The following is a 115,343-nucleotide window of genomic DNA, read 5'->3' as shown; positions in this document are numbered from 1 at the left end:
ACACTCATTCCTGCGGATGTTGAAGCCTTTGTCACTGATTTCAACGGAAATGTGCTGTCAGGGACATTGTCTGTGAGTGGTACAACCGGAATGGCGAGCAGTAACACATTGACTGAAGCCGTACCAGCAAACTTGTCGAAATACACAGCGGTCACTTCGTCCAGCATCAAGGACCTGTGGAAGGGAACGGATGGGCGCTATGTGATGGACGTCAGCCCCATCCCCCAAGGAACTCTGACTCTGCTGACTCCCATGAGCAAGATCAAAGCAATCGAACAGGCGCTTCTGGGTCGTCTCATCCTGGTGATCTGTATCGTTGGGGCCATGATGTTCCTGCTTAGTCTGTTTATTACGAAAAGGCTAATTCAGCCCTTGATGAATCTGAAGCAGGAACTTAAGAAGGTCAAACAACGTCATTTCACGGATGTACAGCGGGTCAAGGCCGGCGGTGAGATTGGAGCTGTCGCACAGGCGGTATATGAGATGGCGGGTGAACTGAACAGGTTCAATGAGGTGCAGAAGCAGTTTTTCCAGAATGCATCCCATGAGCTGAAGACGCCTCTGATGTCCATTGCAGGTTATGCGGAGGGCATTCGGGATGGAATCTTTGAAGGTGAGAACGTTCGTAAAGGGCTGGACGTGATTCTTGGAGAGAGCGGCAGATTAGGAAAGATTGTTACCGAAATGACGCTGCTTGCGAAGCTGGATAGTGAAGAGGATATCTTCAAACCTTCTAAGGTCAGTCTGAACGAATTGTTGACGGAAACGTCTGAACGTGTCAATCCGCTGCTTGTAAAGAAAGGACTTACACTCCATATCGCCTGCCCGGAGAATAAGGAGCTGTTCATCATGGCTGATCAGGATAAACTGCTGCAGGCACTGCTCAACGTCGTGACGAATGCTGCAAGGTACGCCAAAGAAGAAATTCACATCACTGCGAACTTGGAAAAAGGGAAGATCACGCTATCCGTCACGGATGACGGTCCCGGCTTTCCGCAGGAGCTGCTGCCCACCTTATTCCACCGTTTTGTCAAAGGAAAAGACGGTGAGTCCGGACTGGGCCTGGCGATTGCCCGGGCCATTGTGGAACGCTGCGGCGGGCTGATTCAGGCCACCAACCGTAAGGAAGGCGGAGCTGTAATCTCGTTCGGCTTCCCTGCGGCACAACGTGTCTGAAGGAAAAGACGGCAACTATATCCTCCTAAGTTGCACCAAACCTCGAAGTAAGAGAAATAGAGGAAATGCACAAAGGGGTTCGTGTCGCCAATCGCCAATATAAATACTCCGCTTAAGTTGCTTTGTGTGTACCCTGCTCTCCCTGCATATAGGGGGAGCTTTTTTGAGTTTTGGGTACGGATCAGATGGCACGCTTGTATATCATCACATGAATGCTATGCTTTGAATTCCCTACGGCAGCAGCGATTCCTTATTCATTGTCGCGTTTTTACGGAAATCTAGCGGAGCTTGATTATAGTATTTTTTGAACTGATGGTAGAAGTGGCTGACGTTCTCAAATCCCGCTTCCAATGCAATCTCAAGCACGCGCAGCTCAGTCGTGAGCAGCAAGTTTTTGGCTACATTCAGCCGAAGCTGATTAATATACTCTGTTGGTGTCTGATTCAGATATTGACGAAAGGCTCGGTTCACATGACCAACGCTTCGACCTGACAATTCATAGAGGGCATGAAGACCTCGAATCATGTTTTCTTTTAGCTGCATTTTGGAGATCGCATGCTCAAGCCACAGCGGGAGAATGGGTTGTTCAATGGTTTCCAACTCAAAGAAATGCTGCGTAAAAATCTGAATAATCAGCCCTTTTGCGTATACGCGAGCCTTCTTCTTATCCACTGTGGAGAGCATCATAATCCGTTCAAAGCTTCGAACCATCTCTGTCATTTCTAACTGAGATAACATGGCAATCTGGGGAACGGGAGCCTGCAAGAGTCCTTGCGCATACTTCTGTTCATTCAAGTAGGCCAAAGCTTCTTCTATTACTGCGGATCGACACGGGCTATTCAGAAAACGGCAGTCCTGAGTGCCTTCCGGTTCATAACGGTGAATATCATGCGGTCGAATAAAGACAAGGCAGCCCGGCCTTAAATGCTGGGTTGTTCCATTGACGATATGTTGGCACTGCCCTTCACTTAGAATGAAGAACTCGTAAAAGTCATGGGTATGCTCGGGTGATACTTTCGATAAGGAATCGACCCAGAACGGATCTACGAGCAGGTCGGGATGGATGTGAGTAGACGCTGTGTATTTGATCATGGCTCGAACCTCTCCAATTATTGTTAATGTCAAAATAGCACACGAATTCCGTGAACACAACATAAGAAAGTATGGAGACCTCTTGATAGAATGAAATAGATTACAAAGACATCAGGAGGTATCACAAATGTTGCTTATCGATCTCAATGGCAGGTGGCAAATGAAGAGAGTGGATCATGCCGAATGGCTTCCGGCGACGGTTCCAGGTTCGGTCTTTAATGATTTGCTTCAAGCTGGACAAATGGAAGACCCTTACTACCGCGAGCAAGAGCAGGCGGCACTTGAACTGTGCAATTATGATTATGAATACAAACACTCTTTTGAAGTGAGCGCAGCGGATCTTAAGCATGACCGGATCATCCTGTTATGTGAAGGGTTGGATACGATTGGCGAATTGTTTCTGAATGAAATGAATATCGCGAATGTAAGTAACATGCACAGTACTTATGAAATCGATATTACCTCCTTTATCAAACAAGGTGAAAATACCATACACATTATTCTTCGTTCCCCTGTGGAGTATGTACTGCGTAAACAAGCCGAGCGCCCGTTGATTAACTGCAGTGATGCAGTGGAAGGAATCTCCCATTTGCGTAAAGCACACTCCATGTTCGGTTGGGATTGGGGTCCACAATTACCTGATTTGGGAATCTGGCGAAATATCTCCATTCAAGGCTATGATCATGCCCGTTTGGAAGATGTCTACATTACACAGATGCATAGCGAAGGAAAGGTAACCTTAGATGTTCGCGTAAGGGCATCTGGTTGGGTCCAAGAAGAGCGGGAGATCACGGTCACATTAGATACTCCTTCCGGGGAGACATTGAAAGGATGCACGTCTGTCGTGAATGATGCGAATCATCATATCTGGATTGAAGTGGACCATCCCGAGTTATGGTGGCCGAATGGTCTGGGCAAACAGCCATTGTATCAGCTGAGCATTGCGCTTATGGAACAAGGCGTGGAGTTGGATCGTGATGTTAAGCGCATTGGACTGAGAACATTAACTGTGAAGCAAGAGCAGGATCAGTGGGGGGAGTCCTTCGAATTCGAAGTGAACGGTGTATCTTTTTTCTCGATGGGTGCTGACTATATTCCGGAAGATAACATCTTGCCGCGCTGTAGCCCAGATCGGACAGAACGATTGATCAAGAGCTGTGCGCAAGCCCATTTCAATACAATTCGTGTCTGGGGTGGGGGACATTATCCGGAGAATTACTTCTATGATTTGTGCGACGAATACGGCTTGATTGTATGGCAGGACTTGATGTATGCCTGCGGTGTATATGAACTCACTGAGGAATTCAAGCAATTGATTACAAAAGAGACCATCGATAACATGAAACGCTTGCGTCATCATGCCTCATTGGGAATCTGGTGTGGAAACAATGAGCAGGAGATGGCTTGGGTTGAATGGGACTGGGCGAAGAAAACATCCTTACAGTTACAAGCAGACTATATTAAGCAATATGAAGTATTACTTCCGGCTATTGCGAAGGAATATGATCCGAACACGTTCTACTGGTTAGCTTCACCTTCATCCAAAGGCAGCTTTGACAATCCAAACGATGAAAATTACGGAGACATGCATTACTGGGATGTGTGGCATGGCAAGAAACCTTTTACCGAATTCCGCACATTGTTCCCGCGCTACATGTCCGAATTCGGATTGCAATCCTTTCCGAATCACAAGACCATAGAGACGTTTACGTTGCCGGAAGATCGCAATATCTTCTCACCGGTCATGGAATCTCATCAGAAGAATGGTACGGGCAATGAGAAAATTCTGTATTACATCGGGGAGACGTATCGCTTGCCAAAAGATTTCAATTCCCTGTTATACGCTTCACAGCTCATTCAGGCTGAAGGTATCTCATGTGGGGTAGAGCACTGGCGCAGACATCGTGGACGCTGTATGGGAGCACTGTACTGGCAGTTGAATGATTGCTGGCCTGTTGCTTCCTGGTCCAGTATCGATTACTTTGGTCGCTGGAAAGCACTGCATTATGCAGCCAAACGCTTTTTCGCGCCTGTTCTTGTATCGGCTCGGGAAGATGGTTCAAAGGTAGAACTTCACGTATCGAATGAGAGTAGGAGTGCTGTAAAAGGAGAATTGAAATGGAGGCTCATGGATTCGCAATCCAATGAAATCGTAGCTTCTTCAAAAGTGATTGATTTGAAAGCGTTATCAACCTCATTATTCGAACAGCTTGATTTCACTGAGATGCTCAATACAACTGCCAAAAAACGGAATACGTATTTACAGTTTTCCTTTGAGGTGGGTGGTGAAGTTGTCAGCGAAGGTACAGTGTTATTTGTGAAGCCAAAGCATTTTGATTTTATTGATCCCGCAATTGAGACCACGATGACGGAAGAAAAGGATCGTTTTGTTATTACGGTTGATTCTAAAGCCTTTGCACGGTTTGTGGAGCTGGATTTAGGTGTATTAGACGTTATTTTCAGTAACAATTATTTTGACTTGTCAGCAGGTGAAAGAAAGACCATTTCTCTGAGGAAAGATGATCTCAACAAACCGGCATCCCTTGAAGAACTGCAATCACAGTTAATCGTACGCAGCGTATTTGATTTGTAAGTTGTTCCTTCGCTTTTTCTGATATTGCCAATCCAATCGCTAGAAATCCGATCGTTGTTGTATGTTACCGCTTTTAATTGATCTCTATACTGATGGCAGAGGTGGTTAAATGATTGAACGACTGGCAAAATACCGTTGGCAATATGTAATGATCCTCCCTGGTGCGATCCTGCTGCTTCTCTTCAGCTACATTCCGATGGTGGGCATCCAGGTGGCATTCAAGGATTTTCACATCGGCAGCACGATGTGGAGTAGTGAATGGGTTGGTATGGAAAACTTCTCATTCTTGCAAGATGAACAGTTCTGGATTGTGGTGAAGAATACAATTTACATCGCGATTCTCAAGTTTGTGTTTGGATTTCCAGCTCCTATTATTTTGGCATTGCTCATCAATGAGGTGAAAAACAACAAATACAAGCGGTTTGTCCAATCCGTTAGTTATCTTCCGCATTTCTTTTCGTGGATCGTGGTGGCTTACATTCTGCAATCCCTGCTGACGTTGGACGGCGGATTGGTCAATCAGTTGATAGAGAAGCTCGGGGGAGATTCAATCTTTTTCTTGGGATCCACGGAGTGGTTCCGGCCCATGATCGTAGTGAGCGGTTTATGGAAGGAGATTGGCTGGAATACGATCTTGTATCTGGCGGCAATTACAACGATTGACCCGCAGCTCTATGAAGCCGCTAGGGTGGAAGGAGCAGGACGGCTCGCACAAATTCGCAACATAACCCTGCCGGGTATCATGCCGACCATCTCCATCGTGTTGATTCTCAGTATGCCTGGACTGATTGCAGTAGGCATGGATCAAATCTATCCTCTGATGAATCCGGCCAATCAGCCAGTCGCGGATGTGCTAGACACATATATTTTACGCAACGGCTTGCAGCAAGGTTATTTTGGAATGGCCACTGCAGTGGGTCTCCTTTCTTCGGTCATCAGTCTGGTGTTGGTACTGTGCACCAATCAGATGGCGCGAAAGTTCAACGGAGAGGGGCTTTGGTAATATGAGAACTTCTATGAGGGAACGGGTGGGCCAGACAATTATTGTGTTTCTATTGGCCCTTCTCTGTATCTCGGTAATCTATCCATTCACGTATATGCTCGCCGTTTCCTTGAACGTTGGCAGCGATGCGGCAAAGGGTGGTGTCTATCTGTGGCCTAGAGAGTTTACTTTGTACAATTACGAGGTTGTGCTTGGGAATTCGGTTATTCAACATGCCTACTTAATTACGATATCCCGTACAATCGTAGGCACTTTTGTCGGCTTACTCATCACACTTCTTGCGGCTTATGGCTTGTCCTACCGGCAGCTTCCTTTCAGGAAATCCCTCCTGGGATACGTGCTGATTACGATGCTGTTTAGTGGGGGATTAATCCCTTTGTATATCCAGCTTAATCACTTGTCATTATTAAACTCATTCTGGGTGTATATCATTCCGTCCGCGTTCTCGGCGTGGAATATGTTTGTGATGATGAAATTCATCCAGGGGATTCCGGAAGCACTGATCGAATCGGCTGAGATGGATGGTGCCAATCCTGTCCGCATTCTCTTCGTTATTATTATGCCGCTTTCGAAACCCATGCTTGCAGCCATTGGCCTTTTTACTGCAGTGGCGCACTGGAATGACTGGTTTTCTGGCGCATTTTATGTTTCAGATCAGAATCTGATTCCGGTTCAAACGTTTTTGCAACAATTGCTGTCTGCCCAGGATATCTCGACTGTCCTCGGGTCCAACAATAATCAGGAAGCGCTTGCCCGGGGCACCATGCTCTCTAACGTTACACTGATGTCCATCAAAATGGCGACAGTTATGGTAAGCGCGCTTCCGATCCTGTGTGTGTACCCATTCCTGCAAAAGTATTTTGTAAAAGGTGTGCTTATCGGCTCAGTAAAAGGATAACCCAATGAAAAATGAAAAATGAAGCAACAGAATGGGTTTTCTAATCCTATACAATTTCAAAATAACCGAGGGGGACGTATGTGATGAGTTTACGTCAACAAAAGGGAAGAAAACTGGCGCTATTATCCTTGGCTCTACTGATGTTTGGGATAACGGCATGCTCAAGCAGCAGCACAGAGAGTGGCAGCAGTTATGCAAATTCATTTAAGCTATGGCTGGGCTGGAATGCAACAATTAATAACCAAAGTATGGTCCAAATGTATTGGAAAGAAAAGGAGCCGGGCATAGACGTTCGGCTGGAGGCTACGCAGGGCGATGTAATGACAGAGCTGAACCTGAAATTGAATACCGGTGGCTTTGATGATGCAGCTCTGTTCTCACGTAGTGATGTCGTGACCACTGCGATGACGCGTTCGGGCAGCGTTCTTCCGCTGGAACAATACTTCGATATGCCGGATAAATATCCCGGGTTGGCTTCCATTCCGAAAATCTATCTCGATCAAATGAAAGCTTCGGACGGACATATCTATTCCATTCCGACATGGTTTGATCAAAATCCCGATGATCCTTGGCCCGGTTGGGCTTCCTACGGCTGGTTTGTCCGTACAGATGTACTGGAGAAAACCGGCATGACGATGGATGATTTGAAATCGTTGGAAGGTATAGAGAAATATTTGAGATTGTCTGCTGAGCAGAAGGATGAAAACGGGAAACCATTGATTCCTCTTAGTTTTCTGTCTGACGCAAGCGATGAAAATGTCATCCTGAGTACATTTGGCGTTACGGTCAGCACAGCGGGCGGCGTCATTCCAGTAGAGAAGCAAGGCAATGATTATCAGTTTATCTATGACAATCCACAATATAAAGCGGCTTACCAATGGATGAACCACATGTTCCGGGAAGGGCTTCTGGATCACGAAGCGATTACAGACAAGAAGGAGCGTTACAAAGAGAAAAACAAATCTGGACGTGTAGCCATGAATGCAGGTGGGTTCTTTAATATGGACGCCCAGTTATGGGAGGTTCTCGATGGGCCAACCGATCCGGCATGGTACTATGATGTCATTCCCTATCCGAAAGTGGATGGCGTGAGTGAGATTGGCGCTAATCAGATTATCAATCCTTATCCTGCCAATGACGTTTTTATCAATAAAAATACTAAAAATCTCGATTCCATTCTTGCTTTCTTCGATTACACACTACAGCCAAAGCCCGAACAGCAGCAGGTCGTGAATGAAGGTCCGCCAGGAGTGTTCTGGGATTGGGTGGATAAACCGTTAGGAAAATGGGTGTACACGGACGAGAAATATAAAGCTTTGCATGACTCTGGAGATCAAGCGAAGAAGGCAAGCACGACGCCAGAGCTTTACGCGGCTTCTTCCTATAGTAACGACTGGTATCCATGGTGGAATTATGGGGTTACTGAACCGAAAGGAAGATTCAAAACGATCGAATTCACCGAAAAGATTGGCAAAATGGGTGGGACCCGGGTTGCTGAAAACTACGATATGGTGAAAGCCAAACCGGGTGGCTTATGGGAGAAGTATTTGCCTGAACTCGATAATGTGCGAAAAGAGTACAAAGCCAAGCTGATTATGGCTAAGGATGACTCACAATTTGAACAGGCTTGGAATGATTTCCAGGCTGCACTGGAAAAACGAGCACATTGGAGTGAGCTCAAACAGGAATGGCATGAGGAGCTTTAAGGCAAGCAGTAATTAGGAGACGGGGACTGTCGAACGTGGCAGTTCCCTTTTCGTATAAAAAAGTATACAATATCACAAATGCTATCCTACAGAACAAAAGTGTCTGAAGTGGCTCCATATTTCCAGGCGTTATCTAATAAATAGGTGCAATGTATGCATTTCGGTGCTAGACTACCAGTAAGAATCATTGTAAAGAAGGAGAGGAAAAGGATGATTAAACATTTAGGTCGCATTAATGAATTGGCGAAAAAAGAGCGTGAAGAAGGCTTAACCAATGCGGAACGAGTTGAACAACAAGTATTACGAGAAGATTATTTACGGGAAATTCGTGGGCAAGTTCTAAACACTTTTTCAGTGCTTACCATACTTGATCCAGATGGAAATGATGTAACACCGGACAAAGTACGAAACGAAAAGGGAATCAGTTTGTAAGGAAAATAAAGGTTGTTGGAAGAACGAAAAGCCTCCGAGTATTCATTGACAGAAATGGTGTGGATAAATACACTTGCTTTGTAGTTGATTTCGTAGGATGCTTTTTATACACTTTATAAATATTCATTATAAAGGTATTGTATAAAGTGTGTTTTATTATTAATCTTAGCAGTTTGATTGATTTCATGTATCGAAGTATCTATAACAGGAGTTGATAACATGACTGAAAAAGAACGAATTTTTGATGGGATCTTATTTAGCCCCGGCCATCCTGACCTTAAGGCGATTAAGCTGCGCTCTCACAATCTTAGCAGTCAATACAGTCGTACTTTTGAGGATCAGACGGAGGAGCGCGAAGCATTACTCATGCAGATTCTGGGTCGAAAAGGAGAGCGTTGTTTTATACAAGGTCCCATTTTCTTTCATTATGGCGTTCACACAGAAATCGGCAACCATTTTTTTGCGAACTACAATTTGACCGTTCAGGATGATGCTAAGGTTACTATTGGTGATCATGTCAGCTTTGGACCTAATGTGACCATTGTTACACCGGTTCACCCTTTCATAGCTTCAGAACGTCGACAAATGCTCGACCAAAACGGGGAACCCAAGTCGCTCTGTTATGCTAAACCTGTCACCATCGGAAATGATGTTTGGATTTCGGCTAACGTCACCGTATGCGGCGGTGTTACCATCGGTGACGGATGTGTCATTGGTGCAGGAAGCGTAGTGACCCAAGATATCCCTGAGGGTTCTTTTGCAGCGGGTGTACCCTGCAGAGTCATTCGTCCCATCACAGAATCGGACAGCATGCGTTATAAACCGGAAGTCCTGGCTGATTGCAGCGTAATTGAATAAAAAGTGCTTAATGGTTTGTTTTTAGTTGGAAAAAGCAGTTCGTATGATGTGTCACACTATCTTGGATATAAAATTTTCCCATTAAAAGTCGCTAATATAGCGGCTTTTTTGTTTTAACATTGTAAGTTCTTGTTTCATTCCAGGATAAGTCCTTGTAACGATTAACGATTCGGAGTATTCACTCAGTGACAGGGTATAGAAATATGTGGTAAAATGTGACTATGGAGAATTGATTTGAGTAACCTAATTCAATGGAGTTGATATAAGATGGAGGACAAACAATTTAAGATTGGTCTATCTAAGAAAGACGGTCAGCTCGGCTTCGTTTTTACCCGTGGAGGGCCGCGTGAGGGTGCAGGAAGAAAGGGTATCGGCGTGACAAAGAAGGTTTCCTTAACTCTAACTGAAGAGATTTGGGAAGAAGTTGATCGTGAGTGTCAAGATCTAGAGATCTCTCGGTCTTCCTTTTTAAGGAATTTGATTGAGGCCTATTATGACGCTAATAAAAAAGGCAGGTGAATAAGTTGTTAGTACACTTATCAAGAGATTTATTAGCTAAGTCTATTCAGCATGTCTTTAAGGCTTTATCGAATAATAATCAGGGAGTCTTGTCCGGGTTGTACATATATGCAGGAAGCAAAGAGGTCGTTTTTAGCGGTAGTAATGCCAGTCTAACGGTTCAGCATAGGGCTTGTATTACTGATAATAACAAGATTCATATTGTTAAGGAGGGGAGCATTGTCTGCCCAGCCAAGTATCTATATGAAATCATTCGTAAATTGAATGATGGAAATGTGGTCTTGGAGGTGAACGAGCAACTTTTACTAAGTATTACTTCTGGGAACACACGTGTTTGCCTGAGCGGAATGTCGCCTATTGACTCCCCATTTATTCCTACAACATATCATCAATACACAGGTAAAAGCATAGATGTATCGTCCAGCTTATTAAAGTCTTTGATCAAACAGGTAGTCGTGGCAGTTTCAACATCTGAGGCGAAACCGATTTTGACGGGAGTATCGCTGGAGGTTCAAGGAAATCAGCTTACTATGGTCGCTACAGACGGGGTTATTAGAATGGCCTCACGGTCAATCTGTATTGAGAACAGAAGAGAATTTTTCGGAAGTGCTGTAATTCCTGGTGTTAACTTAATGGAGATCGTCAAACTGTTGGACGATGAAGGCGACGGAATGGTAACCATACAACTAAGCCATCATGAGATCAGGTTTATAGCGCAAAATCAGATTATTGAATCGGTGTTAATCGAAGGTTTATACCCATCAACCAGAAATCTTGTTCCAACTACTTATGTCTCCGAGATTATCTTGAATGTCAAATCATTTAGGCAAGTAATTGACCGCGTATTTGTGTTGGCTGATCATCATTTAATTACAATACATGTTTCAGAGAAGAGGATGGAGCTTATATCAAGTACGTCTGAGATTGGTGATGTAAGAGATGAGCTTCTTTTGGAAGATAAGAACGGAGAAAATTTTATTATTACGATTAATGCGAAGTATCTTCTAAGTACGTTACGGTGTATTGAATCAGATAGCATACGAATACGGTATGCTGGTAAAAAAAGTCCCCTTGTTTTGCTTCCAGCTTTGGACAATAGCACATGGCTGTTCTTGTTGAACCCTGTTATGACAAGGATAAACGATAGATTTTAAAATGTTATTTAAGTGATCACGCAAAGACCGTGATTCCTAGGGAATTACACTAGATTGGAACGTATTAGAAGAAGATGAATTGAAGTATGCAGAAGAAGGGGAAAATAATCAATGCAGCTGGGGTCTTGGGACCGCTATTCATAATCTAGAAAACGCCCAATTTTTTGAAAAAGATTGGGCGTTCTTATTTGAATTTATAAGTAACTAATATCGGAAGATTAAGCCTGTTCATAGTGCTCTATAGTACACTCTGTCACCGTGCATGTTGTTTTCTAATGCACTAGATTCTCTAAATCTGGCTGCAATTTGTTACGAAGAATATACAGCATGATAGCTCCAACAAGAAACGCGACGACATCCGCAATGACAAGTGACCATACAACCCCGTGGAAGCCGTTAAGCCGGTTGGCGATATAGAGTACAGGAATCAGCGTAATTCCTTGAATGACTGACATAACAAACGCGGCGGTTCCTTGCGCTGTTGCTTGGAAGATCCCCACAAATAACGAAGTCATTCCTGTAATGAACAAGGATAGGAACGTCACATGCAGAATGTAGCTACCCATTTCAATTAATTGAGGGTCATTCGTAAATAAACCAATTAAGTGGTCGGAAATCAAATAGACGACAACGCCGAACACAACAGCTAACGCCAAAATCGCTTTGATCGTAAATCCAATGGTATGTTTCATACGTAATTTATTCGCTGTAAAAGAGAAGGCAATCAACGGCACAACCCCCTCGCATAAGCCCATCAGTATAAACTCAGGAAATTGCAACAAACGTGATGAAATTCCGTACCCCGCTACGGCCTGATCTCCATACTCGACAAGAAAATGGTTCAAAATGAGCGACATTGCACCCAAGAAGATACTCATGATAAAGACGGGAACACCGATTTTGAACACATTACTCATAATTTCCTTGGAAGCCTTGAACCATTTTACGGAGACAGTCAAGAATTGGCTTTTATATCCCATATGGAATGCGTAAAAAACACTGGCAACCAAGTTGGAAATGACTGTTGCAGAAGCAACGCCGATTACACCCCAATGGAAGATAAAGATGACGATCGCATCAATAATAATATTTACAACCACACTGAGAATCATACCGATCATGGATGTGATTGCTGCACCCTCCGAGCGCACGATATTCTCCAGCGTGAAGAATAATATGACGAATGGTGAACCGATAAGCATAATCGTGACATAGTCTTTTGTAAATCCAAAGGATTCAGGCGTTGCACCCAGACTATGAACAATGGGGTTGATCAGCGGGAGGCCGACGGCCATTACAATAAGACCAAGAACTAAACTGCTATAAAAGGCGAATGAAGAAACATGTTTTAGATCCTCATATCTTTTTTCTCCTAACAAACGGGAGATGAATGTACCGCTGCCCATACCAATCAAGTTGCCGAGCGCCATAATCACGGCGAATAACGGCAAGGTTAGCGCGAGTGCGGTTAACATGGCAGTATTGCCTAATGTACCAAGGAAATAGGCGTTCAGGATAGAATAAATGACACTCATCGACGTACCTAACATCATCGGTACAGCGAAGTGAGCTACGGCTTTTGCAATCGGTGCTTTTTCAAAATAATGGAGGTTTTCTGCATCCATGTGGAGTCACTACTTTCTTTGTTTATTTTTTGAAATGATTTGGAATGCGAATGATATTCCAATTTCCAATCTAACAGTGTTAGTTTGTGCCTTACAGTGTTAGATGGTATCATGAACTTATGAACCTGTAAAGCATAATCTTACACTGTTAGATAAAAGGGCGGATACGGATGAAAAAACAACAGCCTCAGATTTCGGAGGATAAGATTTTGGAAGCCTCTTGGGAGCTTCTTGGAGATGAAGGTATTGAGAAATTCAGTATGAGGCGATTGGCTGATCGGCTGGGTATTCAGGCTCCTTCTCTGTACTGGTACTTTAAGAGCAAGCAGCATCTCTACCAGCATCTGGCCAACCAGATATCGAAAATGATCCTGAACGAATTCCAATCCGATGGGGACTGGAAGGTGCAAATGGAGGGACTTGCGATATCGATACGGAGTGTACTCCGCCGTTATCCCTGCTCCACGCAGCTTATGATGCAGACGCTGCCCCATGAGCCGGACATGATTCGCTTCACCAACCGTATGCTGCTCTGCATGGAATCGACGCCACTTGAGCAAGAGCAGAAATTGCAAGCCGTTCTTACGCTTGTGAACTATGTTTTCTTCTTCGTTCTGGATAATTATGAGCATCAGCGCACGGTCTCCGTCATGATTAAGAATCAGGGAGAGCTTCCGGGCGTGGAGATGATCCAGCTACTCGACTCCATGAGCGAGACGGAAGCAGGACTGTTCCGGAGAATGCACAAGGGCGGGTTGTTTGAGATGATGGGGAGCGATGGAGCGTTTGAGTTCGGCTTGAAGCTGATTTTGTCGGGAATTGAACAGGTGATTAAGGAACAAGGGAATTAGAATGTAAACAAAACCGTACATCCGGAAATCGGATGTGCGGTTTTTGATACGGCATATTGTTAATGTTATCTTGCACCGTTGCTGTCAAAATCGACTTGATGATGCGGGACTGCTCAGCAACAATCCTTTTGAGGAAAATCGTTTATAAACATATTCTTTTGAATTATTATTAATTAGGATCTATAGAGAAAGAACAGAAGGAATTTTTACATGAATTTGGCTGAAATCGGTTACAGAAATATATTGAATGCAACACATATAAGGAGGACAGCTAGCGTACATGAGTTTATATCTGGAAATCCCTGAACTTGACAAACGGCTCCCATTTCGAAGCTTTATTCATACAGGGGATGTGCTCTGTTATCCTCACTGGCATAAGGAAATTGAAATTATTTATGTTACCCAGGGAAGCCTGGATTTGGGATTGAATGACAAGGTAATCCGTCTGAAGCAGGGGGAAGTCCAATTCATTAATGGCGGTGACGTCCACTTTTTTTTGTCATCCCCTGATAGTGAGCGAATTGTTATTCAATTTGACTTGAGTCTGTTCCAAGACGTATCCACACTAATTTACGATGATCGGTCGCTTCGTGACATTTTTACTCAAATAGAGCAATCCAGCAGGAACTGGCCTCGTGAAACGGCAACCAAGCTTCTTCCTCTTCTGCAAGACATAAGCACAGAAGATTACGAGCGCAAAGAAGGTTATGCATATATGATCAAGGCCAAACTTTATGAAATGTTGACTTTTATTCTAAGAGAAGTACCAAGGGGGAGTGAGAAACATCGACCCCAAATCTCGGAAAATATCCTGATTCCGACCAAAGAAATGCTATTTAAGCTGGAACGAATTTTTGAATATGTAGAAAGCCATTACCAAGAATCAATTATACTAAAAGACGTAGCCGACTATATAGGGTTCAGTCCTTATTATTTCACTAAGTTTTTCAAGAAAAATACAGGTATGACCTTTGTAACATTTCTAAATGAATATCGACTTAATAAAGCGAAATGGATTTTGCTCAATGAAAATTATTCGATTACCGAAATAGCAGAGCAAGCCGGATTCAATAGCGTTAAGACGTTTCATCACTTCTTCAAGGAAGCGACGGGCACATCGCCTTTAAAGTATCGCATGACAATATCCGGGAATAAAACAGCAAGAAAATAGGAAGATAGTCTTTTATGAGACTTGTATGATAAGGGTATTAAATTAAGTTGAGGTGCTATACATCTTGCATACATCAAGGTCGCAGCCACTCATCTTTTTTACATAAAGTTTGCTGTGAGAGTTCTATCATATTGGCATATTCCAAAAAGGAAGGACGATGAAGATGAATAACCGAATTTATAATATAGCAATTGTTGGCTTTGGGGGGATGGGCAGTTATCATTGCCAGTTAATTGAGCCTGTATCACAGATTTCCGTCATCGGGGTATACGATACGGTTGAATATCGGATGGAATTGGGAAAGGAAGCCGGCTATAAAACATACGCAAGTCTGGATGCTGTTCTGACAGATGAGCTGGTGGATATCGTTTTAATTGCTACACCTAATGATGTTCACAAAGAAATAGCCATTCAAGCTCTGCAGGCGGGTAAACATGTCATTTGCGAAAAACCGGTTACAATAACCAGCAAGGATTTTAATGATATCGTCAAGGTAGCGAACGAGGAGAGCCGTGTATTTACAGTCCATCAAAATCGCCGCTGGGATGAAGATTTCCTGACGGCCAAGGACATCATCGATAAAAAGACTTTGGGCGAGCTCTTCCATTTGGAATCCCGAGTTCAAGGAGCCAACGGCATTCCTGGCGACTGGCGCCAGCTGAAAGATTACGGTGGAGGTATGCTGCTGGATTGGGGCGTGCATTTGCTGGACCAATTGCTGCAGATTACAGATAGCCAAATTGAAAGTGTGACCGCTAATTTAAGTTATATTTTGGGAACCGAAGTGGATGATGGTTTTACGAGTTATATAACGTTTAAAGATGGCCTTACGGCACTTATTGAAGTGGGAACAACCAATTACGTGAAGTTACCGAGATGGTATCTCAAAGGAACGGAAGGTACAGCAGTGATTAGGGACTGGGATTTAAGTGGAGAGATTATCACTCGGAATCCGGATGTTGCTCATATAGAGCCGAAACCGATCCAAGCGGGGCAGGGATTGACCAAAACGATGGCACCGCCGTCCGAACTGTCTACACTAAAGTTTGCGATTGAAAAGCCGGAATTGAAGGAGCAAAGCTTCTATGAAAATTTCGTCTCTGTACTCGAAGGGAAATCTGAGATTGCAATTAAGAATGATGAAGTTCACAGAGTGCTTGTACTGATTGAGACTATTTTTGAGGCAGCCGAGACCAAAAGTGTGATCCATAGAAGTATTTAACATACTTTCAGTTGCTGTATATATTATTGATGCTTTAAAACGTGTAAGCCGTCATCATGACGGCCTTTTGTCTGTCTACATTTTCCGGTAAGTTTAATTGTTGTCAAAAGAAGCTCCGCTCTATGATGAATCCCAATCGCATTTTAATTGTCAAAGTCGCTATTTTAGCGGCTTTTTATTATTTTATCGTACAAATCCATATCCGTCCTTGAGAGCAAGAGGTTGGTCGGTCATCCGTTAGAAAATTATCTAAATTTAAAATTTACAACAAAATGTGACCAAATGCCGTCCTTGAGAGTGTTAGAGATATAAAGGAGGGCAGAACAACCATGCAGCGATCAATGCCCCAACGGGGAGATCATATGATGAAAGTCTATGAAACTTACGCGGATACGCTGTTCCGGATCGCGATGGTGCATCTTGGCAGGCGAGAGGACGCGGAGGAAGCCACTCAGGATACCTTCATCAAGTTAATGGAAAAAGCCCCTACGTTCAACGATGCAGAACATCAGAAAGCATGGTTGATCCGGGTCATCACCAATCATTGTAAATCCTTATTAGGCAAAGGCTGGCGCAAACGGGAGGTCAAGCTGGAGGGAGCAGATTCCCTTACGACAGACAACCCCGAAGATCAGGCACTGATTGAACTCGTGCTGTCACTGCCCGTCAAGTATAGATCGGTGGTTCATTTGTACTATTACGAAGATTATCCGATCCGGGAAATCGGCGAGATCCTGCAGATCAGCGAGTCTGCGGTGAAGATGCGATTGAAGCGGGGAAGACAGCTGTTAAAACTGGAGCTGGAAGGAGCAGAACCCCAATGAACGAGGAACAATTTAAACGTAACTATAAGAAAGCGGTGGACCATATGAGAACAAACGACCAAATGAAAAAACGGATAGAAGAAACATTGAACACACAACGCCATGAACAAAAGCACCAGCGAAAAACGCTATATATTGCAGCAAGCGTCGTCATCGCTGCCAGTGTTGGACTTGCGGCGCCAAGCATATGGCAGCAAGTGAATGGACCGACTGCGCCAGCGACGCAGGTGGCACAGGTCACTCCGGGCGCGTCATTCGACCCGGTGGTGATTCCGAAGACAGAGCTGCCGGATTCCAAGGATGGCGTGAAGGCCGATATGCTTCAACTGGTGGTTTATCAGGGCAACGTCTATACACAGTCTGCTACATCGCTTGACGGTACGGATGCTCTTGCTCTGCGAGGCGAGAAGCTGGGTACTACGACTGGCGGCATTCATGAGCTGAGTGGAAAGGATGAGTACAGAGAACTTGCCTCCAACATAGGAGAAGCGGACATCTATGCGGTCAATGGCTACGACACGAATTTCCGCATCATGTCTTACACCGAGATCGATGGTCAGGGGCATGCCCAACTGTTTGACCAGAGCAACGGCATCACTATCGGCAGCGGCGAAGACCTGATCGGCAAGCTTCACCTCGAGGGCAACGTCGCTTCGGCGCAGTGGGAGACCTTCGCCAGCTGGAACAATGGCTTGCAGCAGCTGCAGCCGCTCGCAGCAGACAAAGCGCTGAACAGCTTTATCTCAGCGCTATACGCTGCCAAACCGGTAGCAACAAGCCCTGAACTGGAAGAGCGTCTTTACGGGCAGGAAGATCGCAAGATCATCTACCTGACGCTCGAAGATAAGACGCAGGTCCAATTAGTCCTATTTGGGGAAGGTCTGGTGCGTTATGGCAATGTACCGGTATTCTTCGAAATCAAGAAAGCTGCCTTCCAAGCGTTCTGGAACAACTTGGGTGAGTAATAATCATGGGGTTTGACTCAACAAATCCAATAAAGCAACTCCACCAATCGGATTTTTTTGACTGATGAAATTTCTAATGATAATTGAAATATTTAAATTCCGATTTCGATTAATATTACTTTCTATCATGAAACACCTCACCTTGAATATTCAAGGTGAGGTGTTTTGGTAGTATAGGCGTCCATTGTCATTCCAATTGCCATACATTTTATTTTGTTTGGTGTTTGTTATAAATTTATCTAATCTTTTGTTAAATAACTCAGGTTGAGTTTTATAGCTTTGGATGGTGTCGATTCGAATTCTTTTATAAATATCTGGAAATGCAGAGAAATTCTGATACACTTTCGTGTCCTCTTTCAACCTCTGCAAAATTATAGGGTCGATTTTAAATGATTCGTAACTGAGAGCAGGGAGAGCCTTTCGACCTTCATCTGTCATTAATCCCAGCGTTTCAAGGCGACGTGCCCGTTCTTTATTCAATTCAGTCCACGAACTTTTTTTGCTTCGAGGAGATAACCTTTGAGCTAATTGAGTCTCGGAAATTTTCTTTTTTTGCCCATCAATCCATCCAAAACACAAGGCTTCTTCAACAGCATCCAGATACAGCAACGTACCTGGTGTTGATTTCATACTCACCACGACCCAGCAAGAATTTTCAGTCAGGCAATGTTCTTGAAACCAAGATCTCAATTCGCTTTTTGACTTTGCTGGCAGCAGTTCATTAAGTAGCATTAGCAATTACGCTATCCAGGAATGTGTTAGCGTCGCTATTAAACTTCCAAACGATACCAAATTTATCCACCAACATTCCGAAGCAGGATGACCAAGGCATCTCTGATAATGGCATGATCACATAGCCGCCTTCAGACAAATTAGTAAAGTAGTTTTTCATTGCCTGTTTATCATCAATAATGATACTAATGATTACATTGTTGCCTTTAACCAGCTCACCCGTTACATTCTTCATCGAAGGAAGAAGATCCGACATCATTATTTTTCCACCAGCGAATTCTAACGATGACTCCATAATCATGTTCAACTCATTTTCTGGCAAAGGGTAGTTTGGATCTTGTGAAAAATCCTTGAATTTCACTTTTTTTACCTCACTTGCGTTTAAAGCTTCCGAATAAAACGCGATGACCTGCTCGGTGTTCCCATCAAAATTTAAATATGCAATAACGGACATGATAAAACCTCCTTCTTGTAATACATGAAGTGTAAGCTATAATAGGTGACAGCTAGGTTGTCACCTATTAGCTTTGTTCAAAAATTATATTTTAAAGAGGACTATCGTGAACAAAATTGAAAGATTAATATCCATCATAATGATCTTGCTGCAAAAGAATATAGTATCAGCCACCGAATTTGCAAAATTATTCAATGTGTCCAAAAGAACGATTCTACGTGATATGGAAACACTTGGATTATCTAACATTCCCATTTATTCTATAAATGGAGTGAACGGCGGATACGGGATTATGGATGAATACAAAATAGACAAACGACTTTTAAGCAGCAAAGATTTAGAAAATATACTAACTGCACTGGGCGGATTGGGAAAAATTCTATTTAGTGACGAAGTAGAATCAACGCTTAAAAAGATTGAATCAATGATAGGTTCAACGACTTTGGGAGGTACCATTCAACTGTCTTTTTATAATTGGGATGGTCGTCCTGAAATTGTGCAAATCTTAAAGACTTGTCAGGAAGCAATAGAGCAAGAAAGGTTACTTACATTCGATTATATAGATCAAAGTGGGGCCAAGTCGCAGAGACGGGTCGAGCCATACCAGCTTCATTTTAGTGAAATGAGTTGGTATTTGAAGGGGTTTTGTTTAGATCGAATGGAGTATCGAACGTTTAAATTGTCCAGAACGGATAATCTGAATATCGATATTAATACATTTGTTGCTAGGGATTTTATGACTGAACAGAAAACAGAGCAATATTATCAACCGAATCTAATTACAATTAAAGTATTGATCTCGCATCGAATAAAAGATCAATTTATTGAAAGATACGGTCAAAAAAGGATTGAAGCTTACAATTCTGAACTCCTTATAGCCGAAATAGATTTGCCGCAAAACCACTTTGGATTTCGGTTTTTAGCTAGTTTCGGGACGGATTTGCAAATCATAGAACCTAAAGCATATGTTGAAGAGTTCCGAGAGTTCCTAAATGCCATGATAAATAAATATGTCTAAGAATCCATATCTTGATTCTGGTGAATATTTCTACTTTGTACAGGGTTGTTTCTTTTTATGATAAGAAGGAGGTACTTCGTTATGGAAAAAACGATCTACTTAATTACAGGCGTAATGGCTTCTGGTAAGTCAACAGTGTCGGAGCTGCTGGCTTCCAAGCTGGGAAAAGCCGTGCATCTGCGTGGTGATATATTCCGTCGGATGATTGTATCCGGCCGCGAAGACATGGCCGCTGAACCGTCGGAAGAAGCAGTCCGTCAATTATATTTGCGTTATCGGTTAGCTGCAAATGCCGCAAAAACCTATTATGAGAATGATTTTTCTGTAGTTTTGCAGGATAATTACTATGGTGCGGAATTAGTCTATATGATGGAGCAGTTAAAGGATCACCCGGTTCGGTTAGTTGTGCTGTGTCCGAAGGTAGAGGTAGTAAAAGAACGTGAAAAATCAAGAGGAAAGGTCGGGTACACTGCCTTTACGGTAGAGAATTTGTATTCAGACTTTTTGAAGGAAACGCCTCAAATCGGATTTTGGCTGGACAGTTCGGAGCAGTCCCCTGAGCAAACAGTAAATGAAATTTTACAGCACTATAGATGAGAACCAATGATGAATTTGAAGGCGCAAAAAGTCACAGAATGCTCCGTATATGTAATTTTTCAAACTTTGTACAATGCAGAATAATCATTAAAATAGGCAATAATAAAGTCCCGGAAATTTCTGGCCGAAGAAGATAAATATCTATCCTTCACCCAAGATAGTCCTACTGGATAGGTAGGATTAATATCCGCGATTCTGACGTAATTCAAATCCAACGTTCTACAGACTGAAATAGGGAGTAGCGCGATACCCTGGTTGACCTTAATAATTTCCGCCAGTAAATGAGAATCCACCTCGAAAATAATTTTGGGAGTGAATCCTGCTTTTTTGCAAAGCTCGGTTGTAAAAAAGCTATATTCCTCATTATTAGCAAGGGCAATAAAAGATTCATCGGCCACTTTACTTAACGAAATTTCAGATTTTGTCGCAAACTTGTGAGTGAATGGTAAAACCAGCACGATATCTTCATTAATAAGGACACAACTTTCAATCTCATCGTCCGCCATAGGTGGACCTGCGATCCCCAAATCAATATCCCCTTTTTTTAAGCTTGCAAGGATGTCATTTCTAGCTCCGAGTCCCTGTTGAATATTGGTATCCGGCCACTGGGTAATGTACCTGCTGATCAATCCGGATAGGAATCTGGGATTTGAAATCGATATTTTGATGGTATGGTCAATTGCCATATCCTTCGTCTGTATTTCCATTCTTGCATTTTCAATTTCGGTGAAAATCCTGTTGACATGGTTCAAGAGGATTTTTCCGGATGCATTCAATTGTATATTTCTCCCTTTCCGATCAAATAGGGTTGTACCCAACTCATCCTCAAGTCTCTTTATCGTCAGGCTTAAAGAAGGCTGAGCAATATTTAATTGTTCGGCAGCCTTAGAAATATGCTCTGTATAAGCGACGGTCTGAAAGTATTTCAATTGAAGCAGCTCCACTATAGTGCACCCCATATATTTATTATAATAAATAAGTTTATATATTATCATGTATTAGATTAAATGTAAATTGAGATGTAAAATGGATTTTGTAATCATCATTTCGATATAAATCAGACAACAAAATGAAGAAATTAGAGATCGGAAGGTGTGGTTCAGATGAGAAAGGAAGAAGTGGTTAAGCAATTTACAACTCCGCTGGATGCAGGGGCATATCCTTTGGGGCCTTATCGTTTTTATAATCGCGAATACCTGAACATTTTATATAGAACTGATCTGGAACGCTTAAGAAAAATCGTTCCGGAGCCATTGGAGGTTACCTCTCCGCTTGTAAGGTTTGAGATTATGAAAATGCCGGATGTAACAGGCCTTGGTTCCTATACAGAATGTGGTCAAGTGATACCTGTGAGCTATGATGGGGAGGAAGGGGATTATCTCCACGCAATGTACGTTGACAGTTTTCCTGCAATCGCATCAGGCAGGGAAATAGGTGCCTATCCTAAAAAAATGGGCAAACCCAGTTTGTATGTAGATTCCGACACATTGGTTGGACTTATGGATTATGGCTCTTTGAGAGTGGCTACCGCGACTATGGGATATAAGCATTTTCCGCTTGATCATTCGGAGGCGATGCAAGAGATTGTTAAACCAAATTATATGCTGAAAAAGATGCCTGGTTATGACGGATATCCAAGAATCTGTGAATTGGTACGGAGCCAAATTACGGATATTAAAATACAGGGTGCCTGGTCAGGCCCTGCAAGACTGGAGCTATTCGCTCATGCTCTTGCGCCGATGGCAGATTTGCCAGTACTTGAGGTTGTTTCGGCTTCCCATATCATCACAGAGCTTTCGCTGCCTTCTCCAACAGTTATATATGATTATTTAGCTGATGAAAAATAAACGTCATTAAAAGCATTCAAAAAAAGCATTCAAACAGAAAAGGTAGGGGAATTCCATATGAGAATTGCAATTTTAGGAGCAGGTTCCTTAGGAACCATTGCTGGTGCATATATTGCTGCCGGCGGACAAGATGTAGAGTTGATCGATGTCTATCAAGCACATGTGGACGCATTAAACCAGACAGGGGCCCAAATTACTGGCACTACGGATTTTCAGGCAAAGGTGAAGGCCATTACTCCCGACGAGATGTCAGGAACTTATGATTTAGTCTTGCTTCTAACTAAACAGCTATATAACGAGTCCGTTCTAAAAGACCTGTTGCCGTACTTAGATGACCAAAGTGTTGTACTTTCCTTGCAAAACGGTATCCCTGAAGAAAAGGTGGCTTCCATTGTTGGCCGAGAACGGATCATTGCCGGATCTGTTGAATTTGGTGCTACGTTTATTGAACCGGGAGTATCAAAACTTACAACAGAGTTCAATCGCTTTAAGCAGTACGCTTTTCAAATTGGCGAATTAAATGGGGAAACAACCGAAAGAATTCAACAGATCCAATCTATACTAGACCTTGTGGGTGGAACACATATTTCCGATAACCTGGTGGGCACGAAGTGGTCTAAATTGCTTATTAACAATGCATTTAGCGGCCTATCTGCAGCACTAAACGTGGAGAATGGCGTCGTGCTTGATCATGATATTAGTATTGTAAGTGCCGTTCATATTGCCGATGAAACGATCAAAGTTGGACACGCAAATGGTGTGAAATTTGCCACGATGGGTGGCTTTGATATTGAATCTTTGGAAATACAAAGTGATAAGGATATCCCGGAACGAATTAAAACTCTTCGGGTTCTCATGGCGTCCTCCAGACTGTTAAAAGCAAGCATGCTGCAGGATCTCGAAAAGCAGCGGAAGACCGAAATTGATTATATCAATGGAGTAGTTCCACGGTCAGCTTTAGGCAAACAAATCTCAACACCTTATAATGATATGGTTGTAAGATTAGTTAAACAAGCTGAAGAATCTCAAACTGTGCCCGATTTCGAGACTAATATTAAGTTCTTTGAAGAGCTTAACAATAACAGATGATGTGAGTGAGTTGTAGATCGCCAGAAAACGTATTGAGGAGATCATTCCTCAATGCGTTTTTTTATCGTTAAACGATACCTTATAGTTCAGGAGAATTGGGATAATGTTCCATAGTAGATCTCAGTAGAAACAGCAGATAATAAAAGCATGATCTAAGTTCAAAGTTATTTGGTTTTAACTATCCAATACTTAAGGGCAAAATAAGCTTAATCTCTCTTGTACACCTGCTGCAATTTCTTCTGGCATCTCCTTAACCTGGATATCTCCACCCAAGAAAAGCAACCAATTGGTTATTTCGGTTAATTCTTCTGCATGATGAACGTTAATAAACGTCTTTATAACGGCTGTAGTTTGGTAAGGGTTCGTATAAGAAAGTGAAAGCTTTAAAGGATGATACTTCTTGAACTGTGCAATCGCCTTTGGACCAAGTTCGAGGACAAGGTTGATCACTTCTTCCTGCTTACTTAATTTTTCTAAAATCTTTTTCTTGCTTACCTTTTTCTTCGTAGGAAAGGGTTCAATATGGGTGACATTGTCGACAGATAGAATCCGTCTCTTTTCTTCCTCTAAGTCGAAGCCTTCAATGATCCATAGGCTTTTCTCACGATATAGGTGTAGAAGATAAATGGGATACGAATTTATTTCCCTTTCTTCCTGAACGGTAACCAACAAATGGCTCTCTATAAGAAGAAGCTGGATGAGTTTTTCCAACATAGGGTGGGGCAGGTCTGACAGATCAAGCAAGTCGGGATTATGGGGGTTGGTCCCTTCAAAAAGCAATATTTGATTCAAAAGAACAAGGTCATCTTGCTGATTTTCGGAGATAAGGCCCAGTAACTTTTCGGTTAAAGACTGACGGCTCTTTAGATAAGGGAGTTGTTGATTTCTAGTTGCCATAAAGGCGAGAAAAAGAGCTTTGATCTCATTATCGGTAAAGCGGACCGTGGGCAGGACAGAGTTGTTCATGACAAAATAACCCCCATCCCTCCCAACTTCAGCGACAAGTGGCATGCCCATAGCTTCAATTTCTCGGATATCTCGAATAGCGGTCGAACGAGAGATGTTAAATTCCCGCATGAGTTCAGAAATGGTAAAGTGTGCGCGGTTGTTGATATACCTCATAATGATATTAATTCGTTCAACTTTTTTCATCGGGTCCCCCTAAACAGTATCATAATTTGACATGATTCAAGGTTATTATAAACCCATCAAGTGAAAAGACAAATGCATTGATAAATTTAAAGAGGATGGTGTTACGAATGAGTAATTATAATTTTGAGGAAAAAGACAGTTTTATCGTTTTGGGTATTGGAACGGAGCTTAAGAGCAATTACTCAGACTTTGCTGGGATTAACAAAGAAAAGGCGGATTTTTGGTCGGCTGTGAAAGAAGATGGAAGCCTGGATGCTTTAAAAGCTATAGCGACCAATGACTATATTTTTGCCGTGAACGAAGCGGTGAATAACAAGATGATGCATTATGCTGGTGTCATGACAGAAGAAACACTGCCAGAAGCAACCAGAGTGATCCAATTCCCTAAAGGTGAGTACCTGGTCGTTAAGGGGGAAGGAGCAACATCTGATGAGTTAAATAATAACCTTACTGGCGTTGCTTTTGGTCAAGTTCTACCAGCGGAAACGAATTATGCTTATGTTGGTGGACCAAATACTACGGTTGAGATGGGGCAACGAAACGGCTTGGTATTTGGTGAAATATGGATTCCTGTTGTTAAGAAATAAGGTGAAGGAGAGATCGGCATGTCGTATATCGTTGATTTTAAAAATGTGTCTACGGTCGGATTAGAGTCCTCACCAGTAGCAGCAGCGCTTGCAGGTTTGCGTGCGAATGAAGCCCGTTATTTTATGAACAAATACAAGCATGAATTTACGGTTGTTCCTGCTAGCGAAAGTCAGGACACCCTTGATTATGTAACACGAATTTTGAAGGAAGAACGTGATATTGAATTTGCGGCCAAGCCTTTGGAGACGTCGGCTTTTCAAGTGGAAAACATTCGAATTTCCTACGTCTTTTATGAAGATGGTCTTGGACTCAATGTCATGTATACGGTGGATGACCCTAAGAAGCGGGCCGTGGGTTTTAAGCTTTCCGAGGGGATGGAAGTTCCAGCGGAGTTGGAAGGCAAGTTTAAGTTTGCCAGACAGAAATCCAAGTTAGCTGGAACCATTCGGGGATCATTTTTTGTAATTAAGAAAGAGTATTGATATTGAAGTGGGCAAAAGCGCATGTGAAAGAAGCAGAGCATAGCCCCATTGAAAGTCGCTGATTAGCGGCTTTTTTTGTTTTATTTTATCGGTGCAGCTAGCTTTGGAGAATTTCTTTCTTAGTTTCATCTAAAAAAGCAGATAGTGCCGGTGTTATGAGGGTGTTTGAATGAAAATCTCCAGCAAGTGAATATCCAAGTTGACCCTCCTTTAGAACACAATCTATCTGAAATCATGATATGTAACATCTGATTTACGGATTATACAAGATGGATAAACTCGATGTAAACTATAAAGAATGGAATCCGAATTTGATGGGGAGGGAACCTTAGATGCCTATTCAATTAAACAATAAGCTCTGTGAAAGCTTAAATATTCGTTACCCAATCGTTCTGGCGGGGATGGCCGGTATTGCAAACATGGCACCCCTAGTGGCTGCGGTTTCTAATGCAGGTGGGTTAGGGACGTTAGGCGCTGCGTATATGAGTCCTGAGGAACTAAGAGGCGCTATACACGAGATCAAAAAACGGACGCAAGCACCGTTTGCCGTGAATATTTTTGCTCATGTTGGACCGGATCACTATACGAATTTTGATGCGGTAAACGAAGAGTTGAACCCAATTCGGGAGTCTTTAGGTATGAAGCAGCGTGCTCAAGATGAGCTACGTACACCCAATCATTTTGAAGAGCAGTTTGACATCCTGCTGGACGAAAAAGTTCCGATGATTAGTACAACGTTTGGACTACTTTCTGAGCACCATATGCAGAAGGCAATATCGTTAGGCATCAAAATCATGAGTATGGTCACAACGGTAGAGGAAGCTATTGAAGCGGAGAAGCGTGGATGTCATGTCATTGTTGCACAAGGTAGTGAAGCAGGAGGGCATCGAGGAACTTTTAATGTATCATCTCAGCCTACTGGAGCAAACATCGGAACCATGGCACTTGTCCCACAAATTGTAGATCACGTCCATATTCCAGTCATTGCTGCCGGCGGTATTATGGATGGCAGAGGACTGGTGGCTTCACTCGCTTTGGGAGCGCAAGGGGTGCAAATGGGGACGCGTTTCTTGACATCGGTAGAGTCTGGCGCACATGAGGTATATAAACGTGCATTACTTGATAGCACAGAGGAAAGTACTGTAATTACAAATGCCTTTTCTGGACGGCCAGCGCGTGGCATCAAGAATGACTTCATACAGCATTGGGAAGCATCCAGCATTAAGCCGCTAACCTTTCCTACCCAAAATACATTAACTCGCGAGATTAGAAATGCTTCTGCTAAGCAAAATAATCCGGAATATATGGCCCTTTGGGCAGGTCAGGGAACGAGAATGTTAACAGATAACCAATCTGCAGGCGATATCATTATTCAAATTGTAGAAGAAGCCAGAAATATAATTTAGTTGTGTTTATAATTTCACATCCAGTGAATATCGATCACGAAGTACCGACAAATGGTGAAGTTCATGTCCAACCAAAATATAGGCGATTGATCGAGCCGAAGCAGGGTTATCACTGACGATCCCTCTGCAGAGCCAAGCTTCCGGCGTGAGATGACGGAGCATAAGAATGGTTGAGCGGCGTGTGACGGCATATTCTTCGTTCAAATCGGCTACCGTATACGTATTGAAGGGTTGGCTCTTCATAAGCACGTCCTGATCGTAGCCAGGATGATTCGCTTTGTCGCCTCTGGCGATGCGGAGCAATCGGCCGCTCATGATACGTTCGTTATCCAGTAGGTGACCGATGACTTCCTTCACGCTCCATTTGCCTTCGGAGTAGCGATAATTTGCTTGCTCCTCTGTTAATGAAGAAAGCAAAGTTTGTACGATGTGGGCCTTCTGCTCTAACTGTTCAATGATATTCCCTTCAGGAACAAGCCGGATGTACCCTTCATAAAAAGCTGCATATTCCTCTGTAGTTGGTCTTTCAACCATATAAATACCTCCTTTGAGATTCATATTTCTGGATTATATTCTAGCATATATCTTACTTCAAGCATTGAAATTGATCCTTCCGCTATATGGGCCGAAGGGCCTTTTGATGTGATTGGAGCAGTTATATGATTTGGTTGTTCCACTTTCAATCCGTACGTCGTATCCCTTTTTGTTGAACAAATTTCTCCAAAATCGAAAAATCCTCTGTCACTTCTTTGAATGGCAGCGTGTCCAGCACCTGTTGCCGGTAACTCTTTTTTGCCGCTGCGCTGAGACGGGAGTCTAGTATGCTGAGTATGCCTAGATCCGTTTCACTACGAATCAAGCGTCCCGTTCCTTGCCGTAACCGGAGAAGCATATCCGGGACAAACACCTCCATGAACGGATTTTCCGATACAGATGCCTTATATTCATAAATTGGATCGGAAGGGACAGGGAAGGGCAGACGGAAAATAATGACCTGCGAAAGATCGGGCCCCTCGATATTCACACCTTCCCAGAATACACCGGTACCCAGGAGCACACCTTTGCTTTTCCTGAATTCGGTGATGACACTGTCCTGGGAAGATCCTTCTTTCTGAACATGAACTGCCCATGTGTATTCATCAGGACTTGAAATCAGCTTCTTATGAATGTACTTCATGTCTTCCTTTGCGGAAAAAAGGACAATGGTTCTGCCTTGTGTTAAATTACAGAGCTGAACCAATTCGTTGTAGGCTGCTTCAAGATAGTTTTCGCGCTGTTCATGCTGGTAATAGGGAACGTTGTTCGAGATGTACATCATGGCATGATTGGTGTAGTCAAAAGGGGAGGATTTGCGATCCATAAAATCACCCTTATAACCGAGGGACTGCGTCAAATAAGAGTATTGTTCCTCCAGTGTCTCCCCGCCTTGGCACAGCGTTGCCGACGTTAAGATAACAGGCGCCTTGCCGTTAAATAAAGCGTACTTCAGAAATTGGCTTATATCTTTGGGACAGATGCTGATCGTGGCTACTCCCAAGAGACTGCTTGCCCATATGAGATAGTTATCCTCTAATTCAGCCAAGACACGGATGAGAGTTATAAGCGCGTTTATAGCTTCAAAAGCGTCATCAATCTCCCGCTCGTGACGAGAGGTCAAAATGGAAAGGCGAAGACTGAGATCTTTCAAATCGTTCGAGATTTGGTTTAACGGTATTCCTTTGATCTCCGACACTTTTATACGGTCGCTATCCTGCTTGGCATGGTGGAGCAGATCTGCATTTACCTGTTTGAAGATGCGTTCAATACATTTTTTTATAAACTTGGTTTGTGAGAAGATACTTTTATCCCCGGACTGCTTCGTGAGAAGCTGCACAGTATTATCCAGAGTGCGGCAAACTCCCCGATAAGTAAACTCAAGCGTTCTGGCATCTCGAACTTTCGCTTCCAGATTATGCGCTTCATCAATGACGATCAGAGCCGGCTGTTCCGAGATGATGCTTTTGGTTCCTTCTTTTTTCTTCATCAAATCCCGTATGAGCAGGTCCTGGTTCACAATAATAAAATCAATCTCATGAGCCTTTGCATTTAATTTAGCTCTCATATCGTAAAACAAGCACGCATTTTTATGATGGCAACGTTCAAATTTGCAATCATTTACGGAAAAGTTGGACCAATCCGCATCACTAATTCCAGCTTTAATATCCGCTCTTTCATCAATTTCATAATCTAATATGCGCTGGGCAAGGGTAGACAGTGAGGTGTTCGGATCATCAGGCCTGATCCATTCCGCGGCCCTGCTTCGGCAGGCATACTGGCCCATTCCTTTCCCAACGACAGAGCGAACCGTTGTGAAGCCCAGCCGACTACCAATGACTCTTAAATCTTTATGTATCTGTTCCGAAAGCTGAATGGAGGATGTAGCTATAATGACCGGTTTCTGGGACATTTGATTCATGAGCAGGCTTGGGATCAGGTAGCCAAAAGACTTGCCAATTCCGACACCAGCTTCAATCATGGCGTTATGCCCATGGATATAAGCATCGGCTATATCAAGAGACATCTCTTGCTGCCCGATTCGCTCTCTAAGGCCAATTCGAGGAAACCGATCATAGATTCGGAAGATGGCGTTAACCAAAGATCGTTCGATTTCCTTTTCCGATTCCCGTTTATTGATCTTATAGAGATCATTTAACCAGTTAATAACGAGCGCCCCCTTCCAAATGAAAGATCCTGTTGTAGGAATTTTTTAGTCAAACTGTAATTATCTTAGATGGTGAGATAACAGTCAAGTCTTCATCGGGGTTAATTATGTACCCAAGCGATAATAACAGCGACTCAACGCAACAAAACGTATATCCATAGCGTCTATTCATCTTACAAAGAACATCAACAGGAGTGGAATAGATGCAACTAAAAATGATGGCGATATTCGGTGCTGTTCTCGGCTCTATGCTCATATGGGCAGGAAGTGTAGATGCGGAAGAACGTTTTACCGATCTGCAGCATTCGAAGTGGGCAGAAGACGGTATCGAGTATATGGCTGAACGAGGAACAGTCGCAGGATATGGAAATGGAATATTTAAGCCCCAAGGGCTGGTAACAAGGGCGCAAGCCGTCACGTTTATGGTGCGGGAGCTGTATCCTCAACAGCTGGAGAAACCGGTGGAAGGTAAAACGACTTATTCGGATGTTCCGGCAACTCACCCCTTTTATCAGGAAATCGCGTTAGCATCAAAAAATGGACTTGCCAGCGGATTTCCTGGTGGCTCCTTCCGTCCGGATGCACCGCTTAGCCGCGCCGAAACTGCAGCATTCCTTACGCGTGCGTATTCACTCTTGGAAGGCAAGCAACCTGCCAATTGGTCAGATACGAAACAACATTGGGCTGAGGCACCCATTCAGATCTTGAGCTCCAACGGCTTGGTCGGCGGATATTCGGATGGTACTTATCGTCCGAATCAAACGGTCACGCGAGCGGAATATGCTGTATTTATGTCACGTGTGATTCGATTCGAACGGGAAGCAGCCATTCGTACACAAGATTGGGACAAGCTGATATCCTATATGACCGTAAGCGAGCAAGTCGGCCAGATGCTTATGCCTGACATTAGGCAATGGAACGGTAAAGTGACCACGATCGTTCATGAGGGATTGAAAAGCACCATTCATGATCAAGATTTGGGCGGGCTTATTCTTTTTGACAAAAATATTGTGGATATCAGGCAGCTTACAACGTTCACACATGACATGCAAAGAGAAGCCGGCGACATTCCTTTATTTCTTAGCATCGACCAAGAAGGGGGCGTCGTTAAGCGGATACCGGGCGGGACGAATCTGCCGGGACAGATGGCGCTTGGCGCAACGGGAGATACAGCACTGGCCGAAGCGGCTGGACAGCTGACAGGGGAGGAGCTGAAGGCACTGGGGATACAGATCAACTTTGCGCCAGTGCTCGACATTAACAGCAATCCAGACAATCCAATCATTGGCATACGATCGTTTGGCTCAGACGCGGATTTGGTGACGCGGCTTGGTCTCGCAACGATAAAGGGTCTACAGCAATCCGGGGTGATCGCGGCAGTCAAACATTTCCCAGGGCATGGGGATACAACCGTAGACTCCCATCTCGGTATGCCTGTGCTAACACATAACCGCGCACGACTTGATGCGGTAGAATTAAAACCATTTCGGGATGCGATTGAGAACGGGGTCGAGATGATCATGACTGCACACATTGCTTTCCCGGCCATTGATAACGAGCATGTTACTTCACTCAAAGACGGAAAGAGTGTGCCCATACCTGCCACCTTATCCAAAAAGGTGCTGACCGGACTGCTTCGGGGGGAGCTGGGATACGAAGGTCTGATCATTTCTGACGCCTTTACCATGAATGCGATTGCGGAGCATTTTGGGGAGAATAAAGCCGTGGAACGTGCTGTTTCCGCAGGTGTTGATATCATCCTTATGCCAAAAGATTCGGCCGCTGCCCATCAAACGCTGGTGAACGCAGTGAAGAGCGGGAAGATCCCGGACGAAACCATTCATGCCTCAGTGAAGCGAATTCTGGAGCTGAAAGCGAAATATGGTTTGTTTGAACGCAGCCAGACTCTAGCGCAAAAGCTAAATGCGCTTAACGGTGTCATTGGATCGAAGCAGCATCGTGCGGTGGAGCAGGAAATTGCCGAGCGAGCAGTTACCGTATTGGCCGGCCGTGAGGGTGGACTTCCGGATCAAATTCAACAAGGCGACCGGGTCGTTATTCTCGCAGCCGAACAGGAACAGGCAAAGCAGCTTGAGAAGCAACTGATACAAGCTGCAAGTAACCTATCCCTGAAGACAGAAATTTCTCTTATTGGACAAGGGAAGATGAATGAAGCCCTCCAGGCGATTGGACAGGCGGACTACGTCATTCTTGCTTCTTACCAGTTCCGCAACGTGGCCAGTGAGTTCGGATGGTCTGATTATCAAACCTTGATTGATACGATGAACAGGCGTAATCAGCGTTACTCCCTATTGTCGCTTGGCAACCCGTACGAGATGATTTATTTGCAGAATGTGCGATCAGGGCTTGCTGTGTATGGAAAGCAGGAGCCCAATACGTTAGCAGGGATCAAAGTGCTGGTTGGTCAACGGAAAGCTGAGGGCAAGTTACCTGTGAGAACGGAGTAAAGCACGATTAATGCTTTTGAAAAATACTGATTCCAAATACGGAATCAGTATTTTTTGTATTTTGATCTTTGATCCCGCCGGTCACGTTATGCCTCATGTAATTCCTTGCTACCTACAAAATAAGGAGTAGAGTTATAATTAACTTAATATGGAGGTGGTAACACGTGAGATTAGATGAATTGTTTACGGTACATGTGAACATTGGGAAATCAATTGAATTACATAACAGCGTGGATGAATCGGTTGTCATGATTACATTTACAGGGAACGTGACCGGAAAGTATTTTGATGGATTGGTGCTTGATGGAGGAGTGGATACTCAGATTATCAGGGAACAGGGGAATTACCACACGCTATCAGCAAGGTACATGCTCCAAGGAACGGACTACACAGGACATACCTGCCAAATTTATATCGAAAACAACGGAAACATGGATAACACGCTGAAAACTGCATTATTTCGTACTGCTCCCAAAATGGTTACAAACAGTAAGGCATTATCTTTTCTCAACAGTGATACGCTCGTTAGTGAAGGCTATCCAACGGCGACAGGTGTGGATATAAAAATATACAGGAAACTGTTATAACTCCGATCATATGAAATCCAAATGGATAGCAACCAGACCAGAATCGGAAGAAGGACGCTATGGTAAGGAAGGACGCAAGATTATTTGAAATTCTTGTAATAAACCAAATGGTCTGTCCACTCATCGTTTTCGTAAATAAATCCTTTGCGAACACATTCAAATTCCATGCCTACACGTTCTGCAAGTTTTATAGAAGGGGTATTATCCAAATTAATATGGGCTTCTATACGATGGAATTTCAAATGTTCAAATGCAATATGAAGAGCTTCATTCACGGCTTCTTTGCCGTAGCCTGTTCTCCAATACTGATTATGGATGGTATATCCGAAGCTTGCCCATTGAAAATCCGCTCTTGCTAAAGTCGCAATATCAATCATACCCAGATGTGTACCATCTTCCTTTCTAAATACACCAAATACATAAACGGCATCTGTACACGCTAACTTTTGGTGTCGATCTACGAGTTGATGAAACCAATCCGGTGTACATTCGCTCATATCCATTTTCCCTTGATCGTGGCGGTGTTGGGAAGGGAGACGGTTTTCAAATGCATTTAACCAATTTTCATAATCGTCTTTCTTTAAAGGTCTTATTATTAATCGTTCTGTCTCTGAAATATAATCAAATTGTTCTGCATTCAATACCAAGTGACATCTCCTCTGAATTATCTTTTTTCATTAACATAATTAAGCAATCCAAGTTTATCATAGGATGCATCTGTTGAGAACAGGAACGAAAGGGACATCCATCTGATTAGAAATCATAATTCAAAGGGCGGCTAGACATCTTTGCAATAATTGGATTAATGGTAAAATAGTGAAAATGCTTCATGTTGGAGGAAGGATGCTCATGTATAAACTGATGATCGTAGAGGATGAACTGCTCATGCGGGTTGGAATTCGTTCCATGCTGAATTGGGAAGAGTATAATTTCTATGTTGCTGGTGAAGCGGGGAACGGGAAGGAAGCGTTGGAACTTGCGCTAGAAGTGACCCCTGATCTAATTATTACCGATATCAAGATGCCGATTATGGATGGGTTAGAGCTCATACAAGAGGCATCTTGTTTACTGAAAAGCTGCAAATATGTCATCCTGAGTAATTTTGATGAATTTCATTATGCAAAAGAGGCATTGAAGCTTGGAGCTGTAGACTACTTGATTAAAAGTGAGATTACAGAAACCTCTTTAGTTGATTTGCTTTCCACCATTGAAGAAAAACTAAAAAGTGAACGTGGCACGCAGACCAACATACCATTTATGACACATGACCATTCCAAGAGCCTGAGACATCTCAAAGATAGCTTCTTTCAAGATGTTGTAAGCGGATTCATAGATGAAAAAGATATGGTTGCCAAAGCTGAAGAAATGCATTTACGTATACGATCAGACAAGTTGGTGGTCATTCAGTTTATTGTGAATTATTACGAGGAGGCGAAGAGGAAATATGTCGAGAAGGGGGAAAAGCTACTTCGATTCTCTATTCTGAATATTATGGAAGAGATCATTCCATCCAAATGGGAGAAAGAGATTTTTGTGGAAAGCTCATCTGAATATTGGGTTATTGTCAATGTTCTTCCTGGGAGTGAGTCTGTACAAGCCGATCTAAACAAACTATGTAATAAGCTTCTGTCTTCAATCAAGGATTTTATGAATCTGTCGCTCTCAGCGGGTGTAAGTACAATCGTTTCCGGTTTCCATGGCATAAGAAAGGCGTGTCGAGAAGCGGAATTCGCTCTAAGGCAAAGTTTCTTTAAAGGCAGTAACCAGATACTGTATTACGCGGACGTGATTCAAGCTCCAGTTCGGAAAGAAGTGAATGGAATGCTCAGTCCGGAGCAAGAACGAAATTTCCTCAAATTATGGGTGAGTAAAGATAACCAAAAGGCGGAGGAATTCCTTGAAGAAATTCGCTCTAACCTGGAGGTGCAAGAAGCAGATGAGAGCAGTATTCGCAAGCAATATATCAGGGTGATGGAGACCATACACTCCCATCTCTCACGAGCTATTGAACGAGGCAGGCCTTCCTTTACCGAGAGATCGCCTTACGAAATCGTTTTAAAGGGAGAGTATTGGGAGGATATTCACCAGGATATGCTGGCTCATATTGCGTATTACTTTAAAACCGATTCCCTGATTATGCAGGAGCGTTCTTACACAGACCTCGCCATTGAGTTAATGGACAAGTATTATGCCGAGGATATTTCGTTGCAAAGTATCGCTAGCCAGATCCGTGTCAATCCTTCGTATCTCAGCCGATTGTTTAAGCAGGAAAAAGGAGAGAATTTTATCACGTACCTGACACGAGTTCGGATTGAACATGCCAAGGCTTATCTATTGAGCAGGGAAATGAGAGTATATGAAATTGCCCACAAGGTGGGCTACCATAATTACACGTACTTCAGTAAGATTTTCAAAAAATCGGTAGGATTCACTCCTGAGGAATATCGAGAACGACAGCAGGAATTCATGTAATCCGTGAATAGAGGTGCAGCATATGAGGCATTCCGGGCTCTTCCCAATCAAGTACAAAATCATGGTGATATGCATTACAGTCATCATTCTTCCCGTACTTGTGATGACGATCAATTCGTATTATTCCTCTGAGCGATTATTGGCACAGAATTATACCAATCTGCTCACCGATCTGGCCAAGCAGACGAATATTCGCATTGATGAGTTCCTAAAGGAGATTGAGAAAATCACACTGCTTGCCAGCAATGGACTGAGCGACAATTTATCTGCAACCCATGAAGGAAGCTTTCCGATCCAGGATTTCCTGCGAGAGGGTGATGAACAAAATGAGATTGCCGCATACAATATTTTGATGAATTATATCATGATGAAGGATCGCGTATTTTCCATTTACCTCTATAATTTGAATGGGGGACAAGATCTGTTCGTCAGTCCTAACCAGCCTATTGACCCGGACTTCAAAGTGGCGAACGAATTGTGGTTTAAAAAATTCATGCATGATAATGATCGAACCATCACATTGACAACCCGAATCGATGAGCAATTGGAGAATAAAATTCTGGCAGTGTCACACGCTCGTAAAATTCATGATGTGGCTAGCGGGGAACTGCTCGGCGTCATTGTCGTCAGCATTGATATAAAGTTCATCGAAATCGTTAATCGTAACTTGCAGGAAGGGCTGCGTTCCAGATTCATGATCGTTGATGAGAATGATAAAATCGTATATAACGTAAATGAACGATTAATCGGTACATTGTTCCGGGACAACGTTCGTCCTCCCGAATCATTAAATGTTGTGGTGACCAGTCCACTTAGTCAGCAGAAATGGACTACTTATTTATACATGCCTTTGGATGAGCTTACTGCCGACGGCAAAATATTAGGGCATAATCTGGTGACACTGTCCATTGTCCTGGTTCTTTTTGCTGCCATTATTTCGATTTTTCTATCTCATGTCATCACCACCCCTATCAAGAAGCTGCTCAGCAATATCTCTTTGGTCGAGAAGGGGCAGTTTGAACAAGTTGAACATATTCGTTCTCGCGATGAGATTGGGCATTTATCGGTTCGATTTAACAAGATGTCACATGAATTGAAGCGTATGGTTGAGCGGATGCAGCAGGAAGAGATAGAGAAAGCAAAGGCCGAGATGCGTGCGCTTCATGACCAGATCAAGCCTCATTTTCTGTATAATACTTTGGGTTCAGTGAAATGGATCGCCTCCATGCAGCAGGCTGACAAAATCGTGGAAATGACTGATGCATTAATCTCGATGCTTCGTTATGCCACAAGATCCGATGGAACACTTGTGACGATTCGTGAGGAAATCGATAATATTGCGAATTACGTGACGATTCAGAATGTCAGGTACTACGACTGTATTCAGATGAAATATGAGATTGAGGATAGACTGCTCGATTATCATATGCCCAAAATGATTCTGCAGCCCATTGTGGAGAATGCGATCTTTCACGGTCTGGCCGAGCTTGAAGAAGACGGAGTCATTACCATTCGGATTCAACCACGGGGCAGTGATATTGTGATCGAAGTCTGCGATAATGGCATTGGTATGGATCAACATACGATCCAGAACTTTATGGAAGATAAGCTCGAAGCAGATAAAGGAACAGGAATCGGCCTGCATAATGTGCAGCGGCGTATTCAACTTCATTTTGGCAAGCCTTATGGAATGCAGGTGGCAAGTCAGATTGGAGAAGGTACGACTTTTACCATTCTGCTACCTGCCATCATCGAAACAATGTAGTCTTAAAAGTAATCGTGCATATGTTTACATTCCTAGAACGATCTTAAGTATGTATCAGAGGGTAAACACACCGAAAGGGGATGTCCCATAAGTCATGAATATGACAGGAACATCCCTTGTTCGTGTTATTTTGTGTTAATAAACCTGAGACACGCTATTCGCTTACATTTGCCCAGATCTGAGATCTTAGGAATCACAGAGACGTTATTTCGTCGATGCGGTCGATTTTTCAGGTTTTGAAAACGTGTTATGACGAAATAGCAATACTGAGTTTCGTTAAATCTTGAAAACGCTGATGATCCGCCTTTTAAGGTGCGGTAGGTTCGTTAGCGCTTAGAGCAAGGCAGAATTCCTTTTGAGACAGCCCCTTTCTATTATCCTTTGACGCTACCGAGTACCAAACCCTTGGTAAAGTATTTTTGCAAGAACGGATAAACGAGCAAAATCGGAATGGCACCTAAGAACATTTGAGCGGCGCGCCCAGTTCTGGCGTTCATCATCGATAACAATTGAGTATAGTCTGATCCAGATTTCAGCATGATTTGCTCAAAGCTCTGCAGCAGGGTCTGCAGGTAGCTTTGTAGTGGATAATTGGCTGGATTGTTCATATAGATAATGCCATCGAACCATGAATTCCAATGGCCGACGATACTGAACAAACCGACCGTTGCGAGAGCGGGCTTGAGGAGCGGCAATAGAATACGAAGCAATACCTGCACAGGCCCGGCACCGTCGATGATCGCTGATTCTTCAATCTCCTCTGGCAAACCTCTAATGAAATTCATAAGAATAATCATACTAAACACGGGCAGAGCTCCGGGCAGAATCAGAGACCAAATCGAATCAATCAATCCCATTTTGACGACCACCAGATAGGTAGGAATCAATCCTCCGCTAAATAACATGGTCACAATGAAAAATCCCATATAGATATTACGGCCCATCAATTTTTGTTTGGATTTGGATAATGGATAGGCGGTGAGCACGATCAGCACCAGATTTACCAACGTTCCGAGAACGGTTCGTTGGATCGCCACCCAGAGAGAGGAGAAAAATGACCCTCCAGTTAATGCAAATTCATAAGCCTTAGTCGTGAATTCGACGGGCCAGAACGTAACACTTCCCGCGGATACAGCGGAACTGCTGCTGAATGAAACAGCCAACAGGTTGATAAATGGGAGGATACAGAGTAGGGAAATTAGAAGCAATATCGTGTAGTTTAGGATATGGAACACACGCCTGCTTATACTTTTATCATAGATCATAATGAACGTTCCTCCTTAGAAGATGCGATAGCCGGCTACCCTGTAGGCCAGGAAGTACGATACGGCAACGAGCACACTGGAAATGATGGATTTAAATAATCCGACAGCGGTACCAATCGAGTACTGTGCCTGCTGAATTCCCAGACGGTATACATAGGTATCAATAATATCTCCCGTCTGATACACGACAGGGGAATACAGGTTATAGATTTGATCAAATCCGGCATTGAGGACGTTACCCAGTGACAACACAGTCATTAAAACAATCGTTGGCATGAGAAGGGGTAATGTGATGTAGATGGTCTGTTTCCATCGTTTGGCTCCATCAATTACCGCGGCCTCATATAGACCAGGGTCAATACTGGTTAGGGCTGCTAGATATACAACCGTGCCGAATCCAAAGCCTTTCCAGATATCACTCACGATCATGGTCCAAGGGAATATGGACGGTGTGCCCAGAAAAGAGATCGGTGCAATCCCGAATACGCCTAGAAATGTATTGATGATGCCATCGGAGCTAAGTATATCCAGCATGATGCCAGCCATAATGACCCAAGAGAGGAAGTTCGGAATGTATACGAGTGTTTGAAATGTACGTTTGATTCCACTGTGCAGTACCTCGTTAAGCAGTAATGCAAAAATAACAGGCACGATAATGCCGCCGATAATCTTGAAGACGGACATATACAGCGTATTCCAGATGGTTCTTACGAAGTTCGGCTGACTAAATACGTGCGAAAAATTGTCCCATCCAACCCATGGAGAGTTAAAGCCGAGACCCGGATTGTATTTTTGAAATGCAATAATAAGCCCATAAAAAGGGATATAGCTAAAGATGAAGACCAAGACCAGGCTCGGGATCAACATAAGATGGTAGGGACTCTGCTGCTTCCATTTTCTCAGCATTCATATTCCTCCGTTCTTGGTGTACCACATTTGTAACCGTTATCAAGAAAGGACGAGAACACTCCCGTCCATTCTTGGACACGGCACTTTTATTTGCCGTAGGCATCATTAACTGCCTGAGTTGCTTCATCGCCTCCGGCCGCTCGCCAATTCTGGACGACAACATCGAAATAATCGATACGTTCACTCCCCATGATAATCTTGGTGAAACCTTCTGTCAGGATATCATCCAGCGTAGTACCATAACTTGACAGCACCTCCGGTGAAACACCCCATAGTGCCGTCTTAATGTAGTTCTCGCTATCGAGTACTTTCTTAGCCAGACCATACGCATTCTTTGGAGCACCTTGTTGCAAATAATCACCGACTGCTCCCGGTGTTGCATTCTTCATAAACTCAACACTGTTGTTATATTTCTGCCACATTCCCGAAGTAGTGAGTCCACTGGTATCCTCGGATTGAAGGGCTGCTGATACAGCCTCGAACTGCTCGTAATCTGAATTCGGATTAAGCACACGGAACGCCCCGACCACATGGGCAATATCATTGTCTAGCAAAGCAGAGAGTGTTTCTTTGGACTCCTTGCCATTTCCTTCATCAACGATATAAGCATAGTCATTCAAAATCTTGATCACTTCTTGAGGGCTCTTGAATCCTTTTTTCATGACAATATAATTGTTGTTGGCGAAGAAGATGGATTGTTTCGCTTCCTTTCCATCAATGGTAGGGATGATATACGGATAAAAGATCGCGTCCTTACCCAGATTGGCTACTGTATCAACACCAGGATTATAACCCCACCACTGGTAATAAGGCTGTACGCCCACTTTGCCGGCTACGATATCCGCGTTCATCGCATTAAAGTCTTTGATTGCAAATTCCGGATCAATAATGCCTTGCTTGTACCATTCCGACCACTCAGCCAGTGCATTCTTCATCTCAGGCTGGACTGAGCCATATACTAATTTTCCGCTGGCATCTTCCATCCACATATCTGGATGTGCATTCCAAGCAATGGCGAGCAGGTTGAGGTAATCGAGCGATTGATCTACTGCTATGCCATATCCGCCGTGCTTTTCCATAAATTTCAGTGCAATGTTCTTGATGTCTTCCACCGATTTCGGATCTTGGAGACCCAGTTCTTCTTTCCAATCGTTCCGAATCCAGATGAAATCTGGTTGATCAATTAATCCCCAGTGCATCTGCGGTATCCCGTACAGCTTGCCGTCCTTCTTACCAGACTCATAGCTGTCCGCGTCCGTTTCCATGTAGCCTTTGAGACGTTCTGAAGCGTGTTGTTCAAAGACATCGGTAAGGTCCATTACCATGTCTGCTTCGACTAACTGTCTTAATTGTGATGGATTAACCCTAAACACGTCGGGGAGATCATTCGATGCTATAGCCAAATTCAATTTGGTATCATACTCATCGCTGACCCAGTCTGTTTTGACATCGATATTAAACTGCTCTTTGTATCGCTTGATCCACACATTGTTTGTAATATCATCGCCCTTTGGATATTTGGCAGAAGAATATTCTGACGTCACGGTGTGAATGGTTGTTATTCCGCCCTCGTTGGCATCCGAATCGGTATTGGATGTACTTTTCTCGGTGCTGCTTCCATTCGTACAGGCGGCGACCAATAGGGTCGACAGGCATAAAGACAACAGTAAAGTCTTGGTTTTCTTGTTCATTTCCTTTCCCCCTTAAGCGTCATATGTGAATACGTTTTCTTGAAAATAGTCTAAACGAGAAAGGGAGAACAGGATATAAAGGTTATTGACGAGAATTCGCATGTTTTTTTACTTTTGGGTTAAAGCGGAGAAATGATCAAAGTGGTTTGTGCACTTTTTTTACTTTTCACCCAATCATTTTTTACTCATGGCCCAAAGACGACGACCCAGATATTTTGATTCGGTATTATTGCGTGGCAGCGGTATTAACAAAAACAATAGAATAATCTGGAATTTTAGGATAAGATATATACATCTGAACAAAAAGGAGCGAATTTCAATGACTAACAAGGTGATTGTGCTTTAGGTTCACAGAAGGATATTTGCGGCATGGGAATTCCTTTTGTGGACATTGCAATGCGGGAGATCGTCCCGACAATGTTTACTGGAGGAGATCATTATTAACTTTAACGAAGCTGTTAACATCAGCAATACGCACGTACTGGAATGGGTATCCGAGCTGTTTCATCTGGAGGGTTACAACATCCAGCTTATTCCACCTCATGAGGGTGGGCGGAATGTCGTTTACACCTGTGAGCAAGAGGGGTGTGAATCGCTAATTCTCCGAGTGTCTTTTTTGCCTGACAGAAACCGCGAAGATTATATTGCTGAACTGGAATATGTCCAGTATCTGTTTGATCATGGAGCCAGCGTTTCGAATGTGGTGAGTTCCAAGAAGGGCAATCTGTTGGAAGAGATCACTTATGATCATCATACGTTTTTTGTCAGCCTGTTTCACAAGGCCAAGGGAAAGTTGCTGGTAGAAAATAATTATCTGTACCGGGAAGGTGTTCCACTTACCGAATACTATTATAATAGCGGCAAAGTTCTGGGCAAAATGCATCAGCTATCCAAAAGCTATGTTCCCGTTCATCGCAGGCATCATTTTTTTGACAATTACAAAGTTGAATATATCGAGAGGTTGGTCCCTGAATCTTTCTCTCTGCTTAAGGAGAAGATGGTCGAGCTCCTGAATACCTTAAAAGGTTTGAATACAAATCAGGAAACATTCGGGATGATCCATTTCGATTATAACGATGGGAATTACTCAATCGATTTTGATACCGGCCACATCACGGTGTATGATTTCGATAATTCATGCTTTGGCTGGTATATGTATGACCTGGCAGATCTATGGACACACGGTGTGGGCTGGATACAATTCGAACCTGACGCCGGGAAACGTAATGCGTTCATGCATGATTATTTTGAAACCGCCCTCGCTGGTTATACTTCCGAAACCAAGATCGAAGATTCGATGTTGGAGAAGCTGCCTTTATTTATTCAAGTTACCCTCTTGGAGAATATTCTAGGTCAATTGGAGGAAATGCAGCATACTGGCGAAGAATTGGAAGATAACGAAGAAGTGCTGTATCTCATTAAATGTCTGGAAGAGGATATACCGTACAGGGGATTTTTCCATGACATGTATTCGAGTGAAGCACCCTTTACGTTATGAGGAACGCTGAAGTGACATACAACTGAAGCATGAATAACCAGTGTTTCAAAGAGGCAGTCGGCATAGACCGGTTGCCTCTTTGTTTAGCTACGACACTCTATTCGAATTTGGAAGGAGGCACGTTGTAAAATTTTTTAAATGCCTTGGAGAAGGTGAAGGGATCGGGATAGCCCAGAAATCCGGCAATTTGCTGGATCGTATATTTTTTCTCATACAGATAGTCACGTGCCCGGTTCATCTTGATTTGATTGATGTACTGTCCCGGCGTAATACCCAAAATTTTCTTGAACAATGAAATAAAATATTTCTCAGAGACACCTGCAATGGCCGCAAGCTCGTTAACTCGGATGACACGATGCAGATTCGCATCCACGTATGGGAATACGTTCTGCAGAACCTCCAGACTTCCTTCCGTTTTCCTCGGTTTTCGGTCTTTTAGAAATTCACCGTTATATAGACCATGCCCGTGAAGCTCCAGAATTTTGGCAATCACCAGTAGTAGAGAAGCCTTCAAGTAGAGTGGACTTCCGGCAGCGCCGCTGTTCTGCTTGAACCTTCGATAGGACGAGGTGAACAGCGTTGATTCCTCCCGAATAAGGTTGCCTGGTACGATGCCCGGCAGTTGAAACTCGCCCAGAATTCGCTTTTGCTCAGCAATGCTGAAATCAAAGTGCATGTATATGAATCGGCACTCTTCAGTCGTGGAAGCAAGATAGGGCATATCTGGATAAAAAAATACAACGTCACCCGGGTCAGCTATATGTTCGATCCCGTCAATGATAATCTTGATGGAGCCTGCTGTAATGAACCACAGATCATAATCGGAATGTGACTTGTGCTCAACCCAATGGCTGTCATGAGTTTGTTCCAAATAAGAGCTCATGCGAAGTGTGATATATTCCGAAAGTTCATCGATTATACTCATATTTACAGTCCCTGTATGCATTGGATTCAATTCAATCCTCTCCACTTTATGACATACTTCGATTTATAACTAATATAAACAAGGCTTTATCTCTTGTTATTCATCGTACCATATGACATGTATTGAAAACTATCACACATTCCGATTTCAGGCCACTCCCCTATAATGAACTTATATCGTGAAGAGGAGGGGTTCGTAATGAATGGTACAAACATACAGCACCCAAAGGTCGTCGTAATTGGAGCAGGCAGCCTGTTTTTCGGTCGTCAATCCATCTGGCAGATGGTTCACTCAACATACTTGAACCAGGGAACTTTGGCCTTAGTGGATACGGACGAGGAACGGCTCTCGAAAATGGTAACACTGGCAGAGATGGTCGCCCGGGAGAACAACGTATCCTTAAAGATTGAGGGCTCGGTGGACCGAAGACAAGTGCTGCCGGGAGCTGACTTCGTTGTGCTTAGCTTTGCAGAGCAATCGGTCAAATACCGGGGAATTGACTGCCAAGTCTCTCTAAAGTACGGCATTCGCATGTGTTCCGGCGATACCATTGGACCGGGTGGAATCTTTCGCGCGATGAGGGAACTGCCAGTTATTATGGAATGCGCCAAAGATATTGAGGAGCTGTGTCCTGATGCCTGGGTGATTAATTATATTAACCCGTCTACCGTTCATGGCATCGCGTTACATCGCTATGCGCCGAAGCTCAAATCGTTTGCGCTGTGCGATAGTCATCATATGCCGCATAAGAAAGCCTATTATGCTGTAAGAGCCGGAATCATCGAAAAGACAGATGAGTTCACCCGTGAGATTGACCGGAAATTCGATTTCCGCATCGCTGGTGTCAATCATTTTACTTGGCTGCTTAAAGCGGAATTCGAAGGAAAAAATGTGATGCCCCTAATCGCGGAAGCTATGCGCAAAATGGCAGGTGATGAGAACAACGGCGGTGATCGCGGCGCAAAAGCTATTTTTAACGATGCGATTACCTATGAACTGTATGATATTTTTGGAATTATCCCCACGTGCACGGCGCATACGAAGGAATACGTTCGGTATTGGCAAGGTCTCGGCAAGTCTACAGACACGATTCCGCCATTATCCATCTGGGAGACAGAGGACAGGTATCAGCGTCACGACGAAATGTGGAGTCAGGTCGATGACTTTCTTACGGGAACTATCCCGATTGCCGATTATATGAGCACTTTTGGCCCGGATCATGCGACGGATATCATTGAGAACATGGTAGGAAATTTGGGGAAGAAATTTTTTATCAATACGCTTAATCAAGGCGCGGTAACCAATATGAATGCCGATTCATTCCTGGAAGTGCTGTGCGACGTGGGCATGGATGGGGTAAAGCCAGTTCATGTAGGCGAGATGCCGCGCGGTGTAAGAGGTATGCAAGAACTTGTACTGGATACACATGAGCTGACGGTTGAAGCAGTTCTGGAACAGAGCTACGAGAAGCTGAGAAGGGCGATGCTCACCGATCCACTCGTGAATTCCATCAGTGACGCGGACAAAATCATTCATGAATTGCTGGAACTGGAGCGTGATATGATTCCTGACGTGTGGTACAAGGACAGACTGCAGTATAGCTAATAGATAGATAACGATATAAGACCACGTAGTTTCCTTCAGAAGGATTAACGTGGTCTTTGGTTTTATTATGAAATCCTATTTCATTTAAAAGATAAAGAAGAATAAAAAAAGCATATTGTATCAGCGATTTATAACCATTGGATAATAATTACATTGACATGTGCGGCTTTTTCTAAAATAATAAACGTAATTGAATACTGGTACCTTTAATTCAGTCCAGAGAGGCTGGCAAGGGCAGCGGATTTTATAATCACGCGGGAATCAGGGCATATCCCCTCAGGGATGCTCTGCGTCTTCGCGCGGATTATGATGCAAAAAGAGGCTACTTGTCAGTACGTAACTTGACGAGTAGCCTCTTTTTTCTGCTTTTTTTGGTATCAGATACACTTTAAGCTGGAGGTATTCTGATGAGTAAACAAGATCAAGAGTTTTCATGGCAAGAGGTGCCAAAATCGCAGAGAAACCAATTTTGGAAGACGTTGTCCGTCATGCTGGGTTTCACCTTCTTCTCGGCAAGCATGCTGGCAGGGGGGACGCTTGGAGTCAGCTTGACGTTCATCGAGTTCATTGGCATCGTGCTGGCCGGCAATCTGGTGCTCGGCATCTATACAGGAGCACTGGCGCATATCGCTGCCAAGACGGGCCTTTCCACACATTTACTTGCTAAATATGCGTTTGGTGCGAAAGGATCGTACCTGCCATCGTTCCTGCTGGGCTTTACACAGGTCGGATGGTTCGGGGTAGGCGTGGCCATGTTCGCAATTCCGGTTGCCAAAGCGATGGATTGGAACGTGTATCTGCTGATCTTTCTGTTTGGTCTTGCTATGACGGCATCAGCCATCTTCGGTATGAAGTCGCTTGTTATCTTGGGTTATATTGCGGTTCCGGCAATTGCTATTCTCGGCGGTTACTCCATGTTCGAAGGGGCAGGATCGCTGGGAGGTTTGCAAGGGTTGCTTGATTACACGCCGACAGAGACACTCACCGCGGCAGCAGCATTAACCATTTGTATCGGATCATTCATTAGTGGCGGAACGCTGACGCCCGATTTTGCCCGGTTTTCCCAGACGTCCAAGCAGGCGGTTACCGCAACGGTGATTGCCTTCTTCCTGGGTAACTCGCTAATGTTCCTGTTCGGGGCAGTTGGTGCAATGGCTTATAACCTGGCTGATATCTCGGAGGTTATGTTCCTGCAAGGCTTGCTCATTCCCGCAATCATCGTTCTTGGACTCAATATCTGGACAACCAACGATAATGCCTTGTACGCCTCCGGATTAGGTTTTGCCAACATCACTAAAATTTCGAAAAAGTTCTTCGTCATCGTAAACGGTATTGTGGGTACTGTATTTGCCATGTGGATGTACAACAATTTCGTCAGCTTCCTGAATGTGCTGGGTGCAGCGGTACCATCCATTGGGGCGATCATCATCGCGGACTACTTCTTCGTGAAGCGCAGAAACTATAAACCGTTTGCCGAGATGAGTTTCAAAACGGTAAACTGGGTAGCGATGGTGGCTTGGGCCATCGGCGTTGCGTTTGCCCAGCTGGCTCCAGGAGTAACACCACTGAATGCACTGCTCGGTACGGCGGTGGCCTACATCGTGTTGATGCTGATCGTTCCTAACAAAGAATCCAACCTAGAAAAGGGGAAAATAAATGATTATAACGAACGCAAAATTGCGGGGTAAAGAAGGTCTATGGAATATCGTCGTGAAGGACGGGAAGTTCGAACAAATTACGCGTGAGCAGCAGGCTACTGCAAATGAGGAAGTACTTGACGTCAACGGTTCACTTGTACTGCCGCCGTTCATTGAGCCTCACATCCATCTGGATACAACGTTAACGGCTGGCGAGCCGGAGTGGAATTTGAGCGGAACGCTGTTTGAAGGCATTCAGCGCTGGTCGGAACGCAAAGCATTCTTGACGCATGAAGATGTTAAAACCCGCTCCAAAACAGCACTGAAATGGCAGTTGGCGCAAGGAATCCAACATGTGCGGACACATGTGGACGTTACAGATCCAAGCTTGACGGCAGTCAAAGCGATGCTTGAGGTAAAAGAAGAGATGGCACCCTACATCGACATCCAGCTTGTGGCTTTCCCGCAGGAAGGTATTCATTCCTACCCGAACGGTGCAGAACTGCTGGAAGAGTCACTGAAAATGGGCGTTGACGTGGTCGGCGGCATTCCGCACTTCGAATTCACAAGAGAATACGGCGTGGATTCGATGAAGGTTGCCTTTGACCTTGCTGAAAAATACGACCGTCTAATCGACATCCATTGCGACGAGATCGATGACGAGCAATCCCGCTTTGTGGAAGTCGTCGCGAAGGAAGCCTACGAACGAGGACTGGGCTCTCGCACAACGGCAAGTCACACGACGGCGATGGGGTCTTATAATGACGCATATACGTACAAATTGTTCAGATTGCTGAAGATGGCTGACCTCAATTTCGTTTCCAATCCGTTGGTCAACATTCACCTGCAAGGACGCTTCGACACGTATCCAAAAAGAAGAGGTCTGACTCGCGTCAAAGAGCTGCAGGAAGCTGGTCTTAACGTGTGTTTTGGTCATGATGACATTTTTGATCCATGGTATCCGCTAGGAACGGGCAACATGCTCCAAGTACTGCACATGGGTATTCATGCTTCGCAGTTGCTGGGCTATGATCAAATCGTGAATTCAGTTGATCTCATTACGAAAAACAGCGCAAGAACGTTGCACATCGAGGATGTATACGGCATTGAAGAAGGGAAACCTGCCAACTTCATCGTTCTTGAAGCAGAGAACGAATACGAGGCTGTTCGCAAGCAGGCTGGTGTACTCTACTCGTACAGAGGTGGACGCAAAATCGCGGAAACAAAACCGCGAGATATGTCCATCATTTTGGAGAGCGGCACAGAGAAGGTTACTTTCAATAAATAATGAAGAAAATATAACCCATTAAAAGTCGCTATTTTAGCGGCTTTTTTAGTTTAGAAGATGAGGTGTAATTAGAGGGAAATCAAATGGAGGACATGATACAAACTGGGATGGCTTCGAATCTAAAGTACTGGAGTTCGTAACATAGTTATAGTTGAAATTTTGGAAAGATTTAACGTATATTTAGGATTGATCTTTATGCTATAGACAGAGGTGATTGATTGAGCACATCAAAAAAGCGCATCCAATTAATTGATGGACTGCGCGGATTCAGTCTGGCCGGTATCGTGTTGGCGAATATGCTGGCTTTCCAATACGGAATGTTCGGCCAGAGTAAACCCCAACTATTCGGGATCGGTGGTGTAGACCAGGCATTTCTCTCGTTTCTGCAGATTATTGTGGTAGGTAGTTTTATGGCGATCTTTGCCTTCATGTTCGGCTTCGGTATGATCAAACTGTCAGAAAGCCTTCAATCGCGAGATTTACGACCAAAGTGTCATCTTGCCCGGCGTTTTCTACTACTGTTTGGTATCGGATTGCTGCACATAACCTATCTTTGGGAAGGGGACATTTTATCGTTTTACGGTGTACTCGGTTTCTTTCTGCTGATGTTCCTGAATCGAAAGCCAAAAACGCTGCTCATTTGGGCGGTACTGCTACTTGTCGGAGCAGGGCTGCTAGGTTTGCCGGCATCCAATCCAATGAATCCGCTATCTATTGAATCCACTCATATGAAGAACTACATCATTCAAAGTCAGGATGTATACGGTAATGGCAACTACGAGGAGATCAGGGATTTCAGCAATAACGGCGATCCATTCGGTGGGGATTTGGATGTGTCATTTGCCTTGTTGGCCCTGGTATTAGCCCCGCTAATGACGGTACCGATGTTTTTGCTTGGTATGCACGCTGCAAGAATGGGCACGTTTAGCGATCCTCAGGCAATGAGGCATATGTATTTACGTCGTGCCTCGTTCTTGATTCCAGTTGGTTTGATACTCAAAGCATACGGTGTGTTGGCGCCACAATTTGGTGCGGAAGGATGGCCCGGAATCGGAATCGGCGGGACACTCGGGGGAATGTTGCTTGCACTCGGATACATTTACGCATTTGCAATGTTATACGCAGGAAGTCGCCGTTATAGCCTGATGCGCAGGTTTGAGGCGGTCGGCCGTCTCTCACTGACGAATTACCTGATGCAGAGTGTCATCTGTACGACTATTTTTTATGGTTACGGTCTAGGTCTGTTTGGGCGTGCTGGTGTAATCATTGGAGCAGTTATTGCACTTGCTGTCTATGGTACTCAATTATGGCTCAGTCCGTTATATCTTAAGAAATTTAGCAGTGGGCCAGTCGAGTATCTCCTTCGAATCTGGACATATCTATCTTGGAAAGGACAGCCAAGAAAGAAGAAAAGATCGAACACGAATTTGCAAGATAGTGCTCCTAGAGTGCACTGAGCATAAAACGTTGCTACAAATACACAAAGAGGGCCTTTCTGTTAAAAGAAGGGTACCTTTGTGCCGCAGCAATCATCGACCAAAGCATGAACCCTAAAGTATGTCTCAACAACGCTCTAAAAGGCGATACATCCCGATATAGTGTCTCAGGTTCCTTAGATTTCTGACATCTTGACCACACGTGAACCTCACATTTTGCCCATTCAGAATGTAGCGAGTCTAATACATAAGCTAACTATTATAGTGCGGGCAGCGTTAAGGTATACGAAATGAAAGATGCAGCGTATACATCCGACTGTTTCCACTCGGACTTGAAAGGATCGTTATTGTGCTAAAAATAATTAATTTTCTTCTATTATTGCTGATCATTTGGGTAGCAATCCTATATCCTTTTCGTTTTGCTTGGTTTGAAGGCTTAAAACAGATTCCTGAAGATCTTCATGGTGTTTATTTACTTTTCTTGTTCTTTGGATATCTTATATGTTCATCTGGTATGGGACTTTTAGTTGGAAAGATGTGTTTTAAACGAAAAGAACAGTAAACCATTTGAGGGCATCTTTTGTATTCAGCTAGGAGGGCAATGGTTGTAACATAGTGAGCTCATGCCCGACTAGCTGAAGTTAAAGGGAGGGGCAGAGGTCCTTTTGGCAGTTGCCTCTCCAATTCGGAAAACTTGAAAAGCTCGACAATGCTCCTTCTAACAAATGCTGATCTTCTTGTACTGCATTTTTGAAACGAGGTTCCTTACAATGCAGCTTTGACAGCATTTTTTAATTTGGATACGCCTGCCTGTAATTGAACATCTGACAAATGTGCAAATGATAAATAGATACCATACTTCGTACCGTCAGACGTTGAACTGCTGACCTCTGAGTATATAACCCCTTCCGATCTAGCCGCTGAACGAAAGACTTCATAAGTGGATGCATCACCTCGCCACCAGCCAAACACGTGCAGACCGGCTTCATTTTCCACCCAGTCAAACCATGTTGAGAGTTGTTGGTTCAAAAGTTTGAGTAACAGATGAAATTTGCGGCTGTACAAACGATTCATCCTACGCAGATGACGCTCATATTGGCCGCTTGTCATAAATGCAGCTAATGCGCGCTGCTCGATCAGATTGACGGGTCTAGGCTCGTATAATGCCTGTGCTTTTCGAAAGGTGTCTGCCAAAGTGGGGGGAAGAACCACATAGCCAAGCCTTACTTCTAAAGGCAAGGTTTTGGTGAAGCTGCCCAGGTAGATTACGCGCCCCGCTTTATCCAGTGTTTTTAGCGGTTCAACATGCATTCCACGATATCGGAATTCACTATCATAATCATCCTCGACAATCATGGCATCCTGACGATGTGCCCAGTCCAGCAAGGTTTGTCTGCGTTCAAGGCTGAGCATCTCGCCAGTAGGAAATTGTCGTGACGGCGTCACAAACAACATACGTGCTTCCCAGTTTTGAGGAACAACGCCTTGACCATCGAGATTGGCTTCAATCAACTTTGCACCCGCAGCCACAATGGCTTTAGAAATCCCGATGTAACAAGGACTTTCCGTCACTACATGATCCCCGGGATCTGCAAGTAATTGAGTGAGTAGAGCTATAGCTTGCATAGAACCGGCAGTCACTGCAATATGATCTGCATCGACTTGAATCCCCCGCATTCTCCGAAGGTAGGCCGCAATGGCTTCTCTCAATTTCGGATCTCCGGTTGAACTAACTAGAGCAGAGGTTGTTTTCGTGTGATGCTCGCGATTTCGGATCTCTGCATACAATCGATTGTTCCATTCATCGTAAGGGAATTTGGATAAATCAGGCTGGTATTTGCTAAAGTCAATCACGTCGTCGCTTTCTTTTCTGGAATCACTTGCTTGTGCATTGGTTTGTGAATTCCTTTGAGTGGTCTGCTGTTCAAACTGCTGAATACGATTCCCCCAGGCTGATAAGTGATGGGTGCATGCTTTCTCGGTGGACGCATCATTGCTTAAATCCAACTGATAAGCAACAAAGGTTCCTCTCCCATGCTCGGAATGAATATAACCTTGAGCAGTCAACGTATCATACACCTGATTCACTGTTCCGCGGGAAATGTGATACGTCGCAGCTAACTCTCGTGTAGATGGTAACTTCTCGCCATGCACCAGGTTACCTTCTTGAATAGCATCACGAATTGCTTGATAAAGAGCCTTCATCTTGGTATATTTTCGGTTCAAATATGAAGTGTAAGCTACATGAAATTGCATATGCCCTCCAGAGGTTATTTGATAAGTGGTACAATAAAAACCGAAATTATTGGATCTTTTTAGTTGTCCATTATCATTTTATACTAAATCATAGGTTGAAGTGAAACAATAAAGTTAAATAGGAGGAATACAATCATGCAAACAGGTACAGATCGTGTAAAAAGAGGAATGGCTGAGATGCAAAAAGGCGGCGTCATCATGGACGTCATGAATGCAGAGCAAGCTAAAATCGCTGAAGCGGCGGGTGCAACGGCTGTTATGGCTCTTGAACGGGTTCCCTCCGATATTCGCGCAGCTGGCGGTGTAGCTCGCATGGCAGATCCAACCATCGTGGAAGAGGTTATGAAGGTTGTTTCTATTCCGGTTATGGCCAAGGCGCGGATCGGTCATTACATAGAGGCCAAGGTGCTTGAATCCCTAGGTGTGGATTACCTCGATGAAAGTGAAGTTCTTACGCCTGCAGACGAAGTGTTCCACATCGATAAACAGGAGTTCACTGTACCCTTTGTATGTGGAGCCAAAGATTTGGGAGAAGCACTGCGTCGTATTGGCGAAGGCGCATCGATGATTCGTACCAAAGGTGAACCTGGAACGGGCAACATCGTTGAGGCAGTTCGTCATATGCGTCTGATTAACAGCCAGATCCGCAAAGTGAAAAACATGTCCAAGGACGAGTTATACGCTGAAGCAAAAAATCTGGGCGTAGCTTATGAATTACTGCGCGATGTTCATGAAAATGGAAAACTTCCTGTCGTTAACTTTGCAGCAGGCGGTGTAGCCACTCCGGCAGACGCAGCACTAATGATGCATCTGGGCGCAGACGGTGTGTTTGTAGGGTCCGGTATTTTCAAATCAGATAACCCTGAGAAATTCGCTCGTGCAATCGTTGAAGCTACAACACATTACACGGATTACAAATTGATTGCTGAAGTATCCAAAAACTTGGGCGCTCCAATGAAAGGCATTGAAATTTCTAAATTGTCTCCAGAGGAGCGCATGTCCAACCGCGGTTGGTAAGTGTGAATAGAACAGCGGATGTAAAGTAGTGTTATGATGCTGCACAGCGCTGTAGATGAGCATTGAGCTTGAGAAGCAGAAATAAGTGCTCGAAACTATTGAACAGCTAGACCGTTAATCTGAAAAGGTTAACGGTTTTTTTGTGCATTTTAGGGTCTGAATCATGCGTTTCATCTCAATTAAGCCCTTAAACCTGTGATAAAATAGTATATTTGAGAGTGAAATTCAGCGTCGATGTCAATGAAAGGCGGATGTTCAAACATGTTCAATGTTGCAATCTGTGATGACGAGGAGAACCAAAGAGAACTTGTGAAAACGATGCTTATCTCCTTATCTCTAAAAACGAATATTGATTTTCAGATTACATTATTTGCATCAGGTGAGCAGCTCGTCTCACATTATAAAAACGTTGGGGACACGTTTCATATCCTCATCATGGATGTGGAGATGAGCGGAATGAACGGAATCCAGACAGCCAAAGAAATCAGGAAGATGAAGTATCTGGACGTGCAAATCATGTTTCTGACCAGCTATCCCGAGTATATGGTGGAGAGCTTTGATGTGGTTACTTTTCAATATCTGATCAAACCAATCCTGCCGCAGATCTTCGAGGAGAAAATGATCAAGCTGTGCCAATATTTCAAAGCGTTGGACAAAAAGTATGTACTGATTAAGTCAGACTATGAAGAGTTTCTGTTGAAATACGATGATATTCTCTGGATTGAGGTCATGAAGAGTTTGACGATCAAGAACAAATTAAAATTTGTGACTCAGGATAATGCGTATGAAAGCAAAGGCATCCTATCCGGTTACGCTGCAGCTTTGAAAGATCATGGTTTCTTGCAAATTCATCGATCGATTATCATCAACCTGCTGCATGTTCAGAAGTTTGCCGGTACCCAGGTCGTTATGTTAAATGGAACAGAATTGCCCATAGGCCGCTCCAAAGTCAAGGAAGTCAAGGATGCTTATACCAAATATATGATCATGAGGATTCAGTGATATGGATATGTATGTAAACTTGTCTGTCTTCGTCGTTCCTTTACTTATGGCATTCCAGGTGAATTTTTATTTCAATTCCGTGCTGGGCAAGTCCAGACGAAAGCCATACAGAGTAATTTATTTCATTATATTTATTGTACTGGGATATTTCTATTGGGTATCATCATTTTCACCTGTCGTATCGTCCGCTTTTGCTTTGTTACTCATCTTCAGCCTGGCACAATCCTATGAGGTAGAATTCATCATAAAACTGGCTTTTACCATCCTCTATGCTGTACTGCTCACAACGGTAAATTACATTGCCGTATATATTATGAGTGCGATCGATTCTACGGATTATAGTATATGGGATCATTTCAACGTGGATTATCATTGGGTGTTCTCCAAAGTAGTATTGCTTGGTTGCAGTATTATGTTCATTGTTATTCAGATTGTGCGTTTGATTGCCAAACGGAGAAGTTTCGCTATGCATTATCGTTATTATCTCTTGTTTCTGATCGTTCCCACCATTACGATCTATCAGATCAATGTAGCCTCGACTTATAGTGAAAAAAACATATACTATGTCGTTTCCGTGCTGGGCTCCCTTTTTCTTAATGTGTTCATTGTTTATGTATTCGATAATATGGTGGAAAAGGTTCAGCTCGCGAATGAAAATGCTCAATTACAGCGTCAGATGGATTACCAGGATGCCAACTATGAGAAAACAGTGCACAGTTTCAAAAATGTAAAAAACATCATCCATGATATCAATCAGCAGTTCCTGTACATTGAGGAGTGTATTAAGCAAAACAAGCTTGATGCGGCAGGCGATCATATTAAACTCACGCTGAATAAGATTGAAGGAGCGTACCAACGGGTAAATTCCGGCAATCTTGTTATTGATGCTCTTGTTACGAATACGATTGCATTGGGGCAGGCCAACGGGATCAAAATCGACACCCGTATTCAACTTCATTCACAACATATCCATATTGACCGTTATGATCTGTGTGTTGTGCTCGGCAATATGTTGGATAATGCCATCGAAGCTTCCAAGAAAGTCAGACATGCCGAAGACCGATACATCCTGGTCGCAATTCACTCCACGGCGTCTGCACTTGTAATCCAGATTCTGAATCAGGTGGAGCAGAAAGTGACTCACCTCAAGAGTGAGAAGCCCAACCCGGAGTATCATGGGATCGGCCTAACCAACATTTCGAGAATGTGCGAAAAGTATGGTGGACATATGAGTATTGAGAATCAACATCGGACGTTTAATAACATGGTCGTGCTTCCTTTTGACATGAGCAGTCACTGAACATACCGTTCGGGGATTGTTTTTTTCCATTCAGGGTTCGTTATCGCTCTATATGCTTCGTCCCCGATATGATGAATGCAATCATATGCACAGTATCATAAGGGAGGAAGTTATTATTATGAAGAAACTAATCAGTATGTTATGTACGGCTGTACTTGTTGTCATGCCGATGACAGATGTCAGGGCAGAGGGAAACAAGATGGGAGCGATTGAGGATCAGGCTGGGCGACTTGCCACAGAGATGGTGCAGAATTATGGTGTCACAGGTATGCAGTATGCGATCATGGATGAAGGGAAGATCATTTTGTCCGGCAGTGTTGGATTCCAGGATAAGGCATCCCAGAAACCAGTCGACAAGGATACCATGTTTGGAATAGGCTCGGTTAGCAAAATGGTTGTCACGGCTGCCACCATGATGTTGGTGGATTCCGGTAAAGTGGATCTGGATCAGCCCCTCACTTCGTATATTAAAGATTTTGAAATGGCGGATGACCGATATACGCAAATAACGCCACGCATGCTTATGAACCATTCTTCCGGGCTCTATGGTACCCATTATGGAAACAGTATGTTATTTGACGATAATGATACCCGCAATCATGATGAATTACTGCTCAAACTAAAGTCAGAAAAATTAAAATCAAACCCTGGAGCTTATTCCGTATACTGTAATGATGGCTTTCAGTTGCTTGAGATACTGGTTGAACGGGTGAGTGGATTAAGCTACAGCGAATTTATTGCCAAGTTCATCAGCAATCCGTTACAGCTGCATGCAACCAAGACACCACTTGATTCTTTTGATAGAAAACAATTATCTGAAACCTATTGGCCTACGATTAAAACGAAACTGCCTGTTGAAAATGCCAATATCATTGGTACAGGTGGAATCTACTCGACCGCAGAAGAATTAAGTCGATTCGCTGAAGTATTGATAGGAAACAAACCGGATATTCTGTCCAAAACCTCAGTAGAGTCCATGCAAAATCATGAATATCGTCGAGGAATATGGGTGTCAGAAGAGCGAAATACCTTCAACTATGGTCTTGGATGGGATGCAGTAGCACTTGCACCGTTCAGCGATTATGGCATTACCGCACTTACCAAAGGTGGAGACACCATGTTGTATCATGCCTCGTTAATCACTATACCGGAACATGATATATCGATGGCGGTTCTTTCTTCGGGCGGGTCTTCTGTCTATAATCAGCTGTTTGCCACTAAAGTTCTGCTGGAGGTTCTTGAGGAACAAGGCATCATCGACGAGATAGAGCCTGATGAGACATTCTCACCACCTGTCAAAACGAAGATGCCTTCGGAATTGACGGCGTATTCCGGCTTCTACGGTACGGTAGGTTCAACCCTTGATATAGAGATTAAGAATGGCGAACTCTCACTTCCGGCTATGCAGGGAGGACTTATCCCGGAGCAGAATTACGTGTACACGGGTGAAGGGGAGTTTACGAGTAACGACGGAAGCGTGAAGATCAGCTTCGAGAAAGAAAGCAATGACAAGGTATATCTTAAAGTTCAGGCGCATATCACGCTGCCCGGATTAGGCCAAACCGTGATGAACACATATGATTATCAAAAATTGGAAAATAATTCGCTGGATACAGCATCGAAAGAGAGATGGAAGGCTAGAAACGGTTCGAAATATTATGCGTTGGATGAAAAGATAACGTCGATCTTCTATCTGCTCCCAACGATGCTGATCAAAAACCTGTCCGTAGATGTGGAAAGCGGATATGCGAATGGTACCCGAGTTGTTGATCCGGATAATGCAGAGAATGTCGTTCAGATTCCTGTTATGAACGGAAGAGATGCATTCGATCTGCATTTCCGCACGAAGAACGAAGCGGAGTACTTAACTCAGGATGGACAGGAGTATATTGCGGAGGAGGCCATTACACCAATCTTTGGTGGCAAAACAGGCATCACCACCATCCCGTCAAACGGTCAAGCTCGGTGGTATGCCATCGATTCCCGCTCGGCGAACAAAACGTTAACGGTGGATACTCCGGAGAGCGGAGGTTATGCCGTATATAACGCTGAAGGTGAAGTGGTTCAATTTTCGAAAGCAACGAATCAAGAATCAACGGTGCTTCCCAAAGGTGGTTTTATCGTCTTTGGTGGTGAAGCGGGAGATGTCTTCAAGATTCAACTAAAATGATTGCATAAGGAAAAAGGATTCCATTTGAAAATATCGGGTTCTGAGCGTAGGTTGCTCGTGATCCGATATTTTTCTTTTTTTATACGCCCAAACACAACCAGATTCTCCTTCATAGGCTATATGGAATCAGCCTAATTTGTTATTGGAAAATACATGTTTTCATGACTAAGGAGTTGGATAAATACGTGATTTCAAAAGTGAAGCTTACAGGGCGAGTGGTGTTTAAAGGTGACCCTGGTTATGAAGTGGCTCGGAAGAACTGGGACCCGCATACGGACAGATTCCCTAAAGTGTTTGTGTTCGCTCAAAAAACACAGGATGTAGCCAATGCGATAAGATGGGCGCGCCAAAATAAGGTGCCTATTCGTCCGAGAAGTGGGAGGCACGCATTAGAGTCCAACCTTTCACAAGTCAATGGTGGTATAGTCATCGACGTTAGCGAAATGAAGAGAATCAAGTTAAACAAAAAAAGCGGAACGGCCGTCGTTGAGACAGGTAATCGGGTAGGAAGAATCGTGGATACGTTGGCTCGACAAGGATATATGTCCCCATTTGGTGACAGTCCAACGGTTGGAATTGGTGGAATAACACCTGGTGGCGGAATTGGTCCACTGCAAAGAACAACGGGTCTCATCTGTGATAATCTAATCGAGCTCGAAATGGTTGACGCTAAAGGGCGGATTATTCGGGCGAACAAAAAGCAAAATTCCGATCTTCTCTGGGCTACACGTGGCGGCGGAGGCGGTAACTTCGGTGTATACACTAAATATAAATTCAAGGTGCGGCGCTCTCCAGCCAAAGCTACTGTATTTAGTATCACATGGCCATGGGATCAGTTCGAAAAAGTCGTGAAGAAATGGCAAGTATGGGCACCTAAAGCCAGTACCAAGCTGGGAAGTGAATTAAGTGTTGGTCCCAAAAAAGGCGGAAATGTTAGCATGCTTGGGGTATACCTCGGTTCAAAGAGTGAAGCCCTCCGTCAGTTGGAACCCATTCTTAGCGTAGGAACACCTACCAAAAAAAGCATTCTGTACCTGCCATACAGGGCAGCCACGAAGTTTTTGCTGGCCCCGGATCCTGTGCTCACCCAAAAATACAGCAACCAGTTTTCCAGTGGCTTCGGCAGACGCCCGTTCCCGGATAAAGCCTTCAAAGTCATGCGTGAGTTTCTGGAAAATGCAGAGGGAGGTACACCAGCCGGTTTCTATTTCCTTAACTGGGGTGGTGCTGTAAGTCGAGTTGCTCCTCAAGCCACTGCGTTTTACTGGCGAAAAGCTGAATTTTATGTGGAATGGAACAGCTCATGGGTGAAGCCATCGCATGCAGCTAAAAATATTGCTTTGACTCGGAACACGAGAACGAAATTGCAGCCTTATATTGTAGGGTCCTACATTAACGTACCAGACCAAGGTATTAAAAATCCAGGGCCGACCTATTATGGCAAGAACTACGCCAGATTAAGAAAAGTAAAAGCGAAATACGATCCGAAAAATGTATTTAATAACCCGCAAAGTATTCCACCAGCTAGATTAAAATAGGGTGCGATTTCAAACCGTTAATTCTGAGAAGAGTTAACGGTTTTTTGACCTTTCTAATCGTTGTATTTACTATTGTTGTATTTATTATTTATTGTAGAGTAAGATGTAAAAAAATAATATTCATACTGAATCGGGGTTCAGGCAATGTATTTCAAGGGGGTAAAAGATGGATTACACTTCTTCAATTGAAGCGGCATTAAAGGCGGAGCGCCCTAAATATACCGCCATAGCGGCGGGGCGACGTCATACCATTGGTCTTAGATCGGACGGAATGGTAACGGCAGTGGGTGATCATAAAGTTGGCCAATGTAATGTAAGCAGCTGGCGCGATATTGTGGCGATAGCGGCTGGTAATGTTCATATGGCGACGAACACAGGTAATGCGCATACCATCGGCCTAACGTCTCACGGCACGGTAGTGGCGGTGGGTTGGAATAAACATGAGCAATGCGAGGTAAGCGATTGGCGCGATGTTGTAGCAATTGCTGCGGGGTGGCGTCGTACCGTCGGGCTGAAATCGGATGGCACGGTGATTGCTGTGGGACGAAATAATGAAGGCGAATGCGATGTAAGCAGCTGGCGTGATGTGGTTGCGGTAACCGCGGGAGATTGGCATACCGCCGGGCTTAAATCAGATGGTACTGTGACGATTGTGGGCAATAATCAATATGGCCAATGCAATGTAAGCGGTTGGAGCGACATCGTGGAGGTAGCGGCAGGGTATCTCCATACCGTAGGGCTTACATCGGGTGGCACTGTGGTTGCCGTGGGTGGAAATAAACATGGCCAATGCGAAGTAAGCAACTGGCGTGGTATTACGGCGATAGCGGCAGGCAGTAATCATACCATTGGCCTTCAATCGGACGGTACGGTGGTTGCCGTAGGATGGAATAAGTACGATCAATGCAATGTAGGTAACTGGAGTGACATTGTGGCGATAGCTGCGGGTTGTGCTCATACTCTTGGCGTTAAATCAGACGGCACGGTGGTGGCTGTGGGTGATAATGAATATGGTCAATGTGATGTAACCGGTTGGTGTGGTTAATTGCACCGGCTTTTTTTGTTTTATACGGATTTGCTGCTAGAAACGGCTGGTCTGGAGGGAATGGATGGTGGACAGGCAGTTAAAATTTCACAATGGAATGTGATTAACGATAAGTTGCAACTTTTTATTATGATAATAGTTATCATTCTCATTTACGTCATTCGACATTTGCTGTATACTGACAATGACTATGATACATAATGGCCAAAGTGAAAAAGGAAAGGGAGAGATTTTAAATGTTTTTATCCGTAAAAAAAGGAGCAATTCTATGTATAATGACTGCACTTGTTCTTGTGCTTGCAGCTTGCTCCAGTAATAATGGCAGCAGCAAAGCTGCAAACACTAGCTCACAGGAAGCAGTGGCGGATAGCGCTACGAATGCTTCAACAGATGAGCAAAAAACGAATGCGGATGCTACAGGCGCAGCTCAAACAACATACCCAATCGTTGTTTCAAACTATACAACTGAAAACGGCACCTGGGTGGCAAAGGAACAAACCTTCGATAAGGCACCTGATCGAGTGGTTGCCAACACACAAGGTGCAGCGGAGTTATTAATTCGTCTTGGTTTAACTGACAAGATTGTTGGCGTAGCAGCGCTGTTTGGCAATGTACCTGAGGATATTGCTGAAGATTTCAAAAAAATTCCTGTGCTATCTGAAGGTTATGTAGGTAAAGAAGTAACCATAGGTGCTTCACCTGATCTGGTTATGGGGCGCGGGGGATTGTTTGAAGATGCAGATTGGGGCGTTGGCACTGTAAACAGTCTGAATGAGATGAATATCAAAACCTTTGTACAAAGTACCAGTGTTACTGATGCAAAATTAGATAATCTATACAAGGATATCACTGAGCTAGGTGAAATATTTAACGTACAAGCGAATGCAGCAGCATATATCGATCAGCTCAAAGCACGCGAGAAAGCATTAGCGGCTCGAGCAAGCGCTGAAACGATCAACTATGCATCTTTTTTTGATAATGGTGATGGAACCATTGGAGTGTATAACGGATATGGAGATACATTTATTGAAAGTGCCATGTCATTAATCAATATGCATAATATGCTGATTAACGAAGAAGGCACGCTCAGTTTGGAGAAGCTAATCGAGATCAATCCAGATGCCATGATTATTTCGAAATATGCTGGCGGTATTGATCCGGAACAAACGATTGAAAAGCTGCGAGCCAACAAGCAATTGCAAAGTATTAACGCGATTAAAAACAAGAAAATTTACGTTATTGATTTCAATAACTTCTGGGGTTACGGGGATTCTATCTTCACAGGAATTGAAGCACTCGCAGATGATCTGAACTTGTAAGGGCAGTTGTTGCTTGCTTGATCACCATGCATGCAATTAATATCATGTTTATTTTAACGGCAGAACAGTAATTTACTGGGCTGTCGTTTTCTTTTTAATAGGATCAAAGCATTGAAACAGGAAAAGCCCTTCCTCTTCATATTGGGGAAGAGAAGGGCTTGGCCGCATTCATGATTATGCTAGATGTTTATTTTAGCAGAGGATCCCGATCATAGCGTTTCATCTTTCATATCGGCCACTTTTATCACGGGATAGGTTTGAACTGCATGGTCCAACGTTTGTTTTTCCATCAGTTTGCCATCCAAGATAACGGCGGAGATGCTTGACGTATTTCGAATATCCTCTAACGGATTTTTATCAAGAATTACGAGATCAGCAAGTTTTCCTTTTTCTACGGTGCCCAGTTCCTGCTCTCTTTCCAAATATCGTGCCGGATTCAACGTTGCTGACTGCAAGGCCTGAAGTGGGGTGAGGCCGCTTTTAACTAGCCATTCAAGTTCATCATGCAAGGAAATGCCGTATATAAAGTTAGTCATTTCGTAACTGGAATCGGTGCCTGCAAGCATAGGCACACCGGCATCATTTAATTTTTTGACCATGCCCGGTGTTAGGGAATTGATGGCCTCCATTAATTCCGTTTGTTCCGGAGGGGTGGCGCGAATCACTTCGGCCCATTGCTTCTGCACGGCCGTAGGTACGTATTTGGACCGCGGATCGATTTCGGTTTTGGCCATATTCAAATAGGTAACCATGGTCGGTACAGGCCAGACAGCTTTTTCTTTGAATTTGCGGAAGAGCTTGCTGGCCTTGACGGAGTCATAGGCTTGGGAAGACTCGATCTCTGCCAGCGAATAACCAAGCAAATCACTCATGTCGGTATTTTTGAAAAGTTCGTCCTCGATGCTCGAAGTGGCAATAAATAAGCCATGTAGGTGTTCTATGCTCTTAAATCCTAGCTGAACTGCTTCGCTGGCCCGAACCTCTACCGGCAAATGACCGACAACTGGCAAACCGTACTTATTAGCCTCGTCCATGACCGCCAGAAACAGAGGACGCGGCAACCAAGAGTATACTTTGATATGATCCGCGCCTTTTGCCACATTCAGACGTACGGCTTCCCGTGCTTGTTCCTCTGTGCTCAAGTAGAACATGTGCGGAGCCTCGTCAGCCGGACCTCCATTTAGAGTCGAACCCGCATAGACAAGACGTGGGGCAGGCATTCCCGCTTGAATACTCGTTTTCCAAATATCGACGTTCTTTAAAGCCGCCCCCATCTCCCGTACTCCGGTCACTCCATTAGCCAGAAAGAGAGGGAAAGCATTTTTATAGTTATCTTCCAGATGGACATGCATGTCCCACAAACCAGGAATGACGTATTGGCCCTTAGCATCACGTACCTGTGCGTAATCGGGGATGGCCGTTTGACTGCTGTTTCCAATGTGACTAATCTTGTTATCTTTGATGACAATGGTCTGATCGCTGGTTAACTTTCCGGACCTTACGTCTACAATCGTCGCATGTTCAAGTGCTAACGTCAGCCTTGTCGCAGGTTCAATGCTTGCATAACCGGTACCTGTACCGCATGCTAACACAATCCATAATGCCATGAACCCAACTATGTACTTCTTGAAGCTGCCTAATTCTCTCGTTAAACTCATTGTTGTCCTCCTCATAGATATGAATAATATCAATCGATATAACTTCATTGTAGAGTGTGAATCCTGATTTTTTATTAATTCATTCTTACAAAAAGCTTACAGTTGAGGGAGGAGAATAGCAATCCAAATAGGGAGCGTTGTGTCATGATTCACTGACACAACGCTCCCTAAATCGACTAACTACGATGGGCAATTCATCTGGAGAGGAGGGAAGATCTCGCTTATACTACGGTGATCGTTCCATAATACATGTACATGCCACAATTAAAGTTGTACGTTCCGGGTTTCAGATCCTTTAAGGTAATAAAGTTGTCTCCTTTTTCAAGATATACATCTATTCCTAAATCTTTGGACTGAACACTTCTTATACATGTATAACCCGAATGTTTGATGAAATTTATTTTTGTCGGAACCCCGGCTTTTACTTCAATGTTCTTTTGACTAAAACCATCTGATTCTACATCGACTGAAACAACCTGATATCCTGAGTTTTCTGGAACAGAATTAGCTTGCTCACTCTGTGATCCTTGTGATTTGCTGGCCGATGTTTCATTCGGTTGATATTGGTAAAATAACGTTGCACCTACAGCTACAACTCCAAAAGCAACGGTTAGTATTCCTGCAACAAACGGCATCCCTATACCACTTTTATTGGTTTTATCGTTAGTATCCGTTTCTTGATTCGCCAATTGAAGAGCAACGCTCAAAATAAAAACAAATAGAATGTCAACAAAGATCATCATGATATAAGAAGGACCAACCATTGCCCCGAGCATTGCGCCCATCATGCCACCCATAATTCCTGCCAACATACCATCCAAGGTTGCCAATATACTGATGGGTTTGCCTGCGAAGTATCCGGCTGCCAAGCCTAACAATATAGCGGTGATGGATGGGACTGTTAAATCACGTGGAAACACAATGCCTAATTGTACACCAAGTGCAAGGCTGGACATCATGCCAACGGTCATAGCGATCATCATGCCAGGCATACCCGCAAGTTTTTCTTTACGCTTATATGCTTTTAGAACAATGTATGATGAGAACAATACAACCATAACCATACTTAATATCGCTAATACCACAATCTTATCCTCCATATCCTTACAGTAATGACATGTAGTTATCTACTCATTGCTATTACGATCTAGATCATTCATCTCATGTACTAATATATCAGAATTATCATAACAACAGGACTATTATCACAGACAAGTCAAAGGATTGTCGCAATAGTATGAAGATAATTTGACATTTTGCTGCTGCCTCTTTCTATAAATTAATTTATAGTTAAAATTTTTGACATTAAAATTTTAATTCGATATTATTGGATGGATTGAGAAGCAGTAAGGGAAGAAGATTACCATAAGCGGAGAGCAACATGGGTGTATGCAGTCTGAATCGTCCAAAAGTACAGGTAGCCGAGCAAACAAATGATTGTAGTTCATCTTGTTCCAATTAACCTGGAATAGGTCTGATTAACATGAAAGTCTTGGAACAACTGTAAACCAATACTTTTATGTTCACTTTGAATTAAAATTGACAAGAAGACTTGTGCATTATAATATAAGCATGTGCTTATGTATAGAAAAGGAGGTAAGTGATATGAATTCTATTCAAGAAGCATCAGATAAGTTAAAATTGCTTGGGGATAAGACTCGTCTGACGATACTTACACTCCTCAAAGAACGTGAATGGTGTGTGTGTGAGTTTGTAGACATACTGGACATGTCACAACCTGGGATCAGTCAGCATTTGCGCAAGTTAAAGGATCAAGGCTTGGTCAAAGAGAATAAACGTGGACAATGGGTATACTACTCTTTGAATGTTGAGGATACACCTTATATTAAATCTGTGTTGGAATTTATGCCAGATTCTGCAGCCATTCTTAAGGCATTGAATAAAGAGAACATTTCATCCGTATGTAATTAATTTTTAAGCAATATATAAGTATATTGTTATATGATTATGCGATGGAATTCATTTGATCGGAGGCGTACATGATTGTTTTCTACTTTTCTAGCTTGCATTATCTTTTTAATAACGTTAGTGCTCGTCATCTGGCAGCCTAAAAACCTGTCCATAGGGTGGTCTGCTTGCGGCGGAGCAATTCTGGCGTTACTTGTAGGCGTAGTTCATTTCCAGGATGTTTGGGATGTTACGCAAATGGTATGGAACGCCACGCTTGCTTTTGTGGCCATTATTATCATCTCATTGGTTTTGGACCGTATCGGTTTCTTTGAATGGGCAGCTTTACATATGGCGAAGGCAGCTCATGGCAGAGGTGTTCGGATGTTTGTATACGTCTCCCTCTTAGGAGCTGTAGTTTCTGCTTTCTTTGCCAATGACGGAGGAGCATTGATTCTGACCCCAATTGTTCTGGCTATGGTCCGCGCACTGAATTTTGATGAGAAAAAAGTGTTTCCCTTCATTATTGCCAGCGGATTTATTGCGGATACAACTTCATTGCCACTGGTTGTAAGTAACCTAGTAAACATTGTATCTGCCGATTTCTTCGGTATTACTTTCATGGAGTATGTAGGCAGAATGTTTATTCCGAATCTGTTTTCACTGGCTGCAAGTATCGGTGTGTTATATCTCTTTTTCAGGAAAAGCATTCCCAAACGGTTTGATGCCAGTGAACTGAAAGCACCTGTAACAGCGATCAAAGATCTGAAGATGTTCAGGTTGTCATGGATTGTACTTGGCATCCTGCTCGTCGGTTACTTTGGCAGTGAATTTGTTGGTGTGCCTGTATCTATTGTGGCAGGAGTCGTGGCTATATTCTTCCTGATTATAGCTTCTCGTAGCTCTGCTGTACCGACTAAAGTAGTCGTTAAGGAAGCGCCTTGGGCAATCGTATTCTTCTCTATCGGTATGTATGTCGTGGTCTATGGCTTGCGTAACGTGGGTCTGACGGATCTGCTGGCCGTAGCCATCCAGGCCGTGGCAGATCAAGGATTGTTTGTCGCAACGATTGGTATGGGCTTTATTGCTGCGATCATTTCATCTTTGATGAACAATATGCCTACGGTTTTGATTGACGCACTCGCCATTGACGCAACAACGGCTAAGGGGACCGTTCGGGAGGCGTTGATCTACGCTAATATTATTGGTTCCGATCTAGGTCCCAAGATTACACCGATTGGTTCACTGGCAACACTGCTCTGGCTTCATGTGCTCAGCACCAAAGGCGTCAAGATTTCATGGGGCACCTACTTTAAGACAGGTATCATTATCACAGTTCCGACTTTACTTATTACGCTAGTGGGTCTCTATCTGTGGTTAAGCATTCTATAAATTCAAACAACGAGGAGAAGATGATGAACATGAGCAAGAAAACACTTTACTTCCTATGCACAGGCAACTCGTGTCGGAGCCAAATGGCTGAAGGTTGGGCCAAGAAATATCTGAGTGAGGACTGGAACATCTATAGCGCAGGAATCGAAGCTCACGGTTTGAATCCAAAAGCAGTAGAAGCGATGAACGAAGTAGGTATCGATATTTCAAGCCAGACATCGGACATTATTGACTCCGAGTTACTGAACAGTGCAGATTTCGTCGTCACATTATGCGGGGATGCGGCAGATAAATGTCCAATGACCCCTCCACAAGTGAAGCGAGAACACTGGGGATTCGATGATCCCGCGAAAGCGCAAGGTACAGAAGAGGAGAAATGGGCTGTATTCCAAAAGGTTCGTGACCAGATTGGGGAGCGCATAAAGACGTTTGGTGAAACTGGAAAATAACATGAAAAGCCGGGAGTAACTTTTTCCGGCTTTTCGTATTTGAAAGGATATTTTAAATGAAACTACTATGGATCTACTCAATATCATATTTCTTGAGCAAGTTTTGTTGAGATAGGTTTACCTGATCATCGTAAAGCGTATTCCCTACAATTTCACTGAGATGAATATATACCCGGTCGATTAGATTGAAATTATACCTAACATGTAAGTTTAGAGGAGAGAAAAAATGGAGCCTGCTATCTTAAAGATAGTAGGCTCCATTTATATTATATATTCTTTAATTTTGTCAGTATTGTTTTTGATCCAATGCTTTTCATTAATTTACTGCGGGTTTTGTTTTAGGTTTACCCTGATGATTTTTTAGAGCCTCGACAGGTTCATCTTTGACTTCCGCACGTTTAATGAAGAAAACTAATATTAAGGCGACAATATTAATGCCAAGTGCGATATAGAATGAATATTGAATTCCGGCTAATAACGCTTCTTGGGTTAACAGAGCTTTATTGGCTGCTGTCAAGGTGGTTGGATCAACATCCGTCATTAAATCTTCAGCTTTTGTTTTTGTCACCGAATTCATAATTGTAATCAGAATAGCCGTACCAATTGAACCGGACACTTGCTGAGCTGTATTGTTGACAGCTGTACCATGTGGATTTAAGCGTGTTGGCAATTGATTCAGGCCGTTAGTCATAATAGGCATCATCACCATGGCCATACCAAACATACGCAGAGTGTACACAAGGATAATATAAGTGTGCGTAGAGTCAATTTGCAGGTTTGCCAGCATGTACGTTGAGATCGCTGTAATCGTAAGTCCAATTACGCCGAGAACCCGTGGACCATATTTATCAAATAGTCTACCTGTAATAGGTGACATAATCCCCATGATGATTGCACCTGGCAGCATCATTAAACCTGAATCAAGTGGTGTGATACCTCTTACGTTTTGTACGTATGCCGGTGTTAAAATCATTCCGGAGAACATCGCTACTGCGTTTACAATCGCAATAACAGAGCCAAGGGCAAACATCGGATACTTGTAAACCCGTAAATCCAACAAGGGTGTTTCCATTTTCAATTGACGCACAACGAAGGCGATCAGGGAAATAGCTCCAACGATTAAAGTGATTAAGACGACTTGATCAGTCCAGCCATCTGAACTTGCAGAGCTGAAACCATATAACAAACCACCAAAACCGATGGAAGATAATATGATCGAGAAATAGTCCAGTGTTGCATTTTTGTTTTGCTGCATTACATTTTTGGATTTCCAAATCCCTAATAGTAAGCTAATGACGGCTAACGGTAAAATCATTTCGAAAAGTAAACGCCAGTCATAATATTCTACAATGAAACCTGATAATGTGGGCCCGATTGCTGGGGCGGTAATCATAACTAATCCGAAAATACCCATTGCTGTTCCGCGTTTTTCTCGTGGGAAACTTACCAGCATAATATTCATTAACAGGGGTCCCATTACTGAAGAGCCTGCTGCTTGAACCATTCTTCCTGTAAGTAATAAACCAAAGTTTGGTGCAACGGCTGCTATGGCCGTACCTAAAGTGAAAATGGTCATGGAAGTAATGAACAAACTTCTATTGGAGAAACGTGTTAATAAAAATGCTGACGCCGGAATTAATATACCACTGACCAGCATATAGCCAGTAGATAGCCACTGAATCGTGGAATAGTCTTTAATGTTCAAATCCACCATAATGGATGGCAGCGCTACATTTAAGAGCGAGTTATTTAGAAATGAAACAAATGCACCAATAAAAAGAATGGCAATCATTAAATAGGGTGGTTTTTTTTCCTGTAAAGCTGAATCCATATATTTGTTTTCTCCTTTTTTGACACTTCATTTGATCCCTTAGCTCGTTTAAATATATGTGTATAAATATATCTATCTATTAAATTTTTTTAAATCCTCTTTTTAGCAGTTCCATCTGCTCACCATAATTTTTTAAAGCTTCTTCATAGGTCAAATCCTTTACGAACACTTGAATCAGGTTATCAAAGGTTACAGCTATAATGATTTTTAAAATATGCTGCAATTCTCGTTCACCTTGTATATTTAAAGTTTCCGTGTTCATTAACTCAATGATAGGTAAAAGCTGATTTTCCCGGTTTTCTTCATAAATATTATTTGTAAATGTTTTCTCTGTTTTATAATTCATGTTTAAAAAAGCATTTCTAAAAAAGTTTTTGTGTTCTTGATTAGTGTGATTCTGAATCATAAATTGAAATGAATCGATAAAAGCTTCGAATACATCTCCGTTGTTCTCTTTTAAAGCTGCAATAAATCGGTCATTATTTTTCTGCGAGGACTGGTTCAACAGATAATAATACAGATCCTCTTTTTCCTCGAAATACTGATAAAAACTTCCTCTGGAGATTCCCGCGTCTTTGATAATATTGGCGATGGACGCTTCGTGTAATGGAACTCGTGAAAATTCCCTTTTGGCACATTGAATTAACGTGTCCTGTTTTTCTTTCGATAAGTGAAAAAATGTTTTTTTGGGCAAATATGATCCTCCAATCTTAATGAGTGACACTGTGTCACAATTGATGATTAATGAATTATATATGACACCAATGTTATACGTCAACAATAAAAGTGACACCGTGTCATATGTGGGGAAAAGGTGCATTCGAACAAAAGACCGCCAACCACTTAAGGTTGACGGTCTTCGTATCTCAACAGAAAAATGTTCTAGAACAAACAGGCTTTAGTGATAATGACCAGAAGAATAAACAGAACCAAAATTGCTCCGGTAGAAGTCCATCCAGGGTATCCGCATCCACCTACTCCAACTCCACCAACATTTTCTCCGCATCCATAGCCCATCTTTAATTCCTCCTTTAAATTAAGGTACAGCATAAGATATGCAGATTAATATGTTGAGCGTGGGTATTATGGAACTGAAGTAATAAAAGGATCAGGAATATGTTGCACTTGCCTGCTATATTTGCCCGGAGAGACTCCGGTAATTTTGGTAAAGGTTCGAATAAAATTGGCATAATCGCGAAACCCCGATTGGAAGCAGGCCTCCGTTATACTCATCCCCCCGGACAGGTAATATCTGGCCAGTTCAATACGACGGTTCAATATGTAAGAGCGGATCGTTAGTCCGGTATGCTTTTTAAACTGGCGGCTGATATACGTGCTGTTCAGATAAAAAGCCTCGGCAAGCTTGCGAAGCGTTATTTCCTGGGAGATGTGCGCTTCAATATATTCCATTGTTTTGCGTACCATCTCTGGCATGATATCGACGGGTATAGAGGTTTTATTGTGGAACGAATGGTTAATCAACACCAACAACTGTGCAATAACTGCGTTGGTCTTAACATCTGCTCCATATACATCTGAGTCAAGCAATTCCTCCAGCTCGCTAGTTAAATGCAAAATCTGCTTCATGTGATATTCATCTAGGTGAACGATGTTTTCTTGTCCCTTTGGACGATTATCAAAACATGCGGATAGGTTGGTTGATAATGTTGACAACTGACACAGATACGTTTTTTTTAGATTTATCGTAATTCGTTCATATTCGGTTTCATCCAAAATAAAGGCACGATGCATTTCCTCAGGAGACATGATAAGCAAATCCCCCGGCTCCAGATGATAACATCGGTTCTCCACATAAAAGTTGACATTGCCGCGAATAAATAGGTAGATCTCGTATGCATCATGTCGATGATAGATTGTTTCCAATGGATACGTAGTTACGCGATGCAGATATAAAAGCTCGGACTGGATGGGATCGTAAAAATATTCAGTGGATCCGTTCATGTAGCACCTCCTTGTCCTTTCGCGCAATAAATAGAGCGGAATACGCAATGAAAATGTATTCAGCTTTACCTTAAAATGTAATTATCCTAACATAAATGCGTCTGTTATTGCAAGCGTTTTCCTGCGTATTGGGACTGGATCAGGAAAATCGAAGAGCGGGGATAAGATGTACATCCAACCTAAATGGAGGAACGATTGATGAACTACAATTCTGCTTCAAATGCGAGTGAACAAACGGAACAGAGTCATCCATCTGCAGCTGCTGTGAAGTTTAGTAAGGCCCTAGGGAAACTTCCACCCAATAACAATCCTTTGGTTGCCCATAAATTTGGAGCTGATCCGTACGCTTTGGTGTTCGAGGGTCGTGTCTATTTGTACATGACGAGTGATAAGTTGGAATATGATTCGGAGGGCAATCCGCAGAAAAACAGTTTTCACTCGATCAATCGCATAACAGTCATCTCTTCAGACGACTTGGTTAACTGGACCGATCATGGGGAGATTCATGTGGCAGGGCCCCAAGGCGCAGCCACATGGGCCACTCAATCCTGGGCACCAGCCGCTGCCCATCAGATCATCGACGGGCAGGATCGATTTTTTCTTTATTTTTCTAACAATGCCAGCGGCATCGGTGTATTGTCCGCCCCGAGTCCGGTCGGTCCTTGGTTAGATCCTATTGGAAAAGCGCTCATTACCAGAGATACTCCGGGTATTGAGGATGTAACATGGCTGTTCGATCCGGCCGTGCTGGTAGACGATGATCACAGAGCTTATATCTATTTTGGAGGAGGTATACCGGAAGGGAGAGCGGGGAGGCCGGATACCGCAAGAGTTATGCCTTTGGGTGAAGATATGACCAGTGTGGTTGGACGCGCGAGGGTTATCCCCGCTCCGTACATGTTTGAGGATGCGGGGATTCACAAATTCAACAATATTTATTACTTTACCTACTGTTCTAACTTTGACGAAGGTATCCGTCCGGAGGGCAGTCCGCCACCCGGTGAAATTGCTTACATGACGAGCAGCCAGCCCATGGGGCCATGGACGTACAGAGGAACAATCCTGCGCAATCCGGGACACTTTTTTGGCGTTGGCGGCAACAACCATCATGCCATTTTTCAATTTTTGGAGCACTGGTACATTGCTTATCATGCCCAGACGTTATCGCAGGCGATGGAAGTTCCTGATGGTTATCGTTCCACACATCTGAACCGGATTAGCTTCAGCGAAGTTGATGACCGCATTAACGAGGTGGCCGCAGATTATGAAGGTGTTGAACAGATCAAGCTGTTCAATCCTTATCAGCGGGTAGCTGCTGCCACAATGGGATGGAGTGCAGGGGTGAAGACGGAGCGATTATGTACACGGGACACTGCGGATGCTGCCGTTTCTGACGTTGTCGTTACCGTGATGGAAAGAGGCAGCTGGATTGCGTTATCGAAGGTTGATTTTGGCAATGAAGGGGCAGCATGTTTTACAGCTTCAATCTTCAATGAAGGCGAGGGGGCGGTGCTGGAGCTTCATCTGGATCGCCCCGACGGACTGCTGATTGGCCAGCTTGTGATTCCGGCATCGGGTGGATCACCTGGATCGGACATATCAGCTCGATGGAAAGAGCATTCTACTGGAATTACAGATGCACAGGGAGTTCATGACATTTATATGGTGGTTGGGGGAGCATCCGGCAAGCAAGGCATCAGTATCAGGGAATGGAGTTTTGAATAAGCAAGTGTAAAACTGGACCCGAAGTCCCGTTTGCCCCATCAAAGCGTCGGGAAGCAATATTGAATACAATCCATACGATATTGTTTTGTCTGATGACCGTTTTTATTGTCCGTCTGCCGGAGGGCATTCTGGAATAGGAAATAATCGATGACGCATATGATCACGAATCTGTTTAAAGGTGCAGGAATCAAGGATGTGAAGCTAATCATCTACCCGCAGGCCCGGCACGAGATGCAGAATGAGCTTAACCCGAGGAAGCGAACTCGGATCTCATCGGCTGGATTACCAAGCATCAATAAAGCAGGCAGGAAGCGTCATAAAGCATCGTAAAGTCTCGTAAAGTTCCGTGAAGTCTCGTAAATGCTTTATCGCAAATTTTTCGTCTGATTCAGACGATCATGAATCAGATGTCTAGATCAGCCAGAACAGCTCCAGTCTGGCTGATCTTTTCTGTTGAATGCCTCCTGTTGAACGCCTTATGAACGGCGGATTGCATATGCGCGCATATCCTATAATCGGGAAGCGGATTTGCGATATGCACGCGGTGTGCAGCCTGTAATTTGTCTGAATTGTCTGGAGAAATGCTCCACATTTCGATATCCGCAAAGCTCGCTGATGTCTGAAATTCTGGATCGGCCGTGGATGAGCCTTTCTTTGGCGAGGCGTATTCTGGACTGAATGACATCGTCCATGCAGGAGATGCCGAATACAGCTTTGTATAACGACTGAAGGTAGCCTGAACTTAGATGAACATAATCGGCCATTGCCGAAACCGTCCATTCGTGGCCTGGATGGTGATTGATGGCTTTGCGCAAATTCAGCAGATTTTGATAATGCGGTGTATTTCCTGCCGATTGCGAGGCTTCGACCAGCTTGTTGAACATGATGCGAAACAAATAGTCAATGGACAGCTCACGGTAATCGCAATGAAGAAAGTTTTCCGTAGCCAGCAATTGGAATAGCTGATGACAATAGCCGGGGTCAGGAAGCGGGATCGGAATGCCTAGAGGAAGCGTTGTTTCCAGTATATATGATTCCTCAGAACGGAATCGCACCCAATCATTGACGTATTGATCCGAGCAGGCACGATACATCACTTTTTGATGGGGTGGATACAGCACGGCACAATTGGCAGGGTAGGCTTTGATCTCTCCATGGACCCAGAACTCCGCAGGGGTCTGTGTGAGAATAAGCAGCCAGAAATCATGCCCTTCCGGTATGTCATAGATGAAATCATTCGGGTGAGCGGCGTCATAGCCGACATAGAAAATGGTAGTCATCGCTATCTCCAATCTTGGAATAGATCAAATTTGCGTCAGCATATATCATTCTTTGAGGCGTCTTTCTATTTTATAATTTCATAATAATAAGCGTTAAGAATGCGCTATCAAAACATGATATTATTTGCCGCCGATAGTTGTTCCGTCTTTGAATTGATCAATAAGGCAGCTTCTAAAGTCATGATATCAGAAAAGTGCAGGAAATATAATACAGACAGGGGCGAACAGGCAGATGCATGCAAATCCAATTATTTGGGCCGATTATCCGGATCTCGATGTGATTCGGGTTGAAGACACATATTATATGGTCAGCACAACGATGCATATGATGCCAGGCTGCGTCATCCTGCGTTCCTATGACCTAACCCATTGGGAAGTGGCTACGCATGTGTACGACAGACTTGACGATACACCCGCGCAGCGGCTGGAGCAAGGCAGGCAGATTTACAGCAAAGGCATGTGGGCAGCATCGCTTCGATATCACAAGCATAAGTTCTATGTCATTTTTGTGGCAAACGATACCCATAAGACATATCTGTACACGTCCGATACGATCTCGGGTCCCTGGACCAAGCAGTATGTGGAAGGCTTTTATCATGATTGCTCCCTGTTTTTCGACGAAGATGACCGAATTTACCTGGTGCACGGCAATGCCGAGATTCATTTGACCGAGTTAAGCTCTGATCTGTCCGGACCCAAGCCCGGTGGAGCACAGCGCATGATCGTAAAAGACAAAGAGCCTTATTTCCTTGGTTACGAAGGGGCTCATTTCTACAAAATCAACGGCAAGTATTATGTATTTCTGATCCACATATCCAAGGCTTCCGGCCGGAGAACACAGGCATGTTATATGGCGGATTCCCTGGAAGACGCATTTGTTGGCGGGGAAGTGTTTAACGATGATATGGGCTACTTTAATTCAGGTGTTGCCCAGGGGGGAATCGTCGATACGCCGGATGGCGACTGGTATGCCATGCTGTTTCAGGATCACGGGGCGGTTGGGCGCGTCCCTGTGCTGGTCCCCCTGCACTTTGAGAACGATATCCCGGTGTTCGCCAGGGAAGCGCCAAAAGAGATCGCAGTGCCAAGCACGAGACCGGATCACGTCTACAAACCTTTGGTTGACAGCGATGATTTTCACTACGAAGTGAATGAAGAGGGGAAAGTACAGCTCAAGGATGTTTGGCAATGGAACCATACCCCGAATGATGCGCTCTGGTCCGTGACGGACCAGCCTGGCGTGTATCGGATTCAAACCGCGCACATCAGCCCCAATCTGACCTTTGCGGTTAATACGCTGACGCAGCGTGCGATGGGCCCCGCCTGTGAAGCAATGGTTACACTGGATGGCAGCCGGCTGAAGGAGGGTGATTATGCAGGCTTGTGTTTTCTGATCGGTACATACGGTTTAATTGCGCTGACGAAGAACGAAGGGCGATTTTACCTGGTCATGCTGGCAAGAGAAAGCGAGGATTCATCGATATTTGGCAATCTGATTGATGCGGAACCTGCCACCGAGCATGCACGGATACCTGTTTCAGGATCAGTGGTTACGCTCAAGGCTTTTGGCAACTTCGTGGACAATCAGGACGAGTGTACGTTCTCCTATCTGGAGGGGGCAGAGTGGAGGCAGCTTGGCATTTCACACAAGATGATTTATAAGCTGGATCATTTTATGGGCTGCCGAATCGGATTGTTTTTATATTCGACGAGAGTGACCGGGGGTATCGCTGATTTTTCGAATTTTAAATATGATGTGATCGTGTCGGAGGACGAGAACAAACCTGTATAGAAGTCGCCGAGCCGGCGGCTTTTTTTATGATATCAGAACGGTTGATCTTCGAAGCTTTCGTTTCCTGATATTCCAAGAAGAACTTCTGCTAAATACGGTCCGACTTCTCTGAAGGACTTCGCTAGATGTTTTTCTTGCAATAGAACAGGTATTTCTGCTTCAACTGGAGCTTTTTATTGTACAATTATAAAAAGATTCCAATATTGGAAATGATATTTTACAGACGAATCGGGGTGCATGATGTGCGTATTGCTGCTTTAACCAAAACAAAGTGGGTCGTCATTCTTTTGCTCAGTGCATGTATACCAACAGACCATACGAGCGGATATTCGGTACAACGCCTGGCAGTCGTGGATGAGCAGCCATCCGGGAATCATTCCATTTTCGAAAAATACAGTTCTCCTGTAGAAGTATCTTTTGTCAGGGAGGCCGGGGATGATCTGGAGCGGATGATCAGCCAGCTGCCGGGAGAGACACTGCTGGACAATCGCTGGACCCGGTTATATGAGCAAGATCTGGGGATTAAACTTCGCTATGACTGGATTGCCAAAGGAGACGTGTACGGTCAGAAGCTGGGTGTTTCCCTTGCTTCCGGACGCATTCCGGACGTTGTTAAGGTGAATCCGTACCAATTAAGGCAGCTGAGCAATGCGGGGCTGATCCAGGATCTGTCCGAGGTGTACACAACGTATGCATCGCCGTTTGCGAAGAGCATATTGGAGGCAGAAGGAAGCGGACCGTTTGATGCCGCTACCATTGATGGCAAGCTGATGGCGATACCGGAAACGGCCTCCTCCATCGAGACAGCTCAGTACTTGTGGGTCAGAACCGATTGGCTTGAACGTCTGGGACTTCAACCACCCGAGACGATGGAGGACGTGCTTGATATTTCGAAAGCGTTTACAATAGAGGACCCTGACGGCAACGGTGAACCTGACACCTACGGCCTTGCGCTAACCAATCATCTGTGGGACCCGGTGATGGGGGTTGCCGGTCTGATGGCCGGATATGGGGCATACCCGAATATATGGATCAAAGATGCAGATGGCAAGCTCGTTTATGGCGGCATCCAGCCTGAAGTCCGGGAAGCGCTTCAGGTTCTGCAAACGATGTACCTGGAGGGACAGCTTGATCCCGAATTTAGCTATAAAAAGGGTACGCAAGCCGTTCGTCTGATCAAAGATGGGAAAATCGGCATGCTGTACGGAGAACAGTGGACACCCTTCATGATCCAGTCGAGCCGAGAGGACGATGCAGAAGCGGATTGGCAAGCATACCCCATAGTAGCCGAATCTGGCAGGCAAATTAAAGTACCACTTCGCACCAATGCTTGGCAATATTTCGCCGTCAGGAAGGGTTACGCTCATCCTGAAGTGGTGATGAAGCTCATGAATCTTCATTTGCAGACGAACTGGGGCGAGCAGGCGCAGTACGAAACGTACTACAATGACGATTCCAAGGCGGTGTGGATGCTTTCGCCGGTGACTCCCTTTCCGGGCACCAAAAATCTCGACGCTTATCGGCAAATTCGGGAGGCTCAGCGATCCGGCAATCTTGCTGTTCTTCAGGATGAAGCATCCGCTATTCAAAAAAGAATCGAAGCCTATGTGACTCAAGATGTCGAAAGCGGCTGGGGCTGGAATCAAACCTACGGTCCAACAGGCGCTTTCAGCATAGCCGATGGCTACGAGCGTAACGGACAGCTTTTATACGACCAATTCACGGGGGGAATTACCGAAACGATGATCGATCGGCAGATGATTCTTAATGATCTTCAGCTTGAAGCATACATGAACATTATTCTGGGAAGACCGATTGAAGAGTTCGACCAGTTTGTGAAGAATTGGCTCAAATTAGGCGGAGAACAGATCACAACGGAGGTTAATACGTGGCTCAAAACCAAAACAGCACTGGAACGCTGACCGTTCCTCAAGGGTGTATTCATTTGCAAATTGTGCAAACAAACCATCCGGCCTGTTGCGATGGAGGGGGATGTGTTGCTTAAATTCCCTGCCCAATCCTGGCGCAGCAGCATTTTTGCCCGGCTGGTTGTAACCTATCTGATCTTTGTTCTTCCGCTGATTCTGCTGGGCCTATATCTGTACAACTGGAGCTATGACAACGCTAGTCAGGAAATATCCTCTTCAACAGAAAGACGGCTTGCCCGATATCTGGATGATTTGAATCGGGAAATCGAATGGCTGGAGCTGCAGCAGTTCGACATCGTTGAGGACAGGAAACTGAACAGGCTCGCCATTCTGTGGGGCATGATGGATCAGGTAGAGCGCCGCGATACATTGAACTATTTGTCCGAGCGGCTGGCTACGTTCAAGAACAGCAGTGCTTACATCAAGAACGTTCATGTGCATATCCGCACGATTGGCAAGAGCATCTCGGCCACCCATGGCATCGATGATTATGACAAAGCTTCATATGAATACTTCAGCTCCGGCAAGCAGGGAAAAGGCACTCGCTTTACGGTGAAGGAGGGCACCATGAACCTAAGTGCCGTGCGCCTGACTGGCAAAAAGGGAGAGGAACCACTGTTTGCCGTCCAGGTCGAGCTGGATACAGAGCAATTTCAAAATGCACTAACCCAGCTTAATCTGTACCCGGATAGCGGCTCTTTTCTTATTGAGGAAAAGACGGGTCATATTATCACAGACCGATCGAAGCGTGATTTCATCCTTCCGTACTATCGTGATCACATTGTCGAGCGCAATCCTGGCGGTTTTCAGGTAAAGGTGGAGGGTACACGCTATTATGTGAGCCAGAGCGATATGAGTTCATTGGGCTTGTCGGTAGCAACGTATTTGCCGGAGGAAAGTGTGAAGAGGCCGTTAAGCAAGTTCTATCATTGGGCCTGGTTGTTTGCAGTGACATCTTTCGTCGCGATATCGGCTTATCTCTATTCCAGCTACAGGCTCATTCATATTCCGCTGCTGCTGCTCGTCAAAAGATTCAAAAAAATGGAGACCGGTGTGCTGGATATCCCCATCGTGCACAAGCGCAAGGATGAGTTTGGCTTCCTGTACACCCGGTTCAATCAGATGCTTGAGAAGCTTCAGCTGCTTATTGATCGGGATTTCAAAAAGACAATGATGATGCAGCGCGCCGAATTGAAGCAGCTACAGTCGCAGATTAATCCTCACTTTTTGTACAACAGCTTTTTCATTATCAATTCGCTCGCAAGAACGGGGGATACAGCGCGCATTGAGCAATTTGCCAACATGCTTGGCGAGTATTTCAGGTTCATTACGCGAAACGGAACAGATCATGTAAGTCTTGATGAGGAAGCTGCCCATTCTCGCGTGTATACGGAAATTCAGAAGCTGCGTTTTTCCAGAAGAATACAGGCCGACTTTGGGGAGCTGCCACCGGATATGAAGCGCATTTGTGTTCCAAGGTTAATCATACAACCTATCATTGAGAATGCGTATGAGCACAGTCTTGAGAAAAAGATGGATCAGGGCATGCTTCGAGTCCGGTTCAGCATGAAGGAGCATATCGCAGAAATCATTGTGGAGGACAATGGGCATGAGTTGAAGGATCAACAGATTCATGCCCTTCAGCAGCGCTTGCTTGAAGACGGCAGCTCGGATGAAATGACCGGACTCATGAATATTCATCGGCGCCTGGTGCTGACATTCGGGGAAGGAAGCGGCCTGTTTTTGACCAGAAGCGAGCAGATGCAGGGGTTGAAGGTCACGATCCGAATTCAAATGGAAGGAAGGGAAGACGGATGTATCGACTTTTGATTGTGGATGATGAGGAAATTATTACAGACAGTCTCTACGAAACCTTTGTAAGCCATATGCCCGAACGGCTTGATGTATGCAAGGCTTATTCAGCCAAGGAGGCTTTAACCTGGATGGAACGCTCAAGGATCGATATCGTGTTGACAGACATTCGTATGCCTGGCATGAGCGGTCTTGAACTGACAGAGCAGATCCAGGCGTACTGGTCACACTGCCGCGTTATTTTCCTCACTGGATACAGCGACTTTAATTATGCCTACAAGGCATTTCAAATGCCGAATGTACGTTATTTGCTCAAAACCGAAGGGTATGACAAGATCATGGCTGTGGTTGAGGAAGTGATGCAAGAGATTCGGCAGAGTCACCGCATGCACGAATTGCTGCAGCAGTCCCATGAGGTCACCTGTCAGCTGGCGGAGCTCCAGCAGGAAGAGTATCTGCGGAACCTGCTTCAGAACTGCACAGCATATACAGCGGGATCAAGTGAGATTCAGGATGAATGGACCAGGCGTGACATTGGTTTGCATTCCTCGGCCCCTGTGTACGTTGTGCTGGGCCGATTGGATTATAAGGATAAACCTCTGCATGCGGAGCGCGCTCAGATTCAGGCATCAGCACGAAAGATCGGTTCTTCCCTGTTGGATGAGCACACCTATCATGCCAGCGTGGCAGACCATTATGGAGATGTGGTGTGGCTGATTCAATCCAAACAGCCAGAAGCGGAGCCAGCCCATTCCCTGGTCCGATATCTGGAGGGCACACTCGAATTGGTACAGGAAGCCTGCATGGCTTCGCTTGGCATATCTGTGGCTTTTGCGTTAAGCGGGAAAAGCTGCAACTGGTCTGACATTACCCGGCAATACGAGCGATTAAGGCAGCTGCATTGGATGAAGATCGGAGACGGCATTTCCATGGTGCTCACCGATCATGAAGATGCTTTGCCGAATCCGGACCATAGGGAGCTTACACGGGTCAGCAGCCGAATTGAGGTGATGTCAGGGTATTTGGAAACCGGGCGAATCCAGCAATTTTACGAAGTGTTTGAAGAGCTGGTCAATGAACTGCTTCAACAGGATGTGACGATGGAGAGGGCAATGGAAACCTATTATAATCTGGCGCTGCACCTGTATTCGACCATCAATCGATGGGGACTGCATCAGGATATTCCCGATCAGCGCAGATTGCTTCGTCTGAGCGAGTATGCGTCTATGAAGGACGCGGTGCAGGTGCTGTATCAGGCAACTGACCAGCTCGTTCGCTTCAAGGGCTTGGATGAGCAGGAGCGAGCAAATGCGGTCATTCATTCCCTGTGTACTTACATCAAGGAACATCTGGAAGAAGACCTTTCCCTGGTGAGGCTGGCGGAGCTTCATCATTTCAATCCATCCTATCTCTCCCGTTTCTTCAAACAGGAGATGGGGATCAACCTCTCCGAATTTATTGACGAGTTGAAAGTTCGAAGGTCAAAGGAGCTGCTGCGGAATAGCGATCTCATGGTTCGGGAGGTTGCACTCCAGGTTGGTTATGAGGCAGCGCATTCCTTCACACGCTTTTTCAAAAAAGTGACAGGCATGACTCCCCAGGAATTTCGGGAATCTCTATTGGTTCGTTAAAATAGAAGTGAATATGAACAGAAGCAAGACCTCAGGTGAGATGAACCTGTGGTCTTGCTTCTGTTTTTGTTATCCGAATCGTAAAAGGGGCTGCTCCAAAACTATGCGGTGAACGTTTTTTGCTTTCGATAGACATTGGGACTTTCCCCGGTATATGCTCTGAATTTTTTATAAAACCAGTCTGTATCCGTATATCCAACCTCGCTGGCAATTTCGTAAATCCGCAAATTGGTGGATATCAACAGAAGCTTGGCTTTTTCCATCCGCTGCTGCATCAAATAATGATTAAAGGATATGTTCTCTTCCATTTTGAATTTTTGACCAAGATACGCACAATTGAAATGAAGCATGTCGGAAATCTTCTTCAGTGTAATGTCACTGCTCAGATGATCACGTACATATGCTTTTACAATCTTGATCACCTGGCCGGAATGCAGATGTTTACCTTCCAGATGAATAGGTGATTTGAAGGTGGATGGAAATCTCTTCGCTGGCTCCGCGTCAAGCCTGAGCTTGAGCTGATCCAGACTGTTGAGGAGGGCGGAGGCCCGGACGGGGCCTGGCAAATAATCGCTGACCTGATACGCCAAAGCTTTGCGTACAAGCCTGAAATGATCCACTCCGCCCATGAAAAGGATCGGAATCTGGCTTTTCTTTCGAATATAGTGGCATACCCACAAACCTGCAGCAGCACATCCTCCGGTGTTCACGAGTACGACAGAAAATTCCCGCTCTGCCAAAGCCAGCAAAGCGGCTTGCGCAGAGACTACACAATCTCCGATGGCATAATCGGATCTGTGGCGCCCCAGCAGCTTCTGTAATTCTCCGCAAGCATGGCGGTTGAAATCCACAAGCAAGATGTTATGCATGAAGGAAACCTCACTTTCGCTTGATTTGAATCCCTCTGAGCCTCAAACCCTCTCGAAACCACTATGACTCATGTCTTTATTTCATTATGGGAATAAAAGAAAGCGCATACAATGTGCATTTCTTTGCAGATGGTCCATTTATTTACCAATTAATGTTGAAAATACGCTAACTTGGATTCAAATTGCCAAAACCTATATTTTGACAGGGTAAACACCTTTACTTTAACAGGTTGTTAACGCTTTCATTCAAGAGCTACACTTTTGATGGAAAACGGTAAGCCATATTCAAGGGGGGACAACGATGAGAAAAAATACGTTGATGATGATTAGCCTTGTTCTTGTAATGTTTCTGTTGATTACCGCGTGCAGTACCGGCTCCAGCGCACAGACAGAGCCAGAAACGAAAGCACCGCAGGAGGAGCAGGCCACGAACGAAACAGAACCCAAGAATGAGACATCAACGCCGGAGATGGATTTTGACATGGGGGGAAGAACGATTAAGGTGGTTGCCTGGTGGAACATGGAAATGACCGATAGCAACCCGGACAACATTCAGCGCATCGAGAATCTGGAAGCACTCAAGAAAAAGCATAACTTTAACATCGAATACATTTCGATCGATTTTGGCGAGTACCAGGAGAAGGTCGTGGCCTCCCTGATGGCGGGAGAACCGCTAGGGGACATTGTTCGGCTGGGCAAAAGCTACGCTATCCCGGCATTGACCAAGCAAGATCTGTTATGGCCAGTGGATGAGTATACCAAGAACGATAAGGTGTTTAACCAGAAAACGACCAACCAATACATGCAGTACGAAGGCAGGGGTTACGGATTTACCGAGGATCAATCTTCATTTATCAGTGGTATTTTTTACAATCGCACACTTATGCAGGAACTCGGCATGAAGCCGCTGCAGGAATATGTGGACGAAGATCAGTGGAACTGGGATACGTTTATTGAAGTAGCCAAAAAGGCAAACAAGGACCGCAATAACGACGGCAAGCTCGATACCTGGGGATTAGCCCAAAGGGGACTGCTTGAACCGGTGCTGTATTCCAACGAAGCCTCACTGACCAATGGTGACAAGCAAAATCTGGATGATCCAAAAACAAAAGAAGCACTGAGCTTTGTTTCCAGAATGGCTACCGAGCAAGTCGGCAGAGCCTCGGAAGGCGGGGATTGGACTGAACCTGCCACGTTTTTCCGTCAGGGCAATACGTTGATGTATTCGGGCGCCATGTACGAGATCGAAGGCATCAAAACAGATATGCAGGACTATGATATTGGCTTCCTGCCTTTCCCGAAAGGACCAAGTGCAACCGCGTACCACTCTGGCGAGTCGCAATATCAGGCACTGACGATTCCGAAAGCAGTTGAGCATCCAGAGCAGTTAATGTATATCTGGGAAAAAATCAACGAGATCGATTCAATTTACGATTACCCCGGACAATCAACCCTGGAGACCCACTTGGCGGACGAAGCTGACATCGAAAATGCCAGAACAGTTGCCGAAGGCATGCTGGTGCTTGATCACAATACGTTCCCGTCACTGCCTTTCTGGGATTTCAACGGTGAGCTGGTCGATGGTGTTTCCGTTTCAACCGTCATTGAAAAATACAAGGCGCCGTTCCAGGCTGCTATCGATGAGGTATACAAACCAAAGAAATGATGCGGTTCTCTCCGGAACGGATGCAAGGCCCTATACGCACTGTCCCGGAGAGTGATACAGCTTAGCCATGCTCCACGCCAGAAGGAAGGGGGACATTTTGGAACATGCGGTCACGAAAGAAAAAAGGACTGATCCTGCTGCTCGTCATTGCGTTGATCTTCTCCATATGGAGCATTTACCCTGCGCGGGATCGCGGTCCGGGTATAGCTCAGGCGCGCGAGGATTTTGAAGCCGTATCAGGTACAGACGACCCACGCAGCTATGAGCATTACCTTTCCAATTACACAGATGCAGCCAAGCCGGAGCAGGCTGTGCGAATCGAAGGAGAATCCTTCATTCACGCTGCCGACGGTGAGTTCGAGACTGTCGATGGATATGCCGGACTGGACGGGAAAGCGGTCATCACCCCGGAAGCTGGCACTATCAGCTGGGAAGTCCCTGTACAGGCGAGCGGTTTATACCAGATCCGCATTCATTATTATTCTGTCACGGGCAAAAGCTCCGGCATTGAACGGAAGCTGACCCTTAACGGTGAGGTTCCTTTCAGGGGAGCCGATGTGCTGTTATTTGACAGGGCATGGGGGAACCGGGAAGACAGCGTGCGAAGGGATGATCGCGGCAATGATCTCAGGCCACGGCAGGTGGAGAAGCCCGTTTGGCAGCTTGCCGCCTTCAAGGACAGCGCCGGTTACTTCGAGGAGCCGTACCAGTTTTATTTTGAAAAGGGAAAACAAAAGCTGTCACTGACCTCGCTGCGCGAAAGCATGGCGATCGATTATATCGAGCTGTACCAGGAAGAGAACATTCCGTCTTACGCAGAGCTGCAGACCGCTTATGCATCGGCCGGATTGAAGCCGGCTGAAGCTGTCATGCTCAAGGTACAGGGAGAACAGGCGGTGAGTAAATCGTCACCAACCCTTGCACCGATCTCGGATCGGTCGAGTCCTTCCCTCGAGCCCTACGATGTATCCAAAATCCGGATCAATGCTATTGGAGGCACCAACTGGAAGCTGCCCGGCGAATGGATCGAATGGGATGTAGACGTGCCGGAGGATGGCCTGTACCAGATTGCGCTCAAGGTGAAGCAGGACCAGCTTCGCGGTGTGTATGCGACACGAAGCCTGATGATTGACGGCAAGGTTCCATTTAAGGAAGTGGAACGTATTCGCTTTACCTACAGCCCCGAATGGCAGACACGGGTACTGGGCGAAAGCGAGCCTTACCTGTTCCGGCTCTCAAAAGGAACACATCGCTTGCGAATGACGGTTACGTTGGGGGATATCGCTCCGCTGCTGCGAACGGTGGAATCCAGCGTGCTGGATCTTAATGAAATGTACCGCAAAATTTTGATGATTACATCCAACAAGCCTGATCCTTTGAGGGATTACCAGCTTGAACAGCGCATTCCCGAGATGACCGAGGTATTCAAGCAGCAGGCAGGCATCCTCCGTTCGGTTGCCAACTATTTGGAGCAGGCGACAGGTGAGCAAAGCGACAAGGTAGCCGTACTGCATGCGATGGTCGTTCAGCTGGAGGATATGGCGGCAAGACCGGAAACGGTGCCCAAACGTCTGGATACCTTCAAGATCAATGTGGGCGGGTTGGGAACATGGATTCTATCCGTTCGTGAACAGCCTATTGCACTGGATTACCTCCTGGTGTCCTCACCGGATCAGAAGCTGCCAGAGGCCGGGGCTACTCTGCTGCAGCAAATGAAGCACGAAGTGGGTGCCTACGTCGCTTCCTATACCGAGGATTATGACAGCATCGGCAACACGGAGCTGAAAAAGGATTCCATCACGGTATGGATTACGACCGGACGTGACCAGGCTCAGGTGCTGAAAGGTCTGATTGATGAATCTTTCACACCGGAAACGGATATTTCCGTGCAGCTGCGACTTGTTCCGCCCAATATCCTGCTGCCTGCGACGCTGGCTGGAGAAGGCCCGGATGTAGCGATGCAGATGGGCGAGGATATTCCGGTCAATTACGCGATGCGTAATGCGGCAGCCGACCTGAGCGGATTCCCGGACTTTGAGCAGGTTGCAAGCCGATTTCGGGAGAGTGGACTGACGCCTTACCGCTATAACAATGGGGTCTATGCTCTTCCAGAGCAGCAGCATTTTCCAATGCTGTTCTATCGCAAGGATGTCCTGAACGAGCTTGGCCTCGAGCCGCCCAAAACATGGCAGGACGTGTATAATGCCATCTCGGTGCTGCAAAAGCACAATATGGAGTTCTATTTGCCAATCGAGGATACAACAAACAATGCCAACATGATACCCAACGCAACCTTCGCCATGCTCTTATATCAGAACGATGGCGAGTTCTATTCGGAAGATCAAAAGGAGAGCGCGCTGGATTCGGAAATTTCCATGGATGCGTTCAAGCGGTGGACGCAATTTTATACCAATTACAAATTTCCGCTTAAAGCTGATTTTCCAAACCGTTTCCGTACCGGGGAGATGCCGCTTGGCATTGCAGATTACACAACCTACAACATGTTGACCGTTATGGCTCCCGAGATCCGCAATCTGTGGGATTTCACCATCGTTCCGGGCACGCAGCTGGCGGACGGTTCTGTAAGACATGAGGTTGCAAGCACGACAAGTGCGGTCATGATGCTGCAAAACGCGAAGAACAAGGAGGCTGCATGGTCGTTCATGAAATGGTGGACCGACAAGCAGACCCAGATTGAATATGGCAGGGAAATGGAGGGACTGATGGGGGCCGCGGCGCGTTATCCAACTGCTAATATCGAAGCATTGGAGCAGCTGCCCTGGCCGGTCAAGGATTATCAAAACCTGGAGCAGCAGTGGGAATGGGTAAAGGGCATTCCCCAGGTACCCGGCGGATATTTTACGGGCCGGCATCTCGACAACGCGTTCCGCAAGGTGGTCAATGCGAACGAAAATCCGCGCGAAGCCTTGTCTGACTACGTCCTGTACATTGACGATGAAATCGAGCTCAAGCGCAAGGAATTCAATCTGAAGTAGAAGGAAGGGAGGGTAACGGTTGCAAGCAGAAACCACCAAGGCACCCGCTGCGCCTGCCATTAACGCCAGGCAGGCGAGCAGGTGGTCCCTTTTGAAAAGGGATTTGTACCTAAGCAGACATTATTACGTACTGATGGCACCGTTTATGCTGATCTTTTTCTTGTTTACGGTCATTCCGGTCGGCCTCTCGCTTGGCCTCAGTTTTTTTCATTTCAACATGCTGGAGCTGCCCCGATTTGTCGGCTGGCAAAATTATTCGCGGCTGTTCCTGAACGACGATGTTTTTTTGATCGCTCTTAAAAATACGCTGCTGTTTGCCGTTATTACGGGTCCTGTCAGCTATATTGCCTGCTTTTTGTTTGCGTGGATCATCAACGAGTTGTCGCCCAAAATTCGGGCCGTCATGACACTTGTGTTCTATGCGCCTTCCATTTCAGGCAACGTTTTTTTCATCTGGCTGATCATTTTTTCGGGAGACAGCTATGGATATATGAACGGTTTTCTGATGCGCCTCGGCGTTATTCTGGAGCCGATCCTATGGCTTGCAAACGAGAAGTACGTGCTGGCGATCGTCATCCTCGTACAACTGTGGCTCAGCCTTGGCACGAGCTTCCTCGCCTTCATTGCGGGCCTCCAGACGATCGACCGATCGCTGGTTGAAGCGGGTACTGTGGATGGTATCAAGAACCGCTGGCAGGAGCTATGGTACATTACACTGCCTTCTATGAGACCGCAGCTTATGTTCGGCGCCGTTATGCAGATTACGGCCTCGTTCGCCGTAGCCGAAATCTCCATCGCGCTGGCTGGTTTTCCCAGCGTCAATTATGCGGCACATACCGTCGTAACACATCTGATGGATTATGGCACCATTCGGTTTGAGATGGGATATGCGTCCGCCATTGCGACCGTTTTGTTCGCCATGATGCTCGGAACGAACATTTTGACACAAAAAATGCTGAGAAAGATAGGTGAATGACAATGACCAGCAAGGTACGCGCCGTCTTCGGCATGTCCAGAAAACTGAATCGGTCATTTACCGTCAGCCTGATGCTGTTTGCACTGCTGGCTCTGTTCGGGTCATTCATGGTATTGCCGCTGATCTATACGGTTAACAACGCCTTTAAACCACTGGATGAGCTGTTTATTTTTCCGCCGCGCTTCTGGGTGAACAATCCGACAATGGAAAATTTCGCGGACCTGATCAATCTGATGGGCAACTCATGGGTTCCTCTATCCAGATACATTGCCAATACGCTGATTATTACGCTGCTTGGAACGGCAGGCCATATCCTGCTGGCTTCCGCAGCAGCGTACCCGCTGGCCAAATACCGGTTTCCCGGTTCAAAGGTGCTGTTTACCATCGTCATCCTGTCCCTGATGTTCTCACCACACGTCACGGCGATTCCGAACTACATGGTGATGTCCTGGCTAGGATGGATCAACACACATGCCTCCATTATTGTGCCTTCACTCGCCTTTTCCCTGGGACTCTTCCTGATGAAGCAGTTCATGGAGCAAATACCGGATGCGCTGCTAGAGGCTGCAAAAATCGACGGGGCCAACGAATACCGGATATTCTGGAGTATCGTAATGCCTAACGTGAAGCCAGCCTGGCTCACGCTTATGATTTTGCAGTTTCCGGCGCTGTGGGGGACCGATGGCGGAAGCTTCATTTACAGTGAAAATCTGAAAACGCTGCATTATGCGCTCAGTCAGATTACCCAGGGAGGAATTGCCCGTGCAGGTGTCGGCGCTGCGGTAGCGCTTCTGCTCATGATCGTGCCGATCGTCCTGTTCATCATCTCCCAGAGCAGTGTCATGCAGACGATGGCAACTTCCGGTATGAAAGAGTAGAAGGGGGGCAGCGACATATTGAAAAACATGTGGAAAAAATGCGGATGGCTCACCATGGGCCTTGCCTGCCTCCTGTGCTTGGGAAATGCAGCGGCAACGGCATTTGCCGATGGTCAGACGGATGCGTACAACTACTCCTACTGGGGAGAAGCGGTTCGCTCTCCTGCTGCGTATGAGGCAACCCGAATAGTGACGGGCACCGAGCTGAAGATTGGCACATTCAAAGAACCAAACGACATGCATGTCACAGCCGATGAGCGGGTTTACGTGCTGGATTCGGGCAACAGCCGAATCGTCGAGCTGGACCGGGAATTGAAGCTGATACGGGTTATCGATTCATTTGATCATGATGGACAGAAGGATTATTTCAAAAATCCCCAGGGATTGTACGTATCAGACAATGGGCAGCTGCTCGTTGCGGATTCGGAACATCAGCGGGTGGTTCATCTGGATGAGCAGGGGCAGTTAATCAAAATTGTGGAGCAGCCGCAATCCGACCTGCTGAAGGCGGATTTTCAATTCAAGCCGCTCCGGGTTGTTATGGATAAAGGCGAACGGATTTACGTCATGGCGGAAGGTGTTTTTGACGGCTTCATGGAGTTTAATTCCGACGGGTCCTTTGCCTCCTTTATCGGAGCCAATAGAGTCTCGGTTGACCCGGTGGAGTATCTCTGGAAACGATTCGCAACCCGTCAGCAGCGCAGCCAAATGGTCATGTTCACACCAACCGAGTTCACCAATATGGACATTGACGAAGAAGGTTTCATTTATGCAACGAGTGGGGACTTGAAGGGATTGCCGATCAAGAAACTGAATGCGCAGGGTGCGGACATCCTGAGAAGGGAAGGTTACTATCCGCCGCAGGGGGATTTGTTGTACACCAATGAGAAAGGTCCTTCCCGGCTGGTTGATGTGGACGTAGGGGACAGCGATATGTATTCCGTGCTTGATGCCAAGATGGGGCGGGTGTTTACCTATAACGGAGATGGATATCTGCTCCACATGTTCGGAGGCATTGGAAACCGGTTGGGCCAATTCAATACCCCAGTTTCGCTAGAGCGTGCGGGAGAACGAATGCTAGTGTTGGACAAAGCACTAGGCGAGATTACCGTGTTTCAAACGACAGAATATGGACGCACACTGCATGAAGCGGTTCGAAGTTATTTTAATGGAGACGAGGAGGGCTCAGCGGCAAGTTTTGCAAAAGCTGCCGATATGAATGCCAATCTTGAATATGCCTACGCAGGCATCGGAAAAGCGCTGCTGCGCCAGAAGGATTATGCGCAATCTGCGCAATATTTTAAGCGAAGCATGGAGCGGGAAGGGTATTCCAAAGCGTTTCTCCTGTTTCGCAAAGAGCTGCTCCGCGAGCATTTCTCATGGATCATGTCCGGACTGTTTCTGATTGTTGCCGTGCTGGTAACCGTGACCATCGTTCGCAGACAGAGAAGGGGGACAACAAATGCAGGCATCAAGTAGACAGCTGATCCAATATCCGCTGCATCTTATTTTTCATCCGTTTGACGGGTATTGGGAGCTGAAATACGAGCGAAATCAGAGAACAACGCTCATGATCGCTTTGGCTATTTTGGGTTTGTTAACGGTAACAACGATCCTTCAGGCCCAGTACAGCGGATTCCTAGTCAATTTTAACAACCCGAAACGATTGAACAGCCTGCTGGAAATCGTCTATGTCATTGTTCCGGTGCTGTTCTGGTGTACAGCAAACTGGTCACTGACCACGCTGATGGACGGAGAGGGCAAATTCTCGGAAATTTTCATGTCCACATGTTTTGCACTGGTTCCACTGATTTTGATTCAGTTTCCATGGATTTGGCTCAGCCTGATCATTTCCGGGCAGGAAACCGCCTTTTATTATTTCTTTAACATGGCTGCCACGGCCTGGACGGTATACCTGTTATTTGTCGGCAATATGACGGTGCATCAATATACACCCGCCAAAACGGTGCTGACCATGCTTCTGACGCTGGTTGCCATGGCCTTCATGGCATTTCTCTGCCTGCTGTTCTTCAGTCTGGTGCAGCAGATTGTGTCCTTTGCAGCCACCATCTATCAGGAACTTGTACTCCGGGGCTAAGGAAGGAGAATGGAGATGAATTTGTACGTCGCTAAAAAAATGATCGCGATCCTGCTCGTATTCGGCCTGCTTCTTGGCGGGTGTCAGACCGCTTCCATGCCTGAAGCCAGGATGTCTGCGAACTCGGATGAACCAGCGGAAGTGCCTGCGCTGCCGCCCGGGGAGAAGCTGGCCTCATCCTTCAATGATACACGTCTGCCTGGCATGATCGGGCTTGCCCAGAATGAAGCGCTGCAGCTGTTCATCCAGGAAGAGACAGCCGAGATTGCGGTAATTCACAAGCAAAGCGGGCAGATCTGGCGCAGCAATCCGGAAGAGCGCAATCTGGATACGCTTGCGGCGGGAATCAACAAGGACCTGCTGTCTTCACAGGCCAAGCTCAGCTTTTATAACAGTCTTGGACAGAACAGCTCGGTTAACTCCTATACGGATAGTGTAGCCCACCAGCAGATCAGCTACGAAGCATTGCCAAACGGCGTAAGGGTGAACTACCAGTTTGGCAGCAATGAGAGCTCCATAGAGGATCTGCCTGTGAAAATCAGCAAGGAACGCTTCGAGCAGAAGCTGCTTGCCGCGCTCGATAAGGCCGGGCAGCGTGCCTTGAAGGTCGGCTATGCGGAGGACAAGGACGAAGGCATTTATATCCGAATCGACAAGGCGATGCAGGGACTTCAGCTAACGCGTGCACTCAAGGCTTTCGAGACAGCTGGTTACACGCCCGAGGACCTTCAACTGGACAATGCCGAGCATGGCATTGAGCAGGAAAAAAGTGGACCACGCATGTTTATGTTATCCATCGAATACGGGCTGGATGACGAAGCACTGGTCGTACGCGTGCCGGCATCTGGCATTCATTTTCCGGAACAATACCCAATCAACAGCATATCCGTGCTGGATTATTTCGGTGCTGGTGCAGCGGATGATGAAGGCTCCCTGTTTGTACCCGATGGTTCAGGAGCGCTCATTCATTTCAATAATGGCAAGGTTCAATATCCCGCCTATCAGCAGGACGTGTATGGACCGGACCTAACGATGAAACTTCGTGAAGTGGACTCGACTGAGGAAAAGGCCAGGATGCCGGTCTTCGGACTGATTCGCAAGGGCGGTGCGTTCCTGGGCATCATCGAGGAAGGTGCAGCTACAGCGGTGGTTAATGCGGATATCAGCGGCAAGCTGAACAGCTACAACAATGTGTATCCGAGCTTTTACGTTGTGAACAAAAGCGATGTGACGCTTCAGGCGAGCGACATGGTACGGACATTGCCCAAGTTTCAAAAGAAGCCAACGGTATCCGATTTTGTCGTTCGTTACGCCTTTGCGGGAGCAGAGCAGGCCTCCTATTCCGGTCTTGCCTCCCTGTATCGGGACTATTTAACCCGGACAGACGGCCTTCCTGCGAAGCAAACGGCTGAGGGAGAAAAGGACATTCCGTTTTACCTGAAGCTTGTCGGCAGTATGACCACCAAAAAACACTTGTTGGGCATACCTTACGAATCGAATGAGGCGTTGACCACGTTTGACGAGGCGAAGCAAATCTTGTCCGAGCTCCAGGAAAAACATGTATCCAACATTCAGGTGCGCTACGCGGGCTGGTTCAACGGAGGACTCCTTCATCGGCTGCCGGATTCCATCAAGGTGGACGGGGCGGTTGGAGGACGAAAAGGCATGCAGGCGTTTAGCGACTATGCCCGTGAGGCCGGGATCGGTTTTTATCCTGATGTAGCGGTCCTCAACGTACATGCGAAGAACGGCTTCAAGCCTTCCTCAGAAGCTTCCCGAACGCTCACGCAGGAGCCAGCGGTTCTATATCCGATGGACCCGGCAAGACAGCGGCGTGACCGGGATCGACAACCGGCTTATATCCTTTCTCCGAACCTGCTGGGTAACGTAACAGAAGACATGCTAAAAGCGATTAAGCCATATGAGGCAGGCGGATTGTCCCTGCGTGATCTGGCCGAGCAGCTGAACAGCGATATGAATCCGAAAAAGCTGCTGGATCGCACCGGAGCACAAGCAGCTGTCACGGAGGCATTGAAGCAGATTAATCAGCAGGGGATGCCAGTGGTCGCCGAAGGCGGTAATGCGTATGCGCTGCCGTACGTGACGGGTCTCACAGATGCGCCGATGTCCAGCAGCCGCTTCAAGCTGGAGGATGAAGAGATTCCGTTCTTCCAGCTGGTTGTTCACGGTGGCATCAGCTACACCGGAGCTGCCTACAATCTGTCAACGTATACCGATGCGAGACAATATGTTCTGAAGCTTGTTGAGTATGGAGCAAGTCCCTATTTCACCTGGTTCAACGCGCCGAACCATATCGTGAAGGAAACGGATTACGATGATCTGTACGCCGCCCATTATGAGCAGTGGTTGGACCTGGCAGCCGAGATGTATGAAGAGGTCAATGAGGCCAATCGTCGATTCGCCGGGCTGAACATGGTAGCACACGAAAAGCTGGCTGAAGGCGTATTTCAAACGACATACGAAAACGGAGGCTTCGCTCTGGTGAATTATAACGATTTCCAGGTGCAGGCAGCTGGCCGAACTGTGGAAGCGAAAAGTTACGTGACAGGTGGTGAGCAGCTCTGAAAGCGCTACTGAAATGGAAGTGGGGGCGTCGGACCTATGCCCAGCAGAAGGCGGCCTGGGGAGTGATCTATGTGCTTCCCTGGCTTATCGGCTTTGTCCTGTTCTTTTTTGTTCCGCTGCTGGCTTCCCTGCGTTACAGTCTGAGCTCAATCCAGGCGAACGCGCAGGGTATATCCATCCAGTTCACAGGTCTCGCCAACTATATTCAGGCGCTGACGGTCAATACCAGCTTCAACCGAGCGCTGATCGAATCCATAACGGATGTGCTCGTCAATGTGCCGCTGATCGTCATATTCAGCCTGTTCCTTGCCGTCATTCTCAATCAGAAGTTTCCGGGGCGGGCCATAGCGCGGTCTATCTTTTTCCTGCCGGTGATTTTGGCATCAGGCGTCATCATGGCGCTGGAAAGCACCAGTCTGATCGAGGCCGTTAACCAGAGCAGTACAGGTGGCAGCGCTTTGGGTACATTTGAAATCGAAAACCTGATGCTGGACGCGGGGTTAAGCGAGTGGGTAGTCATGTATCTGAGCGGCGCGGTTGACCGCATTTATCAGATCGTCAGTCAATCTGGCGTGCAGATTCTTATCTTTTTGGCAGGCATCCAAACCATTTCGCCCCAGCTGTACGAGGCATCCAAAATGGAAGGGGCCACGGGGTATGAAGCCTTTTGGAAAATTACGTTCCCCATGGTCAGTCCGCTTATTTTCGTTAATGTGATCTATACCATCGTCGATTCCTTTGCCAACAATGCCATGACTACGCTGATTCGAGATACGGGCTTTGTCAAATTTGATTTTGGACTGAGCTCAGCCATGGCGTGGGTCTACTTCGTGGCGATTGCCGTTATTCTGATCGTGGTATCGCTTATTTTCTCCAAACGTGTCTTCTATCAAGATTAGAAAGGAGGTTGTTCGAATTGATGATATCAAGGCTGTTGTCGCTTGAGCAGTGGAAGAGCTGGCTGTGGTCTGTTGTGCGGTTCACGCTGATTACCGGGCTCTCCTTCGTGATCCTGTTCCCGATATTTCAGAAAATATCGACGTCCATCAAGGATAAGAGCGACCTGTATTCGGCTGTCGTGGTCTGGATTCCGCAAAACTTCTCCATCGACAATTTCAAGCAGGCCATTCGTGTCATGGATTATTGGGCCACGCTGCTCAATACGTTTGCACTGTCTGCAACTACGACCATTTTGACGACGCTTTCCTGCGCACTTGCCGGATATGGGTTTGCCCGCTTGAAATTCAAAGGAAGCAATCTGTTGTTTGCCGGAGTTATCTTGACCATTCTGGTTCCGCCAACGACCATCTTGATTCCCGTGTACCTGAACTTGAAGAGCTTTGATCTGATGGGGCTGATGACATTGATCGCCGGCAAACCCGTAAATCTGCTGAATACGTACTGGCCGTTTATTCTGACGGCTATAACGGCCAATTCGCTCAAGGCAGGACTGTATATTTTCATCTTCCGCCAGTTTTTCAGAGGCATTCCCAAGGAAGTGGAGGAAGCGGCTTACGTTGATGGTGCTGGCATCAGCCGCACCTTTGTACGCATCATGCTGCCCAATGCGATCCCTTCCATTGTGACCGTGCTGTTATTTTCCTTCGTCTGGCAATGGAATGACAGCTTCTATACGACAACCTACCTGACATCCAGCAAAGTGATGTCAACCCAGCTGTCCTCGTTGCCGTATAATCTGGCCCAGCAGGTAAGCGACGGTGCATCCAAAGCCGACCCTTTTTATCTAAGCATGATACAGGATACAGGTATTTTACTGGCCATCTTGCCTTTAATTATCATTTACTTGTTTGTACAGCGTTACTTCGTGGAGAGCGTTGAACGCACGGGCATCGTTGGATGATGCTTCTCCATCGGAAGGGGCTTCAAGGGAGAGTCCCAATACAGTCCAGTGAAGGAGGTGATGCTGTCTGTTTTCACGTTTCACCATTTAAGCTCAGGAGGGATTATGTTGAAGAAGATGTTGAATTACTGTAAATTGATGCTCATTCTGGCCTTGCTGCTGTCCATCACGCCACTCGGATCGGGTCGCGCGGACGCGTGGGTTGGTATGCCCATGGGCAAGCTTCATGTGAGTGGGAAAAATCTGGTCAACAGCAGCAACCAGCCAGTCTTGCTGAGTGGGTGGCATCAGCCTTCTGGTGCCTATTGGACTTACCAGAACAGCAACTATTATCTCACTCGAAACGGCAACAATCGCCATGCCGCAACGCTGGCTTATCTCAAGGACATTACCGATACATTTACGAGCACCAGTCCGAAATACGGAAGCAGCCACGGCTGGAACATGAATCAGATTCGTCTGTTTATCGACCGTGAGGATATGGGCGATGTAGCAGCAGGTACTTACAATTTTGCCGGTGTACAAACGGTAACGCAGAACGTCATTATCCCTTATATCCAATATGCAAAAACGAAAGGCGTCTATGTTACACTCGGACTTGACTTCACATTGAAGGATGATCAAGCTACGACCGCAGCCAATCTGCAAAAGTTCAATCAGATCTGGGGTTATCTCGCTTCTCGCCCGGAAATTAAAAGCGCAGACAACGTACACTTCGAGCTGATCAATGAGCCGGTTAAATCGTACGCTAACGGTCATTGGGGCGGCTACAACGGCGAGAACGACTTCGTGGACCACTGGAATGATCTGCGCAATTTCCAGAACTCCATCATCTCAACCATCCGCAGCCAAGGCGCGGATAATGTCATCTGGGCCGCTGGTTTGGGATATAACCAATTCTACAGTCTTACAGCAAGCCATCCTTTGACAGACCCGCTGAACAATTACGGTTATGCCGTTCACTGGTATCCGGGGTACGGAGCGTATGACAACATGTCGATTCTGCAAGATCAGTGGAATACGAATGTGAAGGCTGCGGCTGATAAATATCCGATTAACATCACCGAAGTCACGTGGTTCAAAAAGAAAGCAGGCGATTCCGAATACTGGAATCTGTTCAATGGCAGCAATGAAGGCTTTGGCAACAATACAAAGACCATTTTCAACGCGGCAGGCAATGTCAGTATTGCAGCACATATGAACGGATTCATTTTGGATGCCGGGGAACGAAGCTCCTTTGCCGATCCAACGGCAGGCTTGAAATGGGACGGTGATGCTTCACGGAGTGCAATGGGACGTTTTTTGTTTAATTGGTTCTATGAACGCGCACAGTCTTATCCAAATGGTGGCACTCCATCAACCGGATTGACACCGGGAGCGACATACAAGATTGTGGCCAGACATTCTGGCAAAGTTATCGATGTCCCGGGTGGGGTAAATGAGAACAATTTGCAGCTTCAGCAATGGTCGGATCTGGGTGGCAATCCTCAAAAGTGGGTCCTGACCCAGATTGCTAATGGAATTTACAGTTTGACGAGCGTGAATTCGCCGGATAAGGTGATCGATATCCGTAATGGGACCAGTAACAACGGAGAGGCAGTTCAGCTCATGAGCAATTTGAATACCACTGCACAGCACTTCAAAATCAATGATCTGGGCAATGGATACTGGAGTATTATAAACGTAAACAGTAACAAGGCTGTTGAGGTCACAGGTTCCTCAACGGCAGACGGTGCCAAATTGCAGCAAAACGATTTTACAAACGCAACCAACCAGCAATGGAAATTTGTCGCCGTAAACTAAGAGAATGCAGGGGCACCCTGAACCGTCTATTAACGGACAGGATGTCCCCTGTTAATTGCCACACGGTGATATAAGGACAAGCGTGAGTGACAAAGGTAACCATCCCTTTTCATTCATGCTTTTTTTGCGTTTATATCAGTCTGTATATGAACCAGAAGAGAGATGAATAGAGATGAATAAAACCATTTGTATCATAAAAAAGGTATGATAACGATAAATCCGCAATTGTACGCTAAGGAAGAAGGTGTACCTACCCCAGGCCCTAATGCAAGGCGTATCATCATATTACTGTATTTGTAAACGCTTACTATAAAAAAGGGAGGGTACATATGAAGCGTTTATGGTCCAAATTTTCACCGGTATTCCGCAGATTTATGATTTCCTACTTTATCATTCTGATGATTCCCCAGATCGCGGGCTATGCCTCTTACAAGGCATCAATTGAAGTGGCCAGGACGAGCTCTATCGAAAACAGTCTGAAATCATTGAATCTGGGAAAGGAAATTATTGAACGAAACCTCCTGCAGGTAGAGGCCTTCACGAGGCAGCTTGCAATCAACCAGGATTTGTACCGCCTGATTGCCGATCCCAAGCCGCTGGATTCGAACAATGTTTACGGCGTGGGACGCATGCAGCGCAGCCTGTCCATGTACAGCAGCACGAACGACTATCTGTCCCATTTTTTTATTTACATTCCGAACTACAATGTCATCATCACGCCCACGACCGTTTTTTACCGACCTGAGCATTACTACGCCGCGAATCAACTTGAAGGCATGACGTTTGAGGAATGGAGCGAGCATATTTTGAAGAAACCGCATTTGAACGAGATCATGCCGCTTCGAAACTACAAGCGGGAGATTCGCAATAACGTTCTTGTTGACGCTCCAGCGATCACGTTTCTGCAATCTCTTCCGCTGAACAGCTTCAATAAACCGCAGGCTACGATTGGCGTCATGATTGATGAGGACCAGATGGCCGGTCTGACGCAAAATATCGTGGAGCAGTATGGCGGTTGGACGCTGGTGACGGATTCGGAGGGGAACATTATATTCTCGCGTGGCATCGATGGAGCGGAGGCAGAACGATTAAAAGACATGCCTGCCGACAAGCACGATAAAGTCACGCCTATGGGCAATGGTCGTCTGCTCATTTCCATCAAGTCGGATCTGAACGGCTGGAACTATGCCGCTGGCATTCCCGAGAGTGCGCTCATGGTCACAGCAGACCGGATCAAACAGGTTACCTTTACCTTTACACTGGCAACGCTCGGGCTTGGGTTGTTGATCGGGCTTTTGCTGGCTTACCGGAACAGCGCGCCGATTCACCGACTCCTGTCCGTGTTCCGGGATCAGGATATCGCATTACCCGGTAAGATCCGCAACGAGTACGATTTTCTGGCGAGCAACATCACCAGCCTGATTACGAACAATCATCTGCTGGAGAGCGCATTGAACGAGCAGCTTCCGCTGCTGCGCGACGGGTTTATCAAACGCCTTCTGACGGGCGAGTTCTACACAACGGGCGAGCTCGAGGCTGTCTCTTCCCAGACAGGCGTATCCCTTATCAGCAGCCAGGGCTTCGTAGGAATTGTGAAGGTAGACGGTTATGGAAGACCCGACAGCGGGGAGATTATTCAGGAGCTGAGCATTGCCAGATTAATCGTAAGGCAGGCTCTGATTGATTGGGATTCTGATGTTCTGGTCACCGATTGGGGGACGGATCAGATCGCTTTTGTGCATTCATTCCCTGAAGAGCATGAGCAGACAGAGGAAACCTTGGGGATGTTCGAAGCCGAACTGCAAAGACTGATCGCTTCCGTGTACCGGGATTACCGGGTATCAACCAGGATCGGGTTGGGTTCTCCGTATCACGTATGGAACGACATCGGCCGCTCGTTCAATGAAGCGAGGCAAGCACTTGAATACGCCATTCATATTGGATCGGAGAACATGGTGCGATTCGAGGATGCCGTGAAAGAAACAGAGATGTATTATTATCCGATCGAGTCCGAGCAGCGGCTGCTGAATACGCTCAAGGCGGGTGAATTTGAGGAATCCAGCCGTATTCTGGACCAGCTGTTCAGCCGGAACTTCGAGGAGCGGGAGCTGTCGTATGACATGACGCAGCAGTTCATCATGGAGCTGAAGGGTACATTTCTGAAGGTGGCCGAGCCCAAAATATTGCTGGACGAATCACTCATCGAGCAATTCAAAAGTCGGGTAGCTGCCGTGTTGACAACAGATAGCGTTGCCGTGCTCCGGGATAAATTCAATCAGCTGACGCAAGACATCTGTCTGGACGTGCAGCGGAAGAAATCCGACATGCATGCGGACATTGTGAACGGAATTATCCGTTATATCCAGTCGAGGTACGACGATGCGAGCTTGACGTTGTACCGGATTGCGGAACAGATCGGCAAGCCGGAAAAGTATATCTCGCAGCTGTTCAAAGAACATACCGGAGAGAATCTTTCGGAGTATGTCGAACTGGTTCGGATTAACAAGGCGGCAGAGCTGCTGCGGGAAAGCAGTCAGACGGTTGATGAAATTGCAGTACAAGCCGGATATAACAGCGCGCATTCGTTCCGCAGAGCGTTCAAGCGGGTTCGAGGGGTGTCGCCGAGCGCGTTCCGGCAGATCGAAGATAACGGAGGGCGAAGCTGAGAATGGAGTAGTAACAAGGCTATCCGTCGATAAAAACTGGAATCGTACCCCATCGGTCCAAGTGTACCTTTACGAGCCGGGACGCGCAATCTTATGATTACGATCAAGAAAGCGCTAACAAAAAAGGGGTCTGCCTGATGGCATCGACCACCGCATGGGGGGATGAATCTGAGAACGACAATTTCCAATGCCAATTCGGATGTGAGGCAGCGCAGGCGCTCGGCGGTCAAGCATGCCGTATCCAAAAGTCTGAGAAGGCACTGGCAGCTTTATCTGCTAGTCCTTCCACCCGTCGTATACTTCATCATCTTCAAGTATGTACCGATGGCTAACGCGGTCCTGGCATTCAAGGACTACAACGTCATCAAGGGGATATGGGGCAGCCCGTGGGTGGGGACCAAGTATTTTGAAATGCTTTTCCGAAATCCCGCGTTCGCCACCCTGATCAAAAACACGCTGTATATTTCTTTCTATCAGTTAATCGTTGGTTTTCCGGTGCCGATCCTGCTGGCCCTGGCGCTGAACGAGATCAAGAGCGCAAGATTCAAGAAAACCGTTCAAATGGTCACCTATGCGCCTTATTTTATTTCGACGGTTGTTATGGTATCAATCATCATGTTGTTTCTTTCCCCGCGGCTTGGCATCGTGAATACGATTGCAGGCGCGCTGGGCTTCGAAGCGGTGAATTTTCTTGGTGAGCCGGGATTGTTTCGCTCCATTTACGTGTTCTCGGACGTGTGGCAGAGCATGGGATATTCGGCAGTTATCTATTTGGCGGCGCTTTCCGGCATCGACCCTTCCCTGTACGAAGCAGCCAGGGTTGATGGTGCTAGTCGTTTTCAGAAAATAGTGAACGTCGATCTGCCCGGCATACTGCCCGCGGCGGTTATTATCCTCATTTTAAGTGTCGGCAACATTATGGCGGTTGGGTTTGAGAAAATCTATCTGCTCCAAAACCCGCTGAACCTGTCGGCTTCGGAAATTATCTCCACCTACGTGTACAAAATGGGGCTGCTGAACGCCAATTACAGTTTTGCCACGGCCGTCGGCCTCTTTAATTCATTGATCAACCTGATCCTGCTGTTGACTGTGAATGCAGCCGCCAAGCGATTGTCCAATACAAGCCTGTGGTAATGCAATACGCCCTTGAAAGGAGGAAGTCCATACGATGAGCGAGTTACAATCGCATCCAAGCCGTTTGGTGGATAAACGAAAGCACACGATCAGGGAGTCCTTTGGGGACCGCGTGTTCATGACAGTCACCTACATCATTCTGACCGTGGTTCTGATTGCAGTGCTCTATCCGCTGATCTATATTTTAAGCTCGTCCCTAAGCAGCCCGGCTGCTGTCTCTTCGGGGAAAGTCTGGCTGTGGCCGGTTGACATTACGCTGGCCGGATACAAGGCGGTATTGCAGAACGATCAGGTAATTACCGGATATGCCAATTCACTGTTCTACACCGCATGCGGCACGCTGATCAGCGTAGCTTTAACGATCATGATCGCTTATCCGCTTTCCAAAAAAACTTTTGTCGGGCGCAGCCCTCTTATGATGTTCATCACGTTCACCATGCTCTTCTCCGGCGGATTGATTCCGACCTATCTCGTGGTCAAATCGATGGGATTGATTGATACCCGCTGGGCGCTGCTGATTCCGAATGCTATCTGGGTGTGGCAGGTTATCATTGCGCGCACCTTTTTTCAGAACTCCATTCCTGAGGAGCTGTCCGAGGCAGCCGACATTGACGGGTGCAGTGATATCAGATTTATTTTCAGCGTCATTCTGCCGCTGGCAAAGCCCATTGTCGCCGTTCTGTCGCTGATGTACGCGGTCGGGCAGTGGAATGCGTACTTCGATGCGTTGATCTATTTGAAATCACAATCGCTCTATCCACTGCAGCTGATTCTGCGCAGCATTCTCATCCTGAACAACGGCACCGGAAACATTGACGCCGGGGAAATGGTAAAGATGCAGCAGATGGCGGAATTAATGAAGTTTTCATTGATCGTCATGGCAAGCTTGCCAGTGCTGGTGATCTACCCGTTTGTTCAGCGGTATTTCGTGCAGGGCATGCTGATTGGCTCTGTCAAAGGCTGACTGATTACAATCATCGATAAGGGAGAGGATATTTTTGAGAAAATCAGGATCCATCATGCTTGTGTGCCTGCTTCTTCTTAGTGTGGCGCTGGCGGGGTGCTCGTCCAGCAATCTCGGCAACGGGGAGAAGGGCGATGTTTCCTCCGGCGACAAAGTATCCATCAACGTTTTTGCGCATCAAGGCTCGGATACCAATCTGCAAACGAACAAGTTTACGAAAAAGATGGAAGACAAATTCAACATCCAGTTCCATTGGACGACGGTTCCCTTTGACGGAGCTGCTGAAAAGAGGCAGATCTCGCTTGCCTCGGGCGATTATCCTGACCTGTACCTGCTCATTCCTTGGGTGGACCGCTTCTCGCAAACGGACTTGCTGAAATTCGGCCAGCAGGGCGTTATCCTGCCGCTTAACGACCTGATCGACAAGTACGCCCCAAACATCAAGAAAGTGCTTGACAGCAACGAATATTATAAAGCGATGAATACAGCTCCTGATGGCAACATCTACGGTCTGACCGGCTTAAATGAATGCTTTCACTGCTCCTATCCGAATAAAATGTGGGTTAATACAAAATGGCTGAAACAGCTCGGGTTATCCGAACCCGGAACGACGGCTGAATTCAAGGCGGTGCTCGAAGCGTTCAAAACCAAGGACCCGAATGGCAACGGAAAGGCGGACGAAGTACCGCTTAGCGGGTCCATTGAAAATTTTGGCGTGCACATCATTCCGTACCTGATGAACGGGTTCATTTACGATGATGACAGAACATATCTTGTTGTGAATAACGGCAAGGTCGATACGGCAGCGAGCAAACCGGAGTGGAAGGAAGGACTCACTTATATTAAATCGCTATACGATGAAGGTCTGATCGATCCCGGCGCCTTTACACAAAATTCGGGGGCATTCAAGAAGATTGGCGACAACGCCGATGCGCAGCTGCTAGGAGCAGGCGCAGCCATGCACCCGGCCCTTTTTGTGAATACGGATGAGGGCTCGCCGTACGGCAAGGACTATAACGCGATTCCTCCGCTGCAAGGTCCACATGCGAACTATGCAACCTACAACTATCCGATTGATCCGGGGGCATCGTTTGTGCTGACGAACAAGGCCAGCGAGCAAACGCAAATCGCGGCTATTCAATTGCTGGATTACCTCTATACGCAAGAAGGTGCGATGAGTGCTTATCTTGGCGAGGAAGGCACCAGCTGGCGCAAGCCGCAGGAAGGTGAGGTCGCGCTGAACGATCAGATCCAGCCGCTCTACAAGTCGATTCCGCTCGCCTCTGGAGAAGAGCCGCGCAATGACAGCTGGGGAGCGATGAGTCAGTACAACCATCACCGGGCATACCGCGACGCGGAAGTACAGGGCACGGACGTTTATGCAAGCGATGGATATGAGCGCCGTCTGTATGAAGCAACATTACTGATGGAAGGTAAGGAGCCCAAAAACGTATTCCCTCACTGGGCGCTGTGGGTCGACCCTGCAAGTGCTGATGAAGTGAGCATGATGCAGACCAATCTCAAGGATTATATTGACCAGAACGCCCTGCAATTCATCACGGGGGCAAAGAGCCTGGATAAGGATTGGGAGGATTACGTGAAAGGGCTGGAGGGACTCAACATCCAGCGTTATGTGGAGATCATGCAATCGTCTTACGATTCCTCGTCTATTTCGAAGTAACTGAATGTAATTTCCAGAATGCACGAGCGCCAGGTTGAGACTTATCCATTGATTATGGAATCGAGGTGTCCGGTTTGTTCGCCAACTTTAGCTTGGATGAAGTGAGGTTGACACCTGTGTGAAGCATAGCAATAATTCCGACTGCCCGTGGTCATGAATAAAACGGACCAAGCTCGCATCTGCGAACCAGGTCCGTTTTTTTGTTCTTTCCATTCTTTGTACAATCTTTGCTTTCTTACTGCGACGAATGGGTTTATTTCAGCTTCCCGGCACGTATGTCATCCGTCATGCCAGGATAAGGTGCTATGGAGATCAGTTTCTCATTGTTGATGCCCGCATTTTCAATAAATGTGATATCGGCAAATTCGGGAACGACGTATTTCGGATAGGTTTTATATTTTTCTCGTGATTCAATCATAAGATCGATATAGTCGTTCTGGTAACAGACCGTGATTTCCGGATGATCATGCACCCATTTCGGGAAAAAAATAATGCCGTGCATCCGCATTTCGTTTGGCATGAAGTTTAAGGCAACATCCGTGCCTGTCGGCTCGGTCCACGCTACTTTATAAACGCCCTCCGTCAACTTCACAACGTTTGCTTCCTGATCGCGCACCCAGCGACCTGCAACCATGCCGCTATGAATGCGATAATCAATGGTATGATCGTTTTTGATATAGATTTCGTATTCCCAGCCGTTTTCGTAAGTATATATCATGTGGCTCCCAGTGAAGCCTTGCAGTGCCTCTTTCGTCTCCATATCCATGTGCTCCTTTCCTTATCAAAGGTTGAATAAATTCCTTCCTTGCCCAAGCACAAAGCGCCAAGCGGTCAACAACCTATGTATGCTGATGATGAAGCAATTATGCTTGAGGCATAAGTCTGCGGGCCAGGACAGCTGGATGACAATCAACTCATACATATTAATACATACGATAACGTCCGCTCAAAGCCAGAAGACTGAAGAAGTACAGACAATTGTCATAGTATCGGCGCGCACCTTGGCGTAATGGCGTATTCCAGAACTGATGCACGAACGGGTTAGCATGCGGCCCGTCGGCGGCCAGAGAAGCCATGGCATTGGTGGCGAGCAATCCGATGGGGTGCAGAGACAGTTCATCAAATGGCTGACCCTCAATCGTGTAACGGCGATAATCCGATACTTCAATTTCGCTGAAAAATGCCTGGATACGATTGGACTGCGCCACCTGCCAGCGATCCTTGCGGAACCATTCCCAGTCGAGGGCTATGTTGGCCGCTACCCGGTAAGTATCACTGTAGAAATGCCGGAAATCGCCATGGTGCTGAGGTGGTGCAGGCGTTCCGTCAAAATTTGCATATTCAGGCGAAAGTCCGGTTACCGGATGACAGGCTTTATGCAGATAAGCCCGACTCTCGGCGGCAGCTTCGTTCCAGAACGATTGATCACGCTCATCCGCGTATTTGGCGAACAGCTCGTAAAAATGGGGCAGGTGATAGGATGGATCGCTGAATGGTGATTCCGGTATGAATTTAATCAGTTTGGTTTCGGGGTCCCACATCGGATCGCCAACGCCGTTCTCCCCTTGATGTACGCAGGCACGCAGTATTTTCCGCGCTTGTACGGCATAATCATAAGGCTCTGGACCGTCGCCCCACCGATTGGAGGCGAAGAACAGGGCCATGGCAAAAAATTCCTCACCATCAGGGGCAGGTCCCTGAGATATCCGGGTGCCATCCGGCTTGCAATGCCATGCAAAATAATCCTTGTATCGGCCTTCGGTATGCTGCATATACGTTTTCGAGAAATTCCAGAGTCGATTGAACTCTTCTTTTTTGTCCATTTGCACAGCCATCATCATCCCGTAAGACATGCCCTCCGAGCGCACATCCAGATTGCCGGTGTCGAGTACATATCCTTTGTCCTCACCCATCGGGTAATAGATTCGCGTATCGGCATCTCCATAAAACAATTCGGTCCACGTTTTTTCGAGCTTTTCCGTAATTTCGCTGTCGTCATAGCCCAGTTCAAGAAACAGATTCCGGTATGTTCCCGTGTAAAATGCACCTTTGTCCGTGATGGTCATTCGCTTCCTCCTTGGTATCTCGATTTAGTCAAATTATAACATGACAAATACTAACCAAATTAAAGCGCTTTCCAGAAAAAATATAGGTAATTCCAACCGAGTATTCTCTTCGCTTGATTTTCATTGTATGTTAAAACAAAAAACTATACTTTATCAGGGAGAAAAGCAAGTTATCGTCAGGTTGATGGTACATAATGTAAGCGTTACACTTTAAGGTGAAAGGGTAAAAGACTGCGTTCCATTGACTGACCGTGCCTGTTGCTTGTTTCTCTCCATTGTTCTTCTCAAGTGTCTGCTTCTTTCTTCACATTTGTTACAGGAAAGGGTGATGGATGTCCATGCTCAACAATTCAGCGGATTCGGCAAATGAAAAGGAAGTTCCAACGGCACCGCGTGACCCGGTTGGGGTTGCTGAAGCTGTGAATGAGCCACCGGTTGATTCCGAGTCACAGGCGTATCGCAATATGATTGCCAAATCTCTTTTGAGCAAAGGGAATAACACCAGATTGAAGGCTGCTATCGAAAAAGCAAAAGGCGGCGAGCCCGTGACCATCGCTTATATTGGCGGTTCGATTACCCACGGCGCAGGGGCCATGCCTCTTCATCTCAATTGTTACGCCTATCGCTCGTTTGAAATTTTCAAGCGCATGTTCGCTCCATCTGAGGACAGTCCAATTCGTCTAATCAAAGCAGGCGTAGGCGGCACGCCGTCACAGCTGGGCATCATTCGCTATGACCGGGATGTGCTTAGGGACGGGACAGTCCAGCCGGATATTGTCATTCTGGAGTTTGCAGTAAATGATGCAGACGATGAGACCCAAGGCATTTGTTACGAGAGTCTGGTGTTAAAGGCGCTTGATGCAGATAACAAGCCAGCCGTCATTTTGCTGTTCAGCGTGTTTGAGAATGACTGGAATCTTCAGGATCGGCTGGCTCCTGTTGGCTGGCACTATAATTTGCCTATGGTGAGTGTAAAGGATGCTGTGGTGGAGCAATTCCACTGGACACTGGAACAGGGCCATGTCATTTCCAAAAAGCAATTTTTCTACGACATCTACCATCCGACCAATGCCGGGCATCATATTATGGCTGATTGTCTGGGCTGGCTGTTCGACGTAACCGATCAATCTGCCCTGGACGGGGAGGATGAAGACAGTACGAATGAAAGGCCGCCGCTAATTGGGGACCATTTTGTCGGCACAAAGCTGCTGGACCGTCTGAATGGGGACAGTATCGCCCGGATTGAGGCGGGTGGGTTTCGGGAGACGGACACCGATCTGCAACTGACGGAGATGGATGATCATGCATACGGTACACCACTATTTCCCAACAACTGGATGCACACGGGGCAGAACGTAACGGGCCATGCCAGCTTTAAGCTAATCCTGCGGAGCAAACGACTTATTTTGGTATTTAAGGATTCCGGCAGAGCCGATTTCGGGACAGCTAATATCAGGGTGGATGGTGCACTGGTGAGGACGGCTGACCCGCATCTAGTGAACTGGACGCATTGCCATGCTGTAATCCTGTACGATGAAGAACATTCCAGAGAGCATACTGTGGAGATTGCAATGGCTGAAGGCCATGAGGACAAACGATTTACGATTTTGGGATTTGGTTTTGTTGATTAGCCGCAACATCATGTTAAGCCGGAACGAAAGACGTATGTTGGGAAAGGAGAATGATGATGATAATAACTACGGCACCGGAAGGGTATGACCAGTACAGGGAAAACATACGGCATGGCAACATTGAAATGGTGGAATATTTCTCGGCAACGGTAGGGAATTCGCGCAAAACCATGGTGTATACTCCACCCGGATATTCCGTTGAATATACCTATAATGTGCTTTATCTTTTGCATGGGATCGGTGGAGACGAAGCCGAATGGCATAATCATGCCAATCCACAAGTGATTCTCGACAATCTGTACGACGATAACAAGCTTGAACCGATGATTGTCGTTTTTCCTAATGGCCGCGCAATGCCAAACGACAGGGCTGAGGGAGATCTGTTTGATCCGGAGAAAATAAAAGCATTCGAGACGTTTGAGTCCGATTTACTTCACGATTTAATTCCTTTTATTGAATCGAATTACCATGTACGGACGAAAAGGGAGAACCGGGCAATTGCAGGATTGTCCATGGGCGGAGGCCAGTCTTTAAATATCGGATTGAAAAATTTAAACCATTTTGCCTGGATCGGTGCGTTCTCCGCAGCTCCAAACACCAAAGCCCCGGAGCTGCTTCTCCCGAATCCATCAGAAGCGTCATCGCTTCTTCGATTGCTCTGGTTGTCCTGCGGTGACCAAGACAACCTCAAGCAAAACAGCGAACAGATGCACGCTTATTTGGCACAGCACGAAGTACCTCATATTTGGTATGAGGAGAGCGGTGGACATGATTGGCCTGTATGGAAGAATGATCTGTATCAATATTCCAAATTAATTTTTCAATATTAAAAGAATTGGATAGACAAACCTTGAGATTTCACCAAGAAACAGACAAGAACAAAAAGACAGGAGCATTCCTACTGTGGCTGAGACAGGGGAGCGCTTTTGTCTTTTTGTTCTGGTTTTGACAAGGTATATGAAGACGAAGATCCCTTTTTTTAAGCTTACGATTGGTTCCTACTTTAATGCAGCTGTGAATGTGGTAACACTCTGGGCAGGAAGTTGAGCAGTAAAAGAATTGTTAGTGATGTTAATGGAAGATCCGGCTGCCAGATTTCTTGTGCTGTCCGTAATCCAGGAAGATACGGTTGAGGCGTTCCCGTTTTGCAATACGAACTTTTGGTTTACAGCGGAAGTTCCTCGGTTGATTGCTACGATAACCACCTTGTTATCTCCTTTGTATGCAGAGATAAACGTTTGGGTATCCGGATTTTTCGTCGCCTCAACTCTTACAAAGCCTGGGCGAACAAACTTGGAAAAATGGGCCATGTTATATCCCCGCTTGCTAATAGTGCCATCCTCTTTCATGGGTCCGTATTGTCTACGAATATACCACCACACATACGCCTGGAAATCTGCCTCTACCATTGCATTATGGATGTGATAGGAGACATCCAGCGCTTCTGGCCAATTATCTGCTGAGTTCGCATTACTATTAGGGTAGTATACCTCCGACATCCAAAGTTCCTTGCCAGCACCTTTTTGTTTAAAAAGTGGGTAAGGGAAATTGTTAAACTGTGTACCATACGTATGTGCACCCAGAATGTCCATGTTTGCTAAAGCTTGAGGATCATTCAGTATGGGGTCTGACATTTCTTTCAAGTAAGAGAAGGATTCTGGCGCCATTACTTTTGCTCCTGTAATGGAGCCTGCATAATCTTTCATGAATCGAAGCATCTCCTGAGGTGTCCACCATGTCCAATCATGCGCATAATCCGGTTCATTTTGCACTGAGATTGCATAGAGATTAACACCGTTGGATTTCATGTAAGAAACAAAGTCGTTAAGATGCTGGGAATACGCTGCATATTTGTCGTATTTAAGGCGCTTGGCTGCAGTGTCTCCATTACGATTGAATGTTTCCACCATATCACTTGGGGGATTCCATGGTGACGCAAAGACGATCGCCCCCAGCTCGATGGCTCGTTTCGCGGTAGGCACTTCTTTATACCAATTGTTTTTGTTTTCATCAATATACACACGCAAAATCGAAAAACCTAGCTGATTTTGTCCATTACCGAATGCCGTATCTCTTTGTGCAGATGTCAAATCTCCAATCCAGGCCGGATGATTGATTCCCCCAAATCCCTTGATAAGCTGCTTTTCAGAGGACAAGTTCACAGTAACATCGCTGGCAGCCGAAGCCTGAATTGGAGTTAAGATCAGCGGCAGGGCAGTCAGGATGGCCAACAGAATACTAATTGACTTCTTTAATTTGAATAACAACACTACACTCTCCTCTAAACTAAATTTTTCAACCTGAACAAGCAAGCCTAGACTTATTTTGAGACCTATTTTGGGCCAATCATTTTCTTGTATCACCTTCTTTTTTTTACAAAAACATATAAAAGATATGGAATTATTTATATGTTTTTGTAATGTTATGAATTTAATTCTACGGGAATAAATAAGAGATTTAAACCGGACAGATTCCAGTTTTTGAGCACAGAAGAGAGATTGATTGTTGTTCTGATCAGGTATGATTTGGCTATAATAGTTCGTTTCGAGCTGAGAAGCTTGTTACAAGCATGTGCCAAAACAGGCTTAATGCTGGCGTAACCAGTTTATTACGATGTCTTACTGCATAGATCGTTCTAACCGGAGTCCAATCGGGAATAGGGCAGGCTTTGAGTTCTCCTTTTTGCAGCTCCTGAATAATGGAGGCTTCAGATACCATGCCAATACCAAGATTAAGGCGAACAATGGATTTCAATGCCTCGGAACCGGATATTTCAATGGCGTGGGTGAACTGGACCCCATGTGCTTCCGCCCATTGATCAATCAGCGTGCGACTGCTTGAGCCCTCCTCATGAGCAACGAGCGGATATGCCTGCAAATCCATGGGGTGAACGATACTTTGGCGAGCCAGCGGATGCTCGGGATGGAAAATAATGACCAGATCATCCTTCATCAGTGGTTCAAAGATCAGATCCGCATCATCCGGGGAAGTATGGGAGATAACGCCCACATCCAATTCGAAATATTTTATTTTCTCCATTATGTAGCGTGCCGGTTTTACATCAAGACTCAGGAGCAGATTATGCTGCTGTTTGAAATCGGATAACAAGGATGGAAGCATATATGTGGCGGGTGTATGGGTACTTCCGATCAGCAATCGACCAGTTTCGGAGCCCCTGTGGTCGTCCAGAGTGCGGAGCATTTCCTCGTTCAGGGCAACAATCTGACTGGCATAGTGGTACAGTGCCTTGCCAGCTTCCGTCAATTTGATGACATGATAGGTTTTGGTATGAAACAGGGCAATCCCGGCGTCCTCCTGCAGTTTGTTCAAATGGAATGTCACTGTCGGTTGTGTAATATTCAGCTTATGTGCGACTAAGTACAGCTTTTGCAATTCCACGACGTAGACAAACACCTTCAATTGCTGCAAATTCATCCGTTAACGTCTCCTTTTGGCCTAAACATTGATAATATCTATATTATCATATAATACATTAATATCATTTAAATTAGCGTTTACTTTCCCCTAATATGAATCTCCAATAATAGCTTTAGGATGAAGATAGATTCAACAAGCAACATATTTGAGGGGGAGAATGATGAATAACATTTGGCGAAAAAGATTAAGCGGAATGAGCTTGCTGCTCGTACTGGTTACGGCAGGATGCGGAGGAGGAACGATAACAACAGGGAGTGGATCATCTAACGGCGAAACTGCCGCACCGGTCTCTTCTACAGCTGAAGGCAGCAGCTCACTTGCCCAGGAGGACACAGGTGAGACCATCTATTTATATGGGAATGACTTTGTGGATATTGTGGCACCTGAATTTGCCAAACAGACCGGATACAAAATAGAGGCTGTACATTATGGCGGCGGAGAGGCTCTGGCCAAAATTGAAGCCGAGCAGGGCAATCCACAGTGGGATGTTGTCATGATGGACGGTCACGGATCGATTCGCAGCCTGGCAGACAGGGGATTTCTGATGACGGACTGGACTCCTGATCATATCGGTAACCTGACCGAATACGGCTCCTCGCTGGTTCCCGAGGACCACGCGTATACTCCAATCAGTATTCATGCATCTGCGGTTATCGCTTATAACACCAACCGTCTTACCAAGGAGCAGGCGCCGAAGACCTGGGATGAGTTTTTTGAATATAAGGGCACCGCAGGTCAGGCTGATCCGGCGGTTGCGGCACCTGCATATCCGCTCGTTTCTGCACTGTTTTATAATTGGGGCATTGATCAGGGAGAGCAAAGGTATGCACAAATGATGGGCAATGGTCTCAGAGTTTATCCCAAAAACGGTCCTCTGGGCAGTGCCCTTGTCTCAGGGGAAATCGATATTGCAGCGCTCCAGGAGAGCAATGCTTATGACCTGAAGTTATCGGGAGAACCCGTTGAACTGGTCTGGCCGGAAGAAGGTGCACCGGGAAGCTTACGTGTTGCTGCCATCAGCAAACAGACCAAGAACCCTGCCGCTGCTAAGGCTTTTGTAGAGTTCATGCTTGAACCGGAAACGCAGCAGATGTTAGCTTCCCTCGATTCATCCGACAGCTTCTTTACCCCATTGGTAAAGGGAGTAGAAGCGAGGAAGGAACGCGAGACGAATGCAACTTTCATTCTTCCGCCAGCTGAATGGGCCGCCGAACACGAGGTACAGATCAAAACCTGGTTTGCTGACCAGAACGTAAATTAAGAGGAACAACCTATGAAAAACTCTGGAACACGTTGGGGAGTCGGCGTAGCGCTTCTGTTATTCATCATAATTTTTCTGCCGCTGCTTGCGGTTCTGTTGAACGCGATATTGCCCGGCTTGTTTTTTGGCAACATACAGTTTCAGGGCTTCGGACTACTCGGAGAGATATTTCACCGACCCTTGTGGCGACAGTCCTTGCTTAACTCCGTGTGGCTTGGGATAGGAACTGCACTTCTGGGCACGTTGATTGGAGCCTCGCTAGCTATGGTAAGGGCGCGCTGGAACTTTGCATCAGGGCGTCTGCTGGATGCCGGAGTCTGGCTGCTGCTCATCGCGCCTTCGTTCATGCTGGCTCAAGGATGGGTGCTGTTTGCTGGTGCTGACGGACTTGCCAGCCGATTGCTCGGTATGAACTGGGTGACAGCTGCTCTGTTTCAACCTTCCGGGCTTATGGTCATTATGGCCCTGAGCAAATTTCCGCTGGCTTATCTGACGGTTCTTGCTGCAACGGAATGGAATGTCAGCCAATACGGACATGCTGCCCGTTTGAATGGCGCTCACCCATGGACGGTATGGCGCACGGTGGAGTTACCACTTGCGGCTCCTTCCATTGTAGCGGGAGCTACGCTGGTATTTATAGATACTGTCGGTGATTTTGGTCTGCCAGCGGCATTGTCCACGGTCTACCGATTTCCTACACTGACATATTCAATCTATTCTGCCATCTATCAATCTCCTGTTCGTTTTGATATGGCCGGAGTACTTGCTTTTTATCTGGTCGTCCTATTGGCAATGGCCATGACTGTTCTGCTATGGTCTCTGCGCAGATCCAGGTTTGATTTCTTGAATGCGAGAGCGGTCAGAATGATTAAGGTTAGACCGAAGAGCACACTGTTTCTGAATGGAGTAACCATTGTATTTTTAATGATGAGTATCGGCATTCCGGTGGGAAGCAGTCTATGCGTTTCCTTGATGAAAAAGGCTGGTAACAAATTGGTTTGGCCAAATTTGACCCTTGATCATTATTTTTCCCTGTTTGCAGCGTCCTCTACGGACCACAAGCAGCTCAGTTTTTTTGAAGGCATGCTCCATTCATTGACGATTGCTGCAATCGCAGCAGGCATCAGTATCATCATTGGATTCATCGTGGCTTATGTCCTTACATTTACGGAATTTAAAATGAAGGGCTGGCTGCAGTTATTCTCGATCATATCGCTGGCTGTGCCGGGGATTGTGATGGGAATCGGTTACATTTTTGTCTGGAATCAAAAGTGGCTGGAGACATTCAATCTGCACCTCTATGGGTCTCCCTCGCTGCTTGTGATCGCAGTTATTGCAGGTGCTGTTCCATACGCCGTACGTGTTCAGTTGGGCTCTTTCGGCACCATCTCGTCCTCTATCCTGAATGCCGCGGCAGTGCAGGGAGCAGGAACATTGGCTCGAATGCTGCACATTGTTCTTCCCTTGGTACGCAGATCATTGCTGCTTGCCGTCCTGACGGCCTTTGGCACAAGTGTATTCGATCTTGCTTTGACTTCCATGCTGCAGCCGGCCAATTATGTGCTGATGCCGCTTGTGATTGATCAAGCCTTTGAGTTTGGTCGTTATGGGTATGCAACGGCAGCAACTGTTCTGAGTGGAGGGATGGTTCTCCTGATCATTGTACTCATTCAATTTACAGGAGAGGCCATATTTAAGTGGAGCGATCGTCGAGAGAGAAACAGAACCAAGATTCAGGAAAGGCATACCCATACGGTACAACAAGGAGGCTCACCATATGAATTCAATTCTTAAACTGGAAGGGGTGCACAAGTCCTTCGATAAACAGGTTGTACTCAGGCCGATGTCTTTTGCCCTGAATCATGGGGAGAGGATCTGCATTCTCGGACCTTCGGGATGTGGAAAATCCACCCTGCTGCAACTGATTGCGGGACTGTTAAGAGTGGATGGAGGAAGCATTGAAATGGATGGTAAAAGCGTGGACACCAGACATCAGTACATCCCTCCAGAAAAACGTCCGGTAAACATGGTGTTCCAGGATTATGCGCTGTGGCCGCATATGACCATTCGCCAGAATATCGAGTACGGTATGAAACGCGGCAAAATCGGCTTCACTGTTCGTAATCAGCGAGTGGATCGACTGCAAGCGATGCTGCAGTTGGACGGGCTGCTGGACCGTCTGCCCTCCCAATGCTCGGGTGGGCAGCAGCAACGCGCCGGAATGGCGCGTGCACTGGCAACGGAACCTTCCATACTGCTTATGGACGAACCGTTATCCAATCTTGATGTGAAGCTGAGGACTGAGATGCGAAGTGAATTGGGGAGACTTTTGTCGGATCTGGAAACCACAGTGCTCTATGTTACCCATGACATGCTGGAGGCTTTTACTTTGGCTGACCGGATTTTGGTGCTTCGTGAAGGACGAATTGATCAGTTTGCCGAACCTCAGCAATTATTTACGCGTCCGGCAACGCCTTGGGTTGCCCGCTTAATGGGATACCATAATCGAATTAACGGGATCTATACAATAGGAGCATCATCCGTCATGATTGCAGGCCGGTGTATTGCAGGGAGGATGATAGATCCAGGAGTTGGCGGACAGGCAGCCATTATTATGCTTCACCCGGAGCAATTAAAGCTTCGAGCAACAGACGAGGAAGGAAATCACAATGAGATCAGGGGTACGGTTATACAAACCATTTTTGAAGGCATACACTGGAGAGTAATTATCGCAACAGAGGATCATCAACGTATTCATGCGTTTCATGCTGAACCTCTGGAACTGGGCTCGGCATGCTGGGTTCAATGTTCCCCAGAGCAAACGATGATCTATCGGGGAGGAGCACACACGGAAGATGAGTAGACTGCTGGCCGTGTCTGATATACACGGACATGGACATCTTCTGAAGCAGCTGCTGGCTGCTTCAGGTTATAATCCTGACAAGGACTGCCTCGTTTTGTTGGGAGATTACGTGAATAAGGGGCCGGATTCCTGGGGAACGCTCCAGCTGGTGCATGATCTGACCCAAAAAGGTGCCATTGCCTTACAAGGGAATAATGAACGCAAGTGGCTGCGTTCCATGCCGGATTCAATCCCGGCAAGCCATGATGAGATCGCAAATGTCCGCAAATTTTTGGATCAAATGCCGTTATGGTATATATGTGATTCCTATTTGTTCGTACATGCTGGTATTCGTCCTGGAATTCCGCTAGACCATCAAACCGCTGAAGATCTGACCGAGATCAGACAGCCCTTTTTTGAAAGCCCGGTTAACCCTGAATATACAATTGTATTTGGTCATACCTCGACGTACCGCTTTCTTGTTCCGCCGTGGCAAATATGGATTGGAGCAGGCAAAATGGGGATTGATACTGGAGCCGGTCACGGATATTATGTCAGTCTGATCGATCTTACACATCGCTTGCAATGGTACATTTCTGTCCATTCTCCCTCGACTGTCAGATGTTCCGTCATCCCCGGCACATCCGGGGGACTGGAAGACAAAAGCATCTATTCATAGACTGCAAAACAAAACAACCGTTCCTGACGGCTTATATTTTCCTTGTGGGCGTTATAAAAAATCGATTTGATTTTATGGAACATAATTGAAGGTATTCCAATAAGGTTGAAGAATACCCTAATAGAAATAGAATATAAATTATAAAGGGGAATGAAATGCGTAAACGTCTTACTAAAAATATACCGATATGGTTCCTTTTTGTCACGATCGTGGTATTTATTCTGCTATGTATTAATTTTGTTGAAATGAACACTAGAATTAATATGCTTGCAATGGTAATTTTGAGCATTGCTAATACATTTCGATTGTGGAAGAATGAACGTCAGTTAGCAATGATTTTTCTGTTGCTAAGTGTTCTGTGTACGTTCTTTCTTATCAAGTCTTTAGTTTTATATTGATTGCGAGGAACAGGAAATAGTCATTCGTGATATGATGGAAAGTCTAAAAGCCGATAAACACCACTGCTTCTGTGTGTTTATGGGCTTTTCTTAAACGTTTTGAGATTACTGAGTTCTAGTTCTAATACTTTATT

At 45.6% G+C, this 115,343-nt stretch carries 93 protein-coding genes (1 of these 93 only partly in view); 67 read left to right on the top strand and 26 right to left on the bottom strand.

All coding sequences use genetic code 11. The annotated features are described in order from the left end of the window. Positions 1-1,176, top strand: partial view of a sensor histidine kinase gene (locus BMY78_RS13915; RefSeq protein WP_090899542.1) — the 3' portion only. 285 nt of this gene lie to the left of the window's left edge; only the last 1,176 of its 1,461 coding nucleotides appear in the window; its start codon lies beyond the left edge, outside the window; the stop codon is at positions 1,174-1,176. A gap of 231 nt (positions 1,177-1,407) precedes the next feature. Here BMY78_RS13915 and BMY78_RS13910 read toward each other — a convergent pair whose 3' ends face one another. Then, a complete protein-coding gene (locus tag BMY78_RS13910; protein ID WP_163760625.1) occupies positions 1,408-2,268 on the bottom strand; it encodes an AraC family transcriptional regulator in 861 nt (286 codons plus the stop codon). 127 nt (positions 2,269-2,395) lie between these two features. On the opposite strand from BMY78_RS13910, the gene BMY78_RS13905 reads away from it, so the two are divergent. The 8 genes from BMY78_RS13905 to dnaN all read left to right on the top strand — a co-directional run bounded on the left by BMY78_RS13905 (position 2,396) and on the right by dnaN (position 11,431). Next, positions 2,396-4,861, top strand: coding sequence for a beta-mannosidase (locus BMY78_RS13905; protein WP_090899536.1), 2,466 nt, complete (start codon positions 2,396-2,398; stop codon positions 4,859-4,861). Positions 4,862-4,970: 109 nt separating this feature from the next. Continuing rightward, complete coding sequence (locus BMY78_RS13900; protein ID WP_090899533.1) at positions 4,971-5,864, top strand: ABC transporter permease; 894 nt, start codon at positions 4,971-4,973, stop codon at positions 5,862-5,864. Position 5,865: 1 nt separating this feature from the next. Continuing rightward, the gene (locus tag BMY78_RS13895) at positions 5,866-6,762 is read left to right on the top strand and encodes a carbohydrate ABC transporter permease (RefSeq protein ID WP_090899530.1); all 897 of its coding nucleotides are present in this window, start codon (positions 5,866-5,868) and stop codon (positions 6,760-6,762) included. An 83-nt stretch (positions 6,763-6,845) separates the two neighbouring features. Further along, positions 6,846-8,468 (top strand): type 2 periplasmic-binding domain-containing protein, encoded by a 1,623-nt coding sequence (locus tag BMY78_RS13890; protein WP_090899528.1) that lies wholly within the window; start codon positions 6,846-6,848, stop codon positions 8,466-8,468. Between the two features lie 210 nt (positions 8,469-8,678). Then, complete coding sequence (locus tag BMY78_RS13885) at positions 8,679-8,900, top strand: DUF896 domain-containing protein (protein WP_076289250.1); 222 nt, start codon at positions 8,679-8,681, stop codon at positions 8,898-8,900. Between the two features lie 219 nt (positions 8,901-9,119). Next, positions 9,120-9,758 (top strand): sugar O-acetyltransferase, encoded by a 639-nt coding sequence (locus BMY78_RS13880; protein WP_090899525.1) that lies wholly within the window; start codon positions 9,120-9,122, stop codon positions 9,756-9,758. 267 nt (positions 9,759-10,025) lie between these two features. Next, a complete protein-coding gene (locus BMY78_RS13875) occupies positions 10,026-10,277 on the top strand; it encodes a ribbon-helix-helix domain-containing protein (protein ID WP_090899521.1) in 252 nt (83 codons plus the stop codon). 5 nt (positions 10,278-10,282) lie between these two features. Then, positions 10,283-11,431 (top strand): DNA polymerase III subunit beta, encoded by a 1,149-nt coding sequence (gene dnaN, locus BMY78_RS13870; RefSeq protein WP_177185738.1) that lies wholly within the window; start codon positions 10,283-10,285, stop codon positions 11,429-11,431. A gap of 272 nt (positions 11,432-11,703) precedes the next feature. Here dnaN and BMY78_RS13865 read toward each other — a convergent pair whose 3' ends face one another. Further along, positions 11,704-13,056 carry an MATE family efflux transporter gene (locus BMY78_RS13865; RefSeq protein ID WP_090899514.1) on the bottom strand — a complete coding sequence of 451 codons (1,353 nt, stop codon included), beginning with the start codon at positions 13,054-13,056 and terminating at the stop codon, positions 11,704-11,706. A 170-nt stretch (positions 13,057-13,226) separates the two neighbouring features. Here BMY78_RS13865 and BMY78_RS13860 point away from each other — a divergent pair, with 170 nt between their 5' ends. From BMY78_RS13860 to BMY78_RS13840, 5 genes are all read left to right on the top strand, one after another. Beyond that, the gene (locus tag BMY78_RS13860) at positions 13,227-13,907 is read left to right on the top strand and encodes a TetR/AcrR family transcriptional regulator (protein WP_090899511.1); all 681 of its coding nucleotides are present in this window, start codon (positions 13,227-13,229) and stop codon (positions 13,905-13,907) included. A gap of 280 nt (positions 13,908-14,187) precedes the next feature. After that, entirely contained in the window at positions 14,188-15,078 is an 891-nt protein-coding gene (locus tag BMY78_RS13855; RefSeq protein WP_090899508.1) for an AraC family transcriptional regulator, read from the top strand. Positions 15,079-15,235: 157 nt separating this feature from the next. After that, a complete protein-coding gene (locus BMY78_RS13850) occupies positions 15,236-16,300 on the top strand; it encodes a Gfo/Idh/MocA family protein (RefSeq protein WP_090899505.1) in 1,065 nt (354 codons plus the stop codon). A 329-nt stretch (positions 16,301-16,629) separates the two neighbouring features. Further along, entirely contained in the window at positions 16,630-17,124 is a 495-nt protein-coding gene (locus BMY78_RS13845) for an RNA polymerase sigma factor (protein WP_090899501.1), read from the top strand. After that, a complete protein-coding gene (locus BMY78_RS13840) occupies positions 17,121-18,089 on the top strand; it encodes a hypothetical protein (protein ID WP_090899498.1) in 969 nt (322 codons plus the stop codon). The genes BMY78_RS13845 and BMY78_RS13840 overlap by 4 nt, the downstream gene beginning before the upstream one ends. 150 nt (positions 18,090-18,239) lie before the next feature. On the opposite strand, the gene BMY78_RS13835 is transcribed toward BMY78_RS13840, so the two are convergent. Together BMY78_RS13835 and BMY78_RS13830 are read right to left on the bottom strand one after the other, a co-directional pair. Further along, positions 18,240-18,821: a YdeI/OmpD-associated family protein gene (locus tag BMY78_RS13835; RefSeq protein WP_090899496.1), complete on the bottom strand. Its 582-nt coding sequence runs from the start codon at positions 18,819-18,821 to the stop codon at positions 18,240-18,242. Next, positions 18,811-19,275: a VOC family protein gene (locus BMY78_RS13830; RefSeq protein WP_090899493.1), complete on the bottom strand. Its 465-nt coding sequence runs from the start codon at positions 19,273-19,275 to the stop codon at positions 18,811-18,813. Before BMY78_RS13830 ends, BMY78_RS13835 begins: the two co-directional genes overlap by 11 nt. A 106-nt stretch (positions 19,276-19,381) precedes the next feature. Here BMY78_RS13830 and BMY78_RS13825 point away from each other — a divergent pair, with 106 nt between their 5' ends. Together BMY78_RS13825 and BMY78_RS13820 are read left to right on the top strand one after the other, a co-directional pair. Continuing rightward, entirely contained in the window at positions 19,382-20,293 is a 912-nt protein-coding gene (locus tag BMY78_RS13825) for a helix-turn-helix transcriptional regulator (protein ID WP_090899490.1), read from the top strand. Between the two features lie 81 nt (positions 20,294-20,374). Continuing rightward, entirely contained in the window at positions 20,375-20,890 is a 516-nt protein-coding gene (locus BMY78_RS13820; RefSeq protein ID WP_090899488.1) for an AAA family ATPase, read from the top strand. A 59-nt stretch (positions 20,891-20,949) separates the two neighbouring features. On the opposite strand, the gene BMY78_RS13815 is transcribed toward BMY78_RS13820, so the two are convergent. Next, positions 20,950-21,834: a LysR family transcriptional regulator gene (locus tag BMY78_RS13815; protein ID WP_090899485.1), complete on the bottom strand. Its 885-nt coding sequence runs from the start codon at positions 21,832-21,834 to the stop codon at positions 20,950-20,952. Between the two features lie 159 nt (positions 21,835-21,993). Between BMY78_RS13815 and BMY78_RS13810 the strand changes: the two genes are divergently transcribed. Together BMY78_RS13810 and BMY78_RS13805 are read left to right on the top strand one after the other, a co-directional pair. Continuing rightward, a complete protein-coding gene (locus BMY78_RS13810) occupies positions 21,994-22,737 on the top strand; it encodes an acetoacetate decarboxylase (protein ID WP_090899483.1) in 744 nt (247 codons plus the stop codon). Positions 22,738-22,794: 57 nt separating this feature from the next. Continuing rightward, positions 22,795-23,826, top strand: a complete 1,032-nt coding sequence (locus tag BMY78_RS13805; RefSeq protein WP_090899480.1) for a ketopantoate reductase family protein — start codon at positions 22,795-22,797, stop codon at positions 23,824-23,826. Positions 23,827-24,015: 189 nt separating this feature from the next. On the opposite strand, the gene BMY78_RS13800 is transcribed toward BMY78_RS13805, so the two are convergent. Beyond that, positions 24,016-24,978 carry a helix-turn-helix transcriptional regulator gene (locus BMY78_RS13800; protein ID WP_090899477.1) on the bottom strand — a complete coding sequence of 321 codons (963 nt, stop codon included), beginning with the start codon at positions 24,976-24,978 and terminating at the stop codon, positions 24,016-24,018. Positions 24,979-25,085: 107 nt separating this feature from the next. Here BMY78_RS13800 and BMY78_RS13795 point away from each other — a divergent pair, with 107 nt between their 5' ends. The 3 genes from BMY78_RS13795 (at position 25,086) to BMY78_RS13785 (ending at position 27,454) form a co-directional block, all read left to right on the top strand. Next, a complete protein-coding gene (locus tag BMY78_RS13795; RefSeq protein WP_090899474.1) occupies positions 25,086-25,565 on the top strand; it encodes a GyrI-like domain-containing protein in 480 nt (159 codons plus the stop codon). Positions 25,566-25,583: 18 nt separating this feature from the next. Beyond that, on the top strand, positions 25,584-26,048 hold the full coding sequence (locus BMY78_RS13790; RefSeq protein ID WP_090899471.1) for a phage tail protein: 465 nt from the start codon (positions 25,584-25,586) through the stop codon (positions 26,046-26,048). Positions 26,049-26,380: 332 nt separating this feature from the next. Next, positions 26,381-27,454 carry an NAD(P)H-dependent flavin oxidoreductase gene (locus BMY78_RS13785; protein WP_090899468.1) on the top strand — a complete coding sequence of 358 codons (1,074 nt, stop codon included), beginning with the start codon at positions 26,381-26,383 and terminating at the stop codon, positions 27,452-27,454. A 6-nt stretch (positions 27,455-27,460) separates the two neighbouring features. On the opposite strand, the gene BMY78_RS13780 is transcribed toward BMY78_RS13785, so the two are convergent. Together BMY78_RS13780 and BMY78_RS13775 are read right to left on the bottom strand one after the other, a co-directional pair. Further along, entirely contained in the window at positions 27,461-27,988 is a 528-nt protein-coding gene (locus tag BMY78_RS13780; protein WP_090899465.1) for a DinB family protein, read from the bottom strand. Between the two features lie 145 nt (positions 27,989-28,133). Further along, a complete protein-coding gene (locus BMY78_RS13775) occupies positions 28,134-30,089 on the bottom strand; it encodes an ATP-dependent DNA helicase (protein ID WP_256222108.1) in 1,956 nt (651 codons plus the stop codon). A gap of 269 nt (positions 30,090-30,358) precedes the next feature. Here BMY78_RS13775 and BMY78_RS13770 point away from each other — a divergent pair, with 269 nt between their 5' ends. Both BMY78_RS13770 and BMY78_RS13765 read left to right on the top strand, forming a co-directional pair. Beyond that, the gene (locus BMY78_RS13770) at positions 30,359-32,623 is read left to right on the top strand and encodes a glycoside hydrolase family 3 N-terminal domain-containing protein (RefSeq protein ID WP_090899459.1); all 2,265 of its coding nucleotides are present in this window, start codon (positions 30,359-30,361) and stop codon (positions 32,621-32,623) included. 164 nt (positions 32,624-32,787) lie between these two features. Continuing rightward, positions 32,788-33,210 (top strand): DUF3237 family protein, encoded by a 423-nt coding sequence (locus tag BMY78_RS13765; RefSeq protein WP_090899456.1) that lies wholly within the window; start codon positions 32,788-32,790, stop codon positions 33,208-33,210. Between the two features lie 80 nt (positions 33,211-33,290). On the opposite strand, the gene BMY78_RS13760 is transcribed toward BMY78_RS13765, so the two are convergent. Next, a complete protein-coding gene (locus tag BMY78_RS13760; RefSeq protein ID WP_371129137.1) occupies positions 33,291-33,851 on the bottom strand; it encodes a GNAT family N-acetyltransferase in 561 nt (186 codons plus the stop codon). 208 nt (positions 33,852-34,059) lie between these two features. Between BMY78_RS13760 and BMY78_RS13755 the strand changes: the two genes are divergently transcribed. Both BMY78_RS13755 and BMY78_RS13750 read left to right on the top strand, forming a co-directional pair. Then, positions 34,060-35,682: a helix-turn-helix domain-containing protein gene (locus tag BMY78_RS13755; protein WP_177185737.1), complete on the top strand. Its 1,623-nt coding sequence runs from the start codon at positions 34,060-34,062 to the stop codon at positions 35,680-35,682. A gap of 22 nt (positions 35,683-35,704) precedes the next feature. Further along, positions 35,705-37,447 (top strand): cache domain-containing sensor histidine kinase, encoded by a 1,743-nt coding sequence (locus tag BMY78_RS13750; RefSeq protein WP_090899447.1) that lies wholly within the window; start codon positions 35,705-35,707, stop codon positions 37,445-37,447. Between the two features lie 374 nt (positions 37,448-37,821). Here the strand turns inward: BMY78_RS13750 and BMY78_RS13745 are convergent, their stop codons facing one another. The 3 genes from BMY78_RS13745 to BMY78_RS13735 all read right to left on the bottom strand — a co-directional run bounded on the left by BMY78_RS13745 (position 37,822) and on the right by BMY78_RS13735 (position 41,312). Continuing rightward, positions 37,822-38,712, bottom strand: a complete 891-nt coding sequence (locus tag BMY78_RS13745) for a carbohydrate ABC transporter permease (RefSeq protein WP_090899444.1) — start codon at positions 38,710-38,712, stop codon at positions 37,822-37,824. Positions 38,713-38,727: 15 nt separating this feature from the next. Further along, entirely contained in the window at positions 38,728-39,618 is an 891-nt protein-coding gene (locus tag BMY78_RS13740) for an ABC transporter permease (protein WP_090899441.1), read from the bottom strand. A gap of 89 nt (positions 39,619-39,707) precedes the next feature. Beyond that, a complete protein-coding gene (locus BMY78_RS13735) occupies positions 39,708-41,312 on the bottom strand; it encodes a type 2 periplasmic-binding domain-containing protein (protein ID WP_090899438.1) in 1,605 nt (534 codons plus the stop codon). 382 nt (positions 41,313-41,694) lie between these two features. On the opposite strand from BMY78_RS13735, the gene BMY78_RS13730 reads away from it, so the two are divergent. Then, positions 41,695-42,810 carry a phosphotransferase enzyme family protein gene (locus BMY78_RS13730; RefSeq protein ID WP_256222107.1) on the top strand — a complete coding sequence of 372 codons (1,116 nt, stop codon included), beginning with the start codon at positions 41,695-41,697 and terminating at the stop codon, positions 42,808-42,810. A 97-nt stretch (positions 42,811-42,907) separates the two neighbouring features. On the opposite strand, the gene BMY78_RS13725 is transcribed toward BMY78_RS13730, so the two are convergent. Then, positions 42,908-43,756, bottom strand: a complete 849-nt coding sequence (locus BMY78_RS13725; protein ID WP_090902434.1) for a helix-turn-helix transcriptional regulator — start codon at positions 43,754-43,756, stop codon at positions 42,908-42,910. A 177-nt stretch (positions 43,757-43,933) separates the two neighbouring features. On the opposite strand from BMY78_RS13725, the gene BMY78_RS13720 reads away from it, so the two are divergent. From BMY78_RS13720 to BMY78_RS13705, 4 genes are all read left to right on the top strand, one after another. Further along, entirely contained in the window at positions 43,934-45,340 is a 1,407-nt protein-coding gene (locus BMY78_RS13720; protein WP_090899435.1) for a family 4 glycosyl hydrolase, read from the top strand. Positions 45,341-45,747: 407 nt separating this feature from the next. Then, the gene (codB, locus tag BMY78_RS13715) at positions 45,748-47,028 is read left to right on the top strand and encodes a cytosine permease (protein WP_090899432.1); all 1,281 of its coding nucleotides are present in this window, start codon (positions 45,748-45,750) and stop codon (positions 47,026-47,028) included. Next, the gene (locus BMY78_RS13710; protein WP_090899429.1) at positions 46,997-48,265 is read left to right on the top strand and encodes a cytosine deaminase; all 1,269 of its coding nucleotides are present in this window, start codon (positions 46,997-46,999) and stop codon (positions 48,263-48,265) included. Before codB ends, BMY78_RS13710 begins: the two co-directional genes overlap by 32 nt. A 218-nt stretch (positions 48,266-48,483) precedes the next feature. Next, a complete protein-coding gene (locus BMY78_RS13705; RefSeq protein ID WP_090899427.1) occupies positions 48,484-49,722 on the top strand; it encodes a DUF418 domain-containing protein in 1,239 nt (412 codons plus the stop codon). Between the two features lie 744 nt (positions 49,723-50,466). Here the strand turns inward: BMY78_RS13705 and BMY78_RS13700 are convergent. Next, a complete protein-coding gene (locus BMY78_RS13700; RefSeq protein WP_090899426.1) occupies positions 50,467-51,957 on the bottom strand; it encodes a MocR-like pyridoxine biosynthesis transcription factor PdxR in 1,491 nt (496 codons plus the stop codon). A gap of 132 nt (positions 51,958-52,089) precedes the next feature. Between BMY78_RS13700 and pdxS the strand changes: the two genes are divergently transcribed. The 7 genes from pdxS (at position 52,090) to BMY78_RS13660 (ending at position 61,348) form a co-directional block, all read left to right on the top strand. After that, positions 52,090-52,974: a pyridoxal 5'-phosphate synthase lyase subunit PdxS gene (pdxS, locus tag BMY78_RS13695; protein ID WP_218152282.1), complete on the top strand. Its 885-nt coding sequence runs from the start codon at positions 52,090-52,092 to the stop codon at positions 52,972-52,974. Between the two features lie 261 nt (positions 52,975-53,235). Next, positions 53,236-53,976 (top strand): LytR/AlgR family response regulator transcription factor, encoded by a 741-nt coding sequence (locus BMY78_RS13690; protein ID WP_090899420.1) that lies wholly within the window; start codon positions 53,236-53,238, stop codon positions 53,974-53,976. A gap of 1 nt (position 53,977) precedes the next feature. After that, positions 53,978-55,276, top strand: coding sequence for a GHKL domain-containing protein (locus BMY78_RS13685; RefSeq protein ID WP_090899417.1), 1,299 nt, complete (start codon positions 53,978-53,980; stop codon positions 55,274-55,276). A gap of 118 nt (positions 55,277-55,394) precedes the next feature. Beyond that, positions 55,395-57,446, top strand: a complete 2,052-nt coding sequence (locus BMY78_RS13680; protein ID WP_090899412.1) for a serine hydrolase domain-containing protein — start codon at positions 55,395-55,397, stop codon at positions 57,444-57,446. Between the two features lie 185 nt (positions 57,447-57,631). Next, positions 57,632-58,984 carry an FAD-binding oxidoreductase gene (locus tag BMY78_RS13675; protein WP_090899409.1) on the top strand — a complete coding sequence of 451 codons (1,353 nt, stop codon included), beginning with the start codon at positions 57,632-57,634 and terminating at the stop codon, positions 58,982-58,984. A 166-nt stretch (positions 58,985-59,150) separates the two neighbouring features. Beyond that, positions 59,151-60,029, top strand: coding sequence for an RCC1 domain-containing protein (locus tag BMY78_RS13670; protein ID WP_090899407.1), 879 nt, complete (start codon positions 59,151-59,153; stop codon positions 60,027-60,029). A 236-nt stretch (positions 60,030-60,265) separates the two neighbouring features. Then, the gene (locus BMY78_RS13660) at positions 60,266-61,348 is read left to right on the top strand and encodes an ABC transporter substrate-binding protein (protein ID WP_090899402.1); all 1,083 of its coding nucleotides are present in this window, start codon (positions 60,266-60,268) and stop codon (positions 61,346-61,348) included. 209 nt (positions 61,349-61,557) lie between these two features. Here BMY78_RS13660 and BMY78_RS13655 read toward each other — a convergent pair whose 3' ends face one another. Together BMY78_RS13655 and BMY78_RS33295 are read right to left on the bottom strand one after the other, a co-directional pair. Continuing rightward, the gene (locus tag BMY78_RS13655; protein WP_177185736.1) at positions 61,558-63,006 is read right to left on the bottom strand and encodes an amidohydrolase family protein; all 1,449 of its coding nucleotides are present in this window, start codon (positions 63,004-63,006) and stop codon (positions 61,558-61,560) included. A gap of 221 nt (positions 63,007-63,227) precedes the next feature. Further along, positions 63,228-64,091 (bottom strand): cupredoxin domain-containing protein, encoded by an 864-nt coding sequence (locus tag BMY78_RS33295; RefSeq protein ID WP_256222104.1) that lies wholly within the window; start codon positions 64,089-64,091, stop codon positions 63,228-63,230. Between the two features lie 520 nt (positions 64,092-64,611). Here BMY78_RS33295 and BMY78_RS13645 point away from each other — a divergent pair. The 3 genes from BMY78_RS13645 (at position 64,612) to arsC (ending at position 66,755) form a co-directional block, all read left to right on the top strand. Further along, on the top strand, positions 64,612-64,938 hold the full coding sequence (locus tag BMY78_RS13645; protein ID WP_090899395.1) for an ArsR/SmtB family transcription factor: 327 nt from the start codon (positions 64,612-64,614) through the stop codon (positions 64,936-64,938). A 72-nt stretch (positions 64,939-65,010) separates the two neighbouring features. Then, positions 65,011-66,306 (top strand): arsenic transporter, encoded by a 1,296-nt coding sequence (locus BMY78_RS13640; protein ID WP_090899392.1) that lies wholly within the window; start codon positions 65,011-65,013, stop codon positions 66,304-66,306. Between the two features lie 29 nt (positions 66,307-66,335). Next, positions 66,336-66,755, top strand: a complete 420-nt coding sequence (arsC, locus tag BMY78_RS13635) for an arsenate reductase (thioredoxin) (protein ID WP_090902429.1) — start codon at positions 66,336-66,338, stop codon at positions 66,753-66,755. A gap of 316 nt (positions 66,756-67,071) precedes the next feature. Here arsC and BMY78_RS13630 read toward each other — a convergent pair whose 3' ends face one another. From BMY78_RS13630 to BMY78_RS13620, 4 genes are all read right to left on the bottom strand, one after another. Continuing rightward, positions 67,072-68,586, bottom strand: coding sequence for a DHA2 family efflux MFS transporter permease subunit (locus tag BMY78_RS13630; protein WP_090899390.1), 1,515 nt, complete (start codon positions 68,584-68,586; stop codon positions 67,072-67,074). Between the two features lie 79 nt (positions 68,587-68,665). Next, positions 68,666-69,280 (bottom strand): TetR/AcrR family transcriptional regulator, encoded by a 615-nt coding sequence (locus BMY78_RS13625; RefSeq protein ID WP_090899387.1) that lies wholly within the window; start codon positions 69,278-69,280, stop codon positions 68,666-68,668. Between the two features lie 188 nt (positions 69,281-69,468). Next, entirely contained in the window at positions 69,469-69,603 is a 135-nt protein-coding gene (locus tag BMY78_RS33085; RefSeq protein ID WP_208642753.1) for a YjcZ family sporulation protein, read from the bottom strand. 66 nt (positions 69,604-69,669) lie between these two features. Then, entirely contained in the window at positions 69,670-70,548 is an 879-nt protein-coding gene (locus tag BMY78_RS13620) for an AraC family transcriptional regulator (RefSeq protein ID WP_090899385.1), read from the bottom strand. 198 nt (positions 70,549-70,746) lie between these two features. Here BMY78_RS13620 and BMY78_RS13615 point away from each other — a divergent pair, with 198 nt between their 5' ends. Together BMY78_RS13615 and BMY78_RS13610 are read left to right on the top strand one after the other, a co-directional pair. Then, positions 70,747-72,273, top strand: a complete 1,527-nt coding sequence (locus tag BMY78_RS13615; RefSeq protein WP_256222103.1) for a glycoside hydrolase family 43 protein — start codon at positions 70,747-70,749, stop codon at positions 72,271-72,273. Between the two features lie 147 nt (positions 72,274-72,420). Then, positions 72,421-72,603 (top strand): hypothetical protein, encoded by a 183-nt coding sequence (locus tag BMY78_RS13610; RefSeq protein ID WP_090899379.1) that lies wholly within the window; start codon positions 72,421-72,423, stop codon positions 72,601-72,603. A 179-nt stretch (positions 72,604-72,782) separates the two neighbouring features. Here the strand turns inward: BMY78_RS13610 and BMY78_RS13605 are convergent, their stop codons facing one another. Next, positions 72,783-73,553, bottom strand: a complete 771-nt coding sequence (locus BMY78_RS13605) for a helix-turn-helix transcriptional regulator (RefSeq protein WP_090899376.1) — start codon at positions 73,551-73,553, stop codon at positions 72,783-72,785. A gap of 232 nt (positions 73,554-73,785) precedes the next feature. On the opposite strand from BMY78_RS13605, the gene BMY78_RS13600 reads away from it, so the two are divergent. From BMY78_RS13600 to BMY78_RS13585, 4 genes are all read left to right on the top strand, one after another. After that, the gene (locus BMY78_RS13600) at positions 73,786-75,345 is read left to right on the top strand and encodes a glycoside hydrolase family 43 protein (RefSeq protein WP_090899373.1); all 1,560 of its coding nucleotides are present in this window, start codon (positions 73,786-73,788) and stop codon (positions 75,343-75,345) included. Positions 75,346-75,554: 209 nt separating this feature from the next. Beyond that, complete coding sequence (locus tag BMY78_RS13595) at positions 75,555-77,267, top strand: extracellular solute-binding protein (RefSeq protein WP_090902426.1); 1,713 nt, start codon at positions 75,555-75,557, stop codon at positions 77,265-77,267. A 72-nt stretch (positions 77,268-77,339) separates the two neighbouring features. Next, positions 77,340-79,103, top strand: a complete 1,764-nt coding sequence (locus tag BMY78_RS13590) for a sensor histidine kinase (RefSeq protein WP_371129136.1) — start codon at positions 77,340-77,342, stop codon at positions 79,101-79,103. Continuing rightward, positions 79,088-80,716 (top strand): response regulator transcription factor, encoded by a 1,629-nt coding sequence (locus tag BMY78_RS13585; RefSeq protein ID WP_090899367.1) that lies wholly within the window; start codon positions 79,088-79,090, stop codon positions 80,714-80,716. Before BMY78_RS13590 ends, BMY78_RS13585 begins: the two co-directional genes overlap by 16 nt. Before the next feature lie 101 nt (positions 80,717-80,817). Here BMY78_RS13585 and BMY78_RS13580 read toward each other — a convergent pair whose 3' ends face one another. Beyond that, on the bottom strand, positions 80,818-81,585 hold the full coding sequence (locus BMY78_RS13580; protein WP_090899364.1) for a helix-turn-helix domain-containing protein: 768 nt from the start codon (positions 81,583-81,585) through the stop codon (positions 80,818-80,820). A 301-nt stretch (positions 81,586-81,886) separates the two neighbouring features. On the opposite strand from BMY78_RS13580, the gene BMY78_RS13575 reads away from it, so the two are divergent. The 15 genes from BMY78_RS13575 (at position 81,887) to BMY78_RS13510 (ending at position 102,894) form a co-directional block, all read left to right on the top strand. Further along, positions 81,887-83,251: an extracellular solute-binding protein gene (locus BMY78_RS13575; RefSeq protein ID WP_090899361.1), complete on the top strand. Its 1,365-nt coding sequence runs from the start codon at positions 81,887-81,889 to the stop codon at positions 83,249-83,251. Positions 83,252-83,355: 104 nt separating this feature from the next. Further along, the gene (locus BMY78_RS13570) at positions 83,356-86,247 is read left to right on the top strand and encodes an extracellular solute-binding protein (RefSeq protein WP_090899358.1); all 2,892 of its coding nucleotides are present in this window, start codon (positions 83,356-83,358) and stop codon (positions 86,245-86,247) included. Between the two features lie 19 nt (positions 86,248-86,266). Beyond that, positions 86,267-87,223 carry a carbohydrate ABC transporter permease gene (locus BMY78_RS13565; protein ID WP_090899355.1) on the top strand — a complete coding sequence of 319 codons (957 nt, stop codon included), beginning with the start codon at positions 86,267-86,269 and terminating at the stop codon, positions 87,221-87,223. 2 nt (positions 87,224-87,225) lie between these two features. Further along, positions 87,226-88,101 (top strand): carbohydrate ABC transporter permease, encoded by an 876-nt coding sequence (locus tag BMY78_RS13560; protein ID WP_090899353.1) that lies wholly within the window; start codon positions 87,226-87,228, stop codon positions 88,099-88,101. Positions 88,102-88,128: 27 nt separating this feature from the next. After that, complete coding sequence (locus tag BMY78_RS13555) at positions 88,129-89,580, top strand: SMP-30/gluconolactonase/LRE family protein (protein WP_371129168.1); 1,452 nt, start codon at positions 88,129-88,131, stop codon at positions 89,578-89,580. Then, positions 89,564-90,199, top strand: coding sequence for a Yip1 family protein (locus BMY78_RS13550; RefSeq protein ID WP_090899347.1), 636 nt, complete (start codon positions 89,564-89,566; stop codon positions 90,197-90,199). Before BMY78_RS13555 ends, BMY78_RS13550 begins: the two co-directional genes overlap by 17 nt. Positions 90,200-90,214: 15 nt before the next feature. Further along, entirely contained in the window at positions 90,215-92,785 is a 2,571-nt protein-coding gene (locus tag BMY78_RS13545) for a DUF5696 domain-containing protein (protein WP_090899344.1), read from the top strand. Then, positions 92,782-93,684, top strand: coding sequence for a carbohydrate ABC transporter permease (locus tag BMY78_RS13540; protein WP_090899342.1), 903 nt, complete (start codon positions 92,782-92,784; stop codon positions 93,682-93,684). The genes BMY78_RS13545 and BMY78_RS13540 overlap by 4 nt, the downstream gene beginning before the upstream one ends. Positions 93,685-93,701: 17 nt before the next feature. Beyond that, the gene (locus tag BMY78_RS13535; RefSeq protein WP_090899339.1) at positions 93,702-94,646 is read left to right on the top strand and encodes a carbohydrate ABC transporter permease; all 945 of its coding nucleotides are present in this window, start codon (positions 93,702-93,704) and stop codon (positions 94,644-94,646) included. A 105-nt stretch (positions 94,647-94,751) separates the two neighbouring features. Beyond that, a complete protein-coding gene (locus BMY78_RS13530; RefSeq protein ID WP_256222101.1) occupies positions 94,752-96,449 on the top strand; it encodes an RICIN domain-containing protein in 1,698 nt (565 codons plus the stop codon). Positions 96,450-96,778: 329 nt separating this feature from the next. Then, complete coding sequence (locus BMY78_RS13525; RefSeq protein ID WP_090899336.1) at positions 96,779-99,115, top strand: helix-turn-helix domain-containing protein; 2,337 nt, start codon at positions 96,779-96,781, stop codon at positions 99,113-99,115. A 137-nt stretch (positions 99,116-99,252) separates the two neighbouring features. Continuing rightward, a complete protein-coding gene (locus BMY78_RS33290; protein ID WP_256222222.1) occupies positions 99,253-99,447 on the top strand; it encodes a hypothetical protein in 195 nt (64 codons plus the stop codon). Next, complete coding sequence (locus BMY78_RS13520) at positions 99,440-100,249, top strand: ABC transporter permease (protein ID WP_371129135.1); 810 nt, start codon at positions 99,440-99,442, stop codon at positions 100,247-100,249. The genes BMY78_RS33290 and BMY78_RS13520 overlap by 8 nt, the downstream gene beginning before the upstream one ends. Positions 100,250-100,283: 34 nt before the next feature. Beyond that, positions 100,284-101,213 carry a carbohydrate ABC transporter permease gene (locus BMY78_RS13515; protein ID WP_090899330.1) on the top strand — a complete coding sequence of 310 codons (930 nt, stop codon included), beginning with the start codon at positions 100,284-100,286 and terminating at the stop codon, positions 101,211-101,213. 55 nt (positions 101,214-101,268) lie between these two features. After that, positions 101,269-102,894, top strand: a complete 1,626-nt coding sequence (locus BMY78_RS13510; protein ID WP_371129167.1) for an ABC transporter substrate-binding protein — start codon at positions 101,269-101,271, stop codon at positions 102,892-102,894. Between the two features lie 253 nt (positions 102,895-103,147). Here BMY78_RS13510 and BMY78_RS13505 read toward each other — a convergent pair whose 3' ends face one another. Further along, positions 103,148-103,636 carry a phenolic acid decarboxylase gene (locus BMY78_RS13505; RefSeq protein WP_090902420.1) on the bottom strand — a complete coding sequence of 163 codons (489 nt, stop codon included), beginning with the start codon at positions 103,634-103,636 and terminating at the stop codon, positions 103,148-103,150. 181 nt (positions 103,637-103,817) lie between these two features. Then, the gene (locus BMY78_RS13500; protein WP_090899325.1) at positions 103,818-104,960 is read right to left on the bottom strand and encodes a family 8 glycosyl hydrolase; all 1,143 of its coding nucleotides are present in this window, start codon (positions 104,958-104,960) and stop codon (positions 103,818-103,820) included. Between the two features lie 338 nt (positions 104,961-105,298). Between BMY78_RS13500 and BMY78_RS13495 the strand changes: the two genes are divergently transcribed. Continuing rightward, positions 105,299-106,591 (top strand): SGNH/GDSL hydrolase family protein, encoded by a 1,293-nt coding sequence (locus tag BMY78_RS13495; RefSeq protein ID WP_090902417.1) that lies wholly within the window; start codon positions 105,299-105,301, stop codon positions 106,589-106,591. Between the two features lie 50 nt (positions 106,592-106,641). Then, entirely contained in the window at positions 106,642-107,421 is a 780-nt protein-coding gene (locus BMY78_RS13490) for an alpha/beta hydrolase (protein ID WP_371129134.1), read from the top strand. Positions 107,422-107,589: 168 nt separating this feature from the next. Here BMY78_RS13490 and BMY78_RS13485 read toward each other — a convergent pair whose 3' ends face one another. Both BMY78_RS13485 and BMY78_RS13480 read right to left on the bottom strand, forming a co-directional pair. After that, the gene (locus tag BMY78_RS13485) at positions 107,590-108,858 is read right to left on the bottom strand and encodes a glucuronoarabinoxylan endo-1,4-beta-xylanase XynC (protein ID WP_090899319.1); all 1,269 of its coding nucleotides are present in this window, start codon (positions 108,856-108,858) and stop codon (positions 107,590-107,592) included. 262 nt (positions 108,859-109,120) lie between these two features. Then, positions 109,121-110,026, bottom strand: a complete 906-nt coding sequence (locus BMY78_RS13480) for a LysR family transcriptional regulator (protein WP_090899316.1) — start codon at positions 110,024-110,026, stop codon at positions 109,121-109,123. A 160-nt stretch (positions 110,027-110,186) separates the two neighbouring features. Here BMY78_RS13480 and BMY78_RS13475 point away from each other — a divergent pair, with 160 nt between their 5' ends. Genes BMY78_RS13475 through BMY78_RS13460 form a run of 4 tightly spaced genes read left to right on the top strand, consistent with a single transcriptional unit; the run spans position 110,187 to position 114,811 of the window. After that, positions 110,187-111,290: an extracellular solute-binding protein gene (locus BMY78_RS13475; protein ID WP_371129133.1), complete on the top strand. Its 1,104-nt coding sequence runs from the start codon at positions 110,187-110,189 to the stop codon at positions 111,288-111,290. Positions 111,291-111,302: 12 nt separating this feature from the next. After that, on the top strand, positions 111,303-113,084 hold the full coding sequence (locus BMY78_RS13470; RefSeq protein WP_090899310.1) for an ABC transporter permease: 1,782 nt from the start codon (positions 111,303-111,305) through the stop codon (positions 113,082-113,084). Further along, on the top strand, positions 113,068-114,153 hold the full coding sequence (locus BMY78_RS13465; protein WP_090899307.1) for an ABC transporter ATP-binding protein: 1,086 nt from the start codon (positions 113,068-113,070) through the stop codon (positions 114,151-114,153). The genes BMY78_RS13470 and BMY78_RS13465 overlap by 17 nt, the downstream gene beginning before the upstream one ends. Further along, complete coding sequence (locus tag BMY78_RS13460) at positions 114,146-114,811, top strand: metallophosphoesterase (RefSeq protein ID WP_256222100.1); 666 nt, start codon at positions 114,146-114,148, stop codon at positions 114,809-114,811. Before BMY78_RS13465 ends, BMY78_RS13460 begins: the two co-directional genes overlap by 8 nt. Positions 114,812-115,343 lie beyond the last annotated feature (532 nt).

Origin of the sequence: Paenibacillus sp. OK076, from assembly GCF_900110055.1 — a bacterium.
GTDB lineage: Bacteria > Bacillota > Bacilli > Paenibacillales > Paenibacillaceae > Paenibacillus.
The sequence above is the reverse complement of the archived record's forward strand: the minus strand, read 5'-3'. Positions and strand labels throughout refer to the sequence as shown.

Bases quoted from the DNA above. Each gene is read 5' to 3' on its own strand.
- BMY78_RS13910 (WP_163760625.1), bottom strand. From the start codon at position 2,268: ATGATCAAATACACAGCGTCTACTCACATCCATCCCGACCTGCTCGTA.
- BMY78_RS13905 (WP_090899536.1), top strand. From the start codon at position 2,396: ATGTTGCTTATCGATCTCAATGGCAGGTGGCAAATGAAGAGAGTGGAT.
- BMY78_RS13900 (WP_090899533.1), top strand. From the start codon at position 4,971: ATGATTGAACGACTGGCAAAATACCGTTGGCAATATGTAATGATCCTC.
- BMY78_RS13895 (WP_090899530.1), top strand. From the start codon at position 5,866: ATGAGAACTTCTATGAGGGAACGGGTGGGCCAGACAATTATTGTGTTT.
- BMY78_RS13890 (WP_090899528.1), top strand. From the start codon at position 6,846: ATGAGTTTACGTCAACAAAAGGGAAGAAAACTGGCGCTATTATCCTTG.
- BMY78_RS13885 (WP_076289250.1), top strand. From the start codon at position 8,679: ATGATTAAACATTTAGGTCGCATTAATGAATTGGCGAAAAAAGAGCGT.
- BMY78_RS13880 (WP_090899525.1), top strand. From the start codon at position 9,120: ATGACTGAAAAAGAACGAATTTTTGATGGGATCTTATTTAGCCCCGGC.
- BMY78_RS13875 (WP_090899521.1), top strand. From the start codon at position 10,026: ATGGAGGACAAACAATTTAAGATTGGTCTATCTAAGAAAGACGGTCAG.
- BMY78_RS13865 (WP_090899514.1), bottom strand. From the start codon at position 13,056: ATGGATGCAGAAAACCTCCATTATTTTGAAAAAGCACCGATTGCAAAA.
- BMY78_RS13860 (WP_090899511.1), top strand. From the start codon at position 13,227: ATGAAAAAACAACAGCCTCAGATTTCGGAGGATAAGATTTTGGAAGCC.
- BMY78_RS13855 (WP_090899508.1), top strand. From the start codon at position 14,188: ATGAGTTTATATCTGGAAATCCCTGAACTTGACAAACGGCTCCCATTT.
- BMY78_RS13850 (WP_090899505.1), top strand. From the start codon at position 15,236: ATGAAGATGAATAACCGAATTTATAATATAGCAATTGTTGGCTTTGGG.
- BMY78_RS13845 (WP_090899501.1), top strand. From the start codon at position 16,630: ATGCAGCGATCAATGCCCCAACGGGGAGATCATATGATGAAAGTCTAT.
- BMY78_RS13840 (WP_090899498.1), top strand. From the start codon at position 17,121: ATGAACGAGGAACAATTTAAACGTAACTATAAGAAAGCGGTGGACCAT.
- BMY78_RS13835 (WP_090899496.1), bottom strand. From the start codon at position 18,821: ATGCTACTTAATGAACTGCTGCCAGCAAAGTCAAAAAGCGAATTGAGA.
- BMY78_RS13830 (WP_090899493.1), bottom strand. From the start codon at position 19,275: ATGTCCGTTATTGCATATTTAAATTTTGATGGGAACACCGAGCAGGTC.
- BMY78_RS13820 (WP_090899488.1), top strand. From the start codon at position 20,375: ATGGAAAAAACGATCTACTTAATTACAGGCGTAATGGCTTCTGGTAAG.
- BMY78_RS13810 (WP_090899483.1), top strand. From the start codon at position 21,994: ATGAGAAAGGAAGAAGTGGTTAAGCAATTTACAACTCCGCTGGATGCA.
- BMY78_RS13805 (WP_090899480.1), top strand. From the start codon at position 22,795: ATGAGAATTGCAATTTTAGGAGCAGGTTCCTTAGGAACCATTGCTGGT.
- BMY78_RS13800 (WP_090899477.1), bottom strand. From the start codon at position 24,978: ATGAAAAAAGTTGAACGAATTAATATCATTATGAGGTATATCAACAAC.
- BMY78_RS13795 (WP_090899474.1), top strand. From the start codon at position 25,086: ATGAGTAATTATAATTTTGAGGAAAAAGACAGTTTTATCGTTTTGGGT.
- BMY78_RS13790 (WP_090899471.1), top strand. From the start codon at position 25,584: ATGTCGTATATCGTTGATTTTAAAAATGTGTCTACGGTCGGATTAGAG.
- BMY78_RS13785 (WP_090899468.1), top strand. From the start codon at position 26,381: ATGCCTATTCAATTAAACAATAAGCTCTGTGAAAGCTTAAATATTCGT.
- BMY78_RS13780 (WP_090899465.1), bottom strand. From the start codon at position 27,988: ATGGTTGAAAGACCAACTACAGAGGAATATGCAGCTTTTTATGAAGGG.
- BMY78_RS13770 (WP_090899459.1), top strand. From the start codon at position 30,359: ATGCAACTAAAAATGATGGCGATATTCGGTGCTGTTCTCGGCTCTATG.
- BMY78_RS13755 (WP_177185737.1), top strand. From the start codon at position 34,060: ATGTATAAACTGATGATCGTAGAGGATGAACTGCTCATGCGGGTTGGA.
- BMY78_RS13750 (WP_090899447.1), top strand. From the start codon at position 35,705: ATGAGGCATTCCGGGCTCTTCCCAATCAAGTACAAAATCATGGTGATA.
- BMY78_RS13745 (WP_090899444.1), bottom strand. From the start codon at position 38,712: ATGATCTATGATAAAAGTATAAGCAGGCGTGTGTTCCATATCCTAAAC.
- BMY78_RS13740 (WP_090899441.1), bottom strand. From the start codon at position 39,618: ATGCTGAGAAAATGGAAGCAGCAGAGTCCCTACCATCTTATGTTGATC.
- BMY78_RS13735 (WP_090899438.1), bottom strand. From the start codon at position 41,312: ATGAACAAGAAAACCAAGACTTTACTGTTGTCTTTATGCCTGTCGACC.
- BMY78_RS13725 (WP_090902434.1), bottom strand. From the start codon at position 43,756: ATGCATACAGGGACTGTAAATATGAGTATAATCGATGAACTTTCGGAA.
- BMY78_RS13720 (WP_090899435.1), top strand. From the start codon at position 43,934: ATGAATGGTACAAACATACAGCACCCAAAGGTCGTCGTAATTGGAGCA.
- codB (WP_090899432.1), top strand. From the start codon at position 45,748: ATGAGTAAACAAGATCAAGAGTTTTCATGGCAAGAGGTGCCAAAATCG.
- BMY78_RS13710 (WP_090899429.1), top strand. From the start codon at position 46,997: ATGATTATAACGAACGCAAAATTGCGGGGTAAAGAAGGTCTATGGAAT.
- BMY78_RS13700 (WP_090899426.1), bottom strand. From the start codon at position 51,957: ATGCAATTTCATGTAGCTTACACTTCATATTTGAACCGAAAATATACC.
- BMY78_RS13690 (WP_090899420.1), top strand. From the start codon at position 53,236: ATGTTCAATGTTGCAATCTGTGATGACGAGGAGAACCAAAGAGAACTT.
- BMY78_RS13685 (WP_090899417.1), top strand. From the start codon at position 53,978: ATGGATATGTATGTAAACTTGTCTGTCTTCGTCGTTCCTTTACTTATG.
- BMY78_RS13680 (WP_090899412.1), top strand. From the start codon at position 55,395: ATGAAGAAACTAATCAGTATGTTATGTACGGCTGTACTTGTTGTCATG.
- BMY78_RS13670 (WP_090899407.1), top strand. From the start codon at position 59,151: ATGGATTACACTTCTTCAATTGAAGCGGCATTAAAGGCGGAGCGCCCT.
- BMY78_RS13660 (WP_090899402.1), top strand. From the start codon at position 60,266: ATGTTTTTATCCGTAAAAAAAGGAGCAATTCTATGTATAATGACTGCA.
- BMY78_RS13655 (WP_177185736.1), bottom strand. From the start codon at position 63,006: ATGAGTTTAACGAGAGAATTAGGCAGCTTCAAGAAGTACATAGTTGGG.
- BMY78_RS13645 (WP_090899395.1), top strand. From the start codon at position 64,612: ATGAATTCTATTCAAGAAGCATCAGATAAGTTAAAATTGCTTGGGGAT.
- arsC (WP_090902429.1), top strand. From the start codon at position 66,336: ATGAGCAAGAAAACACTTTACTTCCTATGCACAGGCAACTCGTGTCGG.
- BMY78_RS13630 (WP_090899390.1), bottom strand. From the start codon at position 68,586: ATGGATTCAGCTTTACAGGAAAAAAAACCACCCTATTTAATGATTGCC.
- BMY78_RS33085 (WP_208642753.1), bottom strand. From the start codon at position 69,603: ATGGGCTATGGATGCGGAGAAAATGTTGGTGGAGTTGGAGTAGGTGGA.
- BMY78_RS13620 (WP_090899385.1), bottom strand. From the start codon at position 70,548: ATGAACGGATCCACTGAATATTTTTACGATCCCATCCAGTCCGAGCTT.
- BMY78_RS13615 (WP_256222103.1), top strand. From the start codon at position 70,747: ATGAACTACAATTCTGCTTCAAATGCGAGTGAACAAACGGAACAGAGT.
- BMY78_RS13610 (WP_090899379.1), top strand. From the start codon at position 72,421: ATGACGCATATGATCACGAATCTGTTTAAAGGTGCAGGAATCAAGGAT.
- BMY78_RS13605 (WP_090899376.1), bottom strand. From the start codon at position 73,553: ATGACTACCATTTTCTATGTCGGCTATGACGCCGCTCACCCGAATGAT.
- BMY78_RS13600 (WP_090899373.1), top strand. From the start codon at position 73,786: ATGCATGCAAATCCAATTATTTGGGCCGATTATCCGGATCTCGATGTG.
- BMY78_RS13595 (WP_090902426.1), top strand. From the start codon at position 75,555: ATGATATTTTACAGACGAATCGGGGTGCATGATGTGCGTATTGCTGCT.
- BMY78_RS13585 (WP_090899367.1), top strand. From the start codon at position 79,088: ATGTATCGACTTTTGATTGTGGATGATGAGGAAATTATTACAGACAGT.
- BMY78_RS13580 (WP_090899364.1), bottom strand. From the start codon at position 81,585: ATGCATAACATCTTGCTTGTGGATTTCAACCGCCATGCTTGCGGAGAA.
- BMY78_RS13575 (WP_090899361.1), top strand. From the start codon at position 81,887: ATGAGAAAAAATACGTTGATGATGATTAGCCTTGTTCTTGTAATGTTT.
- BMY78_RS13570 (WP_090899358.1), top strand. From the start codon at position 83,356: ATGCGGTCACGAAAGAAAAAAGGACTGATCCTGCTGCTCGTCATTGCG.
- BMY78_RS13560 (WP_090899353.1), top strand. From the start codon at position 87,226: ATGACCAGCAAGGTACGCGCCGTCTTCGGCATGTCCAGAAAACTGAAT.
- BMY78_RS13555 (WP_371129168.1), top strand. From the start codon at position 88,129: ATGTGGAAAAAATGCGGATGGCTCACCATGGGCCTTGCCTGCCTCCTG.
- BMY78_RS13550 (WP_090899347.1), top strand. From the start codon at position 89,564: ATGCAGGCATCAAGTAGACAGCTGATCCAATATCCGCTGCATCTTATT.
- BMY78_RS13545 (WP_090899344.1), top strand. From the start codon at position 90,215: ATGAATTTGTACGTCGCTAAAAAAATGATCGCGATCCTGCTCGTATTC.
- BMY78_RS13530 (WP_256222101.1), top strand. From the start codon at position 94,752: ATGTTGAAGAAGATGTTGAATTACTGTAAATTGATGCTCATTCTGGCC.
- BMY78_RS13525 (WP_090899336.1), top strand. From the start codon at position 96,779: ATGAAGCGTTTATGGTCCAAATTTTCACCGGTATTCCGCAGATTTATG.
- BMY78_RS33290 (WP_256222222.1), top strand. From the start codon at position 99,253: ATGGCATCGACCACCGCATGGGGGGATGAATCTGAGAACGACAATTTC.
- BMY78_RS13520 (WP_371129135.1), top strand. From the start codon at position 99,440: ATGGCTAACGCGGTCCTGGCATTCAAGGACTACAACGTCATCAAGGGG.
- BMY78_RS13515 (WP_090899330.1), top strand. From the start codon at position 100,284: ATGAGCGAGTTACAATCGCATCCAAGCCGTTTGGTGGATAAACGAAAG.
- BMY78_RS13510 (WP_371129167.1), top strand. From the start codon at position 101,269: ATGCTTGTGTGCCTGCTTCTTCTTAGTGTGGCGCTGGCGGGGTGCTCG.
- BMY78_RS13500 (WP_090899325.1), bottom strand. From the start codon at position 104,960: ATGACCATCACGGACAAAGGTGCATTTTACACGGGAACATACCGGAAT.
- BMY78_RS13495 (WP_090902417.1), top strand. From the start codon at position 105,299: ATGCTCAACAATTCAGCGGATTCGGCAAATGAAAAGGAAGTTCCAACG.
- BMY78_RS13490 (WP_371129134.1), top strand. From the start codon at position 106,642: ATGATGATGATAATAACTACGGCACCGGAAGGGTATGACCAGTACAGG.
- BMY78_RS13480 (WP_090899316.1), bottom strand. From the start codon at position 110,026: ATGAATTTGCAGCAATTGAAGGTGTTTGTCTACGTCGTGGAATTGCAA.
- BMY78_RS13475 (WP_371129133.1), top strand. From the start codon at position 110,187: ATGATGAATAACATTTGGCGAAAAAGATTAAGCGGAATGAGCTTGCTG.
- BMY78_RS13470 (WP_090899310.1), top strand. From the start codon at position 111,303: ATGAAAAACTCTGGAACACGTTGGGGAGTCGGCGTAGCGCTTCTGTTA.
- BMY78_RS13465 (WP_090899307.1), top strand. From the start codon at position 113,068: ATGAATTCAATTCTTAAACTGGAAGGGGTGCACAAGTCCTTCGATAAA.
- BMY78_RS13460 (WP_256222100.1), top strand. From the start codon at position 114,146: ATGAGTAGACTGCTGGCCGTGTCTGATATACACGGACATGGACATCTT.